117 protein-coding genes (2 of these 117 cut by a window edge) are annotated in these 112,640 nt (G+C 69.2%); 66 read left to right on the top strand and 51 right to left on the bottom strand.

From position 1 onward, the window contains the following. A protein-coding gene (locus tag BM417_RS08590) for a collagenase (RefSeq protein ID WP_093589683.1) crosses the window boundary here: on the top strand, positions 1-75 show its end. It extends 1,260 nt beyond the left edge of the window; only the last 75 of its 1,335 coding nucleotides appear in the window; its start codon lies beyond the left edge, outside the window; its stop codon occupies positions 73-75. Here BM417_RS08590 and BM417_RS08585 read toward each other — a convergent pair. The 3 genes from BM417_RS08585 to BM417_RS46690 are packed head-to-tail and all read right to left on the bottom strand — an operon-like array spanning position 59 to position 2,495. Next, a complete protein-coding gene (locus tag BM417_RS08585; RefSeq protein ID WP_093589680.1) occupies positions 59-1,003 on the bottom strand; it encodes a LysR family transcriptional regulator in 945 nt (314 codons plus the stop codon). The two genes, BM417_RS08590 and BM417_RS08585, sit on opposite strands and share 17 nt — an antisense overlap. Before the next feature lie 26 nt (positions 1,004-1,029). Beyond that, on the bottom strand, positions 1,030-1,923 hold the full coding sequence (locus BM417_RS08580; protein ID WP_143138563.1) for a hypothetical protein: 894 nt from the start codon (positions 1,921-1,923) through the stop codon (positions 1,030-1,032). 2 nt (positions 1,924-1,925) lie between these two features. After that, positions 1,926-2,495: a hypothetical protein gene (locus BM417_RS46690; protein WP_177320337.1), complete on the bottom strand. Its 570-nt coding sequence runs from the start codon at positions 2,493-2,495 to the stop codon at positions 1,926-1,928. Between the two features lie 108 nt (positions 2,496-2,603). Between BM417_RS46690 and BM417_RS08570 the strand changes: the two genes are divergently transcribed. Continuing rightward, positions 2,604-3,980 carry an aminopeptidase P family protein gene (locus BM417_RS08570; RefSeq protein WP_093589671.1) on the top strand — a complete coding sequence of 459 codons (1,377 nt, stop codon included), beginning with the start codon at positions 2,604-2,606 and terminating at the stop codon, positions 3,978-3,980. On the opposite strand, the gene glpK (BM417_RS08565) is transcribed toward BM417_RS08570, so the two are convergent. After that, positions 3,977-5,470 (bottom strand): glycerol kinase GlpK, encoded by a 1,494-nt coding sequence (glpK, locus tag BM417_RS08565; protein WP_093589668.1) that lies wholly within the window; start codon positions 5,468-5,470, stop codon positions 3,977-3,979. The two genes, BM417_RS08570 and glpK (BM417_RS08565), sit on opposite strands and share 4 nt — an antisense overlap. 25 nt (positions 5,471-5,495) lie before the next feature. Then, on the bottom strand, positions 5,496-6,260 hold the full coding sequence (locus tag BM417_RS08560; protein WP_093589665.1) for an IclR family transcriptional regulator: 765 nt from the start codon (positions 6,258-6,260) through the stop codon (positions 5,496-5,498). 242 nt (positions 6,261-6,502) lie between these two features. Here BM417_RS08560 and BM417_RS08555 point away from each other — a divergent pair, with 242 nt between their 5' ends. Genes BM417_RS08555 through BM417_RS08540 form a run of 4 tightly spaced genes read left to right on the top strand, consistent with a single transcriptional unit; the run spans position 6,503 to position 10,737 of the window. Next, positions 6,503-7,258, top strand: coding sequence for an MIP/aquaporin family protein (locus BM417_RS08555; RefSeq protein WP_093589662.1), 756 nt, complete (start codon positions 6,503-6,505; stop codon positions 7,256-7,258). 30 nt (positions 7,259-7,288) lie between these two features. Further along, positions 7,289-8,806: a glycerol kinase GlpK gene (gene glpK / locus BM417_RS08550; RefSeq protein WP_093589659.1), complete on the top strand. Its 1,518-nt coding sequence runs from the start codon at positions 7,289-7,291 to the stop codon at positions 8,804-8,806. Positions 8,807-8,831: 25 nt separating this feature from the next. Further along, positions 8,832-10,442, top strand: coding sequence for a glycerol-3-phosphate dehydrogenase/oxidase (locus BM417_RS08545; RefSeq protein WP_093589656.1), 1,611 nt, complete (start codon positions 8,832-8,834; stop codon positions 10,440-10,442). A 1-nt stretch (position 10,443) separates the two neighbouring features. Beyond that, on the top strand, positions 10,444-10,737 hold the full coding sequence (locus BM417_RS08540) for a hypothetical protein (RefSeq protein ID WP_093589653.1): 294 nt from the start codon (positions 10,444-10,446) through the stop codon (positions 10,735-10,737). Here the strand turns inward: BM417_RS08540 and BM417_RS08535 are convergent. Continuing rightward, complete coding sequence (locus tag BM417_RS08535) at positions 10,727-11,158, bottom strand: hypothetical protein (protein ID WP_143138561.1); 432 nt, start codon at positions 11,156-11,158, stop codon at positions 10,727-10,729. The two genes, BM417_RS08540 and BM417_RS08535, sit on opposite strands and share 11 nt — an antisense overlap. Before the next feature lie 118 nt (positions 11,159-11,276). On the opposite strand from BM417_RS08535, the gene BM417_RS08530 reads away from it, so the two are divergent. Beyond that, positions 11,277-12,209 carry a glycoside hydrolase family 6 protein gene (locus BM417_RS08530; protein ID WP_093590945.1) on the top strand — a complete coding sequence of 311 codons (933 nt, stop codon included), beginning with the start codon at positions 11,277-11,279 and terminating at the stop codon, positions 12,207-12,209. Here BM417_RS08530 and BM417_RS08525 read toward each other — a convergent pair. After that, a complete protein-coding gene (locus BM417_RS08525; RefSeq protein WP_093589647.1) occupies positions 12,203-13,018 on the bottom strand; it encodes a helix-turn-helix domain-containing protein in 816 nt (271 codons plus the stop codon). The two genes, BM417_RS08530 and BM417_RS08525, sit on opposite strands and share 7 nt — an antisense overlap. A 183-nt stretch (positions 13,019-13,201) precedes the next feature. Between BM417_RS08525 and BM417_RS08520 the strand changes: the two genes are divergently transcribed. After that, the gene (locus BM417_RS08520; RefSeq protein WP_093589644.1) at positions 13,202-14,089 is read left to right on the top strand and encodes a lysyl endopeptidase; all 888 of its coding nucleotides are present in this window, start codon (positions 13,202-13,204) and stop codon (positions 14,087-14,089) included. Here BM417_RS08520 and BM417_RS08515 read toward each other — a convergent pair. From BM417_RS08515 to BM417_RS08505, 3 genes are all read right to left on the bottom strand, one after another. Further along, positions 14,082-14,492 carry an SsgA family sporulation/cell division regulator gene (locus tag BM417_RS08515; RefSeq protein ID WP_093589641.1) on the bottom strand — a complete coding sequence of 137 codons (411 nt, stop codon included), beginning with the start codon at positions 14,490-14,492 and terminating at the stop codon, positions 14,082-14,084. The genes BM417_RS08520 and BM417_RS08515 overlap by 8 nt on opposite strands. A 262-nt stretch (positions 14,493-14,754) precedes the next feature. Continuing rightward, positions 14,755-15,102, bottom strand: coding sequence for a hypothetical protein (locus BM417_RS08510; RefSeq protein WP_093589638.1), 348 nt, complete (start codon positions 15,100-15,102; stop codon positions 14,755-14,757). A 133-nt stretch (positions 15,103-15,235) separates the two neighbouring features. Beyond that, positions 15,236-16,177, bottom strand: coding sequence for a pirin family protein (locus tag BM417_RS08505; RefSeq protein WP_093589635.1), 942 nt, complete (start codon positions 16,175-16,177; stop codon positions 15,236-15,238). A 101-nt stretch (positions 16,178-16,278) separates the two neighbouring features. On the opposite strand from BM417_RS08505, the gene BM417_RS08500 reads away from it, so the two are divergent. The 7 genes from BM417_RS08500 to BM417_RS08470 all read left to right on the top strand — a co-directional run bounded on the left by BM417_RS08500 (position 16,279) and on the right by BM417_RS08470 (position 22,524). Beyond that, positions 16,279-16,647, top strand: a complete 369-nt coding sequence (locus BM417_RS08500; RefSeq protein ID WP_143138560.1) for a hypothetical protein — start codon at positions 16,279-16,281, stop codon at positions 16,645-16,647. After that, positions 16,644-18,008: a ferredoxin reductase family protein gene (locus tag BM417_RS08495; protein WP_093589629.1), complete on the top strand. Its 1,365-nt coding sequence runs from the start codon at positions 16,644-16,646 to the stop codon at positions 18,006-18,008. The genes BM417_RS08500 and BM417_RS08495 overlap by 4 nt, the downstream gene beginning before the upstream one ends. Before the next feature lie 4 nt (positions 18,009-18,012). Next, a complete protein-coding gene (locus BM417_RS08490; RefSeq protein WP_093589626.1) occupies positions 18,013-18,426 on the top strand; it encodes an FMN-binding protein in 414 nt (137 codons plus the stop codon). A gap of 28 nt (positions 18,427-18,454) precedes the next feature. Next, on the top strand, positions 18,455-19,393 hold the full coding sequence (gene zapE / locus BM417_RS08485) for a cell division protein ZapE (RefSeq protein ID WP_093589623.1): 939 nt from the start codon (positions 18,455-18,457) through the stop codon (positions 19,391-19,393). Between the two features lie 61 nt (positions 19,394-19,454). Beyond that, a complete protein-coding gene (locus BM417_RS08480) occupies positions 19,455-20,231 on the top strand; it encodes an ion transporter (RefSeq protein ID WP_093589620.1) in 777 nt (258 codons plus the stop codon). Positions 20,232-20,605: 374 nt separating this feature from the next. After that, a complete protein-coding gene (locus BM417_RS08475; RefSeq protein ID WP_093589617.1) occupies positions 20,606-21,460 on the top strand; it encodes a geranyl diphosphate 2-C-methyltransferase in 855 nt (284 codons plus the stop codon). Beyond that, positions 21,460-22,524: a family 2 encapsulin nanocompartment cargo protein terpene cyclase gene (locus BM417_RS08470; protein ID WP_093589614.1), complete on the top strand. Its 1,065-nt coding sequence runs from the start codon at positions 21,460-21,462 to the stop codon at positions 22,522-22,524. Before BM417_RS08475 ends, BM417_RS08470 begins: the two co-directional genes overlap by 1 nt. Here the strand turns inward: BM417_RS08470 and BM417_RS08465 are convergent. The 6 genes from BM417_RS08465 to BM417_RS08440 form a co-directional block, all read right to left on the bottom strand. Continuing rightward, complete coding sequence (locus BM417_RS08465; protein ID WP_093589611.1) at positions 22,515-23,408, bottom strand: alpha/beta hydrolase; 894 nt, start codon at positions 23,406-23,408, stop codon at positions 22,515-22,517. The two genes, BM417_RS08470 and BM417_RS08465, sit on opposite strands and share 10 nt — an antisense overlap. Further along, positions 23,405-24,238 (bottom strand): carbohydrate ABC transporter permease, encoded by an 834-nt coding sequence (locus BM417_RS08460; protein WP_093589608.1) that lies wholly within the window; start codon positions 24,236-24,238, stop codon positions 23,405-23,407. The genes BM417_RS08465 and BM417_RS08460 overlap by 4 nt, the downstream gene beginning before the upstream one ends. Next, a complete protein-coding gene (locus tag BM417_RS08455) occupies positions 24,228-25,115 on the bottom strand; it encodes a carbohydrate ABC transporter permease (protein ID WP_245821779.1) in 888 nt (295 codons plus the stop codon). The genes BM417_RS08460 and BM417_RS08455 overlap by 11 nt, the downstream gene beginning before the upstream one ends. Continuing rightward, positions 25,112-26,314: an ABC transporter substrate-binding protein gene (locus BM417_RS08450; RefSeq protein WP_093589602.1), complete on the bottom strand. Its 1,203-nt coding sequence runs from the start codon at positions 26,312-26,314 to the stop codon at positions 25,112-25,114. The genes BM417_RS08455 and BM417_RS08450 overlap by 4 nt, the downstream gene beginning before the upstream one ends. Positions 26,315-26,447: 133 nt before the next feature. Then, positions 26,448-28,043 carry an FAD-dependent oxidoreductase gene (locus tag BM417_RS08445; protein ID WP_245821778.1) on the bottom strand — a complete coding sequence of 532 codons (1,596 nt, stop codon included), beginning with the start codon at positions 28,041-28,043 and terminating at the stop codon, positions 26,448-26,450. A gap of 14 nt (positions 28,044-28,057) precedes the next feature. Beyond that, positions 28,058-29,065 (bottom strand): LacI family DNA-binding transcriptional regulator, encoded by a 1,008-nt coding sequence (locus BM417_RS08440; RefSeq protein ID WP_093589599.1) that lies wholly within the window; start codon positions 29,063-29,065, stop codon positions 28,058-28,060. Between the two features lie 136 nt (positions 29,066-29,201). Here BM417_RS08440 and BM417_RS08435 point away from each other — a divergent pair, with 136 nt between their 5' ends. From BM417_RS08435 to BM417_RS08420, 4 genes are all read left to right on the top strand, one after another. Continuing rightward, a complete protein-coding gene (locus BM417_RS08435; protein WP_093589596.1) occupies positions 29,202-30,980 on the top strand; it encodes a hypothetical protein in 1,779 nt (592 codons plus the stop codon). A 124-nt stretch (positions 30,981-31,104) separates the two neighbouring features. Continuing rightward, entirely contained in the window at positions 31,105-31,281 is a 177-nt protein-coding gene (locus BM417_RS47655) for a hypothetical protein (protein ID WP_177320336.1), read from the top strand. Between the two features lie 82 nt (positions 31,282-31,363). Further along, positions 31,364-31,714, top strand: coding sequence for a hypothetical protein (locus tag BM417_RS08425; RefSeq protein ID WP_143138559.1), 351 nt, complete (start codon positions 31,364-31,366; stop codon positions 31,712-31,714). Beyond that, positions 31,711-32,148, top strand: coding sequence for a general stress protein (locus tag BM417_RS08420; protein WP_245821777.1), 438 nt, complete (start codon positions 31,711-31,713; stop codon positions 32,146-32,148). The genes BM417_RS08425 and BM417_RS08420 overlap by 4 nt, the downstream gene beginning before the upstream one ends. A 4-nt stretch (positions 32,149-32,152) precedes the next feature. Here BM417_RS08420 and BM417_RS08415 read toward each other — a convergent pair whose 3' ends face one another. Next, positions 32,153-33,073, bottom strand: coding sequence for a sensor histidine kinase (locus BM417_RS08415; RefSeq protein WP_093589585.1), 921 nt, complete (start codon positions 33,071-33,073; stop codon positions 32,153-32,155). A gap of 112 nt (positions 33,074-33,185) precedes the next feature. Between BM417_RS08415 and BM417_RS08410 the strand changes: the two genes are divergently transcribed. Beyond that, positions 33,186-33,548 (top strand): STAS domain-containing protein, encoded by a 363-nt coding sequence (locus BM417_RS08410; protein ID WP_177320335.1) that lies wholly within the window; start codon positions 33,186-33,188, stop codon positions 33,546-33,548. Here the strand turns inward: BM417_RS08410 and BM417_RS08405 are convergent. The 3 genes from BM417_RS08405 to BM417_RS08395 form a co-directional block, all read right to left on the bottom strand. Then, a complete protein-coding gene (locus tag BM417_RS08405; RefSeq protein ID WP_093589579.1) occupies positions 33,545-33,916 on the bottom strand; it encodes a VOC family protein in 372 nt (123 codons plus the stop codon). The genes BM417_RS08410 and BM417_RS08405 overlap by 4 nt on opposite strands. Positions 33,917-34,023: 107 nt before the next feature. After that, positions 34,024-34,572: a DUF305 domain-containing protein gene (locus BM417_RS08400; protein WP_218164393.1), complete on the bottom strand. Its 549-nt coding sequence runs from the start codon at positions 34,570-34,572 to the stop codon at positions 34,024-34,026. Next, positions 34,557-35,411 carry a lytic polysaccharide monooxygenase auxiliary activity family 9 protein gene (locus BM417_RS08395; protein ID WP_245821776.1) on the bottom strand — a complete coding sequence of 285 codons (855 nt, stop codon included), beginning with the start codon at positions 35,409-35,411 and terminating at the stop codon, positions 34,557-34,559. The genes BM417_RS08400 and BM417_RS08395 overlap by 16 nt, the downstream gene beginning before the upstream one ends. A gap of 216 nt (positions 35,412-35,627) precedes the next feature. Between BM417_RS08395 and BM417_RS08390 the strand changes: the two genes are divergently transcribed. Then, positions 35,628-35,984, top strand: coding sequence for a VOC family protein (locus BM417_RS08390; RefSeq protein ID WP_093590933.1), 357 nt, complete (start codon positions 35,628-35,630; stop codon positions 35,982-35,984). Between the two features lie 10 nt (positions 35,985-35,994). Further along, positions 35,995-36,240 (top strand): DUF2630 family protein, encoded by a 246-nt coding sequence (locus tag BM417_RS08385; protein WP_093589576.1) that lies wholly within the window; start codon positions 35,995-35,997, stop codon positions 36,238-36,240. A 5-nt stretch (positions 36,241-36,245) separates the two neighbouring features. On the opposite strand, the gene BM417_RS08380 is transcribed toward BM417_RS08385, so the two are convergent. Beyond that, complete coding sequence (locus tag BM417_RS08380; RefSeq protein ID WP_093589573.1) at positions 36,246-36,728, bottom strand: GtrA family protein; 483 nt, start codon at positions 36,726-36,728, stop codon at positions 36,246-36,248. Positions 36,729-36,803: 75 nt separating this feature from the next. Further along, positions 36,804-37,724, bottom strand: coding sequence for a helix-turn-helix transcriptional regulator (locus tag BM417_RS08375; protein WP_218164392.1), 921 nt, complete (start codon positions 37,722-37,724; stop codon positions 36,804-36,806). A gap of 70 nt (positions 37,725-37,794) precedes the next feature. Here BM417_RS08375 and BM417_RS08370 point away from each other — a divergent pair, with 70 nt between their 5' ends. After that, on the top strand, positions 37,795-38,379 hold the full coding sequence (locus BM417_RS08370) for a class I SAM-dependent methyltransferase (RefSeq protein WP_177320334.1): 585 nt from the start codon (positions 37,795-37,797) through the stop codon (positions 38,377-38,379). Positions 38,380-38,502: 123 nt separating this feature from the next. Then, positions 38,503-40,470 (top strand): WD40 repeat domain-containing serine/threonine protein kinase, encoded by a 1,968-nt coding sequence (locus BM417_RS08365; RefSeq protein ID WP_143138558.1) that lies wholly within the window; start codon positions 38,503-38,505, stop codon positions 40,468-40,470. On the opposite strand, the gene BM417_RS08360 is transcribed toward BM417_RS08365, so the two are convergent. Then, on the bottom strand, positions 40,467-40,934 hold the full coding sequence (locus tag BM417_RS08360; RefSeq protein WP_093589562.1) for a hypothetical protein: 468 nt from the start codon (positions 40,932-40,934) through the stop codon (positions 40,467-40,469). The two genes, BM417_RS08365 and BM417_RS08360, sit on opposite strands and share 4 nt — an antisense overlap. 78 nt (positions 40,935-41,012) lie before the next feature. On the opposite strand from BM417_RS08360, the gene BM417_RS08355 reads away from it, so the two are divergent. Together BM417_RS08355 and BM417_RS08350 are read left to right on the top strand one after the other, a co-directional pair. Then, positions 41,013-42,626, top strand: coding sequence for a purine-cytosine permease family protein (locus tag BM417_RS08355; protein ID WP_093589559.1), 1,614 nt, complete (start codon positions 41,013-41,015; stop codon positions 42,624-42,626). A 51-nt stretch (positions 42,627-42,677) separates the two neighbouring features. Continuing rightward, a complete protein-coding gene (locus BM417_RS08350; RefSeq protein WP_093589556.1) occupies positions 42,678-44,375 on the top strand; it encodes a cation:proton antiporter in 1,698 nt (565 codons plus the stop codon). Here the strand turns inward: BM417_RS08350 and BM417_RS08345 are convergent, their stop codons facing one another. Next, on the bottom strand, positions 44,376-45,137 hold the full coding sequence (locus BM417_RS08345) for a GntR family transcriptional regulator (protein ID WP_093589553.1): 762 nt from the start codon (positions 45,135-45,137) through the stop codon (positions 44,376-44,378). A gap of 179 nt (positions 45,138-45,316) precedes the next feature. On the opposite strand from BM417_RS08345, the gene BM417_RS08340 reads away from it, so the two are divergent. The 6 genes from BM417_RS08340 to BM417_RS08315 all read left to right on the top strand — a co-directional run bounded on the left by BM417_RS08340 (position 45,317) and on the right by BM417_RS08315 (position 51,353). Continuing rightward, the gene (locus BM417_RS08340; RefSeq protein ID WP_218164391.1) at positions 45,317-46,555 is read left to right on the top strand and encodes an extracellular solute-binding protein; all 1,239 of its coding nucleotides are present in this window, start codon (positions 45,317-45,319) and stop codon (positions 46,553-46,555) included. Continuing rightward, positions 46,552-47,496, top strand: a complete 945-nt coding sequence (locus BM417_RS08335) for a carbohydrate ABC transporter permease (protein WP_093589550.1) — start codon at positions 46,552-46,554, stop codon at positions 47,494-47,496. Before BM417_RS08340 ends, BM417_RS08335 begins: the two co-directional genes overlap by 4 nt. Beyond that, on the top strand, positions 47,493-48,314 hold the full coding sequence (locus tag BM417_RS08330; RefSeq protein ID WP_093589547.1) for a carbohydrate ABC transporter permease: 822 nt from the start codon (positions 47,493-47,495) through the stop codon (positions 48,312-48,314). The genes BM417_RS08335 and BM417_RS08330 overlap by 4 nt, the downstream gene beginning before the upstream one ends. Beyond that, a complete protein-coding gene (locus tag BM417_RS08325; protein WP_093589544.1) occupies positions 48,311-49,714 on the top strand; it encodes a beta-N-acetylhexosaminidase in 1,404 nt (467 codons plus the stop codon). The genes BM417_RS08330 and BM417_RS08325 overlap by 4 nt, the downstream gene beginning before the upstream one ends. Beyond that, a complete protein-coding gene (locus BM417_RS08320; protein WP_218164390.1) occupies positions 49,699-51,066 on the top strand; it encodes a cellulose binding domain-containing protein in 1,368 nt (455 codons plus the stop codon). Before BM417_RS08325 ends, BM417_RS08320 begins: the two co-directional genes overlap by 16 nt. A gap of 107 nt (positions 51,067-51,173) precedes the next feature. Next, positions 51,174-51,353, top strand: coding sequence for a hypothetical protein (locus BM417_RS08315; RefSeq protein WP_093589538.1), 180 nt, complete (start codon positions 51,174-51,176; stop codon positions 51,351-51,353). On the opposite strand, the gene BM417_RS08310 is transcribed toward BM417_RS08315, so the two are convergent. The 3 genes from BM417_RS08310 to kstR all read right to left on the bottom strand — a co-directional run bounded on the left by BM417_RS08310 (position 51,325) and on the right by kstR (position 53,821). Then, entirely contained in the window at positions 51,325-51,726 is a 402-nt protein-coding gene (locus tag BM417_RS08310) for a hypothetical protein (protein WP_093589535.1), read from the bottom strand. The two genes, BM417_RS08315 and BM417_RS08310, sit on opposite strands and share 29 nt — an antisense overlap. Positions 51,727-51,799: 73 nt before the next feature. Further along, entirely contained in the window at positions 51,800-53,209 is a 1,410-nt protein-coding gene (locus BM417_RS08305) for a hypothetical protein (RefSeq protein ID WP_093589532.1), read from the bottom strand. Positions 53,210-53,245: 36 nt separating this feature from the next. Beyond that, positions 53,246-53,821, bottom strand: coding sequence for a cholesterol catabolism transcriptional regulator KstR (gene kstR / locus BM417_RS08300; RefSeq protein ID WP_245821835.1), 576 nt, complete (start codon positions 53,819-53,821; stop codon positions 53,246-53,248). Positions 53,822-53,980: 159 nt separating this feature from the next. Here kstR and BM417_RS08295 point away from each other — a divergent pair, with 159 nt between their 5' ends. Genes BM417_RS08295 through BM417_RS08270 form a run of 6 tightly spaced genes read left to right on the top strand, consistent with a single transcriptional unit; the run spans position 53,981 to position 60,400 of the window. Further along, positions 53,981-55,882, top strand: a complete 1,902-nt coding sequence (locus BM417_RS08295) for an acyl-CoA dehydrogenase family protein (RefSeq protein ID WP_093589529.1) — start codon at positions 53,981-53,983, stop codon at positions 55,880-55,882. Continuing rightward, on the top strand, positions 55,883-56,845 hold the full coding sequence (locus BM417_RS08290) for an acyl-CoA dehydrogenase family protein (RefSeq protein ID WP_093589527.1): 963 nt from the start codon (positions 55,883-55,885) through the stop codon (positions 56,843-56,845). Then, a complete protein-coding gene (locus tag BM417_RS08285) occupies positions 56,835-57,962 on the top strand; it encodes an acyl-CoA dehydrogenase family protein (RefSeq protein ID WP_093589524.1) in 1,128 nt (375 codons plus the stop codon). Before BM417_RS08290 ends, BM417_RS08285 begins: the two co-directional genes overlap by 11 nt. Then, complete coding sequence (locus tag BM417_RS08280; protein WP_093589521.1) at positions 57,959-58,891, top strand: bifunctional MaoC family dehydratase N-terminal/OB-fold nucleic acid binding domain-containing protein; 933 nt, start codon at positions 57,959-57,961, stop codon at positions 58,889-58,891. The genes BM417_RS08285 and BM417_RS08280 overlap by 4 nt, the downstream gene beginning before the upstream one ends. After that, positions 58,878-59,261 carry a MaoC family dehydratase gene (locus BM417_RS08275; protein WP_093589518.1) on the top strand — a complete coding sequence of 128 codons (384 nt, stop codon included), beginning with the start codon at positions 58,878-58,880 and terminating at the stop codon, positions 59,259-59,261. The genes BM417_RS08280 and BM417_RS08275 overlap by 14 nt, the downstream gene beginning before the upstream one ends. Then, on the top strand, positions 59,258-60,400 hold the full coding sequence (locus BM417_RS08270) for a lipid-transfer protein (RefSeq protein ID WP_093589515.1): 1,143 nt from the start codon (positions 59,258-59,260) through the stop codon (positions 60,398-60,400). Before BM417_RS08275 ends, BM417_RS08270 begins: the two co-directional genes overlap by 4 nt. Here BM417_RS08270 and BM417_RS08265 read toward each other — a convergent pair. From BM417_RS08265 to BM417_RS08245, 5 genes are read right to left on the bottom strand one after another with little or no spacing between them, the layout of a single operon-like run. Then, entirely contained in the window at positions 60,380-61,213 is an 834-nt protein-coding gene (locus tag BM417_RS08265) for a MaoC/PaaZ C-terminal domain-containing protein (protein ID WP_093589512.1), read from the bottom strand. The genes BM417_RS08270 and BM417_RS08265 overlap by 21 nt on opposite strands. A gap of 10 nt (positions 61,214-61,223) precedes the next feature. Next, positions 61,224-62,192 (bottom strand): ferredoxin--NADP reductase, encoded by a 969-nt coding sequence (locus tag BM417_RS08260; RefSeq protein ID WP_093589510.1) that lies wholly within the window; start codon positions 62,190-62,192, stop codon positions 61,224-61,226. Further along, positions 62,185-62,424, bottom strand: coding sequence for a hypothetical protein (locus BM417_RS08255; RefSeq protein WP_245821775.1), 240 nt, complete (start codon positions 62,422-62,424; stop codon positions 62,185-62,187). Before BM417_RS08255 ends, BM417_RS08260 begins: the two co-directional genes overlap by 8 nt. Further along, positions 62,421-63,548, bottom strand: a complete 1,128-nt coding sequence (locus tag BM417_RS08250; RefSeq protein WP_093589507.1) for a Rieske 2Fe-2S domain-containing protein — start codon at positions 63,546-63,548, stop codon at positions 62,421-62,423. Before BM417_RS08250 ends, BM417_RS08255 begins: the two co-directional genes overlap by 4 nt. Further along, the gene (locus tag BM417_RS08245) at positions 63,545-65,116 is read right to left on the bottom strand and encodes an FAD-dependent oxidoreductase (RefSeq protein ID WP_093589504.1); all 1,572 of its coding nucleotides are present in this window, start codon (positions 65,114-65,116) and stop codon (positions 63,545-63,547) included. Before BM417_RS08245 ends, BM417_RS08250 begins: the two co-directional genes overlap by 4 nt. Positions 65,117-65,230: 114 nt before the next feature. Between BM417_RS08245 and BM417_RS08240 the strand changes: the two genes are divergently transcribed. Genes BM417_RS08240 through hsaB form a run of 8 tightly spaced genes read left to right on the top strand, consistent with a single transcriptional unit; the run spans position 65,231 to position 72,765 of the window. Next, positions 65,231-66,688, top strand: a complete 1,458-nt coding sequence (locus tag BM417_RS08240) for an FAD-binding protein (protein ID WP_093589501.1) — start codon at positions 65,231-65,233, stop codon at positions 66,686-66,688. Further along, positions 66,682-67,452, top strand: a complete 771-nt coding sequence (locus tag BM417_RS08235) for a 2-keto-4-pentenoate hydratase (protein WP_093589499.1) — start codon at positions 66,682-66,684, stop codon at positions 67,450-67,452. Before BM417_RS08240 ends, BM417_RS08235 begins: the two co-directional genes overlap by 7 nt. 10 nt (positions 67,453-67,462) lie before the next feature. Next, entirely contained in the window at positions 67,463-68,353 is an 891-nt protein-coding gene (locus tag BM417_RS08230) for an acetaldehyde dehydrogenase (acetylating) (protein WP_093589496.1), read from the top strand. Continuing rightward, positions 68,307-69,329, top strand: a complete 1,023-nt coding sequence (gene dmpG, locus BM417_RS08225; RefSeq protein WP_093589493.1) for a 4-hydroxy-2-oxovalerate aldolase — start codon at positions 68,307-68,309, stop codon at positions 69,327-69,329. Before BM417_RS08230 ends, dmpG begins: the two co-directional genes overlap by 47 nt. Then, a complete protein-coding gene (gene hsaA, locus BM417_RS08220) occupies positions 69,326-70,492 on the top strand; it encodes a 3-hydroxy-9,10-secoandrosta-1,3,5(10)-triene-9,17-dione monooxygenase oxygenase subunit (protein ID WP_093589490.1) in 1,167 nt (388 codons plus the stop codon). Before dmpG ends, hsaA begins: the two co-directional genes overlap by 4 nt. A gap of 10 nt (positions 70,493-70,502) precedes the next feature. Further along, on the top strand, positions 70,503-71,312 hold the full coding sequence (gene hsaD, locus BM417_RS08215) for a 4,5:9,10-diseco-3-hydroxy-5,9,17-trioxoandrosta-1(10),2-diene-4-oate hydrolase (protein WP_093589487.1): 810 nt from the start codon (positions 70,503-70,505) through the stop codon (positions 71,310-71,312). Further along, the gene (gene hsaC / locus BM417_RS08210; protein WP_093589484.1) at positions 71,312-72,214 is read left to right on the top strand and encodes an iron-dependent extradiol dioxygenase HsaC; all 903 of its coding nucleotides are present in this window, start codon (positions 71,312-71,314) and stop codon (positions 72,212-72,214) included. The genes hsaD and hsaC overlap by 1 nt, the downstream gene beginning before the upstream one ends. Beyond that, a complete protein-coding gene (gene hsaB / locus BM417_RS08205; protein ID WP_093589481.1) occupies positions 72,214-72,765 on the top strand; it encodes a 3-hydroxy-9,10-secoandrosta-1,3,5(10)-triene-9,17-dione monooxygenase reductase subunit in 552 nt (183 codons plus the stop codon). Before hsaC ends, hsaB begins: the two co-directional genes overlap by 1 nt. On the opposite strand, the gene BM417_RS08200 is transcribed toward hsaB, so the two are convergent. Continuing rightward, positions 72,751-73,566, bottom strand: coding sequence for a class I SAM-dependent methyltransferase (locus BM417_RS08200; RefSeq protein WP_093589478.1), 816 nt, complete (start codon positions 73,564-73,566; stop codon positions 72,751-72,753). The two genes, hsaB and BM417_RS08200, sit on opposite strands and share 15 nt — an antisense overlap. Positions 73,567-73,608: 42 nt before the next feature. On the opposite strand from BM417_RS08200, the gene BM417_RS08195 reads away from it, so the two are divergent. Beyond that, positions 73,609-73,998 (top strand): helix-turn-helix domain-containing protein, encoded by a 390-nt coding sequence (locus BM417_RS08195; protein WP_093589475.1) that lies wholly within the window; start codon positions 73,609-73,611, stop codon positions 73,996-73,998. Here BM417_RS08195 and BM417_RS08190 read toward each other — a convergent pair. From BM417_RS08190 to BM417_RS08165, 6 genes are read right to left on the bottom strand one after another with little or no spacing between them, the layout of a single operon-like run. Continuing rightward, positions 73,995-74,576, bottom strand: a complete 582-nt coding sequence (locus tag BM417_RS08190; RefSeq protein ID WP_093589472.1) for a hypothetical protein — start codon at positions 74,574-74,576, stop codon at positions 73,995-73,997. The two genes, BM417_RS08195 and BM417_RS08190, sit on opposite strands and share 4 nt — an antisense overlap. A gap of 3 nt (positions 74,577-74,579) precedes the next feature. After that, positions 74,580-75,560, bottom strand: a complete 981-nt coding sequence (locus BM417_RS08185; protein WP_093589469.1) for an acyl-CoA dehydrogenase family protein — start codon at positions 75,558-75,560, stop codon at positions 74,580-74,582. Continuing rightward, on the bottom strand, positions 75,557-76,522 hold the full coding sequence (locus tag BM417_RS08180) for an acyl-CoA dehydrogenase family protein (RefSeq protein ID WP_093589466.1): 966 nt from the start codon (positions 76,520-76,522) through the stop codon (positions 75,557-75,559). The genes BM417_RS08185 and BM417_RS08180 overlap by 4 nt, the downstream gene beginning before the upstream one ends. Beyond that, on the bottom strand, positions 76,519-77,610 hold the full coding sequence (locus tag BM417_RS08175; RefSeq protein WP_093589463.1) for an acyl-CoA dehydrogenase family protein: 1,092 nt from the start codon (positions 77,608-77,610) through the stop codon (positions 76,519-76,521). Before BM417_RS08175 ends, BM417_RS08180 begins: the two co-directional genes overlap by 4 nt. Continuing rightward, positions 77,610-78,440 carry an enoyl-CoA hydratase gene (locus BM417_RS08170; RefSeq protein WP_093589460.1) on the bottom strand — a complete coding sequence of 277 codons (831 nt, stop codon included), beginning with the start codon at positions 78,438-78,440 and terminating at the stop codon, positions 77,610-77,612. The genes BM417_RS08175 and BM417_RS08170 overlap by 1 nt, the downstream gene beginning before the upstream one ends. Beyond that, a complete protein-coding gene (locus BM417_RS08165) occupies positions 78,437-79,957 on the bottom strand; it encodes a FadD3 family acyl-CoA ligase (protein WP_093589457.1) in 1,521 nt (506 codons plus the stop codon). Before BM417_RS08165 ends, BM417_RS08170 begins: the two co-directional genes overlap by 4 nt. On the opposite strand from BM417_RS08165, the gene BM417_RS08160 reads away from it, so the two are divergent. From BM417_RS08160 to BM417_RS08145, 4 genes are read left to right on the top strand one after another with little or no spacing between them, the layout of a single operon-like run. Continuing rightward, entirely contained in the window at positions 79,956-81,029 is a 1,074-nt protein-coding gene (locus BM417_RS08160; protein WP_093589454.1) for an acyl-CoA dehydrogenase family protein, read from the top strand. The genes BM417_RS08165 and BM417_RS08160 overlap by 2 nt on opposite strands. Continuing rightward, on the top strand, positions 81,026-81,769 hold the full coding sequence (locus BM417_RS08155) for an SDR family oxidoreductase (protein ID WP_093589452.1): 744 nt from the start codon (positions 81,026-81,028) through the stop codon (positions 81,767-81,769). The genes BM417_RS08160 and BM417_RS08155 overlap by 4 nt, the downstream gene beginning before the upstream one ends. A gap of 14 nt (positions 81,770-81,783) precedes the next feature. Continuing rightward, on the top strand, positions 81,784-82,380 hold the full coding sequence (locus BM417_RS08150) for a TetR/AcrR family transcriptional regulator (protein ID WP_093590921.1): 597 nt from the start codon (positions 81,784-81,786) through the stop codon (positions 82,378-82,380). A gap of 24 nt (positions 82,381-82,404) precedes the next feature. After that, positions 82,405-83,535 carry an acetyl-CoA C-acetyltransferase gene (locus BM417_RS08145; RefSeq protein WP_093589449.1) on the top strand — a complete coding sequence of 377 codons (1,131 nt, stop codon included), beginning with the start codon at positions 82,405-82,407 and terminating at the stop codon, positions 83,533-83,535. Here BM417_RS08145 and BM417_RS08140 read toward each other — a convergent pair. Genes BM417_RS08140 through BM417_RS08125 form a run of 4 tightly spaced genes read right to left on the bottom strand, consistent with a single transcriptional unit; the run spans position 83,519 to position 86,814 of the window. Beyond that, entirely contained in the window at positions 83,519-84,568 is a 1,050-nt protein-coding gene (locus tag BM417_RS08140; protein WP_093589446.1) for an NAD(P)H-dependent flavin oxidoreductase, read from the bottom strand. The genes BM417_RS08145 and BM417_RS08140 overlap by 17 nt on opposite strands. Further along, complete coding sequence (locus BM417_RS08135) at positions 84,565-85,278, bottom strand: CoA-transferase subunit beta (protein ID WP_093589443.1); 714 nt, start codon at positions 85,276-85,278, stop codon at positions 84,565-84,567. Before BM417_RS08135 ends, BM417_RS08140 begins: the two co-directional genes overlap by 4 nt. After that, complete coding sequence (locus BM417_RS08130) at positions 85,275-86,072, bottom strand: CoA transferase subunit A (protein WP_093589440.1); 798 nt, start codon at positions 86,070-86,072, stop codon at positions 85,275-85,277. The genes BM417_RS08135 and BM417_RS08130 overlap by 4 nt, the downstream gene beginning before the upstream one ends. Then, on the bottom strand, positions 86,047-86,814 hold the full coding sequence (locus tag BM417_RS08125; protein WP_093590917.1) for an enoyl-CoA hydratase family protein: 768 nt from the start codon (positions 86,812-86,814) through the stop codon (positions 86,047-86,049). Before BM417_RS08125 ends, BM417_RS08130 begins: the two co-directional genes overlap by 26 nt. Before the next feature lie 63 nt (positions 86,815-86,877). On the opposite strand from BM417_RS08125, the gene BM417_RS08120 reads away from it, so the two are divergent. From BM417_RS08120 to BM417_RS08110, 3 genes are read left to right on the top strand one after another with little or no spacing between them, the layout of a single operon-like run. Next, positions 86,878-87,639, top strand: coding sequence for an SDR family oxidoreductase (locus BM417_RS08120; protein WP_093589437.1), 762 nt, complete (start codon positions 86,878-86,880; stop codon positions 87,637-87,639). Next, the gene (locus BM417_RS08115) at positions 87,636-88,490 is read left to right on the top strand and encodes an SDR family oxidoreductase (protein WP_093589434.1); all 855 of its coding nucleotides are present in this window, start codon (positions 87,636-87,638) and stop codon (positions 88,488-88,490) included. Before BM417_RS08120 ends, BM417_RS08115 begins: the two co-directional genes overlap by 4 nt. Positions 88,491-88,500: 10 nt before the next feature. After that, positions 88,501-89,445 carry a BUD32 family EKC/KEOPS complex subunit gene (locus tag BM417_RS08110; RefSeq protein WP_093589431.1) on the top strand — a complete coding sequence of 315 codons (945 nt, stop codon included), beginning with the start codon at positions 88,501-88,503 and terminating at the stop codon, positions 89,443-89,445. Here the strand turns inward: BM417_RS08110 and BM417_RS08105 are convergent. After that, positions 89,429-90,556 (bottom strand): steroid 3-ketoacyl-CoA thiolase, encoded by a 1,128-nt coding sequence (locus tag BM417_RS08105; RefSeq protein WP_093589428.1) that lies wholly within the window; start codon positions 90,554-90,556, stop codon positions 89,429-89,431. The two genes, BM417_RS08110 and BM417_RS08105, sit on opposite strands and share 17 nt — an antisense overlap. A gap of 121 nt (positions 90,557-90,677) precedes the next feature. Here BM417_RS08105 and BM417_RS08100 point away from each other — a divergent pair, with 121 nt between their 5' ends. Further along, on the top strand, positions 90,678-91,904 hold the full coding sequence (locus tag BM417_RS08100; RefSeq protein WP_218164389.1) for a cytochrome P450: 1,227 nt from the start codon (positions 90,678-90,680) through the stop codon (positions 91,902-91,904). 50 nt (positions 91,905-91,954) lie between these two features. Here the strand turns inward: BM417_RS08100 and BM417_RS08095 are convergent, their stop codons facing one another. Next, positions 91,955-92,329, bottom strand: coding sequence for a nuclear transport factor 2 family protein (locus BM417_RS08095; RefSeq protein ID WP_093589425.1), 375 nt, complete (start codon positions 92,327-92,329; stop codon positions 91,955-91,957). Positions 92,330-92,391: 62 nt separating this feature from the next. Next, complete coding sequence (locus BM417_RS08090) at positions 92,392-93,252, bottom strand: TIGR03619 family F420-dependent LLM class oxidoreductase (RefSeq protein ID WP_093590912.1); 861 nt, start codon at positions 93,250-93,252, stop codon at positions 92,392-92,394. Between the two features lie 161 nt (positions 93,253-93,413). Between BM417_RS08090 and BM417_RS08085 the strand changes: the two genes are divergently transcribed. Beyond that, positions 93,414-94,580 (top strand): RNA-guided endonuclease InsQ/TnpB family protein, encoded by a 1,167-nt coding sequence (locus tag BM417_RS08085; RefSeq protein ID WP_245821833.1) that lies wholly within the window; start codon positions 93,414-93,416, stop codon positions 94,578-94,580. A gap of 34 nt (positions 94,581-94,614) precedes the next feature. Here the strand turns inward: BM417_RS08085 and BM417_RS08080 are convergent, their stop codons facing one another. The 3 genes from BM417_RS08080 to BM417_RS08070 are packed head-to-tail and all read right to left on the bottom strand — an operon-like array spanning position 94,615 to position 97,764. Continuing rightward, positions 94,615-95,757, bottom strand: coding sequence for a thiolase domain-containing protein (locus BM417_RS08080; RefSeq protein ID WP_093590909.1), 1,143 nt, complete (start codon positions 95,755-95,757; stop codon positions 94,615-94,617). After that, positions 95,757-96,812, bottom strand: a complete 1,056-nt coding sequence (locus tag BM417_RS08075; RefSeq protein ID WP_093589422.1) for a thiolase domain-containing protein — start codon at positions 96,810-96,812, stop codon at positions 95,757-95,759. Before BM417_RS08075 ends, BM417_RS08080 begins: the two co-directional genes overlap by 1 nt. Positions 96,813-96,819: 7 nt before the next feature. Continuing rightward, positions 96,820-97,764: a Zn-ribbon domain-containing OB-fold protein gene (locus tag BM417_RS08070; protein ID WP_093589419.1), complete on the bottom strand. Its 945-nt coding sequence runs from the start codon at positions 97,762-97,764 to the stop codon at positions 96,820-96,822. Between the two features lie 45 nt (positions 97,765-97,809). Between BM417_RS08070 and BM417_RS08065 the strand changes: the two genes are divergently transcribed. The 10 genes from BM417_RS08065 to BM417_RS08020 all read left to right on the top strand — a co-directional run bounded on the left by BM417_RS08065 (position 97,810) and on the right by BM417_RS08020 (position 111,426). Continuing rightward, positions 97,810-98,838 carry an LLM class F420-dependent oxidoreductase gene (locus BM417_RS08065; RefSeq protein ID WP_093589416.1) on the top strand — a complete coding sequence of 343 codons (1,029 nt, stop codon included), beginning with the start codon at positions 97,810-97,812 and terminating at the stop codon, positions 98,836-98,838. A gap of 25 nt (positions 98,839-98,863) precedes the next feature. After that, positions 98,864-100,396: an acyl-CoA synthetase gene (locus tag BM417_RS08060; RefSeq protein WP_093589413.1), complete on the top strand. Its 1,533-nt coding sequence runs from the start codon at positions 98,864-98,866 to the stop codon at positions 100,394-100,396. After that, positions 100,389-100,844, top strand: coding sequence for a pyridoxamine 5'-phosphate oxidase family protein (locus tag BM417_RS08055; RefSeq protein WP_093589410.1), 456 nt, complete (start codon positions 100,389-100,391; stop codon positions 100,842-100,844). Before BM417_RS08060 ends, BM417_RS08055 begins: the two co-directional genes overlap by 8 nt. After that, positions 100,841-102,547, top strand: a complete 1,707-nt coding sequence (kstD, locus tag BM417_RS08050) for a 3-oxosteroid 1-dehydrogenase (RefSeq protein WP_093589407.1) — start codon at positions 100,841-100,843, stop codon at positions 102,545-102,547. The genes BM417_RS08055 and kstD overlap by 4 nt, the downstream gene beginning before the upstream one ends. Before the next feature lie 146 nt (positions 102,548-102,693). Further along, positions 102,694-103,329, top strand: coding sequence for a 4Fe-4S single cluster domain-containing protein (locus BM417_RS08045; protein WP_093589404.1), 636 nt, complete (start codon positions 102,694-102,696; stop codon positions 103,327-103,329). Continuing rightward, on the top strand, positions 103,326-104,684 hold the full coding sequence (locus BM417_RS08040) for a hypothetical protein (RefSeq protein ID WP_093589401.1): 1,359 nt from the start codon (positions 103,326-103,328) through the stop codon (positions 104,682-104,684). The genes BM417_RS08045 and BM417_RS08040 overlap by 4 nt, the downstream gene beginning before the upstream one ends. Then, entirely contained in the window at positions 104,681-107,182 is a 2,502-nt protein-coding gene (locus BM417_RS08035; RefSeq protein ID WP_093589398.1) for an AAA family ATPase, read from the top strand. The genes BM417_RS08040 and BM417_RS08035 overlap by 4 nt, the downstream gene beginning before the upstream one ends. After that, on the top strand, positions 107,175-108,695 hold the full coding sequence (locus tag BM417_RS08030) for a WD40 repeat domain-containing protein (RefSeq protein WP_093589395.1): 1,521 nt from the start codon (positions 107,175-107,177) through the stop codon (positions 108,693-108,695). Before BM417_RS08035 ends, BM417_RS08030 begins: the two co-directional genes overlap by 8 nt. After that, entirely contained in the window at positions 108,692-109,480 is a 789-nt protein-coding gene (locus tag BM417_RS08025; protein WP_093589392.1) for a hypothetical protein, read from the top strand. Before BM417_RS08030 ends, BM417_RS08025 begins: the two co-directional genes overlap by 4 nt. Further along, a complete protein-coding gene (locus BM417_RS08020; protein WP_093589389.1) occupies positions 109,480-111,426 on the top strand; it encodes an Hsp70 family protein in 1,947 nt (648 codons plus the stop codon). The genes BM417_RS08025 and BM417_RS08020 overlap by 1 nt, the downstream gene beginning before the upstream one ends. A gap of 292 nt (positions 111,427-111,718) precedes the next feature. On the opposite strand, the gene BM417_RS08015 is transcribed toward BM417_RS08020, so the two are convergent. Together BM417_RS08015 and BM417_RS08010 are read right to left on the bottom strand one after the other, a co-directional pair. Then, the gene (locus BM417_RS08015) at positions 111,719-112,594 is read right to left on the bottom strand and encodes a hypothetical protein (protein ID WP_093589386.1); all 876 of its coding nucleotides are present in this window, start codon (positions 112,592-112,594) and stop codon (positions 111,719-111,721) included. Further along, positions 112,591-112,640, bottom strand: the 3' end of a protein-coding gene (locus tag BM417_RS08010) for a hypothetical protein (protein WP_093589383.1). It continues 1,021 nt past the right edge of the window; the window shows 50 of its 1,071 coding nt (coding positions 1,022-1,071); its start codon lies off the right edge, out of view; it ends in the stop codon at positions 112,591-112,593. Before BM417_RS08010 ends, BM417_RS08015 begins: the two co-directional genes overlap by 4 nt.

The following is a 112,640-nucleotide window of genomic DNA, read 5'->3' as shown; positions in this document are numbered from 1 at the left end:
CGCGACCACCTCACGCGGGTGATCGGCAACCGCTACGACTCCGACTGGTACGGCTGGCTCAGTTCGCTGAAGTGAGTGCCGTGCCGCGTTCCTCCCACCACGGCCGGAACACCGGACTGGCCAGGGCCTGGTCCGCGTAGGCACCCAGCACCTCGGCGTACACGCGGCTGGCCTGACTCCAGGTCAGCCGCTCACGCCGCCACGCGAACACCAGCCGCATCCGCATCGGGGCCCCCGCCAGCGGCCGCACCGCCACCCCCGGACCACCCTGCGACGTCGGCTCGACCAGCTGCACCGCCTTGCCCGCCGCGATCAGCTGACGTCCGGCACCGCTCGGCACCTCGAACCGGACCCGTGGCACGAACCCCACCGCCCGGCAGGCCGCGCGCAACGCCGTCAGCGACCCGTCCTCGGCGCCGGGCGGACCGACCCACGCCTCGCCGGCCAGGTCGGCGAGTTCGACCTCAGAACGTTGAGCCAACGGATGCGCAGTGGGCAGAGCGATGTACACCGGCACCCACGGCACGACGACCCGCTGTGCCACCCCGCGCGGCAACCCCAGGTCGCCCTCCTCGTCGACGGCGATCACCGCCGCGTCCAGGTGCCCGTTGGCCAGCGCCAGCGCGAGGCCCGTCGAGGAGGGATCGACCACCAGCGTGACGTCGTCCAGCACCTCTTCGAGCCGGGAGTACAGAGCAGCCACGCACTCCATGTGCACGGATCCGAACCGGACGGGTCCGCCGCGGCCCGCCGTGTCCGAGCCGAACGCCTCCAGCTCCACCAGCAGCAACCTGGCCCGTTGCAGCATCTGCGCGCCCAGCGGAGTGGGAACGGCGCCGGAGCGGCCGCGGTCGAACAGCGTGCCGCCGACCATGCGCTCGACCCGTTGCAGCAGGGTGGTGAGCGACGGCTGGGAGATGCCGAGCTGCGTCGCCGCGCGGGAGAGGCTGCCCGCGTCACCGATGGCGCAGATCGCCCGCAGGTGCCGGATCTCCAGTTCCATAGGGCCAGGCTATACGCGTTCCGCGGTCAGCAGGAGCGGTCGCGCTGGGCGTCGGCCGGCGAGAACTCCAGGCGCACGTCGTTCGAGCGGGGCAGCACCAGGGCTACGCCATCACGGCTGTTCCACCCCTTCGGCAGCAGGAAGCTCTGGCCGCCCGACTGCAGGACCAGGACCAGCCCGTCGTAGCGGAACTTGTACGCCGTGTCCGCCGCGGTGCACGTGGTCATGGTGACCCCCGGTCCGCGAACGCCGATGTCCTTGGTGGTGAACACGACCGTCTCCGGCATGCCACCGAGCTTCGTCTCGTACTCGTAGCCCCTGGCGTCCCCGACCGCCGCCGAGTAGTCGGTGACCGCCCAGAACAGGCCGATGCTCGCGAGCACGAACGTGAACGTCCACTGGATCACCGGCACGACGCCCGCCACGTGCTTGCCGGACCGTGTCGCGTGGAGGTGTTCCGCCACCGGGAACAGGATCACGCCGAGCGCCACGCACAGGCCGGGCAGACCGGGCACCGCGTAGAGCAGGGTGGGCACCGCCAGGCCGGCGAGCCCGAGCAGCAGGAGCACGCCGCCGAGCGACACCAGCACCGGAACGGCGCGCCGGGTCAGGGCGCGCCACGTCCTCGGTGCCAGCGCGGAGTGCAGGAACCGGTAGCCCCACAGCGTCGCGAGCCCCATGGCCGCCAGCACCGTCAGCGGGACGAACATGCCGTCCGAACTGCGGATCAGGTAGTCCGGCGCGGACAGGCCGAGCACGGAGTAGTGCACGCCGAACCGCCGGCAGAAGTACGTCGCGTGCCGGGTGCCGAAGTAGAACAGCAGAGCGGTCAGCACGGTGGTCGGCGCGAGCAGGGAACCGAAGACCCGCAACCCCTTCGACGGTGCCTCGTCCCTGGGCCTGGCGGGGGCCGGGCGCACGGTCAGCTCCCGGAGCACAGGTCGTTGGTGATCCTGAACGTGATCTTGCCGCCCCTGTACAGGGGATCGGGCACCGAGATGCCACCGTCGACGATGTAGCAGTCCCGCGTGTCGTCGCTGGACGGATCGATCACCTCGGCGTGTCCGACGCACGGCGCGTCGCCAGGGCAGATCTTCGCCACCTCCTCCTCGAACCTTTCCCAGACCTCGGGGAAGTACTGGCCGTCCTGCTCTTCGATGGATCCGCGCAGGCCCGAGGGGAGCACCCATCGATCCGGAGATTTCGGCGTTGGTGTCGGCTTCGTGGTCGTCGTCGTGGTGCGGGGCGGCGTTCTCGGCGATGTGGTCGTCGTGGTTGTCGCCGGATCGGTGCCGGTAGTGGGGATCTCTGCGGTGGTCGTGACCTCGGTGCGTGGCACTGGCTCAGAAGTGCCGGGTGACGGCGGCTGGCCGCAGGCGGCGAGCGTGGCGGCGGCCAGGAGACAGATGACGGTTCGGCGGTTCATGGCGGATGCCTCCTCTGGGAGGCAGATGCCTGCCGCCGGCCGACGGATACACCCGCCGCGTTCCATAGCTCGAAGCTATGGCCAACTGGGATTGGCGAGATCGCTCCGACAGGAGGAAGGGTGGAAGGAAGGACAACTCTGGAAGGACCCGAATTGGCTCGGACACGCCGCGACATGGCGAAACTGGTGGACGCGGACGGTTTCCGCACGTACATCCGCGACGGCTGGGGTGAGTGGGACAGCTCCGTCGACCTGCCGGACGGCACTGCCGAGGCGGCCGCGGCCCATCGCGCCAGGCTCGCCGCGGCGCTGCCCGGCAAGCGGATCGCGCTGGCCGCCGGACGTGCGCACGTCCGGTCCAACGACACCTTCCACGAGTTCCGCGCCGACAGCGACTTCGTGTGGCTGACCGGTTGCCAGGTCGAGGGCGCCGTGCTGGTGCTGGCCGACGACGACGCCACGCTGTTCGTGCCGGTGCCGTCGGAGAGCCACAGCGTCGACTTCTTCGGTGACGCCGACCGCAGCCCGTTCTGGATCGGCGCCGCCGCCGGCCCGAAGGAGTGGGGCGCCGCGCTCGGCATTACGGCCCGCCCGATCGAGGACCTCGCGAACGCCCTGCGCGGCCGTCACCCCGAGACGCTCGTCGCCAAGGGCGTCGACCCGTTGCTCGACGCGCTGACCGGCTCGCACAGCGACGAGCTGCGGACCGTGGTCTCCGAACTGCGCCGGATCAAGGACGACTGGGAGATCGACCAGCTCCGCCAGGCCGTCGACGCCAGCGTCAAGGGCTTCGCCGACGTCGCCATGGAGCTCGGCCAGGCCGTGCGCGGCGGGGGAGAGCGCTGGCTGCAGGGCACGTTCGACCGTCGTGCGCGCACCGAGGGCAAGGGCCCCGGCTACACCTCGATCGTCGCCGCCGGCCCGCACGCCCCGGTGCTGCACTGGACGCGCTGCGACGGCCGCGTGAACGACTCCGACCTGCTGCTGCTCGACGCCGGTGTCGAGATGAACTCCCTCTACACCGCCGACGTCACCCGCACGTTCCCGGTGAGCGGCGAGTTCAGCGAGCCGCAGCGCCAGGTGTACGACCTCGTGCTGAAGTCGCACGTGGCGGCGCTCGCGGAAGTGCGGCCGGGCAACGACTACAGCGCCTTCCACCACACCGCCATGCGAGTGCTCGCCGAGGGTCTGCACGACTGGGGCCTGCTGCCGGTCAGCGTCGACAAGGCCCTGGACCCGAGCGGCCAGCACCACCGCCGCTACATCGTCTGCGGCACCGGGCACTTCCTCGGCCTCGACGTGCACGACTGCGCCGACGCCCGCCAGGAGACCTACCAGCAGGGCATCCTGGAACGCGGCATGGCGCTGACGGTCGAGCCCGGCCTGTACTTCCACCCCAACGACGAGACGTTGCCGCCGGAGCTGCGCGGCATCGGCGTGCGCATCGAGGACGACCTGGTCGTCACGTCGACCGGCGCCGACATCCTCTCGGACTCGCTGCCGATCGAGGCGGACGACGTCGCCGCGTGGGTGCGCAAGCAGCGTTCCTAAGTGGACGGAGTGGAGCGGGCCCAGGCGAACGTGAGTTCCACGGCCCGCTTCCAGTTCGCGTACTCGTTCTCGCGGTGCCGGGCGTCCATCGCCGGGTTCCACCGCGCGGCCAGGTGCCAGTTGCGCCGCAACCCCTCCAGGTCCGGCCAGTACCCGGCGGCCAGCCCGGCCGCGTAGGCCGCGCCCAGTGACACCGTCTCCGCGACCAGCGGCCGTTGCACCGGGATGTCCAGCACGTCCGAGATGAACTGCATCAGCAGGTGGTCGGCGGTCATCCCGCCGTCCACCTTCAGCACCGGCGTCGGCACCCCGAGGTCGGCGTTCATCGCGTCGACGACCTCCCGCGTCTGCCAGCCCGTCGCCTCCAGCACGGCTCGCGCCAGGTGCCCCTTGTTGATGTACGAGGTCAGCCCGACGACCAGTCCGCGTGCCTGCGAGAGCCAGTGCGGCGCGAACAGCCCGGAGAACGCGGGCACGATGTAGCAGCCGCCGTTGTCCTTCACCGTGCGTGCCAAAGTCTCGATCTCCGGCGCGGAGTGGATGAGCCCGAGGTTGTCGCGGAACCACTGCACCAGCGACCCGGCGACGGCGATCGAGCCCTCCAGCGCGTACGCCGGCTCGCCGCCGATCTGGTAGCCGATCGTCGTCAGCAGCCCGTGCTTCGAGCGCACCAACTCGTTTCCCGTGTTCATCAACAGGAATCCGCCGGTGCCGTACGTGCCCTTGATCGACCCCTTCTCGAAACAGGTCTGCCCGAACAGCGCCGCGTGCTGGTCGCCCAGGGCAGCCGTGATCTTGATGCCGGGCACCACGCGCGTCGTGACACCGCTGATCTCCGTCGACGGCCGGATCTCCGGCAGGATCTTCGACGGCACGCCGAAGAACTCCAGCAGCATCGGATCCCATTGCCGCGTCGAGAGGTTCATCAGCATCGTCCGCGACGCGTTGGTCACGTCCGTGACGTGCAGGCCGCCGTTGACGCCGCCGGTGAGGTTCCAGATCAGCCAGGTGTCCATGGTGCCGAACAGGACGTCGCCGCGTTCGGCCTTCGCGCGCAGCCCGGCCACGTTGTCGAGCATCCACCGCAGCGACGGCGCCGAGAAGTAGGTCGCCAGCGGCAAGCCGCAGCGGTCGCGGACCTCCTCGAGGCCTGGCTTCTTCCCGAGTTCGGTGACGAGTTCCTCGGTCCGGATGTCCTCCCAGACGATCGCGCGTCCGATCGGGACACCGGTGTGCCGGTCCCACAGCACGAACGTCTCGCGCTGGTTCGTGATGCCCATCGCGACGACCTGGTCGGCGGTGATCCCCGCCTGCCGCAACGCCTGCGGCACGATCCGGTCGACGTTGCGCCAGATCTCCACGGCGTCCTGCTCGACCCAGCCGGGCCTCGGGTGGTACTGGCGGTGCTCGCGCTGGGCGACCGCGACGAGGCGGGCGTTCTGGTCGAACACGATGCAGCGCGTCGACGTCGTGCCCTGGTCGATCGCCATTACGAACCGTTGCACGGCGAGCCCCTCAGTTCTCGTCGACAAGCGAAGTGGTGACGGATTCCGCGGCTTGCACGACCTGGTGCACCAGCGTCGCACGCGGACGGCCGGCGGAGTCGCACAGCCGGTCCGCGGCACCTGAGATGCCGATCGCGCCGATCACCAGGCCGCCGGGGATGCGGATGGGCGCGGCGATGCTCGCCTCGCCCGGCATGTACTCCTCGGCCTCGCCGGCCCAGCCCTGCCCGCGCACCTCGGTCAGCACGCGCTCCAGCATCTGCGTGCGCGTGATCGTCCTGCGCGTCAACGACGTCAGCTCCCGTCGGCGTGCGGCCGCCGACAGGTCCGGGTCGTAGGCCAGCAGGACCTTGCCGAGCGCGGTGGCGTGCAACGGCAGCATGGCGCCGATGCCGAGTGTTTGCACAGAGTCATCGGGCCTGAACACGTGGTGCACGACGAGCACGGCGCCGTCGTGGTGCATGCCGATGCGCACCTCCTGACTCGACCGCGCGGCGAGCGTGTCCGCCCAGTTGATCGATCGAGAACGCAGTTCGTTCGCGTCGAGGTAGGACGTTCCCAGGTGCAGGAGTGCGGCGCCGAGGCGGTAGCGGCCCGTCGCTTGATCTTGTTCGACGAACTCGACCCGTTGCAGCGTACGGAGAATCCCGTGCGCGGTGCCTCGCGCGAGACCGAGCGAGTCGGCTATCTCCGTGAGACCGTGATGGCCGGAGCCACGCGCGAGCAGCCGCAGCACGGCTGCGGCGCGTTCGATCGACTGGATGGGTCCGGGCACGCGAGAAACGTAATTGAGACGACCCGTGTCGGCAATGTCGAACAGCCAGGGCGGGCATCACCCCTGGACACAGGCCTGAAACGCCTTGTCTGCGCGCAGCGTGACCGGTCGGTCACACCTTCGGTGGTCACAGGTGTCGACATTGTCGAACCGCACCTGTTGAACAGGCGTTCAGGCAGTCATACGTTCCGCCTCAATCACCACGTGGTGATCAGCCGTTCAAAGACGAATGGGAGGCCAGCGTGGGTCTCGGGTCAGTGTTCCTCAGCGAGGTGCTCGGTACGGGCGTCCTGCTGTTGCTGGGTGCGGGCGTGGTGGCCAACGTGCTGCTCGCCAAGTCGAAGGGTTTCGACGGCGGTTGGCTGTTGATCAACTTCGGCTGGGGCCTCGGTGTCTTCGCCGGTGTGTACGTCGCCTACAAGTCGGGCGCGCACCTCAACCCGGCGGTGACGGTGGGCATTCTCACCAGTGGTGCGGCCGAGTACGCCCCTGGTGTTCCGGTCAGCTTCGGCTCGACGATCATCTACTTCGCCGGTGAGTTCCTCGGCGCGTTCCTCGGCGCCGTGCTCGCGTGGCTCGCCTACAAGCCGCACTTCGAGGAGACGCCCGACCACGGCCTCAAGCTCGCCGTCTTCTCCACCGGCCCGGCGATCCGCAGCTACACCTGGAACCTGGTGTGCGAGATCATCGGCACGTTCGTCCTGGTCTTCGTGATCCTCGCGTTCGGCAAGACGCCGACCCAGATCGGCCCGCTGGCCGCCGCACTGCTGGTCGTCGGTATCGGTGCCTCCCTCGGTGGCCCCACCGGCTACGCGATCAACCCGGCCCGTGACCTCGGCCCGCGCATCGCGCACGCCCTGCTTCCCATGGGCTACAAGGGCGCCGAGGGCGAGGCGATCGGCAAGAAGGACTCCGACTGGGGTTACTCCTGGGTGCCGGTCGTCGGCCCGCTCATCGGTGGCGCGCTCGCCGGCGTCATCGCCTCACTCGCGTTCTGACGTGTTCTGACTCTCCGGAAAGGACTTTCGATGTCGCAGTACGTTCTCGCCGTCGACCAGGGCACGACCAGCACGCGGGCGATCATCTTCGACCACAGCGGCTCCATCGTCGCCGTGGGCCAGAAGGAGCACGAGCAGATCTTCCCGCGCGCCGGCTGGGTCGAGCACAACCCGGTGGAGATCTCCGAGAACACCCGGTTCGTGATCGGCCAGGCGCTCTCGACCGCCGACCTCAACACCGGTGACCTCGCCGCCGTGGGCATCACCAACCAGCGCGAGACCGCGGTGGTGTGGGACAAGAACACCGGCGAGCCGGTCTACAACGCGATCGTCTGGCAGGACACCCGCACCCAGGCGATCGTCGAGGAGCTCGGCGCTCTCGGCGGCGGTGCCGACCGCTACAAGGCGAAGGTCGGCCTGCCGCTGGCGACCTACTTCTCCGGCCCCAAGATCCGCTGGATCCTCGACAACGTCGAGGGCGCCCGTGAGCGTGCCGAAGCCGGCGACCTGCTGTTCGGCAACACCGACACGTGGACGCTGTGGAACCTCACCGGCGGCCCCAACGGCGGCGTGCACGCCACGGACGTCACCAACGCGTCGCGGACCATGCTGATGGACCTCGACACGCTGCAGTGGGACGCCGAGATCGCCGGCGAGATGGGCATTCCGGTGTCCATGCTGCCGGAGATCCGTTCCTCCTCCGAGGTGTACGGCAACGGTGGTCCGGGCGGTGTGCTCAAGGGCGTGCCGATCGCGGGCATCCTCGGCGACCAGCAGGCGGCGACGTTCGGCCAGGCCTGCTACGAGCCGGGTACCGCGAAGAACACCTACGGCACCGGCAACTTCATGTTGCTCAACACCGGTACCGAGAAGGTCGCCTCGAAGAACGGTCTGCTCACGACCGTCTGCTACAAGATCGGCGACGAGGCTCCCGTCTACGCGTTGGAAGGCTCCATCGCCGTCACCGGCTCGCTGGTGCAGTGGCTGCGCGACAACCTCGGCATCATCGGCTCCGCCGCGGAGATCGAGACGCTCGCGAAGACGGTGGAGGACAACGGTGGCGCGTACTTCGTGCCGGCGTTCTCCGGTCTGTTCGCGCCGTACTGGCGAGCGGACGCGCGTGGCGCCGTCGTCGGCCTGACCCGGTTCGTCAACAAGGGTCACCTGGCGCGGGCCGTGCTGGAGGCGACGGCGTTCCAGACCCGCGAGGTGCTGGACGCGATGAACGCCGACTCCGGTGTGCCGCTGACCGAGCTGAAGGTCGACGGCGGCATGGTCGCCAACGAGCTGCTGATGCAGTTCCAGGCGGACGTGCTGGACGTGCCGGTGGTGCGTCCGGTCGTCGCCGAGACGACCGCTCTCGGTGCCGCGTACGCCGCCGGTCTGGCCGTCGGCTACTGGTCCGGGCTGGACGAGCTGCGCGCCAACTGGGCCGAGGACAAGCGCTGGACGCCGGCGCTCGACTCCGACGAGCGCGAGCGCGAATACCGCAACTGGAAGAAGGCCGTCACCAAGTCGTTCGACTGGGTCGACGCCGACGTTCGCTGACATCTTTCTTTAGGAGCTGAAGAAGTTGTTCGCAAGGCTGGATCCGGCTCGGCGTGCTCAGTCCCTGGAGACGTTGGGCAGCACGGAGTTCGACGTCCTCGTCGTCGGAGGTGGTGTGGTCGGCGCGGGCGCTGCTCTCGACGCGGCGTCGCGCGGCCTCTCCGTCGCGCTGGTCGAGGCCGACGACTGGGCGGCGGGCACGTCGAGCCGGTCCAGCAAGCTCGTCCACGGCGGGCTGCGGTACCTGGAACAGCTGGAGTTCAAGCTGGTCCGGGAAGCTCTGAAGGAACGCGGCCTGTTGCTGCGCCGGCTCGCACCGCACCTGGTGCGGCCGGTGCCGTTCCTCTTCCCGCTGAAGAAGCAGTGGGAACGCGCCTACGTCGGCGCGGGCGTGATGCTGTACGACTCGATCGGCGGCGCCGGAGCCGTGCCGATGCACCGGCACCTCTCCCGGCGCAAGATGGCCGCTGTGGGTCCGTCGATCGACTCTTCGGCCTTCGCCGGCGCCATTCGGTACTACGACGCGCAGATGGACGACGCCCGGCTGGTGTCGACGCTGGTCCGCACGGCCGCCCAGCACGGTGCGACGGTGGTGTCGCGGGCCCGGGTCACGTCCCTGCTGCGCGTGGACGGCCGGGTCTCCGGTGCTTCGGTGCGGGATGAGTTGTCCGGGGTGACGCACGTGGTGCGCGCTCGGCGGGTCATCAGCGCCACCGGGGTGTGGACCGACTCGCTCAACTCGATGTCGCCCGGCACGCCGCCGTTCCACGTGCGGATGTCCAAGGGCGTGCACGTGCTGGTGGAGCGTTCGAAGATCCAGCTGGACGGCGGGCTGATCACGCAGACCGAGAAGTCGGTGCTGTTCGTGATCCCGTGGGGTGCCTACTGGATCATCGGCACCACCGACACGCCTTACTCAGGCTCACCGGAAGACGTTGTCGCTACTTCTGAGGACGTCTCCTACATCCTCGACCACGTCAACGCTGTGCTGCGATCTCCGCTGACCGTGGACGATGTCGTTGGCACGTATGCGGGTCTGCGGCCGTTGCTCGCCGGGGCTTCCAGCGACACCTCGAAGCTGTCCCGCGAGCACGCCGTCGCCGAACCCGAGCCGGGGTTCTTCGTGATCGCCGGTGGCAAGTACACGACGTATCGCGTGATGGCCGCCGATGTCGTGAACGCCGCGGTTTCTGGTTTGGGGCGTGCGGTGGCGCCGTCGTTGACCGCCCGGCTGCCGTTGTGCGGCGCCGTCGGTTACCAAGAGCTGTGGGCGGACCGGGCTCGAGTCGCTGCGGAGTCCGGCCTGCCCACGTCCACTGTGGAGCGTCTGCTGCGCCGCTACGGCTCGGCCGTGTCCGACGTGCTGGCGTTGATCGCCCAGGATCCTTCACTGGCGGCGCCGGTGGCGGGGTACCTGGCGGCGGAGATCGTGTACGCCGTCACGCACGAGGGCGCGTTGGGGCTGGAGGACGTTCTCGCTCGGAGGACGCGGATCGCCATGGAGCACCTGGACTTCGGTGCCTCGGTCGCCGGTGAGGTGGCGGATCTGATCGCGGGTCCGCTGGGCTGGTCCGCTGAGGAACGTGTTGCTGCTGTTGAGTCCTATCGGACTAGCACGGAGTTGGCGGCGAGATGAGATGGACAGCGCGGAGCTGATCGAGAGGTTGCGGCGGGAAGGCGGCTTCCGGCTGCTCCCGCTGCTCGGGAACACCGGGCAGGTCGCAGGGGTGCACCTGGCCCGGTTCCTTCCCGGCGGGCAACTCGACGTGATCCAGGCCTGGGACGAGCGGTGGGCCGTGTGGGCCCGGATGCCGGACGCCGTCGATCCCGGCTCGCCGTTCGCCGGGCCGGTCGGCGGGGTGGTCCAGGCCGGGCCGCTCGCTCGTGTCGTCGCTCCGCTGCTGCCGATCCAGTCCGGCCTCAGCCGCTGAACACGTCCCACTTGTCCCACCAGCGCACGACGTGGGACGGCGGCACCGCGTAGTGGCGGCTGTCGGGGTTCTTGGGACGCGTGCCGACGCGTGCCAGGTACTCGGTGTACCGCCTCTCGACGTCGTGGCGGAACCAGTCGGCGGGCACCGGGTAGAACTCGGGGTGCTCACCTTCCAGGTCGACGAACACCACGGCATCGGTGTCCGGTGCCAACGGTTTCAACGCGTCGGACAGCTGCCACTCGTCCGAGCGCTTGCCGAACACCTGCACCAGCCGTCCGCCGACCTTCAGGCGGTAGCGGCGTGGTTCGGACCGCACCTCCACCGGCAGCATGGTCTTGCGGATGGCTTCCGCCGCCGCGCAGTACACCGCGTAGGCGTGCACCTGATCGTTGCTCAGCTTGGTGAGGCTCGACGTCACTTCCGCATGGTTCACCGGGGTGGTTTTGCACGTCAACGAACTGTCCACTCCTGACTGGGAAGTGGACGTTCACCACCGAATTACCGCGCCTTAAGCGGACCGCGCGAGGGTGCTGGACATGATCAGAACACTCGCGCTGGCCCTGCTGGCCGTCGTGGCGACCGCCCCGGCCGCGCACGCCGCCAGCCCCGTCGGCATGACTGACGGCTTCTACGTCGACCCGGACTCCAACCCCGCCGTGTGGGTGCGCGACCACGCGGGCGACGGCCGCCAGGCCGCGATCAAGGCGAACATCTCCTCGAAGCCGATCGCCCGCTGGTTCGGCGCCTGGAGCGGCGACATCAAGACCTCGGTGTCGGCCTACGTCAACAAGACCGGCACCAAGCTGCCCGTCCTGGTCGCCTACAACATCCCCGGCCGCGACGCGTGCGGCGGCCACTCCGGAGGCGGTGCCGGCACGCCAGAGGCCTACCGGACCTGGATCTCCTCCTTCGCCGCGGCCATCGGCACGCGCCCGGCCGTCGTGGTGATCGAGCCGGACTCGCTGGCGGACTTCAACTGCATGGACAGCGCCAAGATCGCCGAGCGCACCGCGATGATCAAGTACGCCACCGAGCAGTTCAAGGCCAAGGCGCCCAACACGTGGGCCTACCTCGACGCCGGCAACGCGCAGTGGGTACCGGCCGCGACGATGGCCGCCCGCCTCGATTCAGCGGGCGTGCGCAACGTGCGTGGCTTCTCGATCAACGTGTCCAACTACCACACCACCGCGGCCTCGACGACGTACGGCAACTCGGTCAGCGGCGCGCTTCCCGGCTACACCAAGCCGTACGTGATCGACACCAGCCGCAACGGCAACGGCCACAACGGCGAGTGGTGCAACCCCGGCGGACGCAAGCTCGGCACGCCCGCCCGCACCGGTGGCGGCGCGGAGATGTTGTTGTGGGTCAAGGTTCCCGGCGACTCCGACGGGCGCTGCGGCAAGGCGCCGGGCGTCGACGCGGGCACGTTCGACCCGCAACTCGCGTTCGACCTGGTGTACGGCTACTGAGTCTTGACCAGGGCGCGCAGCGGTGTGGGCCCGCGGTACTCCGCGAGCTTGCGCCGCGACTGGTTCTCGTCCAGGGCGACCTCGCCGAGCAGGTCGAAGAGCTTCCTGCTCCGCTCGACGGCCGCCTCGCCCTGGGCGAAGACCCTGGTGTAGCCAGACTCCGCGTACACCAGCGGCGACGCCTTCTCGAACTCGAACAACGTGCACGCCGACTGGAACGCCGCCGACGCCGCCTCCTCGGGCACGATGCGCACGAGGGAGGAGTTCGCCAGCAGCCACACGAGCTGCTCCTCCATCACCTGGTCGTCGCCGAGCCGCATCCGCAACGCCAGCTCGTGCAGGTAGAAGACGCACTTGGGGCCGTTGGGGCGGCGCATCACCGCCTGCCGGTCGAGGTCTTCGATCGGCTGCCCGGTCGCGGCCTGCACGGCACGCGCGTACCTCGGCGTCCGCAGCAGGCTGTTGACGGTCAGGACGTCGTAGGCGGTGATGCCGGTGGCCATCGCCTCCGTCATCTCGAGGGTGCGCAGGCTGTCCGGCGCCTGCGCGAGGTACGGGTCGAAAGCGTTGTGGTAGCGGCGAAGGAAGTCGTCGAAGAAGTCGATGTCCTTGCCGCACACGGTCAGGTACTGCGCGAGATCGACGTCGCTGCCCCTGATCTTGCCGTGCTCGAGGTTGGAGACCTTGCTCGGATCCCAGCCGAGTTGCAGCGCCATCGCGCGGCCCCTCAAGCCGGTGAACCTCTGCCGGAGCCGGCGCAGTTCGTCGCCCAGATCCCTGCTGTACGCGGTGGAAGTCGTCACGGTCACGACCTCGAACGTATGGGTTGGAACAACTCCATGCCACGGGCTCGTTCGGGTGAAAACGCGCTCTTGATCGCGCCGCTATGGTGAGGGAGAGCCGCCGCTCGACGCTGTTGACACGCGAGCGCTTTCTCGCGGGTCAACAACGTCACTCAGCTTCTGGAAGTGTCACAGAAGGGAGTTGCGTTGATGAGGCGGCCCTGGATCCCCGCTCTTCTCGCCGCACTACTGGCTCTGGCCTTCGCCGCACCGGCCTCCGCGCAGGCGACACCGCGTTCGGCGGTCTTCGGCGGCGGCCCGTTCTACGCGGACGGCCAAGCCGTGATGAACACCCTGCGCTCCTCCGGGTTCACGACGGTGATCCTCTGGAGCATCCACGTGCACCCCAACGGCGATCTCTACTACAACGACGTCCTGCTCGTGCGGAACGGCCGCTACGTGGGCGACGCGGGCTGGCCCGCACGCCTGCGGACGTTGAAGCAGGCCCCGACCTCCGTCAACCGCATCGAGGTGTCGGTCGGCTCGTGGGGCGTGCGGGACTGGGAGAACATCGCCGCGCTGATCAGCTCGGGCGGCACCGGTTCGTCCTCGATCCTCTACCGCAACTTCCAGGCTCTGAAGACCGCCACCGGCGCCGACGCGATCAACAACGACGACGAGTCGTTCTACCAGGTGGCCCCGACCGCGGCCTTCGCACGGATGGCGGCGGGCCTCGGGTACTCGAAGTTCACCTTCGCGCCGTACACGAACCAGTCGTTCTGGGCGAGCCTCAAGTCGAACCTCGGCTCGCTGGTCGACCGCGTGTACCTCCAGGGCTACGCGGGCGGCGCCGGCAACAACCCGGCCACCTGGAACCGCGCCCTGGGCATGACGGTCGACCCCGGCCTGTGGAGCAAACACGGCTCCGGCTGCTCGGCCGGCGACTCACCGGCGACCGTGCAGAGCAAGATGCGGTCGTGGAAGACCTCGGCAGGCATCACCGGCGGCTTCATGTGGCTCTACGACGACATGAAGGCGTGCGCGGCCCAAGGCACCGCCGCGGCCTACGCGACCGCGATCCGCAACGGCGTCAGCTAGTCGGGTCGAGCAGCTTGCGGAGCTCGGCCTCGAAGTCGACGTAGTCGTTCTCGCGACCGGGGGCGACTACGTCGTAGGTGGAGTTCAGGAACTCCTGCATCTCGGACGACTGCACGTGGAACACGGCGTGCGACACGTCAGAGCGCAGCTCGAGCACGGCAGTGGTGGAGTTGTGGGGCCGCAGCGTCACGTCGCCGGCGCCGCTGGTGGTGATCAACCCGTCGGCGAGCAGGTCGCGGCTCACGAGCCACACGGTCTCCTGGCGTCCCATGCGGAACGTCATGGTCACGGCGTGCGGGTCGTCGGCGCGGTAGCCCAGCTCGACCTCGACGGGCAAGGGGCGCCCGGAGGGGGCGATGAAGGCGAAGACGGACTCGGCGCCCACTCGTGTCACGTTCGTCATGCCCCCTAAGACGTACAGCAGCCTCCGTGGATGCCTCGATCAGGAAAAGCGATCAGAACGTGATTTTCAATGGTCCCGAAGTATGACTTTTGACAACCGGCCTCGTTCACCTGGTGAGACGAGGTTGCTCGCCTGTTCTGACCTGGGGTTTTGTGTTCTTTGCGCTGGTGGGCTCGGTCATCTGTGGAAGAAGTCACCAGCTGAGACGGGCTGGATGCGGTATGGGGAAGGCCCGGATGCTGAGACGGTGCGGCTCGTTACCTTAATTCGACTTAAATGTGGAAGTGCTTTCTGTAGCTAATTCGGCACGGAAAGTGATGGCCTCCAGGTCGGCGACGAGTGATGCCGCCCCGTCCCGCACCTCGACGGGCTGGGCGGGGTCCTGCGCCAGCTCGCGACAGATCTTCACCGCCGCGTTCCGTTCGCGTTCGAACACGACGAGCGCGGTGCCGAGCGCGGCGTAGACGTGGTCGGCCTGTTCGTCGTCGGCGGCCGTCACCGCGGCGCTCATGATGGCGAATGCCACCGCGTCGCCACGGCGGAACAGCGCCTCGGCCGTCTCCTGGGTGACGAACGTGTCCGCGGGGTCGAGCACCAGTTCCAGCAGCACGGGGCGGGCCGCCGGTACGTCGGCGAAGCTCGCGAGACCGCGGCCGCGTCGGCCCTGTCCTGATGGTGCGGACTGGCTGCCAGCCGGATCAGCGCGGTCACGACGGCCTGCCGTGCGTCATCGTCCATGCCGGTCAGGCCGGGTTACCTCGCGGCCGCAACCGTCCACCCGGCAGCGGCGGCGCCGGCAGGCGATCACCGGGATAGCCCTCGACCCGCCCGAACCGGTCCGTCTCCGCCTGCCACTCCTCCCGGAACGCGGCGATCTCGTCGTGCGTGCGCCCGACGAAGTTCCACCACATGACGATCTCCTCGCCGAACGGCTCCCCGCCCAGCAGCACGACCCGCGCACCCTCGTCCGAGGACAGGGTCAGCGTCGAACGCCCGGTGCCGACGTACCCGAGCGAGCCAGGAGACAGCGCGGTCGCACCCAGCGTCACGTCCCCGGTGTCGAGCAGGACGCCGTGCTCGAACGACTGCGCCACGTCCAAAGTCAGCGACGCACCCGCGGGCAGCACGATCTCGGCGCCGAGCAGCGGGGTGAAGGTGCGCACGGGCGACGTCGACCCGGCCAGCGAGCCGAGGAACACGCGCACAGCGGCACCGTCCACCACCACGGTCGGCGGGACGTAGTGCTGGAAGTCGCGCGGGGCATCGCGGTTCGAGTCGGGCAGGGCGAGCCAGAGCTGTACGCCGTGGAGCACGGAGGACGCGGCGGTGGACACCTCGGAGTGCGCGATGCCGCTGCCACCGGTCATCAGGTTGAGTTCGCCTGGGCGGACGAAGGCGTGGACGCCGTGGCTGTCGCGGTGCTCGATCTCGCCGGTGAACAGCCAGCTGACGGTTTGCAGGCCCGTGTGGGGGTGCGGGGCCACGTCCATGCTGACGTCGTCGGGGCCGTAGTGGTCGCAGAAGCACCACGCGCCGATCAGAGACCGTTGCTTCTGGGGGAGCGTCCGGCGCACCGACATCGCTCGCGGGCCGCCCAGGGGGACGTCGCGCGGGGTCAGGACCTCCACGTCGCCGGGGGAGGAGGTGCACGTGACTTCCGCGGGCTCGGCCTCGACATTGCTCACGCCGGTGATCGTAAGCGGTTCAGCTGACTCACAGCTTGTTCTTCCCCTGGCTTCAGAGTCGCGGCCGAGCATGGAGCGCGTTGAGAGCGAAGGAGCGTCGCATGGACGTCGACCCGAACACCTCCAGCGGATCCCGCTGGGAGCCTGGTGCCGCCACGGTGCCGCCACCGCCGCAGGCACCGGCTCAGCCTGTTCCTGCCGGGAGGGCGCCGCGCCGGCTCACCGGACCGGTGGTCGCGGGGGCGCTCGGCCTCGCGGTGCTCACCGGGGCCGGCGGGTTCGCGCTGGGCTACGCGGTGTCCGGAGACGGCGCGAGCGAGGTGCGGCAGGACTCGGGCCAGGTCCCCGGCGAGGGCCAGTTCCCCGGCGGTCGGCAGTTCCCCGGTGAGGGACGCGGCGACGGCAGGTTCGGCACGCCACCGGACGGCACGCAGGGCGAACTGCCAGGACAGGACGGGCAGGGGACGTGACGCCGGAAGCCGGGCGAAGACGTCCGCTCGACGCCGGTGTGCGGGGCGTCGCCATCGGGCTCCTGTGGGCCGGGTTGGCGCTCGTGACGTACTGGTGGGCGGCGGGCGGTGGGATCGGCGACCTCGGCGGCTGGGAGTCCGGGCTGAACTCGCTGGGCCGCCTCACCGGTCTGCTCGGGTCGGACCTGCTGCTCGTGCAGGTGCTGCTGATGGCCAGGTTGCCGGTGCTGGAACGGGCGTTCGGCCAGGACCGGCTGATCGCGGTGCACCGGCTCACCGGCTTCACCTCGTTCAACCTCGTGCTGGCGCATCTGGTGCTGATCACGTGGGGGTACGCCGCGGGAGACCTGACCCGGTTTCCCTCCCAGCTCTGGGAACTCGTCATCGACTACCCGGCGATGCTGCTCGCGCTCGCGGGCACCGCGTGTCTGGTGCTGACCGTCGTCACGAGCATTCGGGCGGCGCGCGCGAAACTGCGTTACGAGTCTTGGCACCTGCTGCACCTCTACGGCTACCTCGGAGTCGGGCTCGTGCTGCCGCACCAGTTGTGGACCGGTCAGGAGTTCCTCACCTCGACGGCGGCCACCGTCTACTGGTGGAGCCTGTGGGCGGTCGCGCTGGTCGCGGTGCTGGTGTGGCGGCTCGGACTGCCGTTGTGGCGCAACGCGCGGCATCGCCTGCGCGTGACGTCGGTCGTGCCGGAGGACGACGACGTCGTGTCGGTCTACCTGACCGGGCAGGACCTCGGCAGGATGCCGGCGCTGGCCGGGCAGTTCTTCGGCTGGCGGTTCCTGAACCGGGCGGGGTGGACGCGCGCCAACCCGTACTCGCTGTCGGCCGCGCCGGACGGTCGCAGTCTGCGCATCACCGTGCGGGGGCTCGGCGACGGCAGCACGGCGCTGCGCGAGATGCGTCCCGGCACGCCGGTGCTGTTCGAAGGTCCGTTCGGCAGGCTCACCGATCGCGCGCGAACCCGCCGCAAGGTCGCGTTGGTCGGAGCCGGTGTCGGCGTGGCGCCGCTGCGTGCGCTCGCGGAAGGACTCGGGTACGGACCGGGGGAGGCGGTTCTGCTGCACCGCTTCGCGCGTCGCCCGCTGTTCGCGGCCGAGTTCGGCGCGCTGGTGCGCGAGCGCGGCCTGCACGTCGTCGATCTCCCGGGGCACCGCAGGTCGGCCGGTTCGTGGCTGGGTGACGGCGTGCCGGTCGACGACCTGTCCGCGCTGCGGCACCTGGTCCCCGACATCGCCGAGCGCGACGTCTACGTGTGCGGGCCCGCGCCGTGGGCGGAGTCCGTGCGGCGCGCCGCGAGCGCCGCGGGCGTCCCCGCCGACCGCGTCCACGTCGAGGAGTTCAGGTGGTGACCGGGTGAAGCGCGTTCTGGTCTGGCTCGTGAGCACGGCGACCGCCGTCGTCCTGCTGTTCGGGTACCGCACCTCGTTGTCCGGGCCGATGACGACGGCCACCCAGCCGCTCGCCGGGAGCGCCGGCACGTCGTCCGGTGGCGCGAACACGGTGACGGGCCCCGCCGTCGACACGCGCTGGGGCGCGGTCCAGGTGCAGATCACCCTGGACGGCGGCAAGATCACCGCCGTCACCGTGCCGCGGTACCCGGACGGCAACCGCAAGGACGAGCAGATCAACGCTCGCGCGCTGCCGATCCTCGTGCAGGAGACGTTGCAGGCGCAGAGCGCCGACATCGACACCGTCAGCGGGGCCACCGTCACCAGTGAGGGCTACGTCGAGTCGTTGCAGGCCGCCCTCGACCAGGCGGGCAGGTGATCTTCGTAGGCTGTGCGCGGGGGTAGGAATGGAACTTCTCACGCACGTGTCGGGCAGCGGGTACGAGCTCGACGACGCACAACTTGAAGCCATCACGAAGCTCGACGAGCTCGCAGGCAAGAGCAGAGGTGTCTACCTGCACGGGCCGGTCGGCCGGGGGAAGAGCTTCCTGGCGGACGCGCTGTTCGACGTGCTGCCGGAGCCCAAGAAGCGGGTGCACTTCCACGCGTTCTTCCAAGAGCTGCACCGGAGGATCTCCGAACGGCTGCACGAGCGCGGCGCCGTCGCCAGGGCGGTCCAGGAGCTGATCGGGCGGGCGAAGGTGCTGGCGTTCGACGAGCTGCACGTGCACGACGTCGGCGACGCCATGCTGATGACGCGGTTGTTGGAGGCGCTCCAAGCGCGCAACGTGATGATCATCGCCACCTCCAACTACCCTCCGGACGGCCTGCTGCCCAACCCGCTCTACCACGACCACTTCCTGCCCGGCATCGCGCTGATCAAGGAGCTGATGGACGCGGTGGAGCTCAACGGCGCCACCGACTACCGGCACCTGCACGCCAAGCCGCGGTCGCGGTTCGAGACCGGCGAGATCATCGTCAGAACCGAACTGCCCACCAACCCCGTGACTCTCGACGTCAACGGCCGCAGCATCACCGCGCTCGGCACCGAGAACACCAAGGTCTGGTTCGACTTCGGCGACCTGTGCGAGAAGCCCACCTCGACGCAGGACTACCTGGTGCTGGCCGAGGACTTCGACGAGTGGGTGATCACCGGCGTCCCCAGGCTGGAAATCTGCGGTCGCGAGGCCCGGCAACGGTTCGCGAACGTCGTGGACGTGTTGGTGGACAAGGACGTCAGGCTGACTCTGGTAAGTGATCACGCACTGAAGGACATCATCGGCGGCGAGGTGCTCGACCTCGCCCGCACCGCCAGCCGGCTGGAGCTGATCAACACGACCGGGTGAACAGTTGGGCCGCCTCCATCGCCGATAGGTAGCACAACCCCTGTCGTAGGAGCAGCAAGTGATGATGGTGCGCGCCCGCGTCGGCGAGCTCGTGGAGAGCAACCGGTTCCAGATGTTCATCGTCGGCGTGATCGTGATCAACGCGATCACCCTGGGAGCCGAGACGTCGACCGTCCTGCAAGCGAAGTTCGGTCCGGTGCTGACCACGATCGACCACCTGGCGCTGGCGATCTTCACGGCCGAGCTCGCGGCCCGGCTGTACGCGTTCGGCTGGAAGTTCTTCAAAGACCCCTGGAACGTCTTCGACTTCATCATCGTGGGCATCGCGCTGATTCCGGCCGCGGGGCCGCTGTCCGTGCTGCGCAGCCTCAGGATCCTGCGGGCGCTGCGGCTGGTGGCGATGGTGCCGAGCATGCGCCGGGTGGTCACGGCGCTGGTGCGGTCGATTCCCGGCCTGGTGTCGTTGTCCGGACTGCTGGTGCTGCTCGTCTACATCGGCGGCGTGATCGCGAGCAACCTGTTCGGCGACACCGGCGACCCGCGTTTCACCGGACTGGGCCCGACCCTGCTGACCCTGTTCCAGATCACGACGGGCGACGGCTGGTCGGACGTCATGCGCGACCTGATGGAGCAGAAGCCCTACGCGTGGATCTTCTTCCTGGTCTACCTGATGGTCGGCACGTTCACGATGCTCAACCTGTTCATCGCGGTCGTGTGCAGCGCGATGCAGGAGGAGGTGACGGTGCCCGCACCCCGTTCCGCGAGTCACGACGACCTGCTGCTGCAGGAGGTCCGCGCGCTCAGGGAAGAAGTGCGGGCGATGCGTCAGAACGCCTAGGAACAGCCAGGGATCCCGGTTTTGCTCGATCGGACAGTTCCCGGAGCAGCTCGCGGTTCTGAATCGTGTGAGTCGATCGGGCCGGTCGCGTCCCGGAGGCGTCGGACGAGGTCTCGCGGGCCTTGTGCCGGGATTTCTGCCAGGCGGCGTGGAATCCCGCCCCCTTCCGTCATCCGGTTGGTCGCAGAGAACCCACGAAAGTGCGGATACCGACCCTCTTGCGCGGGTTATGAGGCCTACCGGGACGCGGTGTCCGGCCCACCCGTTCGTGTCCGAACCAAGCCTGAACGGCGGATCGCTGGTTGGGCCATCAGCTGCAAAGGTCAGTTCCTGTTCGGCAGTGAGCGTTCCAACGAACAGGAGCCACCCAGACCATGGCGAGCCCCACTGTGAAGCCGGTTCTGCGCACCGACTACCAGCGTTCCGTCGCGGACTACTGGAACAGGGAGAAGGACCCGGTCAACATCAAGCTCGGTGAGGTGGACGGTCTCTACCACCACCACTACGGCCTCGGCCAGTACGACCCGGCGGTGCTGGAGGCCCCGCTCGCGGTGCGCGACCAGGCGATCATCGCCGAGATGCACCGGCTGGAGACCGCACAGGCCGAGGTGCTGCTGGACGCGTTCGGCGACGTTCCCGTGCGCGGCCACCTGATGGACGGCGGTTCCGGCCGCGGCGGCACGAGCTTCATGGCCAACGCCCGGTTCGGCGCCCTGGTCGACGGCGTCAGCATCTCCGAGCAGCAGGTGGCGTTCGCCAACGACCAGGCCGTGGAACGCGATGTCGCGGACCAGGTCCGCTTCCACTTCAAGAACATGCTCGACACCGGCTTCGAGACCGGCTCGTTCAACGGCATCTGGACCAACGAGACCACGATGTACGTGGACCTCCAGCAGCTGTACGGCGAGTTCGCGCGGCTGATCGCGCCCGGCGGCCGGTACGTCTGCATCACCGGCTGCTACAACGACCTGACGGGTGGCCGTTCGCGGGCGGTCAGCCAGATCGACCAGCACTACATCTGCAACATCCACCCGCGCAGCGAGTACTTCAGGGCGTTGGCGGACAACGGTTTCGTGCCGATCAGCGTGGTCGACCTGACACCGGAGACCATCCCGTACTGGGAGCTGCGCGCCAAGTCGTCGGTCGCGACCGGAGTCGAGGACCCGTTCCTCACCGCCTACAAGGAAGGGTCGTTCCACTACCTGTTGATCGTCGCGGACCGCATCTGATGAGGGATCTCCTCACCGGGCCGTCCGGGCTGGGCACTTCAGCTGCCCGGCTCGGGCGGCCCGAGGCCGTTGCCCTGCCAGCAGAACCCGGTTATGCCGAACGTCCGTGGGGCGACGGCACCGCGCCGCCGCTGTACGTGCCGGTGCTCGAACGTGAGGACGCCGTGCTGGCGGCCGCCGTCGACGAACGCCTGGTCGCGTGGGCTGGGGAGTGCGGTTTCGAGGAGCCGGAACGGTTCCTGGGCGGCATGTTCGGCCGGCTCGCCGTGCTGACCCACGTGGACACCGACGACGTCGACCAGTTGCTGATCGCGGCGAAGCTGAACGCGGCGTGGTGGGCGGCCGACGACCTGTACGCGGACAGCACCGAGATGGGCGCGATCCCGGCCGAACTACCGCCGCGCCTGGCACTGGCGATGGCCGCGATGGACCCGGTCGCCCCCGCGGCCGAGTTCACCGTCGAACTGGAGGAGACGCTCGCCGCCGACCCGGTGCTCGTCGGTCTGCGTTCGGGCATCGCGCACCTCACGTCCCGCAGCACAGCCACTGTGGTGCAACGGGTCTGCTACTCGACGTTCGCGATGTTCGTGTCGTGGGGCGCTTATGCGGCTTGGCGGCACACCGGCAACTACCCGCCCGCGTGGCAGTACCTCGCGACCCGTCAGCACGACACCTTCTACACGTCGATGACGCTGATCGACGCCGTCGGAGGCTACGAACTGCCCGCGCCGCTGTACTACGACCCGCGCGTGCGACAGCTGCTCACGGCCGCGGGCACGGCGGCGGTGATGGTGAACGACCTGGTGTCGGTGGAGAAGGACGCCGCCGACGAGCAACCGGTCTGCAACATGGTGCTGCAGATCGCCGCGGACCGGGAGTGCTCGATCGCCGAGGCCACCGCACGGACTGTGGAGCTGCACAACCAGCTTGTGCGCGACTTCGAGGCCGGGCACAGGGCGTTGCTCGCGGTGCCGTCGGTGGAGCTGCACCGGTTCCTGAAGGGCACCAAGGCCTGGATGGGCGGCGGCTTCGAATGGCACACCACGCATCCGCGTTACAGGTGAAGCGTCCGCCTGAGCCACGCCAGGCGCGTGGCTCGGGCGCGTCGCGACAGGGCGGCGTCCGGTGCGAGCTGGTCGAAGCCGTGGCAGCCGCCAGGCCACACGTGCAGCTCGGCGTCCCCGCCGGCCTGCCAGATCCGCGAGGCGTAGCCGACGGCCTCGTCGCGGAACACGTCCACCGAGCCGACGTCGACGTAGGTCGGTGGCAGGCCGGATAGGTCGGCGGCGCGAGCCGGAGCGGCGAACTGTGACACGTCCGGACCGCCCCGCGCGTCACCCAGCAACGCCGTCCAGCCGGTGATGTTCGACGAGCGGACCCAGATCGTGCCGTCGAGGAACTGGTGGCTGGACGGGGTCTCGCACCTGTCGTCGAGCATCGGGTAGATCAGCAGCTGACCGCGGATGGCCGGGCCGCCGTAGTCGCGGGCCATCAGCGTCACCGCCGCCGCCAGCCCGCCGCCCGCGGACGTGCCCGCGACGATCGGAGAGCCGAAACCGTTGCGCTCCATCCACGTCAGCGTCCGGTAGCAGTCCTGCACGGGTGCCGGATGCGGGTTCTCCGGCGCCAGCCGGTACTCGGGGGAGATCAGCGTGACGCCGAGCTCCGACACCCACTCCGCCAGTACGTGCAGGTCGGAGCGGCGGGTGCCCGCGACCATGCCGCCGCCGTGCACGTGCAGCACCGGCGGTCCCTCCGGAACCCCGGCAGGGCGCAGCACGAGCACGGGCACGCCGTCCGCGTCCTCCTCGGTGAACGTGACCGAACCGCCCCGAGACAGTTCGACGTCGGTGACGACCCGGTTGGCGGCCCGCCTCTCCGCGATCCCGTCCGCCGTCAGCGGTGGCCGGGAGAGGTCGATCGCCGCCGCGAGCTCCGGGTCGATCATCCCTTCACACCCGTGTGCGCGAGGCCCTCGATGAACTGCCGCTGCGCCAGCACGAACACGACCAGGATCGGCACCGCCGTCATCGTCGCGGCGGCCAGCTGCACGTTGAACATCGGACCGCCGTAGATGTCGACGAACTGGGTCAGCGCCTGCGGCAGCGTGAACATGTCCGGTGTGGACAGATACACGATCGGTTCCAGGTAGAGGTTCCACGAGTGCAGGAACGTGAAGATCGCGACCGCTCCCAGCGCGGGCCGGGAGAGCGGCAGCGCGATCCGGTAGAAGATCCCGGCCCGGCCCAGGCCGTCCATGCGGGCGGCCTCCTCCAGTTCCGGCGGCAGCGCGATGAAGAACTGGCGCATGATGAAGATCGCCAGCACGCACGGCGCCCCGAAGATCGGCACGATGATCAACGGCCAGTGCGTGTTCGTCAGCCCGAGCGACTGGAAGAGCTGGAACAGCGGGACGATCGTGACCTCGCTCGGGATGAGCAGGCCGGTCAGCACCACCACGAACAACGCGTTCTGGCCGGGGAACCGGATGCGCGCGAACGCGTAGCCGGCGAGCGCCGCGACGGCCATCGTGCCGACCGTGACGATCACCGCGATGTAGAGGCTGTTCCAGTACTGCTGCCCGAACGGCTGCATCCGGAACACCTGGGAGTACGTGGAGAACGTCCACTCCGACGGCAGCAGCGACTCGGAGAAGATCTCGCTGATCGGCTTCATCGACGAGGTGACCATCCACCACGTCGGGAACACGAACGGCACGCACAGGACGCACAACAACCCGTAGAGCGCGACGTTTCGCTTGGAGACCTTACGCCTCATGGAGCACCCACTTCCGGCGCATCCGCCACTGCACCAACGTCAGAGCGGCGACGATGACGAACAACAGCACCGAGATCGTCGCGCCGTAGCCGAAGTGGTGGAACTGGAACGCCTGCTGGTACAGGTAGTAGATCAACACGGTCGTGGACGTGCCGGGACCGCCCTGGGTGAGCACCGCGATCTGCGCGAACACCTGCAACGAACCGACGATCGTGATGATCGAGGTGAGCAGGATCGTCGGGCTGATCAACGGGATCGTGATGCTCCGGAACCGCCTCCACGCGCCCGCGCCGTCGATCTTCGCGGCCTCGTACAGCGGCGCCGGAACCCCTTGCAGCGCAGCGAGGAACAGCACCATGTTCAGGCCGACGTTCTTGATCACCTGCACGACGATCACCGACACCATCGCGGTGGACTCGCCCCGCAGCCAGTTCGGTCCGTCGACGCCGAGGACGCTCAGCAGTCCGTTCACGCTGCCGTCCGGCTGCAACATGAGCTGCCAGACCAGCGTCCACGCCACCAGCGAGACCAGCACGGGGGAGAAGAACAACGTCCGGAACAGCGTGGTGCCGCGCAGTTTCTGGTTGAGCAGCACCGCGAGCAACAGGGCCAGCGACAGGTTCAGCACCACCAGCCCGGCGGCGAACCAGGCCGTGGCGACGAGCGACTCGCGCAGCTTCTCGTCGGCGAGGAGCTGCTTGTAGTTCTCGCCGCCGATGAACTCGAACGTCCCGCCGAGCACGTTCCACTCGTTGAGGCTGTACCAGGCGACCAGCCCCAACGGGATGAGCACGAACGCGAGGCTGCCGAGCAGAGCAGGCGCGACGAACAGGTAGCCGACCAGGTTGTCGCGCCTGCGATACGTCCAGAACGTCACTTGCGCTCCAGCAACGGCTTGATCTTCGCGCACACGCCGTCGAGCACCTGGCCGACGTTCGCGTCCGGCTTCCACAACGGGTCGAGCGCCGCGCGGATCGTCTGGTTCAGCTCCTCCTGGCCCTGGTGGCTCGGCTTCACCACGCCCTTGTTGATGCCCTCGATCACGACCGACTGGAGCTGCTCCGGCCTGATCAGCGGGTTGCTCTTGGCGAGGGTCTCGGCGTTGAGCAACGACGCGCGCACCGGCGGGAAGAACTGGGCGAGCTTCGCCGAGTTGGCCTCGTTCGTGAGGAACCCGAGGAAGTCAGCGGCGGCGTCGGCGTTCTTCGACCGCTTCAGCACGCCGACGCCGGCCTGGCCGATCACCGCGTAGTCGCCCTTCGGACCCTGCGGCAGCGGCACGAGGGTCCAGGTGAACTTGGCGTCCTTCAACGCGCCCGCCCGCGAGATCTGGCTGACCGCCATGGAGGCGTCGCCCGCGAAGAAGTCCACGGTCGTGCCGGGGCCGGGGATCGCCTTGTCCGTGAAGATCGCCTTGTGGACGAACGTCATGGCGTCCTTCATCTCCTTGCTGGAGAAGCCGCACGACCGGCCGTCCTCGCTCCAGGCGTTCGCGCCCCAGCCGCGCCAGATCGCCGAGAGCACCGCCCAGTTCTGGTACTTGAAGTCCGGCAGCACCAGGCCCTTGCCGGACGCGGCGGCGGCCGCCATCGCCTGGTCCCACGTCCAGGTCTCCGGAACGTCCTTGACCAGGCTGGTGTTGACGAAGAGCCCGAACGGCGAGGTGGAGAACGGGTACGCGTACAGCTCGCCGTCCTTCTCCCAGAGCTTCGTCGCGGACGGCACGAGCTCGTCGGCCTTCTCGACCTTGCTCCTGATCGGCGCGAGCGCCCCGGAGGCGACGAAGTCCGGCGCCGACTCCTCCAGGATCCACGCCAGGTCCGGCGCGTTGCCGCCGGCGATCTGCGTGGTGAGCGTGGTGGTGTAGCCGTCGGCCGGGATCGAGTCGTACTTGATCTCGGTGACGTCCGGGTGCGAGGCCTTGTACTCGGTCGCGATGTCGTTGAGCAGCTTGAGATGGGCCTCGTTCGCGGTCCACACGGTCATGCGCAGCGACTTGGGGCCGGAAGCCGCCGATCCGCTGCAGGCCGTGAGGGCCAGCAGTGCTGTGCAGATGAGCGCTATGAGTCGGGACATCGTTGTCTCCCAGGACTAGGGGCTGTTTCTTGGGTCTCGTTCGATGAGAGTCGAGCCTGAGGTGGTTCCTGGCGTCCGTGCCCCCAGGGGCCGCCTCAGGCCCGGCTATCGCGAACACGGATCCGAGAAACAGCTAGTAGCCGGACACGTCCGGCCAGCGGAGCTCGACGCCGTCGCGTTCCAGCCGGTGCTGGAAGTCCGCGAGCAGGCCGGGGGTGTTGCGCACCGCGCGAGGGGTGACTCGGTGCGCCAGGCAGAAGTCCGCGAGCGCGCCCGCGACCTCGCCGACGTTCCACTCGACCGGGTGCAGCCGGTGGGAACCGTTGGTGATGTGGGTGGTGCCGATGTTCTTGCCCGCCGGGAGCAGGTTCTCGACGCGCTGGGGGATGAGCGCGCCGAGCGGGATCTCGAACGGGCAGCTGGCGACGTCGAGGTAGTTGTCGCCGCCGGTCGAGGGGTGCAGGTCGATGCGGTACATGCCGACACCCACGGCGTCGGCGTGCTGCACCGCGCCCTTGTCGCCGCGCACGGCGAGCGAGAGGTCCTGCTCGACGATCGTGTACTCGGTCCTCATCCGCCGTGACTCGCGGATGTACGGCGCCTGGGCCAGGCCGTCGGCGCTGCCGGTGACGTCGCCGCGCAGCCGCAGCCCGGGGAAGCCCGTGCCACCGTCCGCGCGTGGTGCCTCGGTCTGCAGCCAGTAGAGGACCGACTTCGAGAGCTCACGCGCCGCCGCGATGTGCTTGTCCGCGTCCGGCACGTCGATCACCGGCGACTCGAAGTAGTCGATCATCGGCCAGTTGACCAGGCAGATGTCGCTGTCGTAGGCGCCTTCGACGAAGTTGCGGCGGGCGGCGATGCGGCGGAACGTCCACAGGTTGCTGTCGCCGGCGCTGAGCCGCTGGTCGGAGAGGACGCTCAACGGGTCGTCGTCCGGGTTCGGGGTGAAGGTGCGCTCGGCGATGGTCAGCGTGCGCGGGTCGGGGGAGCGGAACGACAGCATGCGGTCGCCCCAGTAGTCCGGCTGGTACTCGCGCCAGAAGTCGTAGCGCGCGGGCTTGTCGATCGTGTGGTCGCCGTCGACGTGGTCGATCGCGAAGCACACCGACATCGCCTGCATGTTCGCCGGCTGCGCGGTCTCCGGCGCGCTGGGCTCGCCGGTGTCCAGAGTGGACTCGAAGCCCGTCACGTACTCGGTGCCGGACAACGGGAGCAGCTCGCCGGTCTCGGTCGCGTCGAGGACGTACGGCGCGGTCAGTTCGATCTGCTCGCCGTGGTGCTCGACGGTGACCGACACGATCCGGTCGCCGTCGGTGCGCGCGGAGATCGGCCTGGCGGGCTGGAGGACCGTGAGCCTGCCGCTGCCCCGGTACGGCGCCAGCATCTCGTCGATCACGGCGACGGCCACGCGGGGCTCGTGGCAGAGCCTGCTCACGTTGCCCGCGCCGGGGTTGAGCTCGCGCCACGCCCGTGCCCGCGGGGTGAGCGGGTAGTGACGGCGGTAGTAGTCGCGGATGCCGTCACGCAGCGCGCGATACGAAGCGGTGACGCCGAAGCGCTCGACCCAGCTGTGCTCGTCCGGCGGCACGGCCTGGCTGGTGAGCTGCCCGCCGAGCCACTCGAACTCCTCGGTCAGCACGACCCGGCGACCGGCGCGCAGCAGCGCGAGTGCGGCGGCGACCCCGCCCAGCCCGCCGCCCACGACGACGACATCTGTGTTGTGCGGCAACAGGTTCCTCCTGATCAACCCTGGGCCCTGCGTGGGCCCAGGGTGGTGCCTTCGACGAACTCGCAGGCCAGCAGCTCCTGCGGGGTGGTGCCGTGTTCGAGCACCTCGGTCAGTGCCTGCACCGCGCGGCGGCCCATCTCGCGCCGGGGGATGCGGAAGCCGGTGAGCCCGATGTCGTCCGGTGCGGGCCGGGTGGCCGCGCCGAGCGTCAGCACGGAGAGGTCGCCGGGGACCGACAGGCCGCGCTGGCGGGCGGCGAGCACGAGTGCGGCACCGTCGGAGACCTCCTCGGCGAGCACGGCCGTGATGCCCGCGTCGAGCAGCTGGCCGAGTCCGGCGAACTGCACGTGCGTGCCTTCGACACCATGTGCGGCAACGGCTTGCTTGAACCCGCGCAGCCGGTCGGCCGACGACTCCGCACCTGTTCCGGCTCCCACGTACGCGAACCTGCGATGACCCAGGGCTACCGAACGGTCCACGAGATCGCGCACCGCGGCGCGGTAGTCGGCGCCGATGTGGGGCACCGGCCCGCCCGCGTCGTCACGCCGGCCGATCGAGACGAACGGGATGGCCTCCGCCACGAGCTGCGCGAGGTCGTCGCGGTCGATGGAACGACCGAGCAGCACGCAGCCGTCGGCGAGGCGGATCCTGCTGTCGTCGCTGAAGATCCGCCGCTTGCCTTCGGTCGCCTTGGCGCTGGTGAACAGCAGCAGATCGCAGCCGGCCACCTCGGCCTGCTCCTCGATTCCTTCGAGGAACGGCTGGTAGAAGTCCGCGCGGGTGCTCGGGAACACCGCCTCGTAGGTGAAGACGCCGAGGATGCGGTTGCGTTGGTCGTGCAGCCGGCGCGCGATCGGGTTCGCGACGTAGCCCGTTCTGCGGATGACCTCCAGGACCCGTGCGCGGGTCTCCGGCGCGATGCGGACACCGCCGTCGGTCCGGTTGTTGAGCACCAGCGACACCGTGGCCTGGCTGACGCCTGCCATCCGCGCGATGTCCTGCTGGGTGAGCCGCTTGGCCATTGAGCACCTGCCAATTCGAATTGGCAGGGAGTCTGCGTCAGCACCCGTCCTGCCGTCAACCCTGTAATAATTCGAATTAGCATCTTGACGGGCCGCGCCTGGCCGCGCGAGTGTCCTCCGCCAAGGAGGTAGGCCCGTGAACGCATTCAGCCGACGCAGCCTGATCACCGGTGCCACCGCGATCGGACTGCTCGCCACCCTGCCCACGCCGGCGCACGCCTTGCCCGCGCCCCCACCCGTCACCCCGGACCGCCGCGCCTTCGCGCCCGACGAACAGCGGTTCGCGCAGTACCTGATGCTCGTCTCGCCGATGGTCACCGACATGAGCTCGAGCGGCTTCTTCGGCGGTGGCTGGTGGCGCAGCCCGAACGTCTCGTACAACGCCCGCGTCCAGGAGCACGTCTACACGCTGGCGTGGTTCGCGACGCAGTCCCGCTCGTGGAACCCGTACCGCGGCAACAGCCTGGTGCTCGCCGCGCTGGACGCCGGGCTCGGCCACTACCTCGGGCTCCAGCACGCCGACGGGTCGTGGCCGGAGTACTCGCCCGACCAGCACTCGCTGGCGGCGACCGGGTTCGCCATGGGCTATCTGAGCAAGACGAACGCGTTGCTCAAGCGCGCCGGAGTGCTGCCGTCCCGGCAGGCGCAGATCACCGCCGCGCTGCGCAGGGCCGTGACCTGGTTCCTCGACCCGTCGAACGGCACGGTCTGGCAGTCACCGCTCACCTGGGCCAACCAGACCACCTCCGGGCTCGCGGGCTCGGCGCTCGCGTTGAAGCAGGACCCCGATCCCGCGCTGCGACAGCGACTCACCGAGGCGTTCCGGCGGCTGACCACGGTCGGCCAGAGCCCCGCCGGGTTCTTCTACGAGGAGTCCGGCGCGGACACCAACTACAACTTCGAGGTCATGCTGCCCGAGCTGGCCGACGCCTGGCGGCAGTCCGGCGACCCGAACCTCGTCGCCATGACCCGCAAGTACACCGACTGGCTCGGCTACAACCTGCTGCGCGAACCGGACGGCTCCGGCTGGTTCGCGAACATCGCCACGAACTCGCGCACGTCCTCGAAGTTCTACGCCGACGTGCGGCCCGATCCCGAACGGACCGTGCTCAACGCCCAGTTCGTGGCGGAGGTACCGAACCTGGCCGCGTTCGTGTCCAGTCGCGAGGACATGGCGGCCGCACGGGCCGCGTGGGCGGCCTCGTCCGCCCCGGTGCCCGCGTTGACCAAGCCCGACACGTCACCGCGCATCCTGGCCCACGCGATCTATGGCGAGCGCTACCCGAGCCGTGCCGAGCGGACGGCGGCGATCGCACGGTTGCCGTACCAGCGCGCGCACTTCACCGAGCGGCGCAGCGATCAGGGACAGGACTTCCTGTTCGTGCGGCGTCCACGGTGGTACGTCGGCGGCTACTTCGGTGCCCGCCGCGCGACCTCGTTGGCGCGCACCGGGTTGACGTTCCTGTGGCACCCGGTGGCGGGCACGCTGGTGCAGTCGATGAACAACAACAACCACGCGTGCTGGGCCACCGTCTTCCCCGGCCAGGTGCCCGACTCGAACGGCCCGCAGCAGGCGGAGTTCCTCGGTGGTGAGCCGTACCGGTTCCGCTACCGCACGCCGTCCGGCTCGGTGGTGACCGAGGTGACGGTGGGCGACCGGATCGTCCGGTCGGTGCGCGCCCAGTCCGCCGCCACCGAGCAGATTCCTTTGGTCGTAAGGGATTCCGACACGGTGGCGCTCGACTCGCGCGGCCTCACGCTCACCCGCGGCCGGACCGTGATCCGGTTCGACTGGGCGCGGCCACTGGATCCGCAGCTGCGGCCGGCGTCCACGATCACCTATCCCGGCCGTCGCATGCAGATCCTCACCGTCCCGCACGACGGCACCCTCACCCTCACGATCACGGCGCGCTAGTCCACTGAGGATGGATTGTTTCACTCTTATGTCGCAACGCTGACAGGCTTGTTCGCGCAGCTCACGGGGTATTCGGTGATCCCGGACCCGCTGGCTCCGCAATCCGTGCGAAGGAGTGGTCTCGATGGCACACGTGCGTCATCTGGTCGACGTCCACACCGGAGACGAGTTCGACCAACCCGTCCCCTTCGGTCTGGTCTACCCGATCTGCACCGCGGACGGTTCGGCACCACCGAGCCAGCGCGGCCGCACGTGGGAACACCTGATCGCGTGCGATCGGGAGCTGCGGCAGGTTGTTTGAGCGGCCTCTCGCGCCGGGTATGAGTGCTCGGGGCGTCAAGCAGTCGGCGCGAGGTATCCGGCTGTGAAGGCAGGCGATGATCGTGACCACCGAACTAGACGAGACCTCGTTGCGGCAGCTGCGCGTGAACGCGGTGGAGAAGCTCGACAACGCCGTGTGCACCGCGCTCACCGACATCGAGGCGGAACGGGCCCGCGAGATCCTGAACGAGGCGCTGGACGGGTGCGCGGCGATCGACGCCGAGGTGCAGCCGCACGTTCTGGCGAGCGTCCAGGCCGCCGGCGAGCACCTCGGCCACGGCGAGCGGATGGAGGCGCGGACGTTGCTGACGGTCGCCCACCGCCTGCTCGCCCGGTTACCCGCGGTGATCATGCGCGATTCGTCGCCGGTGATCGCGGGTAACCGGCAGAGGTGGACATCAAGCACGAAGTGACCCAGACCGAGTCGTCCCTGCTGGCGAGCTACCCGGACTACCTCGACGCCCAGCGGCTCGTGGACCGGATGTCAGACGACGGCTTCCCGGTGGAGAGCGTGCGGATCATCGGTGACGGGGTCCGGACGGTCGAGCAGGTGACCGGGCGCATGACGCGAGGCCGTGCCGCGGTGGCGGGCGCGGCCAGCGGTGCCTGGTTCGGTGTGTTCATCGGCCTGCTCTTCGGCCTCTTCACCGCAGGCCAGACCTGGGCCTGGTTCGTGTTCATCAGCCTCGCGGTCGGCGCGTTCTGGGGCGCCGTCTTCGGGTTCGTGGCGCACTGGAGCACGCGCGGACGCCGTGACTTCGCGAGCGTCATGACCCTGCAGGCGCGGCGGTACGAGGTGCACGTCGACAAGGAGCAGGCGGCGCGGGCGGCGAAGTACGTGCTCTGAGCCCTTACCTCTGACCGCCGATGCTCACCCGTACGGTGAATCCGTCCTCGTCGCGCCCCATCGACACGTAGTCGCAGGTGCGGTGCAGGATCCACAGCCCGAGCCCGGCGGACAACGTCTCGGCTGTCGGCATCAGGCCGGCCAGCGGGTCGGACGGGCCGGTGCCCCGATCGGTCACCGTCACCACGACCCGTGAGTCGTCCGACCACAGCCGAAACCGGACCGGCGTGACGCCGTGCGTCAGGCCGTTCGTGACGATCTCGCTGGCCGCGTAGACCACGTCGTGCGCGTCGTCCTCGGTCAGGCCTATCGCGCCGATCGCCGTTCCCACGGCCTCGCGCACGCTGCGGGCGGACGGGTCGACGAGCTCGACCAGCGGGGAGCGGTGTTCCAGCACGTCCGGGACCTGCGCCGACCCGGCGAGACCCTCGCGGTAGCCGGGGTTCGGTTCGTGCGTCCCCGGCGCGACGGAGATGTTGGGATGCGTGCGCACGACGTCGGCCAGCACGTCGGCCGGCGTGGTCCTGGTGTCGTACGGGCACAGGCCCCACACCGGGAACTCGGCGTAGGCCAGGTTCACGGCGGCCTCGTAACGGGCCCACCAGTCCCACGGCGCGCCCATGCCGGGGTGCGGCACGTCGCCGACCACGCGCATCTGCTGGGCACCGGACGCGGTGTGTTCCGCGAACAGTTCCCGGTAGCTGGCGATGGCCTCGGACGGCCGGGCGTACTGGTCCGCGCCCGGCATGTACGTCACCGCGGTGTCGCGGCCGAGCGCTCCGCGCAGCAGAGCGGTGTTCTGCTCGGCGCACGCCACGACCGACGGCTCTCCGGCGCGCAGGCCGTTCTCGAGGAACGGCACAGCGTGCGCGAGGAAGTCGTCGTCTGAGCCGTAGAAGGCGGTCTCGTGGAAGAAACCGGTCACGAGAACCGATGCTACGCGCGCTGTCGGCCTTGAACTGCGATACCGTTCCAGTTGGGTTGAGCAGCCAGCCCGTGTGACGGTCGTGCGTGCCGTCCCTACTGGAGGTTGCCGCGTGCTCCCCAACGGTCAAGTCCCCTTCCGCTCCACCCGCGAGAGACTGGGCGACACCGTCCTCGTACGGGTCGCCGGCGAGATCGACGTCTCGACGGCCCAGAACCTGTCCGACTGCCTCGGTGAGGCGGTGCGAGAGGTCGCCCCACCCGCGTCCGTCGTGCTGGACCTGAGCGGCGTGCGTTTCCTCGGTGCCCAGGGCATCGGCCTGCTGCTCGACCACCAGGACCTCTGCCTGCGGCGCGGCAGCGCGCTCGTGATCGTCGCGAACACCGCGGCGGTGCTGCGGCCGTTGCAGGCGCTCGAACTGATGAGCGTGCTGGGCGTGCGATCCAGCGTGCTGGAGGCGATGGCGCCGGCCTAGGCGCGTTCGGACTCGCCACGCAGCACGCAGAACTCGTTGCCCTCGGGATCGGCCAGGATCGCCCAGCCGGTCCCGTCGGGGTTGCGGTGATCGCCGACGAACGTCGCGCCGAGGCCCAGCAGGCGTTCGACCTCCTCGTCACGTGAGGTGTCCGGGCGCAGGCACAGGTGGAGGCGGTTCTTCACCGTCTTCGGCTCCGGCACCTCGTTGAAGTACAGGACCGGGCCCTCGGCCAGCAGCACCTCGGTCTCCCGGTCGCCCGGTTTGTCGTCGGGATGCAGCGGGCGACCGGTGACCTTGCTCCAGAACAGCGCCAGCTCGTAGGCGTTCGCGCAGTCGATCGCCACGTTCTGCAACACGGATGTCATGCGCGCCAGCCTATTGCGCCTAGTGGCATCAACCGGTACCTCTCGGCGTAGTAGTCGTCGGTGCGACGGCGGTAGCCCTTGTGGTCCACGCCCCGCACGGTGCCGCGCTACGCCCTGTCGAGGAACTTCTTCATCATGCCGATCTGCGCGGTGCGGGACTTGTCGATCCGGTCCGCGAGATCCTTCACCTCCCGGTTGGCGCCGCTGCCCGTCTCCCAGCGCGCCATCTGCACGGCGTCGTCCTGGTGGGCGATCATGACGTTGAGCAGGCGCTGGTCGAACTCCGCGCCGCGCAGCGCGGACAACCTCGCCACCTCCTCGGGATCGGACTGCCGCATGCCGCCGTGGCCCGAATGGGAGTCCGGTGGTGCCGTCAAAGGCTCGCCCCACGACGTCAGCCAGTCCTTCATCGTGCCGACCTCGGTCGCCTGGGTCTGCTCGATCGCGGCCGCGAGCATGCGCAGTTCCTCGTTCTGGGCACGGTCTTTCGCGAGGGCGACCATCTCCACTCCCTGCTCATGATGCGGGAGCATCATCTGCAGGAACATCACGTCCAGCGGATCGCCGCGCAACACGGCGTCCGGCTGCGTGGTCGCGCAGCCGGACACCATGAAGGCGAGCACCAGCAACAGGAACCGCATCAGAGGCGTCGCCACAGGGCGGGCGTGTTCGGCGGCTCCCACCCGGCGAGGGCGGTGTGCGCGAGCTGGCACTCGTAGTTCACACCGTTGTAGGTGACGCGGTTGCCGATCGAGTAGGTCGTGCCCGCTGCCCACGTTCCACCGGCGGGCGGGGGAGTCGTCGTGGTGGTCGTGGTCGGCGGGGGCGTGGTGGTCGTCGTGGTCGGAGGAGGCGTGCTGCCGCCGCCGAAGTCGACGTCCGAGCACGTGTAGAAGGCCTCGTTGCTGCCGACCACGCGCTGCCAGATCGAGTAGAGGATGTGGCGCCCGGAACGGCCGGGGAGGTTCAGCGTCCAGTTCGTGAACGTGCTGGGGTTCTGGCCGTTGAACGTCTGCAGGTGCACGAGGTCCGACCAGCGCAGCGGCTGCGTCGGGTTCCAGCCTTCCCTGGTGATGTAGAACTCGAAGTTGCTGTTCGAGTGCGGTGCCGACGCGTGGTAGGTCACGGTCAGCGGCCCGGCCGAGACCCGCTTGGCGGGCCAGTCGGCGCGTTGCAGGTCGAGACCCCGGTACTTGTCGCGGCCCGCGCTGCACAGCTTGCCGTCCGGGATGAGCTGGCGGTGACGCCCGCCGGCCTCGAGCAGCGAGACCTCGTTCCAGTCGTAGTACGCCTGCGTGCCACCGGCGGCGACGGCCGCCTTGCATGCGTCGGACTTCGGGGTCTCCGGGCCCTCGTTCTTGCACGTGTAGACCCGGCTGGCCGGATCGGACATCGTGCCGTGGGCGATCGCGGGCGTCGTGGGGACGATGAACGCGATGACCACCGCGGCGGTGGAGGTGAGGCTCGCTAGGGCAAGCCGAGTGCGCGTCTTCAAAACGCCTCCTGGCAGGCGGAGGTGGCGAACACTTCCGCGAGGGAGGTGGTTCGCGCGACGGGTCGGCGGCCCTGTTCACAAGTGTAAACAAGTGGTTGAACCATTTCATTGGACCAACCGGACGAATCGCCCCTGGTGCCGGGCCGCAGCCGACACCGATGAGTTCGCGTCGCGCGACCGGTCTACCCCTCCAAGACGTTCGGGAGGGTGGAGCGCGTGGACCTGCACAGCGTGATGTGTGTGAGCGACCTGCCGAGGTCGCTGGAGTGGTACGAGGTGTTCTTCGGCCGCGAGGCCGACGAGGTCATCGGCGAGGAACACCTCTGGCAGGTCGGGGAGAACGCGTACGTCGTACTCGACGCCCGTGACGTGCGGTCGTCGCGCGTCGGCGGCTCGATGATCACGTTCGGGGTGGCGTTGAACGAGTTCGACGAAGCACTGGCCCGGCTCGCGGACTTCGGGGTCGGCCATGAGCCCGTCGAGACGTACTCCAACGGCGTCCGGCACGTCGAGGTGCTCGATCCGGACGGCAACAGCCTGTCGCTGGCCGCGCTGCCCCTGGGTTCGTCGTAGAGTCGGGCGGATGAGCGACGAGAACGTGCTGGGCCGCATCAACGAACTGGTCGACGAGGAGCACAAGCTGCGTCAGCAGCTCGCGTCCGGCGAGATCTCCACGGACGAGGAGCACGCCCGGCTGCGGTCGCTGGAGGAAGCCCTCGACCAGTGCTGGGACCTGCTGCGGCGGCGCCGGTCCGCCCGGTCGCTGGGCGGCGACGCGGACGACGTCCCGGCCCGCGCGGTCGGCGAGGTCGAGGGCTACCTGCAGTAGGCCGGTCAGTTCTTGGTGTCGCGGAAGATGATCCAGCGCATCACGCTGTACATGAACGCGGCCTCGCACGCGCCGGCGACGATGCGGGACAGGTGGTACTGCAGGCCGATCTCGGTCAGCGCGCTGCCGACCCCGAGGATGAACGCCAGGTAGTTGATCAGGATCGCGACGGCGTACAGGCCCGCCTGCGGGCCGACCGGCGCGTGCGAGCGGAAGTTCAGCGCCCGGTTGAGCACGAAGCTCAGGCCGAACGCGAGCACGTAGGCGATCGTGAACGCGATCGGCACCGGCAGGCCGAGGCCGCTGCGGAACAGCGTGAGCAGCAGCAGGTCGATGCCGAACGTGAACCCGTTGATCAGGGCGAACCCGAGGAAGCTCGGCGCGACGACGCCGGAGAGCCCGAACGGCAGCCACCTCACGACGACTTCCATCAGGTCGTGGAACGTCGCGCCGAGGTCTCTGCCGTCGTTCAGGGTGGTGCCGGTCATGGTCACGACAGTGCCACGGCCGGGAGGGACGAATACGACGAAACGCCTGGTGATCGACAGGCCGTCCGCAGGAGTTCAGCGGCCGTTCAGGTGGTTGAACCGCCGCCAACGCGTAGGACTCATTCCGTGCAGCTTGCCGAACGTCCGGGCGAAGTAGCCGGCGTCGGGGATGCCCACCTGCCGGCCGATGTCGCCGATCGGCAGGTCCGTCCCGGCGAGCAGCCGCCGTGCCTGGACCATCCGGCGCTCGGTGATCCACTCCTGCACCGTGCGCCCGGTCCGCTTGCGCACGGTCGAGGTCAGGTGGCCGGGGGAGATGCTGACCGCGGCGGCGACCTCGCGCAGCGACAACGGTTCCGGGTAACGCCGCTCGATCACGTCGAACACCTCGGCCAGCAGCGGTTCGGCGTTCTCGCGCAGGTCGCCGACGACGTCCGCGGCCAGCCTCGACACCCCGACCAGCAGCAACGTCAGGTGCGCCGACACGGCTTCCCGATAGCCGTCGGGACGCTGCACGAGTTCTTCGTGCAGCGCCTCCACGCGGGTGGTCCACTCGGCGCGGCGCTCGACGGGGACCTTGAGCCGCAACGCACCGGTCGCACCGCCGTGGACGAACGGGAACAGCAACGGGTGCGTGCGCCACGCCAGGTGCGCGCCGGGAGTGTCCGGGCCGAGCGCGTCGGCGGTGAAGAAGACGCCCCAGCCCCGTGCGTCGACGAGGTCGTCCCGGTGGGCCTGGCCCATCACGTCGCCGGGCGCGATGACGAACAGGTCGCCCGCCTCGACCTGCCTGACCTGGCGGCCGTGCCGCACCACGCCGCCGGCCGTCTCGAAGTAGGCCAGGCCGGGGAAGTCGTGGGAGTGGGCCTCGTGCGAGCCGTCGAAGTCCGCGCCGTGCCCGAGCAGCACGGCCATGACGGGCAGGTCGCCGGGAGCGGGTTGCCAGGCGTACTTCGCGGGCTCGGCGCCCTTCCTGGGCGTTCGGATGGCGCGCACCGTCAAATCGTCCCACTCAAACCGTGGATCGGCACAGAAATCCAGGTCTGGCCGCAGTCAGAATGAGTTCATGGCCGAAACATCGTCCCAGGAGCGGGACTATCTGCCCGGCATGGGCAAGCACTACCTGCTGCCGTTCTACGACGTGCTGCACCGCGTGTCCGGATTGCACGCGATCCACCAGGAGATGGTCGAGGTGGCGCGGCTGAGTGCCGGGCAACGAGTGCTCGACGTCGGCTGCGGCACTGGAAACCTGTTGCGCTCCACCGGAAAGCGTCATCGCGACGTCGAGCTCGTCGGCGTGGACCCCGATCTGAAGATGCTCGCGCGGAGCGAACGCAAGCTGCGGCGGGCGGGGCTGAAGGCCAAGCTGGACCGGGGGTTCGCGCAGGAGCTGGCGTTCCCCGACGCGTCGTTCGACGTCGTCTTCTCCAGCCTGATGCTGCACCACCTCGACGGGCCGTCGAAGGGGGAGATGCTCGCCGAGGTGCGTCGCGTGCTGCGGCCGGGCGGCCTGCTCGTGCTCGCCGACATCGCGCACCACGGTCACGCGGCCAAGGGGATCGGCGAGGCCGGGTTCACCACGGAACCGACTAGGACGCGGAAGTTGCGGATGTTCGGGGAGATCGGAATCGAGGTCGCGAGAGTCCACTAGGGACAGGTCCATTGTCGACCGATTGAATGCGCATGATGTTTCTTTGCTGCCAACAGTTCCGATTGTTCACGAACTTGCCGGATACGTTCGTGGGAGCGTGTTCTCCCATCTAAGCTGCCCGCCGTGACAGATGCGACGGGAAGTCTGGTGGCGCAGCGCTACCGGCTTGTTCAGGTGATCGGCGTCGGCGGCATGGGCCGGGTGTGGCTCGGCCGGGACGAGGTCATCGGCCGTGAGGTGGCCATCAAGGAACTGCTGCTGCCGGTCGGGCTCGACCCGCAGCAGCGGGCGTTGCTGTGCCAGCGCGCCATGCGGGAGGCGCAGCTCGCCGGCCAGCTCAACCACCCCGGCATCGTCACCGTGCACGACGTCGTCGAGTACAACGGCACCCCGATGATCGTGATGGAGTTCGTCCGGGGCGGATCGCTGTCCGACGCCATCAAGACCCAGGGCGCGCTGCCCGCGGACCAGGTCGCCTACATCGCCACGTCGATGCTGAGCGCGCTGCGGGTGGCGCACCAGGCCGGGATCGTGCACCGCGATCTCAAGCCCGCCAACGTGTTGCTGTCCGGCGACCGGGTCGTCATCACCGACTTCGGCATCGCGCGGCTCACCGGCGACGTCCCGCTGACCACCGACGGCTCGATCGTCGGCACACCCGCGTACATGGCGCCCGAACAGGGCACCGGCGCGCCGATTACCCCGGCGACCGACCTGTGGTCGCTCGGCGCCACCCTGTACGCCGCCGTCGAGGGCAGGCCGCCGTACCAGGGCCAGGACTTCATGACGACCCTGTCGATGCTGCTCACCCAGGACCCGCCGCCCCCGCAACGCGCCGGGCACCTCACGTCGCTGCTGGGCGGGCTGCTGCGCAAGAACCCCGCCGAACGCGCCTCGGTCGACCAGGCGCTGGCGATGCTCGCCGGCGCGCCCGTCGTGCTGCCGGTCGTGGCCAAGCAGGGCGTCAGCAGACGCACGTTGCTGCTGGCGGGAGGCGGGGCGCTCGCGGTGATCGGCGGCGGCACCGCGTGGTGGCTCAGCACGAAGAACAACGACGGCAGAGGGGCCGAACTGCCGTCCACCAACGACAACAAGGCGGCCTCCAACAAGGAGGGCGGCTCCGAGCAGTCGACGACCTCGTCGAAAGCCCAGCCGGGACGCCCGGAGGAGTTCACCGAGCACGTCCAGCTGGTCGACCACAAGGCGTCGGTCTCCTCGGTCGCGTGGAGCCCGGACGGCAAGATCCTCGCCAGCGCCGAGGACGGCCTGGGCGACGGCGGCGCACTGGTCCGCCTGTGGGACACCACGACCGGCAAGCTGATCGGCACCGTCCAGAACCCGGACGGCCCCGGCGGCGCCTCGGCGTGCGCGGTGGCGATCAGCCCGGACGGCAAGATCCTCGCGGCGGGCGGCAACCGCACCGGTGACTTCACCACGTACCTGTGGAACATCTCCGACCGCTCGATGATCGGCGGCCTCGACCAGAGCCGGTCGATCATGAAGACCCTGCGCTTCCACCCGGACGGCAAGACGCTCGTCGGCATCACCCACACCGGCCGTCTCCAGGTCTGGGACGTGGCGGCCCGCACGGTCAAGATCGGCCTGACCGAGGCGCAGGGCAGCAGCGACCTGTCGTTCAGCCCGGACGGCAAGCTGCTGGCCTACGCCGGCACCAAGTACCAGGAGATCAAGATCGTCGACCCGGCCACCGGCAAGACGGTCAAGACCATCAACGACTCGACCGGCGACGGCGGCTCGTTCTCGCCAGATGGCAAGACCCTGGCGGTCATCGACGGTGACGGCAAGAACAGCATGCAGCTCTGGGACGTGGAGTCCGGGCAGAGCAAGGCCGTGTTCCTGCGCGCGGACGACAGTCTCACCCTCTCGAGCGCGCTGTACCACCCGGACGGCGACACGGTCGCGGCCTGGGGTCAGGGCAACTTCGTCCAGCTGTGGGACGTGGAGACCAAGAAGGTCCGCGCCACGGTGATCGGCGCGGGTGGCCAGATCCAGACGGTCGCGTTCTCCCCGGACGGCAAGCGGATCGCGGCCGGTGGCGACGACAAGACCGTCCGGATCTGGAAGATCTAGAGACCTTCCAGCTCGAAGACGTCGATGCCGTGGCGTTCCAGCGTGTCCGCGAACGCCTCGACGACGTTGTCGAGGATCCACTCGCAGCGGGCCCGCATCACCGCGCCGTCCGGCGTCCTGAACGCGGGAATGGTCGCGGTGAGGCGGGCGGCCATCGGCCACTCGTTGTCGTACTGCCAGAGCTCCGCGGCCGGGGTCAGGAAGATCCCGGCCTCCTTGAACACCCCGGGGTGGGTCGAGCTCGGTATCCGGGAGGCCAGCACGAGCCACCCGGACGCGATGCGCACCTTCTGGCCGCTGACCGTGTCGTGCAGCGTGTGCTCGGCGGGGATCTGGTGGTTCGTCAGCAGGACCACGACCTTGCGTGCCCACTCCGACATGGTCGCGGCCCGTTCGGCCCACGTCTGCGCGGCCGCCTCGTCGGCGAGCCTGCGCTGCTTCATGAACGTCACGAGATCATCCATGATCGGTGAACATAGCGTCACCGGTCCGTCACAAGCGGCGTGATCGGCTGAAACGCACGTTTCCTAGCGTCGAGATCCATGACCCTTGACGAGGTTGTGGAGCCTGCGCCGGTTCGTGCGGCGTCCAAAGAGACGCTTGAGGACTACACCCTGCGGTTCGCGCCCCGGACGTACCGGCGCTGGACACCCGCCGTCGTCGGGGCGTCGGCGCTGGGCGGGATCGCCTACATGGCGGACTTCTCGATCGGCGCGGGCATCGGGCTCGCGCACGGCACCGGGAACGCGTTGCTGGCCATCGGGTTCGCGGCGATCGTCATCTTCGTGACGGGGTTCCCGCTGGCCTACTACGCGGCGCGGTACAACATCGACCTCGACCTGATCACGCGCGGATCGGGCTTCGGCTACTACGGCTCGGTCATCACGAGCGTGATCTTCGCGAGCTTCACGTTCATCTTCTTCGCGCTCGAAGGCTCCATCATGGCGCAGGGCCTGCGCTACGCGCTGGGGCTGCCGCTGTGGCTGGGATATCTGGCCTCGACGTTGGTGATCATCCCGCTGGTGATCTACGGGATGAAGGTGCTCGCGAAGCTCCAGAGCTGGACGAACCCGTTGTGGTTGCTGCTGATGGTGGCGCCGCTGCTGTACCTGGTGATCGCGGACCCGGACTCGGTCAGCCGCTGGCTCGCCTACGGGGACACCGGCGTGAACACCGCCGCGGTGATGCTCGGCGCCGGCGTCTGCCTGTCGTTGATGGGGCAGATCGGCGAGCAGATCGACTACCTGCGGTTCATGCCGCCGCGCACCGCTTCGAACCGCCGTGCGTGGTGGACGTCCGTGATCATGGCCGGACCGGGCTGGGTGGTGTTCGGCGCGCTGAAGCAGGCGATCGGCGCGTTCATGGCGGTCTACGTGCTCGACGCGGTCGGCAAGGTCGCCGCTGTGGAACCGATCGAGCAGTTCACCGGGGTGTTCAAGCAGTTCATGCCCGCGTGGCTGGTGGTGCCGCTGGCCCTGGTGCTCGTGGTGCTGAGCCAGGTGAAGATCAACGTCACCAACGCCTACTCGGGGTCGCTGGCGTGGACGAACTCCTTCACCCGCGTCACGAAGCACTATCCGGGGCGACTGGTGTTCGTGCTGGTCAACCTCGCGATCGCGCTGGTGCTCATGGAAGCGGACATGTTCAGCTTCCTGAACAACCTGCTGAGCTTCTACTCGAACTGCGCGATGGCGTGGGTCGTCACGGTCGCGGCGGACATCGCGATCAACAAGTACCTGCTCAAGCTGTCGCCGAAGCAGCCGGAGTTCCGCCGCGGCATGCTCTTCCCGGTCAACCCGGTGGGCGTCGGGTCGTTCCTCGCCTCGTCGATCTTCTCCATCTCGGTCTACTTCGGACTCTTCGGCGCGGCGATCCAGCCGTACTCGCCGCTGGTCGCGGTCGGCATCCCGATCGTGCTGACGCCGTTGCTCGCGGTGCTCACGCGCGGCCGGTTCTACCTGCGCCGCACCGACGACGGCATCGAGGAGCCGGTGCTCGACGAGGACGGCAACCCGAGCGGGACGCGGTACGAGTGCGTGGTGTGCGCGGAGTCGTACGAGCGGCCGGACATGACGGCCAGCGCTCTGGGCGGCGAGATCTGCTCGTTGTGCCTGAGCACCGACCGTGACGGCCGGCACGTGCTTCCTGCTTCCTGACCGGCGTGGCTGCCCGGGCGAGGTCCGTTCCGATCAAGCAAACTGCACGTCATGCAGGAATGGGCCTTGCTCGCCGTCGCGGCGGTACTGATCATCGTGGTGGTGTCGTACGCCGCGCCCAAACTGGGCGTGGCCGCACCCGTGCTGCTCGTGCTGGTCGGCATGGCGTGCAGCCGGCTGCCCGGAGCGCCGCACCTGGTCGTGGAGCCCGAGTGGATCCTGGTGATCGTGCTGCCGCCGATCCTGTACTCGGCGGCGGTGAACGTGCCGGTGGTCGACTTCAGACGCAACTTCGCGACCATCGGCGCGCTGTCGGTGCTGCTCGTGGCCGTGTCGGCGTTCGGCACCGGCCTGCTGATCTGGTGGCTGCTACCGGAGATCGGTTTCGCGGCCGCGCTCGCACTCGGCGCGGTGATCAGCCCGCCGGACGCGGTCGCCGCCACGTCGATCGGCAAGAAGCTGGGCCTGCCGCCCAGGCTCGTCACGATTCTTGAGGGCGAAGGCCTGGTCAACGACGCGACCGCCCTCGTGCTGCTGCGCACGGCCATCGTCGCCATCACGGCCAGCGTGTCGTTCGGCAGTGCGCTGGCCGACTTCGCGTACGCCGTGTCGGTGGGCGTGGTGATCGGTGCCGCGGTGGGCATCGTGTCGGTGTGGGCGCGATCGAAGATCCAGGGCCAGCCCGTGCTCACGACCGCGATCTCGTACGTGGTGCCGTTCCTGGCGTTCATCCCGGCCGAGGAGGTGCACGCGTCCGGCGTGATCGCCGTCGTGGTGGCCGGCCTGATCACGGGCCACCAGAGCGCGAAGCGGTTCACCGCGCACGACCGCATCTCCGAACGCACCAACTGGCGCACGATCCAGCTGATCCTGGAGAACGGCGTCTTCCTGCTGGTGGGCTTCGAGCTCACGTCCGTCGTCGGTGCCGTGGCGGACGAGGGTCTGGTGCGCACGCTGGTGATCGGCGTGCTGGCCACGGTGGCGCTGGTCCTGCTGCGCGTCGCGTTCACCATCCCGGTGATCGCCCTGCTGCGCCGCCAGCAACGCCGCGCGGACGCGTTCACCGGCAAGCTGGAGGCCTTCGCGGACCGGTTCGTCGCGCGGGGCCCCAAGCCCGGCGAGGAGAAGCGGTACGACCGTGGAATCCGCATGCTGCAACGCAAGCAGGCCGACGTCGCCTTCTACGCCAGTGAGGGCCTGAGCTGGCGGGGCGGGGCGGTGCTCGCGTGGTCGGGCATGCGCGGGGTGGTGACGGTGGCGGCCGCCCAGACGTTGCCGGAGGACCTGCCGTTCCGCACCGAGCTGATCCTCATCGCCTTCACCGTCGCGATCCTCACCCTGGTCGTGCAGGGCGGCTCGTTGCCGCTCGTGATCAGGTGGCTGGGCATCCGGGGCAACGACGAGGACCACGAACGTCGCGAGTACGCCCGGCTGGCGAGCGAACTGGTGACGTCGAGCCGGACGTTGCTGGAGAGCTCGACGTTGTGCCGCGAGAACGGGCAGCCGTTCGACGAGCACCTGCTCGAGCAGACCCTCGAGCGCGTCATCGCGATGAGCGAGGGCATCGAGAAGAAGTTCATCGAGCAGGACCCCGACAGGTCGATGCACCAGCATCGCGAGCTGCAGCGGATGATGACGGACGCGCAGCAGAACGCCCTGCTGGACGCCCGTGCCGGGGGAACCTATGCCTCCCACACGCTCGAGCGCGCGCAGAGCTTCATCGACAGTCAGAGCACCCGGTTCATGTGATCAGAACGGGCTGTTGCCGATCCGCGCCTCGACGTCCACCGTGTTGCGCGGCGAGGCTCCGAGCGTCAGCCGCGACACGATCCGGTACCGGTCCCCGCGGTAGATCGAGTGCACGTACTCGACCTGCCGTCCCTCCGCGTCGGTGGTCAGCCGCTCGAACAACAACGCCGGTGCCAGCACGGGAACTCCGAGCAGCGCGGCCTCCGAGTCGTTGACCACGGTCGGCTCGATCGACTGCACGGCCTCGGAAACGTGCACCCCGTGCTCGCGCAGCCGTTCGTAGAAGTCGCCGGACTCCATGTCGTGCAACGTCAACGAGGGCGCGACCAGGGCGGGCACGTGCAGGTACTCCAACGCCATCGGTTCGCCGTCGACGAGGCGCAGGCGGGCGATGTAGTGGATGTCCGCGGCGGGGGAGAGGTGCAGGCGGCGGCCCACTCGGGCGCCGGCCGGGATGCGGGCGTGTTCGAGCACTCGGGACGACCACGTGCCGCCTGCTTGGGGCAGGGACATGGATCCGGTGTCGGAGACCATTTCCTGGGTGATCTTGGCGCGGGCCACGAAGGTGCCGCGGCCGTGCTGGCGGACCAGCAGGCCGGTGTTGACCAGTTCCTCCACGGCCGAGCGGACGGTGGGGCGCGAGACCGAGAGTTGCTGGCACAGCACGCGTTCGGCGGGGATCGGGGCGCCCGCCGGGTGGGTCTCGATGAGTTCGAGCAGGTGGTCGCGGACCCGCTCGCGCTTGAGGATCGCTTCGGCCATGCCTCTCCGCTTCGTCGGCGGTCAGTATCGCATACCAGTGGTAAGTAACCAGTTCGAACAAGATCGGGAGCGCTCTCACGGGCCCGAGCTGGGTATTGACCTGATAAGTGGTCTGTGCCACTTTCTACCTCACCCGTCGAGACCTGACCAATTGGTCACATCCCAGCGAGAGGTGAGTCGTGTCGCGCTCCGCTGCCTTGTTAGTCCTGGCGCTCACGTTGTCGGCCTGCGGTACGTCCGCGGGCGGCGGCGGTGGGAAGCAGGAGATCACCGTGTGGCTCATGAAGGACACGGCCACCGAGGAGTTCGTGTCGAAGTTCGAGAGCGAGTTCGAACGTGATCACGCCGACCTCGACCTGAAGATCCAGATTCAGGAGTGGAACGGCATCACGCAGAAGGTGACCAGTGCTCTGGCCAGCACTGATCCGCCGGACGTGATCGAGGTCGGCAACACCCAGGTCGCCCAGTACGTGGCCAGCAAGGGCGTCACGGACCTGTCCGCCAAGAAGAGCGAGCTTCAGGGCGACGACTGGATTCCGGGTCTGAGCGAACCGGGTGCGGTGGACGGCAAGCAGTTCGGCGTCCCCTTCTACGCGGCCAACCGGGTCGTCATCTACCGCAAGGACCTGTTCGAGGCCGCCCAGGTCACGCCGCCCAAGACGCGCGAGGAGTGGCTCACCGCCACCGCCAAGCTCGACCAGGGCGACCAGCAGGGGATCTACCTGCCCGGCCAGAACTGGTACACGCTGTCCGGGTTCGTCTGGGACGAGGGCGGCGACCTCGCCAAGCAGAGCGGCGACAAGTGGAGCGGCTCGCTGAACACGCCGCAAGCGTTGGCGGGCATGGACTTCTACCAGAAGCTCCAGGCGCTCGGTGACGGGCCGAAGGACTCCGACGAGGCCAAGCCGCAGCAGACGGACGTGGTCGCGGGCGGCAAGGTCGCGCAGTTCATCGCGGTGCCCGGCGCGGCGAAGCTCGTCACGAAGGCCAACCCGGAGCTCGAAGGCAAGATCGGCTTCTTCCCGATCCCCGGCAAGACCGCGGACAAGCCCGGCGCGGTGTTCACCGGCGGCTCCGACCTCATCATCCCGATGGCCTCCACCAGGCAGGACGGCGCGTACGAGGTCGTCAAGGCGCTCGCCGGCGAGAAGTGGCAGGTCGAGCTCGCGAAGGCGATGAACTACGTGCCGAACCGCAAGTCGCTCGCCAAGGACGTCGGGGGAGACCCCGGCACGGCGGCGATGGCCCAGGGCGCGGCCAACGGGCACGCCACCCCGAACTCGCCGAACTGGGCGGCGGTCGAGGCCCGCAACCCGATCAAGGAGTTCCAGACCGCGGTCCTGACCGGCGCCGATCCTCAGACAGCCGCCAAGGCCGCCGACGAAGTGATCACCCAAGCGCTCAACTCGGGCAAATGACGCTCCTGGCTGAAAGGCCGGTGCGGGAGACCGCGCCGGCCGCCCCGAAGCGCCGCAAGCGCCCGGTGCTGCCGTACCTGCTGATCGCTCCCACCCTGGTCACGACCGCGTACCTGCTGGTGTACCCGCTGGTCCGCAACGTGATCATCTCGCTGCAGGAGTTCGGGCTGCCGCAGCTCGTGCGCGGCGACGCGAAGTTCGTCGGGCTCGCGAACTACGTGAAGGTGCTGTCCGACCCCGAGTTCTGGGGCGTGGTGAAGCGAACGCTCTGGTTCACCGCGATCAACGTCGTGCTCATCATGGTCCTGTCCACCTTGGTCGCACTGCTGCTCGTCAGGCTCGGGAAGTGGCTGCGGCTACTGGTGATGGGCGGGCTCGTGCTCACCTGGGCGACACCGATCATCGCCGCCACCACGGTGTTCCAGTGGCTCTTCCAGTCCAGGCTCGGCGTCGTGAACTGGGCGCTGGTCGCGCTGGGCTTCCCCGAATACCGCGACTACACCTGGTTCGCGGACGGTGAGGCGACGTTCGGCATCCTCATCACGCTGATCGTCTGGCAGTCGATCCCTTTCGCCGCGTTGTCGTTGTACGCGGCGATGATCACCGTGCCGCAGGAGCTGTACGAGGCCGCGCGCATCGACGGCGCCGGCGCGTGGCGAGTGTTCTCGACCATCACCTTTCCCATGCTGCGAGCCATGTTCGGGCTGATCACGTGCCTGGAGGTGATCTGGGTCGTCAAGGCGTTCGTGCAGATCTGGGTGATCAGCCAGGGCGGTCCGGGCCAGGCCACGACGACGCTGCCGGTCTACGCCTTCCAGGTCGCGCAGTCGTTGCAGCGCTACGACCTGGGCGCCGCCGTGTCGATGCTCATGGTGGTGCTGCTCGTGCTCGCCCTGCTGGCGTACTTCCGCCAGCTCTACCGGCAGGAGCGGGACACATGATCGGACGGATCTCCCGGACCACGGCGGCACTGATCGTCTTCGTGATCTCGGTCTTCCCCGTGTACTGGATGGTGCTCACGGCCTTCAAGCCCACCAAGGACATCCAGAGCGCGACACCGACGTTCCTGCCGATCCCGATCACGTTCGACCACTTCGGCACGGCGATCGCCGCGAAGGGGTTCTTCTCGTTCTGGCGCAACAGCCTCCTGGTCGCGGGCGGCGCGGTGGTCCTGGCGCTGCTGGTGGCCCTGCTCGCGGCGTTCGCGATCGCGCGGTTGCGGTGGAAGGGCCGCCGGGCGTTCGTGCTGATGGTGTTCGTCGCGCAGATGACGCCGTGGGAGGCCCTGCTCATCCCGATCTACGTGATCGCCAGGGACACCGGCATGCTCGACACGCTGTGGATCCTCACGCTGGTCTACTTCATGATGACGCTGCCGTTCACCATCGTGACGTTGCGCGGGTTCCTCGCCGCCATCCCGGTCGACCTCGAAGAGGCGGCGCAGGTCGACGGCTGCACGCGCGGGCAGGCGTTCCGCAAGGTCGTGTTCCCCTTGCTGGCACCGGGTCTGCTGGCGACGTCGCTGTTCGGGTTCATCACCGCGTGGAACGAGTTCGCCTTCGCCAACGTGCTGATCATCAAGGACCAGGACGACCGCACGCTGCCGGTCTGGCTGTCCTCGTTCAACAACACCTTCGGCACCGACTGGTGCGCCACGATGGCCGCCTCGACGCTGTTCATGCTGCCGGTGCTGCTGATCTTCGTCGTGTTGCAGGGCCGGGTGACCACCGGCATCGTCGGAGGGGCGGTGAAGGGATGATCGTTCCACTCCCGACCAGGATCGTGCGCCGCGGCAGGGGCTTCACGCTGGACTCCGGCACGAGCGTGCGGGTCACGCCCGGCGCCGAGCCCGTGGCCAGGCTCCTGCGCTCGCTCCTCAGGCCCGCCACGGGACTGCCGTTGCCGATCGCGGACCACGGCCAGATCGTCATCGCGCTGGACGCCAAGCTCGTCGGACTCGGCGCGGAAGGGTACGCGCTGACCGTCAACGAACACGGCGTCCTGCTGCGCGCGGGCACCAAAAACGGTCTGACGCACGGGATTCAGACGATCCGCCAACTCCTGCCGGCCGAGGCGCTGAAGCCGACCCGAGCGTCCGAAGTGGACTGGACGTTGGCGGGCGTCGACATCCGCGACGTGCCCAGGCTGCCGTGGCGCGGGTTCATGCTCGACGTCGCCAGGCACTTCCAGCCGGTGCACGTGCTGCGCAGGTTCATCGACCTGATGGCACTGCACAAGCTCAACGTCCTGCACCTGCACCTCACCGACGACCAGGGCTGGCGCATGCCGGTGCCCGCCCACCCGTTGCTGACCTCGATCGGCGGCTGGCGCATCGAGACGAACGGCGACGGCGTCCCGCACGGCGGCACCTACACCCGCGCCGAGCTGGAAGGCCTGGTGGCGTTCGCCGCCGAGCGCGGCATCACGATCATGCCGGAGATCGAGATGCCCGGCCACGCCCGGGCCGCGCTCGCGGCCTACCCCGCCCTCGGCATCTCCCCGGAACCGCTGCCCGTCTGGACCCGTTGGGGCATCAGCGATGCCGCGTTCGGCCTGCACGCGATGGGCTTCGTCCGCGAGGTCCTGGCCGAGGTGCTGGAGGTCTTCCCCGGCGAGCACGTCCACCTCGGCGGCGACGAGTGCCTGCTGCCGGAGGACGTGCACGGCCAGTTCCTCCGCCAGGCGAGCAAGTACCTGCTCGACCGCGGCCGTGTCCCGGCCGCCTGGGAACCGACCGGCGACCCACGATCCGTCGTCATGCCGTGGAAGGACGAAACCCAGGCAACCAAAGCACTGGAGCGTGGCCAACCGGTCGTGATGGCCCCGCACACCTCCACTTACCTGGACTACCCGCAGTCGGACGCCCCGCACGAACCACCCGGCCAGCCCGGTTTCGTCGTGACCGCCCGCGACGTCTACCACGTGCCGCTGCCCGACGGCGTGCTCGGCGCCCAGTGCCAGCTGTGGACCGAGCACGTCCGCTCCCGTGACCACCTGGAATACCTGGCATTTCCCCGTCTTGCCGCGCTGGCCGACACCCTCTGGTCCCAGCGCCCCGAGTGGGAGGGCTTCACCACCAGGATGCGCCTCCACTCGCCCAGGCTCGCCGCCCTGTCCATCCCTGCCGAAATGAGGAGAGAACGTTGCGAGCACTCCTAGCCGCGTCCTGCGCGGCCATGGCGGTGGCAGCACTGGCCGTGGCGCCCAGCGCGTTCGCCGCCGACGCGATCACCGCCCAGTACCGGACCAGCGCGTCCGGTGCGACGACCGACCAGGCCGAATCGTGGTTCAAACTGGTCAACTCGGGCACCACGAGCGTGCCGCTGTCCGACGTGAAGATCCGCTACTACTTCAAGAGCGACACCCCGGACGTCGGCTACCGGTTCGCCTGCTCGTGGGCCGTGCGCGGCTGCGGCAACGTGACCGGCCAGTTCGGCACCCTGACCGGCGGCACGGCCGACCGTTACCTGGAGGTCGGCTTCACCTCCGGCGCCGGCGCGCTGAACCCCGGCGCCGACTCCGGAGACCTCCAACTCCGCTTCTACCGCACCAACTGGGGCCCGATCACCCAGTCCGACGACTACTCGTTCCGCGCTGAGAGCACCTACTCGGCGTGGAACCGCGTCACGGTCTACCGGGGCAGCACGCTGCTGTGGGGCACCCCGCCCGGCGGCAGCCCGCCCACCACCACGACGACCACCACGACGCCGCCGAACCCCAACGGCCCCAAGATGTTCGACGACTTCGCCTACACCAACTCGAGCGACTCGCGGATCGGCCAGCGCGGCTGGACCGTCCGCTCGGGCGGTGGCGGCCCCGGCGTGCCGGGCGCGACCTGGGACCCGTCGCGCATCACGTTCCCGACCGTCGACGGCCAGAAGGTCATGCGCCTCGACTCGTGGAACAACGGTTCCGCCGCCAGGCAGACCGAGCTGTACCACCAGCGGAAGTTCTTCGAGGGCACCTACGCGTCGCGCGTGAAGTTCAGCGACGCGCCCGTCTTCGGCCCGGACGGTGACCACGTCGTGCAGACGTTCTTCACCATCACCCCGCTCGACGCGCCGATGGCCCCGAACTACGGCGAGATCGACTTCGAGTACCTGCCCAACGGCGGTTGGGGCGAACCGGCCAACATCATGTACGAGACCACCTGGGAGACCTACCAGAACGAACCGTGGGTCGCCGACAACATCCACAACGAGCAGCGCGCGAGCTACAACGGCTGGCACGACCTCGTTTTCCAGGTCGCGAACGGCCGCGTGAAGTACTACATCGACGGCGTGCTGGTCGCCGACCACGGCGACAAGTACTACCCGGAGACGCCGATGTCGATCAACTTCAACCTGTGGTTCATCTCGGGCGGCCTGCAGGGCAGCAGCGCCGAACGCGCGTACCAGCAGGAGGTCGACTACGTGTACTTCGCCAAGGACCAGGTGCTGAGCCCGGCCCAGGTGAGGACGGCGGTGCAGGACTACCGCAACGCGGGCGTCGCGCACGTCGACAACGTGTGACCCCAACGGGCGCCTCGGGTTCCCGGGGCGCCCGTCGCGGTGCCGGCAGGTTTGACGCGGTACCCGGTCGGCCGACCCGCAAGGACATGACTGGGGAGGGGGCCCTCGTGTCGCGAGGCGGAGAGCAGGCGTTGATCGTGCTCGGACTTGTCGTGCTGGGTCTGGTGATGGGCATTGCCGTGAGCCTGCTGGGGATCGAGGCTCCGTGGACCTACGTGATCATGGGAGTCGTCGTGGTCGTCGTGGTACCGCCGATCATCAGGTACCGGTCACGGCCTCGCAGCTGACCTTCTGGCCGGCCGGCGCCGTCGCGGTCGCCAGCTCCTTGACGCCGTCGAGCAGGATGCGGCACGTCAGCACCTGGTCGCCCTTGGGCGTCGCGGTGACCTGCGCCTTCTCGCCGGCGTTGATCACGACCTCGAACGTCCACGGCAGCGGCTTCGAGACGCTGACGTTCTGCGGCGTCTCCTTGCGGTACCGGGTGGGCGACTCGGTGTACGTCACGTCCACGAGCGACTCGGCGGGCTGGGACGAGACCTCGTAGGTGATCGCCCAGCCCTTGCCGATGAGCGTCGTCCAGCCGCCGAAGTGGTTCACCAGGGCAACGGTCCCGCCGCCGACCACGGCCAGCACGACGAGGACCACCACGAGCGTCTTCATAGGACAGACGTTAGGGGTGAACGCCGTGCGCCGGCATCGTTCGGCGGTGTGACTCGCGGATCATTCCGGGGGACTACGCGCCGCGCTCCAGGTACTTCTTGATGCAGTGGACCACGCCCTGGCGGCTGGCGAACGGGTTGAAGTCGGCGAGCCGGTGGACCGAGAACCCCATGTCGCCCCACAGCCGCTCCATCTCGTCGTCGATCACGGCGAGGTCGGCGTTCTCACCGTGGCCGAACGTGGGCAGGTAGACGTTCCTGCCCACTTCCGCGCTGTTCTCGACGAGGCAGTTGTTCCAGGTGATGTGGTGCCACGGCCGCACCTTGACCGTCGTGTCGGCCACGGCACCCGCCGCCGCGAACTCGGCGACCACCTCGCGCAGTTCGGCGCCGTCGGGGGTGTCGGCGAACGCGCGCAGGGCGGCGAACGTGAGCTGCTGGGAGATGTGCGGCCGGTGCACGAGCGGGTTGCGCACGACGTCGAAGCCGCGTGCCTCGAAGTCCGCCGCGATCTCGTCGTAGGCGTTCTGCAGGCCGTACGGCGACCTGGTGCCGAGTGCGGTGTCCGCGAGCGCGGGGCTGCCGACCAGCACGCGGAACCGGCCGTCCACCCGTCCGACCGGCGTGACGAACATGTCGATGTGGAAGATCGGCTGGACGTCTCCGACGCCTCCGCCCGGAATGTCCAGGTGGTACTCACCGGCCTCGACCGTCGCGTAGTAAGCCTTGAGCCCCAACGGGCGGTTCGTACCGACCAGGACCAGTTCGCGGTCGCTGTCGACGTGCCTGCGGAACAGTTCCCGGACGAACTCCACGGCCGTCCGCCCCGCCGGCACGGAGATCGGCAGCTCACCGCTCTGGACGAGCTCCAGCGTGTCCAGGAAGTAGTCGGTGCCGAGCAGCCAGAAGTCGTCACCGATCAGGCAGTTGCCGCCCTGGAACACCAGTGGCGCCTGCGTTGCCCGCACCGAGCCGAACTCCTCGACGGCGTCCGCGATCAGCGAGTCGCCGGAGCGGGGGAACGACCACGGTTCCAGCAGGTACGTCCCGGCCTCGCCCTGGTCGGTGAGCGCGAGGTAGCCGTCCTCCGCCCAGTCCGTGAAGTCCACGTAGTCGGGCATCGGCACGTACTGGGCGGTGTGCCCGGCCTCGGTGAACCAGCCCTCGACGGTCTGGCGGTCGCTCTCGTGGTGCACCACGACGAACCCGGTGCCCGGCCGCAGCGCGCCGATCACCGACCGGTAGCCGGCCGTCAGCTCCGGGGTGTGCACGCCGTAGGACGGGAACGCGAGCAGCAGCCGGTCGATCGACCCCGACCACGAGGACACCAGGCTCGGGCGGGCGATGCCGGGCGTCGTCCGCAGCTGGTTCAGCACGCCGATGCGGGACGGGGCGAGCGACGGGACGCGATCTCCGTCCGTGCGGCGGTACGGGGGTGCGTCGGGAACGAGGAACCGGAAGGCGGCGTCGCCGTGCAGACCCATGCCGCCGATCCTAGTGACGTCGCGACGCCGGCGGGCTCACTTCAGCAGCAGGCGCACCGTGAGTTCGAGGCGGTTCGCGACGTCCGTGGCGGTGGCGCGGCGCGTGACCCAGGCGACGAGGTTCGACAGCCACACGTCGCCGATGACGCGGGCGATGGCCTTCTGCTCCTCGGTCGGTGCGTCGTCGCTCATCGCCTTGGTGAACATGCTCTCCATGAGCAGCGAGACGCGGTCGATCTCGGCGCCCGCGGAGGCGTCGGCGAAGGTGAACGCGCGCGTCATCGCCTCGGTGAGGTGCGGGTTGCGCTGAAGGCCCCTGGTGATGCGGCCGAGCACGAACAGCACGCGCTCGTACGGGCTCTCGCCGGGGACGGTGGTGCGGTCCATCTTCTCCTGGGCGCGTTCCAGTTCCACCGCGAGGCTCGACACGAGCAGGTGGACCTTCGAGGGGAAGTAGCGGTACAACGTGCCCAGCGCGACGTCCGCGCGGTCGGCCACGGCGCGCATCTGGACGGCGTCGAACCCGCCCTTCGACGCCAGCGCGATGGTCGCGTCGACGATCCGCTTGCGACGCTCGCGCTGGGCGGCCGAGCTGAGCTCGTCGCCCGCCATGAGCGCGTCCGTGCGCGACTTCGAAGGTGACACGGAGATGATCCTCCTGGAACGTGTTGCAGCTGCCTTCGCATCATACTCGATCGGTTTCCCAGCCATGATCTGTTGCCGGAAATAGAACACGTTCTATAAACTTCTTCATGTACTGGAGGAGGCCGCATGCCGATCGCCACGACCGGGGAACAACGCGCCCTGCGCGACAGCGTGGACGCCGCCAAGGGTGAGTGGGCGGATCTCGTCAAGGTCGGGTTCTTCGAGGTGACGCGGGAGGGCGGCACGGTCGCCGATCTCGCGGTGATGCTGGAGCGGGCGGCCGAGAACCTCGTGCCGGGGCCGTTGCTGCCCACGGCGCTGGTGTCGGTGCTGTTCCCCGACTTCGAGGGGGTCGCCGGCTTCGGGTTCTCGTCCCGTCATGTGGTCGGTGCCGCCGAAGCGACGCACCTGTTGCTCAAAACGGACAGCTGGATGCTCGTGCCGGCCGGGCAGGTCTCGGTGACGCCGCTCGAATCCGTGGACCACTCACGTTCGCTCGCCTCGGTCACGGTCAACGCGCCGGGGGACGTCACAGCGGACCCGACCGACCTCGCGGTGACGTTGATGGCCGCCGAGGCGAGCGGGGTCGCCGCGTGGTGCCTGAACACCGCTGTGGAGTACGCGAAACAGCGTCAGCAGTTCGGGCGTGTCATCGGGTCGTTCCAGGCCGTGAAGCACCTCTGCGTGGAGATGCTGTGCCGCGCGGAGCAGGCGTCGTCGGTGGCCTGGGACGCGGCGCGGTCGGTCGGCGAGGACGAACATCCGCTGGCGGCGGCGGTCGCGGCCGCGGTGGCGTTCGACGCGGCCGTCCGCAACGCCAAGGACTGCATCCAGGTGCTCGGCGGCATCGGCTTCACCTGGGAGCACGACGCGCACCGCTACCTGCGCCGGGCGTTGGCGCTACAGCAACTCGCGGGCGGCGTCGCGCAGTGGCGCCGACGTGTCGCCGAGCTGGCGTTGGCGGGAGCGCGACGGTCGCTCACCGTTCAGGTCGAGTCAGATCCCGACGTGCGGACGTTCGCGGAGGAGATCGCCGGGCTGGATCCCGCGGCTCAACGGGAACGGCTGGCGGACAGCGGGTTCCTGGTGCCGCACTGGCCCAGGCCGTACGGGCAGGACGCCGACCAGGCCAGGCAGATGGTCATCGACAGCGAGTTCGTCCGTGCCGGGGTGCGCAGGCCGGACCTGATCATCGGCGGCTGGGCGGGACCGACGATCCTCCGCCACGGCACGCCGGAGCAGCAGGCGCGGTTCGTGCCGCCGACGTTGAGCGGCGAGCTGACCTGGTGTCAGCTGTTCAGCGAACCCGAGGCCGGCTCTGACCTGGCCTCGTTGCGCACCAAGGCTCTCAAGGTCGACGGCGGCTGGAAGCTCACCGGGCAGAAGGTCTGGACGTCGCTCGCACACCAGGCCGACTGGGCGATCTGCCTGGCCCGTACGGACTCCAGCGTCCCGAAGCACAAGGGCATCACGTACTTCCTGGTCGACATGCGCGCGGCCGGGGTGGACGTGCGGCCGTTGCGGGAGATCACCGGCGACGCGCGGTTCAACGAGGTCTTCCTGGACGACGTGTTCGTGCCGGACGACTGCGTGGTCGGCGCGGTGAACGACGGCTGGCGGCTGGCGCGCACCACCCTCGCGAACGAACGCGTCGCGATGGGCTCGGCACTCGGCGAGCCGCTGGAGCAGGTCCTGAGGTCGCCCGCGGCTCCGGACCACGCGGAACGGCTGGGTGCCCTGGTAGCGCAGGGACTGGCGGTGTCCGTGCTGGACCTGCGGGCGAGTCTGCGGGTGCTGAGCGGGCAGGAGCCGGGCGCCGAGTCCAGCGTGCGCAAGCTGGCCGGGGTGCGACAGCGGCAGGACGTCGCCGAGTTCGCGGTCGAGCTGCTCGGTCCGGAAGCTGCGGTCGAAGGTGAGCTGATCTACGAGTTCCTGCTGACCCGGTGCCTGAGCATCGCGGGCGGAACGACGCAGGTGTTGATGAACCTTGCTGGTGAACGCATTCTCGGTCTACCGAGGGAGCCCTAGATGGATTTCCAGCTCGACGAGACCCAGCGCGAGATCGCCACCCTGGCGGCCGACGTGCTGGGCAGGGAGAGCGGCACCCCCTGGAAAGCGTTGGGGGAGGCGGGGTTGCTGGCCCTGGCCGTTCCGGAACGGCTTGGTGGTGACGGGCTCGGCGTGCTGGAGACGGCCGTGCTGCTCACCGAGGTCGGCCGACGGGCGGTGGACGTTCCGGCGCTGGCCACCCTTGCGTTGGGCGTGTTGCCGATCGTGCGCCACGGCACCGCAGAACAGCAGGACGCCCTGCTGCCACTGGTGACCGAACAGCACGGCGTGCTGACGGCCGCGTTGAGCGAGCCGTCGAAGCCCTTGCCTGCCGACCCGAGAACCGTGGCGGGACCGGACGGCATCTTCGGCATGAAGATCAACGTGCCGTACGCCGCCGAGGCACAACGAATCCTCGTCAGCACGAGCAACGGTGTCTTCGTCGTGGATCCTTCGCAGCCCGGAGTGTCCATATCGGACGAAACCGTGCGGTTCGAAGGCGCCCGGGGTGAGCTCCTCGAAGGCGCGGCGGACGACATCCGCCGGTTCGCCCTGGCCGGAGCGGTAGCGGTGGCGGACGGCGTCCTGGCCGGAGCCCTCGACCTCACCGTCGAGCACGTCGGCACCCGTCACCAGTTCGGCAAGCCGCTGGCGACGTTCCAGGCGGCGGCGTGCCTGGTCGCGGACGTCTACATCGCCTCCCGCACCCTGCATCTGGCCGCGCTGACCGCCGCCTGGAGCCTCGACGACAACGACCTCGGCACCGCCGCCTACTGGCTCGCGGCCGAGGCCCTGCCGGCCGTGCACACCTGTCACCACCTGCACGGCGGCCTCGGGCTCGACATCACCTACCCGATGCACCGCTACTACGGCCTGGCCAAGGAGCTGACGCGGTTCGTCGGCGGAGTGGAGCACCGCTTGGGAGCCATCGATGTTCATTGACCTCACCGCCGAGCAGCTCAAGCTGCGCGACGAGCTGCGCGAGTACTTCGCGACCGTCATGTCCGACGCCGAACGCGAGGCGATGCTGACCGAACGGCACGGCGTGACCTACCGCGAGCTGGTGCGCAGGCTGGGACGCGACGGAAGGCTCGGCGTCGGATGGCCGAAGGAGTACGGCGGGCTGGGGTTCGGGCCGATCGAGCAGCAGATCTTCGTCAACGAGGCCGCCCGCGCGGACGTCCCGCTGCCGTACGTGACGCTGCAGACCGTCGGCCCGACGCTTCAGACGTACGGAACCCAGGAGCAGAAGGACTTCTTCCTGCCGCGCATCCTCAGCGGCGACCTGCACTTCGCCATCGGCTACACCGAACCGGACGCGGGCACCGACCTGGCCGCGTTGCGCACCAAGGCGATCCGCGAAGACGATCACTACGTCGTCAACGGGCAGAAGACGTTCACGACGGGCGGCCACGACGCGGACTACGTGTGGCTGGCCTGCCGCACCGGGGAAACGGACTCGCGGCACAAGGGCATCACGATCCTGATCGTCGACACCACCGACCCCGGCTACTCGTGGACGCCGATCATCACGTGCGACGGCGCCCACCACGTCAACGCGACTTACTACAACGACGTTCGCGTGCCCGAGGGCCGCAGGGTCGGCGAGGAGAACAAGGGCTGGCGGCTGATCACCACCCAGCTCAACCACGAGCGCGTGATGCTCGGCCCGTCCGGACGGCTCGGCGCGCTGGTCGAACGGGTCCACGCCTGGGCCTCGGAACGTCAGCTCCTCGACGAACCGGACGTGCGAAGGGCATTCGCCGAGGCGCGGGCGGTCCACCGGGTGAACGAGCTGCTCAACTGGCAGGTGGCGAGCGGTGAACTGGAGGTCGCGGACGCGTCGGCGACGAAGGTGTTCGCCGCGGACAGGACCCAGCGCGTCGGCCGCCTGATGGAGGAGCTCGTCGGACGCCACGGTGCGCCCGCGGAACTCACGAAGTGGCTGGACGTCCAGGCGCGGCGCAACCTCGTGCTGACGTTCGGCGGGGGAGTGCAGGAGATCCAGCGCGAGCTGATCGCGAACATCGGGCTCGGACTACCGCGGGTGGTGCGATGACGGACAAAGCTGCCATCGAGAAGGAGGCCGCCCGCATCGCCGAGCAGGGCGAATGCGCGCCACGACTGGCCCGTGACCCGGTCAACCAGCCGATGATCAACAACTGGCTGGAGGCCATCGGCGACGAACACCCCGGCTACACGGGGACGGCGCCGCCCGCGATGGTCCAGGTCTGGACGATGGCGGGACTGCACGGCCAGCGCACCCTGGACGACCCGCTCGGCGCGATGATGTCGATCCTGGACGAGGCCGGCTACACCTCGGTCGTCGCGACCAACAGCGACCAGACCTACCACCGCTACCTCAAGGTCGGCGAACACCTGTCGGTGACGACGAGCCTGGAGGACGTGACCGGGCCGAAGAGGACCGGGCTGGGTGAGGGCTGGTTCGTCACGACCAGGAGCACGTGGTGGGTCGGCGACGAGGCCGTGGCCGAGATGCGGTTCCGGGTGCTGAAGTTCAAGCCCGCCCACGCCCCCCGGCCGGAAACCGCCTCGGCCCAGTCGAGTACGCCCGCCGTGCAACCGGCGCCCCCCGAGGTCCAGGCCATTCGCCCCTCCGTCAACCGCGACACCGAGTACTTCTGGGAAGGCACCCGGCAGGGCGAGCTCCGCATCCAACGGTGCGGCGGCTGCGGTCTGCTGCGCCACCCACCAGGCCCGATGTGCCCGGAATGCGGTGCCACGAAGCCGAAGTACCTCGTCTCGGAGGGGTACGGCGTGGTCTACAGCTACGTCGTGCACCACCACCCGCAGGTGCCGGGCAAGCAGACCCCGTTCGTCATCGCCCTGATCGAACTGGACGAGGGCGTGCGGATGCTGGGCGAACTGGACGGCGTGCCCAGTGTCGGGCAACGAGTCGAGGTCGTGTTCACCAAGGTCGACGACGACCTGACGATGCCGAGCTGGAGGCCCCGTGCGGATCGGTGATTCCCTGCCCGAGTGGCACGTCGAGGCCACGCCGACGTTCGTGATCAGCACCGCGCTGGCCACCCGTGACTTCCAGGACGTGCACCACGACCGCGACCTGGCGATCCAGCGCGGATCGAAGGACATCTTCATCAACATCCTCACCACCACCGGCCTGGTGCAGCGCTACGTCACGGACTGGGCGGGCCCGGAAGTACTCGTGCGCCAGGTGAACATCAAGCTCGGCGCGCCCTGCTTCGCCTACGACACGCTGAAGTTCTTCGGCCAGGTCGTCGAACGCGAGCAGCGGGACCTGACCATCGAGGTCGTCGGCCGGACCGCGCACGGAGACCACGTCACCGGAACCGTGAAGATCGAGGTGCCCGCGTGAACGCCGCGATCGTCGGTATCGGCGCGACCGACTTCTCGAAGGACTCCGGCCGCAGCGAACTCCAGCTGGCGGCCGAGGCCGTCAGGGCCGCGCTCGACGACGCCGGCCTCGAACCGTCCGATGTGGACGGCCTGGTCAGCTTCACCATGGACACCAACGCCGAGATCGCGGTCGCCCGTGAGCTGGGCATCCCGGAGCTGACGTTCTTCAGCCGCGTCCACTACGGCGGCGGGGCGGCGTGCGCGACGGTCCAGCAGGCCGCGATGGCCGTCGAGACGGGCGCGGCGAAGGTCGTGGTCTGCTACCGGGCGTTCAACGAACGCTCCGGGCACCGGTTCGGGCAGGTGCAGACCGCGGCGGCCGCCAACATCGACAACAGCTGGTCGTACCCGATGGGTCTGGGCACGCCGGCCGCGATGGTCGCCATGTTCGCCCGCCGGTACATGCACGAGTACGGCGCCACGAGCGAGGACTTCGGCCGGATCGCGGTGATCGACCGCAAGCACGCCGCCACGAACCCGCACGCCTGGTTCCACGACCGGCCGATCACCCTGGACGACCACCAGGCGTCACGATGGATCGCCGAACCGCTCCGGCTCCTCGACTGCTGCCAGGAAAGCGACGGCGGAGTCGCACTGGTCGTCACCTCGGCCGAACGAGCCCGCGACCTGCCGAACAAGCCCGCGCACGTCAAGGCGGCGACGCAGGGCAGCGGCGTGGACCAGTTCACGATGACCAGCTACTACCGCGACGACCTGACCAGGCTGCCCGAGATGGGCGTGGTGGCGAGGGGGCTGTGGGAGAAGTCGGGCATCGGACCGTCCGATGTGGACGTAGCTGTGCTCTACGACCACTTCACGCCGTTCGTCCTGGTCCAACTCGAGGAGCTGGGCTTCTGCGGACGCGGGGAGGCCAAGGACTTCATCAAGTCCGGCGCGCTCGAACTGGACGGGACGCTCCCGCTCAATCCGCACGGCGGCCAGCTCGGCGAGGCCTACCTGCACGGCATGAACGGCATCGCCGAGGGCGTGCGCCAGGTGCGCGGCACCGCGGTGAACCAGGTCGCGGACGTGGAGCACGTCCTGGTCACCGCCGGCACCGGCGTCCCGACCAGCGGCCTAGTCCTCGGTCAGCTGTAGTACGGCATCAGCGAGAACGGGACGGTCCCCGGCGAAAGTCGTCAGCACGAGCCGGGAACCGTCCCGCCACACCCGCGTCGTCAAGGTCTCGCCGGGGAAGACCACGCCCGCGAACTTCGCCCCGAACGACGACACCTGCTCCGGTCCGTCGAGCATCGCGTCGATCACGGCCTTGCACACCACCCCGTAGGTGCACAGCCCGTGCAGGATCGGCGCGTCGAACCCGGCGCGGACAGCGAACTCGGGATCGGCGTGCAGCGGATTCCGGTCGCCGCACAACCGGTACAGGTAGGCCTGCTGCGGCAGCGTCGGGGTCTCGATCACGAAGTCCGGTGCGCGCGACGGCACCTCCACCTTGCCCGAGGGCCCGCGGTCGCCGCCGAACCCGCCCTCGCCACGGGCGAAGATGCTGGACCGGGTCGTGTACAGCGCGGTGCCGTCCGGGGTGAGAGCGGTCGACTCCTGCACGATGACCGCGGCTTTCCCCTTGTCCCAGACGTCCGCGATCCGCGTTCGCAACACCGCCTCACCTTCAGCGGGTAGCGGAGCGTGCACGGTGATCTCCTGCGTGCCGTGCAACACCCGAGCCAGGTCGATGTCGACGCCGGGAAACGACACGGCGGGCGGCGCGGTCTCGTGGAAGCGTGGCGCGACGACGCCGAACGTCGGCAGCACCCGCAATCCCCGCTCGTAGACGTAACGGAGTTCCGTCGCCCCCAGAGCCAGGTGGTAGAGCAGCACGTCGGACTCGGACCAGGAGAACTTGATCTCGGGAAGTTCCGCCCCGACGGCGACGGCGGGATCGATCGGCATCAGGCGCCCCTCACTCGTAGCTGATCTTCACGATGTCGGTGACCGGAACCGACTGGCACGCCAGCACGATGCCCTCGGCGATGTCCTCGGAGTCGAGCACGTCGTTGTTGAGCATCTTGACCTCGCCCTCGACCAGCCGGCACGCGCACGCGCTGCACGCACCCTCCCGGCACGAGTACGGCGCGTCGAGTCCCTTCTCCAGCAACAGGTCGAGCAGCTTCGTCCGTGCGGGCCACGGAAACCGGTGCTGCTCGCCGTCCAGTTCGACCTCGACCACCGCGTCCGGCCGATCGTCGACCACCGGCACCACGTCGGAGAACGGATCGCTGGACAGCGACACGAACTTCTCGACGTGCACGACCGAAACGTCGTGCAGCGCCTTGCGGGCGGCCTCCATGAACGGCCCGGGTCCGCACACGAACGCCTCGTCGCACGACCGGACGAACGCCCGCAGTCCCGCAACGGAAGGCAGTCCCTGCACCGATTCCAGCCAATGCACGACGGTCAGTCGTTCCGGGTACGACCGCGCCAGCTCCGACAGCTCCCGTGCGAAGATCACCGAAGCCTCGTCCCGGTTGGCGTACACCAGGAACACCCGCCCGGAACCCTCGCCGAGCACGGCCCGGATGATCGACATGACCGGCGTGATCCCGCTCCCGGCCGCGAACGCCAGCAACGACCCGTCCAGCGACGAGGGCGTGAACACCCCGGCCGGCGCCAGCACGTCCAGTTCCATCCCGGCAGCAAGCGACGAGCACATCCAGTGCGACCCGTACCCGTCCGGCGTCCGTTTGACCGTGATCTTCAACGGTTCACCCGGCGCACTGGACAGCGAGTAGCACCGAGCCACGTCACCCGCCCGCACGGTCAGGAACTGGCCGGGCCGCACCGCGAAGTCCACGCCCGACAGCACGAACGAACGCGCGTCGGCGGTCTCCTCGATCACGGCGTCGACCCGCAGCCGGTGCACCTCAGCCATCGGCGACCTCCAGCGTTCCCTCGCGCACGGCCTTCTCGATGCTGTCGCGCAGCCGCAGGCAGGTGGGGACGAACGCGGACCGCGGCCCGCACAGCTCGACGCACGTGGAGGTGTCGGAGAGCCACTGCACGCTGGTGTGCTGCGGGCTGTTCTTCTTGACCAGCACCCGGTTCCCGCAGTCGCACCGGACCGGAACCATGCCGCCAACGAGGAACTCGTCGCGCTCGCTCACGTCGCCGACTCCTGACGGGCGAGATTCTCGGCGACCTCCTTCTCCCAGACCTCGATCGCCCGGCTCGTGTCGACCTCGAACTCGAAGCGCCGCACCATGTCGTCGCTGACGTCCTCCACGTCGACGTAGAACTGCTCGTACCAGCGGCGAAGCTGGTAGACCGGCCCGTCCTCCTCGCACAGCAACGGGTTGTCGACGCGCGACTTGTTCTGCCAGATCTCCACGTCCTGCAGGAACCCGACGCCGATGCCGCGCGCGAACTTGGCCGCGATCTTGTCCGCGTGGATGTCGTCCACACCGGGCAGCTTCTTCACGATCGCGCCCCACTGGAGCCTGAACGACGTCGGTGAGATCGGGTAGTGGCAGTTGATCAGCACCGTCTCGATCTCGAGGCCCTTGTAGTCGTTCCACAGGTAGTCGATCATGTACGACGGCCCGTAGTACGCGGCTTCGGAACGCACTTCCACGTCACCGGTGTAGTTCGAGCCCATCGCGACGTCCGGACGCCCGCGCGTGGTCAGGTACTGCGAGGCGACATGGCCTTCCATCACGTTCTTGAAGTACGTCGGGAACGCGAAGTGGATGTAGAAGAAGTGGGCCATGTCGACGACGTTGTCGATGATCTCGCGGCAGTTCGCGTTGTCGATCACGACCGAGTCCCAGGTCCAGTTGCTCCACTCGTCGCTGAACGCCGACTCGATGCGCGGGATCGTGATGTGCTCGGGCGGCGGGTTGCCCTGCGGGTCGTTCCACACGAAGAGCTGCTTGTTCTCTTCGAGCGTGATCCACGACCGGGTGCGCGCCCGCAGCGGAACCCGCTTGGCGTAAGGGATGTCGACGCACTTGCCGTTGCCCGCCCAGCGCCAGTCGTGGAACGGGCAGGCGATGTTGTTGCCCTTGATCGTGCCCTGGGTGAGGTCGCCGCCCATGTGCCGGCAGTACCCGTCCAGGACGTTGATCTTGCCGTCCTCCGAGGCGAACACCACGAGCTTCGTGCCGAACGCCTCCACGGGGTGGGGTTTGCCGTCGCGGAAGTGACTGGCGAGGCCGAGGCAGTGCCATCCGCGCGCGAACCTCGCTGGAGGCGCGCCGGCGTCGATCGTCCGCACGCTGTCCTGCGTCATCGCTTTCCTCCAGAGATGTCGAGGCCGGCCAGATATCCGAACGTCATCGCCGGTCCGAGAGTGGCGCCCGCGCCCGCGTAGGTGTGGCCCATGACGGACGCGCTGGTGTTGCCCGCCGCGTACAGGCCGTCGATCACCGAACCGTCCTCGCGCAGCACCCGCGCGTGGGTGTCGGTGCGCAGGCCGCCCTTGGTGCCGAGATCGCCGGGCACGATCTTGACCGCGTAGAACGGGCCGGTGGTCAGCGGCGCCAGGTTGGGGTTCGGCTTGACGCGTGGATCGCCGTAGTAGCGGTCGTACGCGCTGTCGCCGCGGTGGAAGTCCGCGTCCTTGCCTTCCACGGTCAGGGCGTTGAACCGCCACACGGTGTCCAGCAGGTGTGGCAGGCCGGCTGCCTGGGCGAGCTCTTCCAGGCTGGGCGCGGTGAGCACGGAGTCCTTCCAGCGCCGGGGGAGCGGGCGCCGCGGCGGGATGCCGCAGAACGGGTAGCGGCTGCGGTAGGTGTGGTCGAAGACGAGCCAGGTGTCGCCGGTCATCGCGTTGACCACGTCGATGTAGGGCGCCGCCTCGTTCACGAACCGGCGACCGGTCTTGTCGACCAGCACGCAGCCGGGCAGGGACCGTTCGGCGAGCAGGAAGAACGGGCCGCGCGGCAACGGGACGGACGGGCCCCACCAGGCGTCGTCCATCAACCCGACGGCCGCGCCCGCTCGTTGCCCGGCCTCGATGCCGTCGCCGGTGTTGGCCTTGGCGCCCACTGTCCACTCAGTACCGATGTCCTGGTGCTGCTTGCGCATCCGCTCGTTGTTCTCGAACCCGCCGGACGCCAGCACGACGTGGTTCGCCAGGATCAGCTTCTCGCCGACGAGAACTCCGGCGACGCGACCGTTCTCGTGGTGCAGGTCGGTCATCGCGGTGTTGAGCCTGACCTCGACGTTCAGTGCCTTCAGCCCTGCTCGCAGCCCCGCGGACAGTGCCTGGCCCATGGTCAGGCGGCGGCCCGGCAGGAACCGGCGGGCGAAGACCTTGGCGGCGGTGAGGATGCCGCGCGGGTGTCGTCCGATCAGCGTCAGCCAGCGGTAGTCGGTCTGGGTGATCACGATGCCCGCGGGCGTCGGCACGTACGGCGGTTCGAGGTTCTTGATCTCGTCGCCGAGCAACGCCGCGTTGAGCGGCAGAGGTTCGACCGACCGGCCGCGTGGTTGCCCTCCTGGCGCCTCCGGGTAGTAGTCGGAGTACTCGCGGACCCAGCGGAACTTCAGCGGCGTGTGGGCGCAGACGAACGCCAGCATGGCCGGTCCGGCGTCCAGGAACGCCTCCCGCAGTTCGGCCGGGACCTCGCTCGCGATGTGCGCGAGATAGGTGCCGGCCCGCTCCGGCGAGTCGGGCACACCGTTGGCGGCGACCACGGCGTTGTTCGGCACCCAGATACCGCCGCCCGACCGCGCGGTCGAGCCGCCGTAGTGCGCGGCCTTCTCGATGATCAGGGTCCGCAGGCCGTTTTGAGCGGTGCAGAGCGCGGCTGTCATGCCCGCCGCACCGCTGCCGACGACGATCACGTCGTACATCGCACCTCCCCGAAGCTCAGACTAGAACAGGTTATAGTTCTGAGGCGGTTTGGCGCTATGGTGTAGGAGTTCCAGGCAAGTCGACTCACCAAGAACCTGTTTCTGGAGGGTTGCGTGGAAGTCACCGCTGACGTGGTCGTCATCGGCTTCGGCGCGGCCGGCGCGTGCGCCGCCGTCGAGGCCGCGGCGGCTGGTGCGTCCGTGGTGGTGCTGGACCGGTTCGGAGGCGGTGGCGCGACCGCGTTGTCCGGCGGCGTCGTCTACGCGGGCGGTGGGACGCGGCAGCAGGTCGAGGCCGGTGTCACCGACTCGGTCGACGCGATGTTCTCCTACCTGCGGCACGAGGTCCGGGACGCGGTGTCGTCCGAGACCCTGCGGAGGTTCTGCGAGGACAGCGCCAAGATGCTGGCCTGGCTGGAGGACCAGGGCGTGCCGTTCGACGCGCGGGTGTCGCCGTTCAAGACCTCCTACCCGACCGACGACTACTACCTGTACCTGTCCGGCAGCGAGGACGCCTGGCCCGACCCGGCGCCGCGCGGGCATCGGACCAGGGCGAAAGGCACGTCGGGCAAGGCCTTCTTCACTCGTCTGGCCGAGGCGACCCGGCGCGCGGGCGTGCGGATCATGCCGCAGACCAGGGCCGTCGAGCTGGTCGTCACGGACGGCCGGGTGACCGGCGTGCGGTGCCGGACTCTCACCGGTCCTGCGCGAGCTCTGCACGGGGCGTTGTCCAAGGCGGGCGCCAAACCGTGGCTGTACTACCCGCCGTTGGGCAAGAGGCTGTTCGGGCTGGCAGCGTGGCTCGAACGGTTCGGCCGGCCGTTGATGATCAACGCCGGGCAGGGCGTGGTCATCGCGGCCGGCGGCTTCATCGCCGACCGGGCGCTGGTGCACGAGAACGCTCCGGCCTACCGCGGTGGCCTCGCGCTGGGCACGCCCGGCGACGACGGTGGCGGGATTCGGCTCGGTATCGCCGCAGGTGGCAGGACCGCGCGGATGGACAAGATCTCGGTGTGGCGGTTCATCACGCCGCCCAGCGCGTTGCAGCGCGGGGTGCTGGTCGACTCGGCCGGGCAGCGGTTCGGGGACGCGACCCGGTACGGCGCGGCCAACGGAGGTGCGATCGTCGAACGCGGCGGCAAGGCCTGGCTGCTGATCGACGACGAGATCCTCCAGGTCGCGCGGGCCCAGGTGAGGACGCAGACGGCGCCGTTCCAGCGCTGGCAGGTCCGCTACCTGCTGGGACGAGGCATGGTCACCGCGCCGACCATCGAGGAAGCCGCGGCCAAGGCGGGAATCGCGGTGCCCGAACCGTTCGGGACGCCGCCCTATTCGTTGATCAACGTGTCGGTGCGCGCGGGGTTCGGCTACCCGTGCCCGATGCTCACGCTCGGCGGGCTCGTCGTGGACGAGGACACCGGTCAGGTGCAGGGAGTCGCCGGCCTGTACGCGGCGGGCCGGTCGGCGGTCGGGGTGTGCTCGGAGTCCTACGTCAGCGGCCTCGCGCTCGCCGACTGCGTCTTCTCGGGCCGCCGTGCGGGGCAACATGTGGCGAAGGAGGCCAGGTGCTGACGATCCAGTCCAGGGAGGCGGCCGCCGAGTTGCTGCGCGCGGCGGAGCGCGACCGCGTGCCGATCAGACCGCTGGTGGAGCTGTATCCCGACATCGACGTGGTGGACGCGTACGAGATCCAGCTGCTCAACGTCCGCCACCGCAACAGGGACGTGATCGGCCACAAGGTCGGCCTGTCGTCGTTGGCGATGCAGCAGATGATGGGCGTCGACGAACCCGACTACGGCCACCTGCTCGACGACATGCAGCTGGCCGGAATCGCGGACGCGTCGGCGTACCTGTACCCGCGGGTCGAGGTGGAGATCGCGTTCCTGCTGGCCCGCGACCTGCCCGGCGAGGGCTGCACGGTCGAGGACGTCCTTGCCGCCACCGAGTTCGTCGCGCCGGCCATCGAACTGATCGACAGCCGGATCGAGAACTGGCGGATCGGCCTGCAGGACACCATCGCGGACAACGCGTCGTCGGCCGGATTCATGCTGGGCTCCGAGCGCGTGCGTCCGTCCGAACTGGACATCGGCGCCGTCGCGGCCACGTTGCGGCGCAACGGCGAGGTGGTCGCCGAAGGACGTGGTGACGCCGTGCTGGGCGATCCGGCGATCGCGGTGGCGTGGCTGGCGGCCAAGGTCGCGAGCTTCGGCGTCCGGCTGCTGGCCGGGGACATCGTGCTGCCCGGTTCGTGCACGCGCGCCATCGACGCCCGGCCGGGTGACGAGTTCCGCGCCGAGTTCGCCGGACTCGGTTCTGTCGACTTGAAGTTCGAATAGGGGTGACTGGGTGAAGGCGGCCATCGTCGGCTCCGGCAACATCGGCACCGACCTGCTCTACAAGCTCCTGCGCTCGCAGGTGCTGGAACCGCGCTGGATGGTGGGCATCGACCCGGCCAGCGAGGGACTGCGCCGCGCGGCCGATCTCGGGCTTGAGGTCTCGGTCGACGGCGCGGAGTGGTTGCTGCGTCAGGACGAGCTGCCGGACATCGTCTTCGAGGCGACGTCCGCGGCGGTGCACAGGGCCAACGCCCCGCGCTACGCCGAGGCGGGCATCCGGGCGATCGACCTGACACCGGCCGCGGTCGGGCCCTACGTCGTGCCGCCGGTGAACCTCGGTGAGCACCAGGACGCGCCCAACATCAACCTGATCACGTGCGGTGGTCAGGCGACGATTCCCATGGTGCACGCGGTTTCCCGGGTGGTTCCGGTGTCGTACGCGGAGATCGTCGCGAGCGTCGCGTCGGTTTCCGCCGGACCGGGCACGCGGGCCAACATCGACGAGTTCACCCGCACGACCAGTCGTGGCATCGAGGCGATCGGCGGCGCGGACCGCGGCAAGGCGATCATCGTGCTGAACCCGGCGGACCCGCCGATGATCATGCGCGACACGATCTTCTGCGCGATCCCCGAGGACACCGATCCCGACCCGATCACGGACTCGATCGCGCGGATGGAGACCGACATCCGTTCGTACGTACCGGGATTCCGGTTGCTGAGGGAACCGCAGTTCGACGCCGGCCGGGTGGCGATCTTCGTGGAGGTCGCGGGTGCGGGCGACTTCCTGCCCGAGTACGCCGGGAACCTCGACATCATGACGGCCGCCGCGACCAAGGTGGGGGAGGAGATCGCTCGTGCAGCAGCGTCTGAGTCTGCGGTTGACCGACACGTCACTGCGTGACGGCTCGCATCACAAGCGGCACCAGTTCACGGTCGACGACGTCCGCTCGATCGTGGCGGCACTCGACGGCGCCGGGGTGCCGGTGATCGAGGTGACGCACGGCGACGGGCTGGGCGGGTCGTCGTTCAACTACGGCTTCAGCCACACACCCGAGCAGGAACTGATCAAGGTCGCGGTCGAGACGGCCCAGCGGGCCAGGATCGCGGTGCTGATGCTGCCGGGCGTCGGGGTGAAGGACGACATCCTGGTGTCGCAGGACAACGGCGCCTCGATCGTCCGGATCGCCACGCACTGCACCGAGGCCGACGTGTCCGTGCAGCACTTTCAGCTGGCTCGCGAACGTGGGCTGGAGACCGTCGGGTTTCTCATGATGGCTCACTCGCAGCCGCCGGAGGCGTTGGCGAAGCAGGCTCGCATCATGGCCGATGCCGGTTGCCAGTGCGTCTACGTGGTCGACTCGGCCGGTGCTTTGGTGCTGGAGCAGGTCTCCGAGCGGGTCGAGGCGCTGGTCGCCGAGTTGGGTTCCGACGCCCAAGTCGGCTTTCACGGGCACGAGAACCTTGGTCTGAGCGTCGCGAACTCCGTCGCCGCGGCACGTGCCGGAGCCGTGCAGATCGACGGCAGCGTGCGCGGATTCGGGGCAGGCGCGGGAAACACGCCTCTGGAGGCGTTCGTCGGCGTCTGCGACAAGCTGGGGTTCGAGACCGGAGTCGACTTCTTCAAGATCGTGGACGCGGCCGAGGACGTCGTCCGGCCCGTCATGCCCGAGGAGTGCCTGCTCGACCGGATGGCGCTGATGATGGGCTACGCGGGCGTCTACTCCAGCTTCCTCAAACACGCGTACACGCAGGCCGAACGCTATGGCGTGTCCGGCGCGCAGATCCTCGTCCGCGCGGGCGAACGCAAGCTCGTGGGTGGGCAAGAGGATCAGCTGATCGACATCGCACTGGAGCTGAGCAGGGAGAAAGTCCGATGAGCGAGGAAATCCTCGGCAAGGTGCGGGAACTGCTGCCGGCGCTCGCCGAACGCGCGGCCGAGGCGGAGGAACTGCGCAAGGTGCCGCCGGAGTCGGTGAAGGCGTTGCAGGAGACCGGGTTCTTCCGGATGCTCCAGCCCGTGCGGTACGGCGGGTTCGAGTCGCATCCGCTCGACTTCTACACCGCGGTCAGGATGATCGGCAGCGCCTGTGGATCTACGGGCTGGGTCGCGTCCGTGCTGGGCGTGCACCCGTGGCACGTCGGGCTGTTCGACGTGCAGGCGCAGGAAGAGGTGTTCGGCGAGGACCAGGACACCCGGATCTCCTCCTCCTACGCGCCGACAGGCCGTGCGACGGCGGTGGAGGGCGGGTTCCGGTTCAGCGGCAAGTGGAGCTTCTCGTCCGGCTGCGACCACGCGACGTGGGTGCTGCTCGGCGGCCTCGTGATGAACGACGAGGGCAAGCCGATCGACTTCCGGACGTTCCTGCTGCCGATCGCCGACTACACGATCAACGACGTGTGGGACACGGTCGGCCTGCGTGGCACCGGTAGCAACGACATCGTGGTGAACGACGTGTTCGTGCCGGAGTACCGGGCGCTGAGCATGTCGCACACCGCGCGGTGCAAGTGCCCTGGCCAGGAGGTCAATCCCGGCCCGCTGTTCCGCATGCCGTACGGGACGATCCACCCGTACGCGATCACCGCGCCGATGATCGGCATGGCGACCGGCGCGTACGACCTGCACGTCACCGCGACCCGTGAGCGCGTCCGGGCCGCCTACCTGGGCGAGAAGTCGGTCGACGACCCGTTCGCCCAGGTGCGGATCGCCACGGCGGCCAGCGACATCGACACCGCGTGGTGGCAGCTGGAGAAGGACATCAACGACGAGTGGGAACACGCCGTCGCCGGCACGAAGATCCCGATCGAGATGCGGCTGCGGGCGCGCCGGGACCAGGTGCTGGGCAGTGCGCGGGCGATCTCCGCGATCGACCGGCTCTTCGAGAGCGCGGGCGGCAAGGCGATCAACGCCGGCCTGCCGTTGCCCCGGTTCTGGCGCGACGCGCACGCCGCACGGGTGCACGCGGCCAACGACCCGGAGCGCGTCCTCGTGCTGTACGGCAAGAACGAGCTCGGCATCCAGGTCCGCGACGGCTTGTTCTGAGGGGGCGTTGATGAGCGTGCGGTTGCACTACCACGAAGCCGGTACCGACAACGCCGAGACGCTGGTCCTGCTGCACGGCGGCGGGCCCGGCGCGTCGGCGATGAGCAACTTCCGCGCGAACATCCCGGTGTTCGCGAATTCGTTCCGCGTGCTGGCGGTCGACATGCCGGGCTACGGCCAGTCGGACAAACCCGCCGAGCACGACCAGTACTTCTCCTTCGCCTCCAGGGCTTTGAAGGATCTCCTGGACTCGCTGGAGATCGAGCGGGCGCACATCCTGGGCAACTCGCTCGGTGGCGGCACGGCTGTCAGGTTCGCTCTGGACAACGGGAAACGCGCTGGGCGGCTCGTGTTGATGGGCCCGGGCGGGTTGTCGTTGAACGTCTTCTCGCCTGATCCGACGGAGGGTGTGCGCAAGCTCAGCGCGTTCGCTCGCACACCCACGCGGGAGAAGATCGAGGAGTTCCTGCGGATCATGGTGTTCGACCAGTCGCTGATCACCGACGAGCTGATCGACGAACGGTTCGAGGCGGCGCGTCAGCCGGAGTCGTTGCGCGCCATGGCCGCGCTCGGCAAGTCGTTCTCCGGCCCCGACTTCGAGCAGGGCATGCTCTGGCGGGAGGCGTACAGGTTGCGCCAGCGGGTTCTGCTGGTGTGGGGCCGCGAGGACCGGGTGAACCCGCTGGACGGCGCGTTGCTGGCGACGAAGCTGATCCCGCGCGTGCAACTGCACGTGTTCGGCGGGTGCGGGCACTGGGCGCAGCTGGAGAAGTTCGACGAGTTCAACCGGCTCGCTCTCGACTTTCTGACGGAGGCGTGATGGGCATCCGCTCGCTGGCGTATCTCCGGATCGAGGCCACCGACATGAACCGGTGGCGCGAGTTCGGGTTGAAGGTCCTCGGCATGGTCGAGGGCAAAGGTTCGACCGAGGGCGCTCTTTATCTGCGGATGGACGACTTTCCGGCGCGTCTGGTGATCGTGCCCGGCGAGGCAGACCGGTTGCAGGCTTCCGGCTGGGAGGCCGCCACCGACGCCGAGGTCGAAGAGGTCGCGAAACGCCTGGCCTCGGCCGGCGTCGCGTACGTCGAGGGATCGGCCGAGGATCTGGCGGAGCGACGGGTCAACGGGCTGATCAGGTTCGAGGACCCGTCCGGGAACGTGTTGGAGGTGTTCCACGGCGCGGCTCTGGAACACCGGCGGGTCGTGTCGCCGTACGGGCATCGGTTCGTGACCGAGGAGCAGGGCCTCGGGCACGTCGTGCTGTCCACTTCGGACGACGAGGCCGCGCTGCACTTCTACCGCGACGTGCTGGGCTTCCGGCTGCGCGACTCGATGCGCCTGCCACCGCAGTTCGTCGGCAGGCCCGCCGACGGACCGCCCGCGTGGCTGCGGTTCTTCGGCTGCAACCCGCGCCACCACAGCCTGGCGTTCCTGCCGATGCCGACGCCGAGCGGGATCGTGCACCTGATGGTCGAGGTCGAGAACACCGACGACGTGGGTCTGACGCTGGACCGGGCTCAGCGCCGCAAGGTGCCGATGTCGGCGACCTTGGGCAGGCACGTCAACGACCTGATGTTGTCGTTCTACATGAAGACGCCCGGTGGGTTCGACGTCGAGTTCGGTTGCGAGGGACGGCAGGTCGACGATGAGGACTGGATCGCACGCGAGAGCACGGCGGTGAGCCTGTGGGGACACGACTTCAGCGTTGGCCACCAGAAGTAATGCAGTCAGAAATAACCGCCCGCTACCGTTCCGTCCTCGGTCACTTCTGCACCGGGGTGACCGTGGTGACCGGTATGTCCTCCGACGGCCCGGTCGGGTTCGCCTGTCAGGCGTTCGCCGCGTTGTCGCTGGACCCGCCGCTGGTGGTGTTCTGTCCACAACGGACTTCGCGCAGCTGGGCGGCGATGGCGGCCTCCGGCTCGTTCTGCGTGAACGTGCTGGCGGAGGACCAGCGCGAGGTGTCGACCGTGTTCGGGAAGGCCGGCACGGACAAGTTCTCCGCCGTGTCGTGGACGCCGTCGGCGACCGGTGCTCCGGTGCTCGACGGCGCCCTGACGTGGGTGGACTGCCAGGTGTCGGTGGTGTACGACGCCGGCGACCACCACATGGTCGTCGGCTCGGTCGTGGAGCTCGGTCCGGTGCGCGAGGCGCAGCCGCTGCTGTTCTACCGCGGCCGCTACGCCTCACACGCCGAACTGGACACGCGCGGGTGGTCCGGCGAGGTCCTCGACAACCTGCTGACGTGGCAGCGCCAGTCAGAGTGGAGTTGATGCGGTGACCTGCCAGACCGCCGCCGGAATCCGCACCTCGTCCCCGTGCACGAAGCCGTCGAACGCACCCCGGACATCGCTCATGATCCGGGGACGTTCGGACTCCTCGGCCTCCTTGAGCGCACGGGAGATCGGGCCGAGGTTGCTCAGGTACGGGACCAGCAGCTCCTCGGGCATCGTGCGGATCTCGTCCACCGGGCGGATGTCGACCCCGCTCCAGCCGGCGTCCTCGAGGATCTTGCGCGTCCTGCCGGGGTCGGCGAAGGCGAACGGACCTGGCCCGTCCGGGTCCGGCGCCGGCGCGTCGGGCAGCAACGGGGCGGCGGCCTTGGTCGCCGCGCCCATGAACGGGTTCTCGTCCGGCGTGCGCCACGTGATGAAGCAGAGCTCGCCGCCCGGCGACGCGGCGCGCAGCAGGTTGCGGAAGGCGGCGGTCGGGTCGTCGAAGAACATGACCCCGAACCGGCTCACGATCAGGTCGAAGCTGGTGTCGAACGCGTGCACCTGTGCGTCGGCCAGGAGGTACTGCGCTGTTCCGTGCTCGCGTGCGGCGGCGAGCATCGTCTCGGAGATGTCGACGCCCACGCAGGCCGCCCCGGTGGCCTCGGTGATCGCCCTCGTGACGCCGCCCGTGCCGCACCCGACGTCGAGAACCCGTTCGCGTGGCCGTTCGAGCGCGGTCTGCACGAGCAGGTCCTGGAACGGGCGGAGCATCATGTCCACGATGTCCTGCACGTTCGCCCAGCCCTGCCCCGCGGCGTTCCACCAGGCGGCCTGCTCGCTGTTCACGTCTGCTGTCATGCTCCTACCGTCCTACTTCAAGTCGGCTTGAGGTCAAGTGTCGTGGACTCCGTTGAAATCGGCATCGGCGAAGTGGTCCGGCGTTCCGGTGTACCCGCGTCGACCCTGCGCTACTACGAGGAGCGGGGCCTGATCGCGTCCGTGCGACGGCAAGGCCTGGCGCGCGTGTTCACGGCGGCCGTGCTGGAACAGCTGGCGTTGATCGCGGTCTGCCGCACGGCCGGGTTCTCGCTGGACGAGATCACGCTGATGTTCTCGCCCGACGGCCGCCCGTCGCCGAACCGCGCGATGCTCGCGGCCAAGGCCGACGAGCTGGACGCGACGATCCGGAAGCTGGCGCTGATGCGCGACGACCTGCGGCACGCGGCCGCCTGTCCGGCGCCGACGCACATGGAATGCCCGACGTTCCGCCGCGTGCTGGGCCAGGCCTAAGCGATCCAGATCCGCGGTGCCACGGAGGCGGCGGCCTGGTACGGCGAGAGCCTGGTCCCGACCACCTCCAGCGGCCACTTCTCCCGCAGCGTGACCCACAGCCGCGCGGACAGCCCTGCGAACGGTCCGAGCAAGTCGGTGCCGGACACCTGCAGGACGTAGGTCCACTTCGCGACGTCCGGTGCCCCGGCGAGCGGTTCCCTCCAGGCACGGCGCAGGACGCGTCCGCCATACCTGGCCGCCTCGTCGGCCAGCATGCGGTCCGCTCTGCTCGGGTCCGGCGCGTCGGCGGGCCCGATGGCGCTGAACCGGTACGGCACGGGCGGTACGGCGGCGATGATCCGCACGGCGGCCAGGTCGGGGCTGTGCGGATCGTCCAACGAGGACTGGACGAGGTCGTGTTCCTCTTGTGTGATGGCGATGTCCTCGTGCGCCAGGGTCAGCAACAGCGTCGCCTCGGCCTGCGCGGGTTCGCCGCCGAAGTAGTCCTCACGCACCGAACGCAGAACGTCGTCCTCCAGCCGCCCCGCGAACCGCGCGCACAGATCGGTGACCGTCGCGTAGGTCTGCACATCCACGGATCAGATCTTCGCCCGCAGCCGTTCGAGGTGCACGGCCGGGCTGCCGAACAGCTGGCCGCTGCCGTGCGCCCGCTTGAGGTACAGGTGCGCGTCGTGCTCCCAGGTGATCGCGATGCCGCCGTGCAGCTGGACCATCTCGGCGGCGACCTTGAAGAACGCCTCCGAGCAGTAGACCTTGGCGACCGCCGCGGACACCTCGTCGGTGACGGCAAGAGCAGCCGACCTGGCGGTCTCGACGAGGACGTGCATGTCCGCCATGCGGTGCTTCAACGCCTGGAACGAGCCGATGGGTTTGCCGAACTGCACGCGGGTCTTGGTGTACTCGACGGTGAGTTCGAGGGCTCTCGCGGCGGCGCCGACCTGTTCCGCGCTCAAACAGGCCAGCGCGACGTCACGGATGCGCGGCGACCAGGGGCCCAGGCGGGTGGCGGCGGCGTTGGTCAGGTGGAGGGTGGCGAGACGGCGGGTCTGGTCCATCGTCGGCGTGTGGTCGCGGCTGACGCCGGGCTGGTCCGGGTCGACCTCGTACAGGTGGACGCCGTCGCTGACCAGGAGGATCTCTGCCAGGTCGCCATCGAGGACGTAGCGCTGGACGCCGTCGAGGTGGTCGTTGACCGCGCTGATCTCCGCGCCGTCCCAGGGCCAGGCGAGCGTGGCGATGGCCCCGTCGGCGATCCGGCGCAGCAGCCGGCCGGACTGCTCGTCGTCGAGGCTCAGAAGCGCTTTCGCGGCGATGGTCGAGGCCAGCAGCGGTGACGGGGTGAGGGTGCGGCCGAGTTCTTCCAGTGCGAGGCGGGTTTCGGCCAGGCCGGCGCCGGAGCCGCCGTACCGCTCGGGGATCGGGAGCACCCCGATGTCGCACAGCCGCGCCCACACGTCCTTGTCGTAGCCGTGCGGGGTCTCGATGGCCGCGCGGATGTCCGAGTGCTTGGCGAGCAGGCTGCGGACGGCGTCACGCAACGCGAGTTGTTCCGGTGTCACAACGCCTCCAGCACGCGGGCTCGGTGCATCGACGGACTGCCCCACGCCGTGCGCAGGGCTCGGGTCTGCAACAGGAAACGGCCCAGGTCGTGCTCGGCGGTGTAGCCGATGGCCCCGTGGACCTGGAGCGCCGTGCGGGCGGCCTGCCAGGCGGCGTCGGAGGTGGCGACCTTGGCGGCCGAGACGTCGCGGGAGGACATGGTCACGGCCGCGCCGAACACCAGCGGGCGGGCGAGCTCGAGTCCGATCAGGACGTTCGCGAGGTGGTGCTTGACCGCCTGGAACCCGCCGATGGGCTTGCCGAACTGGGCGCGGGCCTTGGCGTGGGCGGTGGTCATCTCGAGCATGGCGCGGCCGAGGCCGAGGAGCTGGGCCGAGCAGGTCAGGACGCCGAGGTCGAACGCGCGATCCGCCGGCACGCCGGTGGCGATGACCGGGCCCGCGGAGAGTTCGACGAGGCGGCGCGCCGGGTCGACGGACTGGAGTTCGGCGGTGGGGGCGGCCTCGCGGAGGGTGTCGCCCTCGACGAGCAGGTAGCGGTCGGCCTCGACGGCGTGGGGGACGAGGGGAGGGAAGGCAACGGACCAGGTACCGAAGCCAGCCCCGGCCCCGTCAACAACTCTGGCCCCAGCCCCGCCGCCGCCCCCGCCACCGGCCGCGCCGCGGCCACTGCCACCGGCCCTGCCACCGGCCCTGCCACCGGCCCTGCCACCGGCCCTGCCACCGGCCCTGCCACCGGCTCCAGGTTCGAGGCCCTTCACCAGAGCCGGCACCACCGCCAACGATTCCACCATCGGCCCGGAGACCGCGTGATGCCCCAACTCCTCGAACACCACCACGAGGTCGACCGGGTCGGTCACCTCGTCCACCCCGAGCGAGGCCAGGTCCGTCTTCCCGGCGGCCAGGAACCCGTGCAGCACGGTCGCGAAGTCCGTCTGCTCGGACGACAGCGTGAACATCATCGAGGCAGCCCCAGGAGTCGTTCGGCGATCACGTTGCGCTGGATCTCGTTGGTACCGGCGTAGATCGGGCCCGACAGCGAGAACAGCCAGCCGTCGCGCCAGCCCGGCGCGACCTCGCCGAGAAGGTCGAGTGCCGTCTCGTGCAGCGCCACGTCCAGCTCGGACCAGAACACCTTCGTGACGCTGGCGGCAGGCCCCGACAGGGGACTGGCCAACGCGCCGAACGTGTGGAGGCGGTAGGCCTGCGCGCCGATCCACGCGTCCACGACGCGGTCGCGCAACGCCGGGTCCGGGTTCTTGCGGTACAGCTCGACCAGGCGGGAAGCGGCGGCGGTGAAACGGCCTGGGCTGCGCAGGGTCAGGCCGCGCTCGTTGCCCGCCGTGCTCATCGCCACGCGCCAGCCGTCGCCGACCTCGCCCACGACGTCGCGGTCCGGCACGAACACGTCGTCCAGGAAGATCTCCGCGAAGCCGGGTTCGCCGTCGAGCTGGTCGATCGGGCGCACGGTCACGCCCTCGGAGCGCAGGTCGAAGAGCAGGTAGGTCAGGCCGCGGTGACGTTCGCCGGGGCCGGTGCGGAACAGGCCGAACGCCCGGTCCGCGAACGCCGCCCGCGAGCTCCAGGTCTTCTGACCGCGCAGCAGCCAGCCGCCGTCGCACCAGACGGCGGTGCTGCGCAACGACGCCAGATCGGACCCGGCCTCGGGCTCGGACCAGGCCTGCGCCCACACCTCGTCGCCGCGTGCCATCGAGGGCAGGATCCGCGCACGTTGCTCATCGGTGCCGTGCGCGAACAACGTCGGCGCGAGCAGGAAGATGCCGTTCTGCGAGACACGGCCCGGCGCGCCCGAAGCGTGGTACTCCTCCTCGAACACCAGCCAGTGCAGCAACGAGGCTTCCCGGCCGCCGTACGAAGAAGGCCACGAGACCACCGACAGTCGTTCGGAGGCGAGCAGCCGTTCCCACGAGCGGTGTTCCTCGAAGCCCGCGGCGGTGTTCATGGAGGACAGCGGACGGACGTGCGCGGCCAGCCACGAACGCACCTCGGCCTGGAACTCCACGGTCTGAGCGTCCAGTGAGAGATCCATCAGCCGGAGGCCTTCTTCATCGAACGGGCGTCCATGCCGGCCAACGCGTCGGAGCTCACCTCGGCGTTGTGCGCGTGCGCGAAGTGATGCAGCCCGAAGACCGAATCCATCCCGGCACGCAGGCCCATCAGGTCCTCGGACTGGTTGACGGCCTTCTTCGCCAGCGCCAGACCGAAGCGCGGCATCGCCGAAATCCGCGAAGCCAGCTGGAAGGTCGACGACTCCAGCTCCGAACGCGGCACGACGCGCGACACCATGCCCCACTCGTAGGCGCGCTGAGCGGAGAAGCGGTCGCCGGTGAAGAGCACCTCCTTCGCGGCGCGCGGGCCGAGCATCCACGGGTGCGCGAAGTACTCGACACCCGGAATCCCCATGCGCACCACGGGATCGGCGAAGAACGCGTCCTCGGCGGCCACGATGAGGTCGCACACCCAGGCCAGCATCAGGCCGCCCGCCACGCACGCGCCCTGCACCATCGCGATCGTCGGCTTCGGGATCTCCCGCCACCGCCGGCACATGCCGAGGTAGACCTCCATCTCGCGGGCGAAGCGGAGATCACCGCCCTCGCGGCCGACGTGGTCCCACCACATCACGGCCTTGCGCTCGAAGGAGACGTCGACGTCCCGGCCTGGTGAGCCGATGTCGTGGCCCGCGGAGAAGTGGTCGCCGGCACCGGCCAGGACGATCACCTTGACCTCGTCGTCGTCGACGGCACGGGTGAAGGCCTCGTCCAACGCGTAGGTCATCGCCGAGTTCTGCGCGTTGCGGTACTCCGGGCGGTTCATGGTCACGACGGCGACCGCGTCCCGCCGCACATACGAGACTGTCACGCGTTCTCCTTGCGCAGTTGGGTTTTGAGGACCTTGCCCATGGCGTTGCGGGGGAGTGCAGGGTGGAACTCGACGGCACGCGGCACCTTGTAGTTCGCCAGCCGTTCGCGGCAGAACGCGATCACCTCGTCCGCGGAGAGCGCGAAACCAGGTGCCGTGACGACGTGCGCCACCCCGACCTCACCCAGCCGGGCGTCGGCCATCCCGACCACGGCCGACTCCGCGACCCCCGGCAGCCGGGCCAGCGCCTGCTCGATCTCGGCGGGGTAGACGTTGAAACCGCCGCAGATGTACATGTCCTTGAGCCGGTCGGTGATCGAGAGGTATCCCCGCTCGTCCACCGCGCCGACGTCACCGGTGTGCAGCCAGCCGTCGGCATCGATCGCCGCGGCGGTCGCCTCGGGATCGTCGAGGTAACCGAGCATGACGTTCGGGCCCCGCAACAGCACTTCGTCCTTCGGACCCAACCGGAGTTCGAACCCCGCCATCGGCGCGCCGCACGTGTGCGCGACCGTCTCCGGCGAGTCGCCAGGGCGGCACATGGTGGCGACGACGGCCTCGGTCAGGCCGTAGGCGGTGAGCACGGTGAGCGACAGCTCCGCCCGCAGCCGCTCGATCAGCACCACGGGCACGACCGCGGCGCCGGTGACCACCAGCCGCAGACTCGACAGGTCGAACGAGCCGCGGTCGGGATGGTCGAGCAGCGCCTGGAAGATCGTCGGCGGCCCCGGCAGCACGGTAATCCGTTCCCGTTCGATCAGCCGCATCGTCTCCACGACGTCGAACACCGGCTGCGGCACGATCGTCGCGCCGGTCAGCAGACAGGCCAGAATCCCCGCCTTGTAACCAAAGGTGTGGAAGAAGGGGTTGACGATCAGATAGCGGTCGGCAGACGTCAGCTCACCGCAGGCTGCCCAGGCCTCGGCCACCCCGAGCGACTGCCGGTGCGCGCTCATCGCCCCCTTGCTGCGCCCGGTGGTGCCCGACGTGAACATGACGTCGCAGAGCTGATCTTCAGTCAGGTCAGGAAGATCGACGTCCGTGGCTACCCATTCGGCCGGTAGTCGCACCACTTCGGGCAGATCCGGCGACAAAGCCCGCAGTTCCGCCTCCCGGTCACGCCCGAGGAACTCGCCCTCGACGATCAGCACGCGCGCGGCACTGCGGTGCAGCACGTCCCACGTCTCCGTGGCGGTGAACCGGGTGTTGATCGGCACCAGCGCCGCGCCGGCGCGCAACGCCCCGAGCGCCGCGACCACCCAGTGCGAGGAGTTCGGCGCGCACAAAGCCACCCGATCGCCGGGCCGCACACCCATCCCTGCGAGGGCGCGCGCCGCGTCCAGCACCGCCGAACGCAACCCCAGCCAGGTGAGGCGAACCTGCCCGTCCACCAACGCCTCCGCGTCGATGTACGAAGCAGCAGCGCGATCGAGCACGGCTGAAACCGTTTGCCTGCTTGGAACGTTGGCCACGACGCCCTCCAAAGCAAGTGCTTGGTAGGTTAGAGTATGGCCCATGGAGTCCTTCCGGCGCGAGGTGCGGGAATGGTTGTCCGCCAACCTCGTCGGTGAGTTCGCTGAGCTGCGCGGCCTGGGTGGACCCGGCCGCGAGCACGAGGCGTTCGAGGGACGGCTGCGCTGGCACCGGCATCTCGCCAGGAGCGGGTGGACGTGCCTCGGCTGGCCCGGTGAACGCAGTGTGGAAGAGCAGGTGATCTTCCACGAGGAGTACGCGGAGGCCGACGCCCCGGCGAAGGTCGACATCGTCGGCGAGGGCCTGCTGGGGCCGACGCTCGTCGCGTTCGGCACGCCGGAGCAGAAGGAACGCTTCCTGCCCAAGATCCGCACGCTCGAAGAGCTGTGGTGCCAGGGCTACTCGGAACCGGGCGCGGGCTCGGACCTCGCCTCGGTCGCCACCAGAGCCACCCTCGAAGGCGGCAAGTGGGTGATCAACGGCCAGAAGATCTGGACGTCGAACGCGCACTACTCGGACTGGATCTTCGTCCTGTGCCGCACCGAACCCGGTTCGCAGCGGCACCAGGGCCTGTCGTACCTGCTCGTGCCGATGGACCAGCCGGGCATCGAGGTGCGGCCGATCCGCCAGCTCACCGGCACGTCCGAGTTCAACGAGGTCTTCTTCGACGGCGCGGTCACGGCCGAGGAGAACGTCGTCGGGCAGCCGGGTGAGGGCTGGAAGATCGCCATGGCCACGCTGGGCTTCGAACGCGGCACCGCCATGCTCGGCCACCAGGTCGGCTTCCGCAGGCAACTCGACGCGATCATGGCCAAAGCGCCGGAAGACGAACGGCTCACCAGGGCGTGGCTCGAACTGCACGTCATGCGCTCGCACACGATGAGAACGCTCAACGACGACCCAGGCCCGGAGGCGTCCGTGCTGAAGCTGTTCTGGGCGGGCTGGCACCGCAGGCTCGGCGAGCTCGCGATGGACTCGCTCGGCCCCGAGTCCATGATCGACGACAACGAGTGGCAGCGGATGTTCCTGTTCAGCCGCGCCGAGACGATCTACGGCGGATCGGACGAGATCCAGCGCGAGATCATCGCCCACCGCATCCTGGGGCTGCCGCGATGAACGGCCACGACCTGCTCAAGGACAAGATCGTCGTCGTGACGGCCGCGGCGGGCACCGGCATCGGCTCGGCGACCGCGAAGAGGTGCCTCGAAGAAGGTGCCACCGTGATCATCAGCGACTGGCACGAGCGCCGCCTCAAGGAAACGCACGAGGCGCTTGGCACCGATCACGCCGTCCCGTGCGACGTCACCAACGAGCAGCAGGTGCAGACGCTGATCGACGAGACGGTCGAGCGGTACGGCCGCATCGACGTGATGGTGAACAACGCCGGCCTCGGCGGCGAGAAGTCCGTGCTGGAGATGGCCGACGACGAGTGGTCACGCGTCCTGGACGTCACGCTGAACGGCACCTTCCGCTGCACCCGTGCCGCGTTACGCCAAATGGTCGTCCAACGAAGCGGTGTCGTCGTTAACAACTCCAGTGTGATCGGCTGGCGCGCGCAAAAGGGTCAAGCCCATTACGCGGCAGCGAAAGCCGGAGTCATGGCGTTGACCAGATGCGCCGCGATGGACGTAGCTGAGCACGGCATCCGGGTGAACGCGGTCGCCCCGAGCTTGGCGGCGCACCCGTTCTTGACCAAGGTCACCAGTGAGGAGTTGCTGACGGAACTGGCGTCCCGAGAGGCTTTCGGGCGCGCCGCCGAGCCCTGGGAGGTCGCGAATGTGATCGTGTTCCTCGCCAGCGACTACTCGTCCTATCTCACGGGCGAGGTCGTCTCGGTGAGCAGTCAGCACCCGTGAGGAAGGAACGACCGATGAGTAGCCGGAGGGCCGAGCTGCTGGAGCTCGCCGCGAAGATGTTCGCCGAGCGTGGCTACGGGCAGACCACGGTCAGGGACATCGCGGACGCGGCGGGCATCCTGTCCGGCAGCCTCTACCACCACTTCGACTCGAAGGAGTCGATGGTGGACGAGATCCTGCGGACCTTCCTGGACGAGCTGTTCACGCGGTACGGGGAGATCGTCGAGGCCGGCCTCGGCCCGAAGCAGACGCTGAAAGCGCTGGTCGTGGCGTCGTTCGAGGCGATCGACACCCGGCACGCGGCGGTCGCGATCTACCAGAACGAGTCCAAGCACCTCACGCCGCTGGAGCGGTTCTCCTACGTGAACGACCGCAGTGTGGAGTTCCGCAAGCTGTGGACGGTGCTGCTGGAGGAGGGCATGAGCGCGGGCGTGTTCCGCGCCGACCTCGACGTTGACGTGGCGTACCGGTTCATCCGCGACACGGTGTGGGTGGCCGTGCGGTGGTACCGGCCGGACGGCGGGCTGTCAGCGGAGGCAGTGGCCGACCAGTACCTCGCGATCCTGCTCGACGGCATCGCCACGGGCCGCCGGAAGAACTCCAAGACGTAGCAAAGCCGTAGAAGGAGGGCCCTCGTGGCCGAGGCGTACATCATCGAGGCTGTGCGGACTCCGGCGGGCAGGCGTGGTGGCGAACTGAGCCACGTGCACCCCGCCGATCTCGGCGCGCACGTGATCACGGCGCTGCTCAACCGGGTCGACGTCGACCCGACGGACGTGGACGACGTGATCTTCGGGTGCGTGGACACGGTCGGCCCGCAGGCGGGTGACATCGCGCGGACGTCCTGGCTGGCGGCCGGTTTCCCGGAGCAGGTGCCGGGCGTGACGGTCGACCGGCAGTGCGGGTCGAGCCAGCAGGCGCTGCACTTCGCGGCGCAGGCGGTGATGAGCGGCACGGCCGACGTCGTGGTCGCGGGCGGCGTGCAGAACATGTCGCAGGTGCCGATCGGGTCGGCCATGACCGTCAGTCCGTTCGAGGGCTGCGAGGGCTGGCAGCACCGGTACGGCGACGAGGAGGTCAACCAGTTCCGGGCGGCCGACCTGATCGCCGTGCGGTGGGACCTGTCGCGCCGCGAGATGGAGGAGTTCGCGCTGCAGAGCCATCTCCGCGCGATCACCGCGATCAAGGAGGGCCGGTTCGACCGGGAGATCGCGCCGGTGAACGGGGTCGCGGCCGACGAGTGCCCGCGCACGGACACGAGCGTCGAGAAGATGGCGGCGCTGCAACCGTTGCGGCCGGGCGGCCGGACGACCGCGGCGTTGTCGTCGCAGATCTCCGACGGCGCCTCGGCTGTGCTGGTGGTGTCGGAACAGGCCGTGCGCGAGTACAAGCTGAAGCCTCGGGCTCGGGTACATCACATGTCGGCGCGCGGTTCGGACCCGATCTACATGCTGACCGCACCGATCCGAGCCACCCGCTACGCGCTGGAACGCGCCGGGATGTCCATTTCGGACATCGACCTGTTCGAGATCAACGAGGCGTTCGCGTCGGTGGCGCTGGCCTGGGCCAAGGAGCTCAAGATCGACCTCGGGAAGGTCAACGTCAACGGGGGAGCGCTCGCGCTGGGCCACCCGATCGGCGCGACCGGCACGAAGCTGTTCACGACGTTGCTGCACGAGCTGGAGCGGACGGGTGGCCGGTTCGGGTTGCAGACGATGTGCGAGGGTGGCGGTCAGGCGAACGTGACGATCATCGAACGTCTCTGAGCCGGTCGATCGCCGACTCGGCGTCCTTGACGATGTTCTCGATCAGTTCCGCGCACGTCGGCAGGTCGTCGAGCAGCCCGGCGACCTGACCGGACGCGAGCACGCCCGCGTCGGTCCTGCCCTCGACCAGGCCGGCGCGCAGCAGCATCGGCGTGTTCGCGGCCATGATCACCTGCGACCACGTGAGGTCCTTGCCGTGCCTCATGGCCAGGCCCTCGCGGATCATCGCGCGCCACGACAGCCCGGTGTGCTGCCGGAACCTGGCGGCGTTTCCCACCGCCCGCGCCAGGCTGCTGATCCGGCCGGACTTCTCGAGGTGCTCGACGAGTTCGGACCGCAAGACCCGGTGTGGCAGGCCGTCGACGCGGGTGGTCACGACCGTGCCGTTCAGATCCCGTTGCAGGTAGGCCTGTTTCACCGCGTCCGGGACCGTGCTCTCCTGAGTGAGCAGGAACCTGGTGCCCATCGCGATGCCCGCCGCGCCGTACGCGAGCGCCGCCGCGAGGCCGCGGCCGTCGAAGAAGCCACCGGCCGCGATCACCGGGATGTCGACGGCGTCCAGCACGCTCGGCAGCAGCAGGGTCGTTGCCACGCCGCCGGTGTGGCCGCCGCCCTCGCCGCCCTGGACGATCACGGCGTGGGCGCCCCACTTCGCGACCTTCTCCGCGTGCCTGGCCGCACCGATCGACGGGATCACGACGACCCCGGCGTCGTTCAGCTTCGCGATCATGTCCGGTTTCGGGGCCAGCGCGAAGGAAGCGACCTTCACCTGTTCGCGGATCAGCAGGTCGATCCGATCCGGCGCGTCGTGGGCGTCCGCCCTGAGGTTCACGCCGAAGGGCGCGGATGTGCGGGAGCGGGTCTCCTTGATGGCGGCTTCGAGTTCCGGGTAGGTCATGGTCGCCGAAGCGAGGATGCCGAGCCCGCCCGCTTCGGCCGTCGCCGAGACCAGCCGCGGCCCCGCGACCCAGCCCATGCCGGTCTGCACGACCGGATGCCGGACGCCGACCAACTCGGTGAGCGCGGTTCTCACTGCGGGACTTCCTTGTCCCGCTTGCTGCCCGGATCGAGCCTGGTCCTGATCAGGTCCAGTTCCTCGTCGGTCGGGAGCCGCGTCTCGGTGACGTCCTGGACGACGAGCGGGAACGACGTCTGCTTCTGCACCTCGTCCACCGACACACCGGGATGAACGGAGACGATGCGCATCGAGTGGTCCGGGGTGCCGAAGTCGAGCACGGCGAGGTTCGTGACCACGCGGTGGATGTCGTGGAACGGCCCGACGGCGCGGTCGTAGCCGACGCCGGAGACCACGTCCACGGCCTCGACCAGCACGCGCGTGCTGTGCCGCGGCACCCAGTAGCTGGTGCGGTGGTTGATCGTGTTGCCCGGCGCGCCGCGGAACCCGAGCAACTGCCGCGTCGGCTTGGCGTGGTCGCCGATCGCGGAGATGTTCTGGTTGCCGAACCTGTCGACCTGGTTCGCGCCCATCACGACGTGCCGGCGGCCGTGCGCGACGACGTCGAACACCTTCCGGTACGGCAGCCATCCCTCCACAGTGGACTCAGGCGTGAGCAGGAACGCCTCGCCGTCGCTCAGCAGCAGGTCCGGTTCGGTGGTCAGGCGGGCGAGTTTGGCGCCGAGAGACGGGATGAGACCCATCGGGCTGGCGAGCGTCTCCCCGGCTCCGAGGAACAGATCGGCGCAGGCCGCGACGCAGACTTCGGCTCGCGTGATGTCGCTCATCCCAGAAACCTCTCGTAGAACTCCGGCCACTTCTCCAGGTCGGAGGCCGCTTCGGCGTAGGAACGCTGAAGCGCCTCGTCGCGCGGATAGTCCGGGACGCAGCTGGTGAACCCCGCCCCGCCAGGCGCTTCCACCACGCCGTCGACCATCATCCGGTTGAGCAGCAACGTCTGCGGCGGCCCGTCGAACGTCTCCACGATCTGCTCGCACGAGACATAGCGTCGATCGGCGGCGAGGCAGAACAGGTCGTCGAAGTACGGGTCCGGCCCGAGGTACTGGGCGTTGCCGTGCTTGTCCGCCCGGTTGAGGTGCACCAGGGCGACGTCGAGCTTCAACGCCGGCATGGCGACCAGCTCTTCGCCGTCGTCATAGGGCGATCGCACGGTCTTGAGCTCCGGCGCGTACTTCAGCACGTCCGAACCGAGTCCGGCCCTGATCGGCAGGAACGGCAAGCGGTGCCCGGCGGCGCGCAGCCCGGTCTGGAACATGCCCTCGTCCAGCTCCAGGACCTCGATCGCGGCGGTCTCGCGGGCCCGTTTGAACCACGGGTCGTACGGGATCGAGTCGAGCGAGACGAAGCCGTAGACCAGCTTGCGGACCTTGCCCGCCGCGCACAGCAACCCGGCGTCCGCGCCGCCGTACGTGACGACCGTCAGGTCCTGGACGCCGGACCGCAGCAGAGCTTTGACCAGCGTCATCGGCTTGCGCCGCGAGCCCCAGCCGCCGATGCCGACGGTCATCCCGTCCTTGATCTCGCCGACGACCTCGTCAGCTGTCATTCGCTTGTCGCGCATGGTTTCCGTCCAGGAAGGCCTGCCGGGCGTGATCCGACACGCCGGTGAGGTTCAGCTCGAAGGTGAAGCCCTGCTCGAAGCGGTAGCTCTGGTGCACGCGTTGCGTGTCGATGCCGTTGATGGCCTCCTTGGCCGCGCGGATCACCGACGTGTCCTTTTTCGCGATCTCCTTGGCGATCTCGCGCGCCGCGTCGTCGAGCTGTGCGCGTGGCACGACCTCGACGACGCTGCCGTGGTGGTGCAGGGTTTGCGCGCTGACGTTGCGGGCCGTGTAGTAGAGCGTCCGCATCAGGTGCTGCGGAACGAGCCGCGCCAGGTGCGTGGCCGCGCCGAGTGCGCCTCGATCCACCTCGGGCAGGCCGAACGTGGCGTCGTCGGACGCCACGATGATGTCCGCGTTGCCGACGAGCCCGACGCCGCCGCCGAGGCAGAACCCGTTCACCGCGGCGATCACCGGCACCTCGCAGTCGTACACGGCCGCGAAAGCCTTGGCGCACCCCCGATTCGCCGCCACCAGCGCGTTGTAGCCCTCGGCGCGCTGGATCTCCTTGAGGTCGACGCCCGCACAGAAGCCGCGGTTCTCGGCCCTGAGGATCACGACGCGGGCGTCTGGATCCTCGCCCGCGGCCGTGATGGCCTTGGCCAGCTCGAACCAGCCCTGCGACGGGATGGCGTTCACCGGGGGATAGTCGACGGTGACCTCGATGATGCCGTTTTCGGTGTGGCTGCTGGAGATTCCCATGGAGCCGCCTTCCGAACCAAGCGATTGCTTGGTAACTTAGCAGTGCGGAAGCGACCGGGGTAGGTGCTGGTGGAACTGGACCTCGACGGAGCAGTGGTCCTGGTGACGGGCGGCGTGCGGGGTGTCGGTCTCGGCATCACTCGCGCGTTCCTCTCGGCCGGGGCTGTCGTCGTCACATGCGCTCGGCGTCCATCGGAGGTGGATGGAGCGTCGTTCGTGCCGTGCGACGTGCGGGACGCGGAGCAGGTGGCCGCCTTGGTGTCCGGGATCGTCTCCGAACACGGCCGGCTCGACGTCGTGGTCAACAACGCCGGCGGAGCGCCGTTCGCGTTGGCGGACAAGGCCTCGCCGCGGTTCCACTCGAAGATCGTCGAGCTGAACCTGCTGGCACCCCTGCAGGTGTCGCAGGCGGCCAACGAGGTCATGCAGAAGCAGGATTCCGGCGGGTCGATCGTGAACGTCAGCAGCGTCAGCGGGCGGCGTCCGTCTCCCGGAACCGCCGCTTACGGTGCCGCGAAGGCCGGTCTCGACAACCTGACCTCGTCGCTGGCCGTCGAATGGGCCCCGAAAGTGCGGGTCAACGCGCTGGCCGTGGGCATGGTGCGCACCGAGCAGTCGCACCTGCACTACGGCTCCGAGGCCGGGATCGAGGCCGTGGCGCGGACCGTGCCGTTGGGGCGTCTCGCGTCGCCGGACGAGGTCGGCGCGTGCGCGGTGTTCCTGGCTTCACCGCTGGCGTCCTACGTCAGCGGCGCGACCTTGGTCGTGCACGGCGGGGGAGAAGCACCCGCGTTCCTGACCGCTGCCGATGGGGGCTCTTCATGAACCGGGTTGTGATCGTGACAGGTGCCGGGCGTGGCATCGGCCGCGCCCACGCGCTGGCGTTCGGTGCGGCCGGGGCTCGGGTCGTGGTGAACGACCTGTCCGCGGCGGTCGCGGGCGAGGTGGCGGAGCTGATCGGGCCGCGGGCCGTCGTCAACACCGACGACGTCGGTACCTGGGCAGGTGCGAAACGGTTGGTCGACACCGCCGTGTCGGAGTTCGGCGGGCTTGACGTGCTCGTCAACAACGCCGGCATCGTGCGCGATCGCATGATCGTGAGCTGCGGCGAGGACGAGTGGGACGAGGTCGTCCGCGTTCATCTGAAGGGCCACTTCGCGACCTTGCACCACGCCGCCGCGCATTGGCGTGCCGTGCACAAGGCCGGCGGCGCGGTCAGTGGCCGGGTGATCAACACGTCCTCCGGGGCGGGGATCTTCGGCAGCGTCGGGCAGGCGAACTACTCGGCGGCCAAGGCGGGCATCGCCTCGATGACCCTGGTGGCAGCCGCCGAACTGGCCCGGTACGGCATAACGGTCAACGCGATCGCTCCCGCCGCCCGCACTCGGATGACCGAGGCGACGTTCGCGGAGACGATGGCCGCACCGGAGGACGGCTTCGACGCGATGGCCCCGGAGAACATCTCGCCGCTGGTGGTGTGGCTCGGCAGCGAGGAGGCCGGGGACGTGACCGGGCGGATGTTCGAGGTCGACGGCGGCCGAGTCTGCGTCGTGCACGGCTGGCAGCGCGGGCCGGAGATCGACAAGGGCGAACGGTGGTCGCCCGAGGAGTTGGGAAGCGTCGTGCGCAAGCTGGTCGCCGACGATCACCCGACGCCGGTGTACGGGGCCGAGTAACTTCGATCAGGTGACCCGGCTGGACTCGTACAGGACCGTCTCGGCCGCGTTGTCGCTGCTCAGCGACCGCGAACTCGGTGACCTGGTGAACCGCGCCGAGCCGAGAGGGGCGGGAATCGGCGGGCCGACGGCGTTGGCGGACGTCGATGGGATCCCTGTCTTCGTGAAGCGGCTGCCGCTGACCGACCTGGAGCTGCGGCACGCCGGATCGACGGCGAACCTCTACGACCTGCCCGTGCACGCCCACTACGGCGTCGGGCTGGTCGGGTCGGCGGGCTTCGGCGCCTGGCGTGAGCTGGCCGTGCACACCATGACGACGGACTGGGTGCTGGCGGGTGAGCACGAGGGCTTTCCGCTGACGTACCACTGGCGGGTCCTGCCGCACCCGGGCCAGACGTTGTCCGCGGAACTGGATCAGGCGGTCGGCTACTGGGGACCGGAGATGGGTCCCCGCATCGAGGCGCTGAAGAAGTCGACCGCGAGCATCGCGCTGTTCCTGGAGTACGTCCCGCAGAACCTGCACGACTGGCTGAACGGCCAGGACGACCTCGAAAGCGCTTGCGAGATGGTCGAACGGGAGATGGCGGCCGGAGTGGAGTTCATGAACTCCCGCGGCCTGCTGCACTTCGACGGCCACTTCCAGAACATCCTGACCGACGGCGAACGCCTGTACTTCGCCGACTACGGTCTCGCGATCTCCTCCCGGTTCGACCTGTCCGAGGAGGAGACCGCGTTCTTCGCCGAGAACCAGGACTACGACCGCTACTACACCGTCACGCACCTGGTGATGTGGTTCGCGTACCAGCTGCGCTCGCAGGGAGTTCCGCCACGGGTCGCGGCGATCCTCAACCGCCACAACGACGTCGCAGCGGTGATGAAGGACTTCTACCGCCGGTTCCAGCACGAGAGCAGGCGAACTCCGTACCCGGCCGAGGACCTCAGATTCGTTCGATGATCGTGCCGGTGGCCATGGCACCGCCCGCGCACATCGTGATCAATGCCGTCGAAGCGTCCCTGCGCTCCAGCTCGTGCAGTGCGGTCGTGATCAGCCGGGTGCCGCTGCTGCCCACGGGGTGACCGATCGCGATGGCACCGCCGTTGACGTTGACCCGGTCCAGGTTCGGCCGGTGCACCGCCGCCCACGACAGCACGACGGACGCGAACGCCTCGTTGACCTCGAACAGGTCGATGTCCGCCATCTTCATGCCACTGCGCTTCAGCAACCGCGCGGTGGCGTCGACAGGCCCGTCCAGGTGGTAGTACGGGTCCGATCCGACCAGGCACTGCGTGACGATCCGTGCGCGCGGTTTGAGCCCGTGCGCCCGTGCGAACTCCTCGTCCACGACCATCACGGCGGACGCGCCGTCCGAGATCTGCGACGACGTTCCGGCGGTGTGCACGCCGTCCGGCACGACGGGCTTCAAGGCCGCCAACGCCTCAAGACTGGTTTCTCGCAGGCCCTGATCGGTGTCCACGAGTTCCTCGCCGACCTTCACCGGCACCACCTCGGCGGTGAACCGGCCCGCCGCCCACGCCGCCCGTGCCCGGTTCTGCGACTGGACACCGAACCGGTCGACCTCCTCGCGCCCGATGCCACGCCGTTCCGCCACGCGTTCGGCGGCCACGAACTGGTTGGGCAGGTCGATGGTCCACGAGTCGGGGCGCGGCATGCCGGTCTCGCCGATGTTGCTGCGCAACGGCACCCGGCTCATCGCCTCGACCCCGCACGCGATGCCGGCGTCGATCGCGCCCGCCGCGATGAGACCGGCGATGAGGTGCGTGGACTGCTGGGCCGAGCCGCACTGGGCGTCGACGGTGGTGCAGCCGGCGGTCTGCGGCAGGCCCGCGTGCAGCCAGGCCGTCCGGGTGATGTTGTTCGACTGCTCGCCCGCCTGGGTGACGGTGCCGCCGATGACCTGTTCGACAGTGGACGGATCGAGACCTGTCCTGTCAAGAAGACCTCGTTGTGCCGCACCGAGGAGCTCGGCGGCGTGCAGGCCGGACAACCAGCCGTTGCGCCTGCCGATGGGCGTGCGCACCGCTCCCACGATCACCGGACTGCCCACGCGAGCCTCCTGAAAACTAGAACACGTTCCTCTATGACTCCAGATTGGCCGCCTGGGGGCTTCAACACAAGGCGCAAGCGTGTTTGAATCGGATAGAACGCGTTCCACCTAGGAGGTGCCTGTGAGCAAGCCGCGCATCCCGGAAGGCTTCGACTTCACCGACCCCGACATGTACGCGAGCCGGCTGCCGTTCGAGGAGTTCGCCGAACTGCGCCAGACCGCGCCGATCTGGTGGAACTCCAAACCGCTGGGCTCGGGCGGGTTCCCCGACGAGGGCTTCTGGGTGGTGACGAAGCACCACGACGTCAAGGAGGTCTCGCGCAACAGCGAGCTGTTCTCCAGCCGTGAGAACACGGCGATCATCCGGTTCAAGGACGACATGCCGCGCGACAACATCGAGATGCAGCGGCTGCTCCTGCTCAACATGGACCCGCCGACGCACACGAAGCAGCGCGCGATCGTCTCGCGCGGGTTCACGCCTCGAGCCGTGAACAGCCTGCGTGAGGCGCTGGCCGAACGCGCCGAGCGGATCGTGGCGGAGGCGCTGGACAAGGGCACCGGCGACTTCGTCTCGGACGTCGCGTGCGAACTGCCGTTGCAGGCCATCGCGGAGCTGATCGGCATCCCGCAGGACGACCGCCGCAAGATCTTCGACTGGTCCAACCAGATGATCGCCTACGACGACCCCGAGTTCGAGATCGAGCCGCTCACCGCCGCCACGGAACTGCTCGGCTACTCGTGGACGATGGCCGAGGACCGCCGCAAGTGCCCGCGCCAGGACATCGTCACCAAGCTCGTCCAGGCGGACGTGGACGGCGCAGGGCTCGCGTCGGAGGAGTTCGGCTTCTTCGTGCTGCTGCTCGCCGTGGCAGGCAACGAGACCACGCGCAACGCCATCACGCACGGCATGAAGGCGTTGCTCGACCACCCCGAGCAGTGGGAGCTGTACAAGGACTCCAGGCCCGCCACCACCGGCGACGAGATCGTCCGCTGGGCCACACCGGTGGTGTCGTTCCAGCGCACCGCGATGGCCGACACCGAACTGAGCGGCGTGGAGATCAAGCAGGGCCAGCGGATCGGGATGTTCTACTCGTCGGCCAACTTCGACGAGGAGGTCTTCGAGGCCCCGGAGAAGTTCGACATCCTCCGCGACCCCAACCCGCACCTCGGGTTCGGCGGCAGCGGTGCGCACTTCTGCATCGGCGCGAACCTCGCACGGCTGGAGATCGACCTGATCTTCAACGCGATCGCGGACGCCATGCCGAACATCAAGCAGGTCGCCGAGCCGCGGCGGCTGCGTTCGGGCTGGCTGAACGGGATCAAGGAGTTCCGAGTCCAGTACTCGTGAGAAAGGCCGAGGGCCCCTCCGGTGTCGCGGAGGGGCCCTCACTCATGTCCTCAGGACTCGACGCGCAGGGTCGCGAGCGCCCGTTCGGTCTCCCAGAACGCCCGCATCGACTTGATCAGCCCGTCCTCGCCGACGTTGTAGACGAACACGCCCTCGGTGTCGACGCGCGCCCCGCCCGGCAGGAACGCGCTGATCGTGCCGACGTTCGCGCATTCGGAACCGGCCGCGAACGAGTCGTGCATCGCGAACTCGAAGCGTTCGACGTTGGCGATCGCGAGGTCCCAGAACGCCGCGATCGCCTCCTTGCCGTGGTGGCCCTTGCCCTCGGCGTCGAACATCGACGGACCCACCGGGTCCTCGACCACGGCGTCCTCGGCGAACAGGGCCAGCCACTCGTCCTTCTTGCCGCTCGACACGGCCTCCATGGAACGCCAGGAAGCCAAGCGGGCTGGAGTTTCCGTCCTGGACGCCGTCCAGGTAACTGCGCTCACGCGAACTCTCCGATCACCTCGTCGGCGAAGCGCCGAAGTCCGTCCTTCTTGGCCTGCAGGCTGCCGTCGAAGCCGACGCCGTAGAACAGCCACGGCACCACGATCGTGTCGGTCACGCCGACCTCGTCGAGCTGTTTGTAGCCGTCGAGCCCGAACCGGTCGATGCACACGGCCTGGATCTCGAACGGCCGCTCGAAGCAGCCGAGATCGGTGAGCTGGGCGATCACCGACTTGAGCTCCTCGAACTTGATCATCGCCGACGTCCAGCCGTCACCGACGCGGGCGGCGCGCTTCAACGCGGCGGCGGAGTGGCCGCCGACGTAGAACGGCACCGGCGACGTGGGCGCCGGCGACATCTGCAGCCGGTCGAAGTCGAAGTAGTCGCCGTGGTACTCGACCATTCCGCCGCCGAGCACGAGCTTCAGCACGTCGATCATCTCGTCCACGCGCGGGCCGCGGTTCTTGTACGGCACACCGCACCACTCGAACTCCTCCGGCGACCAGCCGAGGCCGACGCCGAACCCGAACCGGTTGCCGGTCATGTGCGCGACCGACCCGACCTGGCGGGCGAGCAGCAACGGGTTGCGGGAGCCCAGTTTCAGGACCTGCGTGTAGAAGTTGATCCGGGACGTCACGGCGCCCATCGCGGCGGCGGCGACGAACGGGTCCACCCACGGGGTCTCGGCGTTCCACATGCGGGAACCGTCCGGGGTGTACGGATAGTCCGCGGACACCTTCTCCGAGAAGAACAGGGAGTCCGGCAGCGCGATCGAGGCGTAGCCGCACTCCTCGGCGCACTGGGCCAACTCGGTCAGCTGGTCGAGCGGGCTCATGGCGATACCGACGGTGAACTTCACCATGACCTCCAGTGGTGGCCCCGGCCTTCAGACCGGGAAGGAATCGGCACTCCGCCAGGAGCGTCTGAGCGGAGCCGGCGCGGCCCAAGCACACGGTGCGCGGGCCAGCGGCCCTGCGTCGTGGTCGTCATGGCGCTCCCGGTAGGTTGTTGTTGGTGCGAATGGCGTACAGGTGCCGGGCTTACCCGACTCCTGAACAGACTGCGGTGTTGAACCGCACGTTCGGGTGTGTGCGTCTGGTGTGGAACAAGTCCTTGAGCGAGCGGAACCACCGTTACCGCGCTGAGGGTGTGCGCACGTCGTACCGGCAGACCGATGCGGCGCTGACCGGGTGGAAACGCACCGAGGAACTCGCGTTTCTGTCGGAGGTGTCCTGTGTGCCGTTGCAGCAGACGTTGCGCCACCAGCACACCGCGTTCGGCAACTTCTTCGCCGGGCGCGCCCGGTTCCCCAGGTTCAAGTCCCGTACCGGGCGGCAGAGCGCGCACTACACCCGCTCGGCGTTCCGGATGCGCGAGGGCGTGCTGATGCTGGCCAAGACCAGCACACCGCTGCGCTTCGTGTGGTCCTTCGGCGAGGTGGACCTGGCCGCGCTGGACCCGACGATGGTGGTGGTGTCCCGCGAGCCGGACGACCGCTGGTATGTGGCGTTCGCCGTGGACACCGCCGAGCCCGCCCCGGCTGAGCCTGCCGGGCATGCGATCGGCGTCGACCTCGGCCTCAAAGATCTCGTGGTGACCAGTGATGGTGAGCGGATCGCGAATCCGCGGCACTTGGTCCGCAAGGCCAGGAACCTGGCTCGGTACCAGCGACGGATGGCCCGCTGCGAGCGCGGCAGCGGTAACCGCGGCAAGGCCAGGGCCAAGGTCGCCCGTGCGCATCGCAAGGTCCGCACTGCCCGGCAGGATTTCCTGCATCGCACCACCACGGCTCTGGTGCGCTCGGCCGACGTGATCGTGATCGAGGACCTGTCGGTCAAGAACATGGTGCGTAACCGCCACCTCGCCCGTGCGATCTCCGACGCGGGCTGGGGCGAGTTGCGCAGGCAGTTGGAGTACAAGTGCGACCGGGCCGGTCGCACGCTGGTCGTGATCGACCGCTGGTTTCCCTCGAGCAAGACCTGTTCGGTCTGCGGGCACGTGCTCGCGGAGCTTGCTCTGTCCGCCCGGCACTGGACGTGTCCGGGCTGCCGCACCCGGCACGACCGGGACCTCAACGCGGCGAAGAACATTCTTGCGGCTGGTCGAGCCGTAACCCGAGGCGATTCGGGTGATGCCTGCGGAGCTGATGTCAGACGGCAAGGGTCCTCCTTCCGCGATCGGCAGTGAAACAGGAATCCCTGCCCTTCAGGGCAGGGAAAAGTCAAGGCTTCTCCGATCCGACGACCCACATGGCGAAGAACTGCGAACCACCGCCGTACGCGTGGCCCAGCGCGACCCGCGCGCCGTCGACCTGGTGGTCTCCCGCGGTGCCCATGACCTGCATGGCGGCTTCGGCGAAGCGCAGCAGACCGGAGGCGCCGATCGGGTTGGACGAGAGCACGCCACCGCTCGGGTTCACCGGCAGGCGGCCGCCGATCTCGGTCTCGCCCGCCTCGGTGAGCTTCCAGCCCTGGCCGATGTCGGTGAAGCCGAGGTTCTCGAGCCACATCGGCTCGAACCACGAGAACGGCACGTAGATCTCGGCGGCGTCCACTTCGGACAGCGGGTCGGTGATGCCCGCCTGCTTCCACAACGCCCTGGCGGCGTCCTGGCCTGCCTGCGGGTTGACCTGGTCGCGTCCGGCGAACGTCGTCGGCTCGGTGCGCATCGCGGTCGCACGGATCCAGGCGGCCTGGCCCGACGTGGGTTCCGCCGAGATGACGACCGCGCAGGCACCGTCCGAGGAAGGACACGTCTCGTCGTAACGGATCGGGTCCCACAGCATGGTGGAGGCCTGCACCGACTCGACGGTGATGTCCGGTTGTTTGAGGTGCGCGTAGGGGTTTTTGGCGCCGTTGCGCCGGTCCTTGGCCGCGACCATCGCGCCGATGTGCTCGGGAGCACTGGCTCGGCGGATGTAGGAACGCACGTGCGGCGCGAAGTAGCCGCCTGCGCCCGCGTGCACGGGCATGGTGAACGGGGTCGGCACGGACAGCGCCCACATGGCGTTGGATTCGGACTGCTTCTCGAACGCCACGGCCAGGACGCGGTTGTGCACACCGGACTGGACGAGCGAGGCCGCCACGTTGCCCGTGCTGCCGCCGACCGAACCGGCGGTGTGCACGCGCAGCAACGGTTTCCCGACCGCGCCGAGGGCGTCGGCGAGGAACAGTTCGGGCATCATCACGCCCTCGAACAGGTCCGGTGCCTTGCCGAGGACCACCGCGTCGATGTCGGACCAGTCCACGCCGGCGTCGGCCATCGCGCGGTCGATCGCCTCGCGGCACAGGCCCGCCATCGATACGTCGAGGCGTTTCGCGGCGTGGTGCGTCTGGCCGACGCCGACCACTGCTGCCGGTCGCATCACTCACGCCCTTCCATCACGCAGACGAGGTTCTGTTGGAGGAGCGGGCCACTGGTGGCGTGCCCGAGGACCTTGGTCGCCGAGCCGTCGTGGATCCTGCGGGCCGCCTCGCCGATCCGCGCCAGCCCGGCTGCGAACATCGGGTTGCCCGCGAGCACGCCGCCGGACGGGTTCACGGTCACCTCGTCGCCGAGCCCGAGTGCCTGGCGCAGCAGGATTTCCTGGTGGGTGAACGGCGCGTGCAGCTCCGCCACCTGGACGCCGTCGGCGCCCGCCGCCTTGCCCGCGGCCACCGCCGACGGAGAGGTCGTGAGGTCGCGCGTGCCGAACGACGGCGAGTCGGTCCGATGCTCGAAGCCGGTGATCCACGCCGGACGTTCGCACAGCTCCCGCGCTCGATCTCCGGCGGCCAGCACGATAGTGGCCGCGCCGTCGGTGATCGGCGCGCAGTCGTGACGGCGCAACGGATCAGCGACGTACGGCAACGTCAGCAGTTCGTCGGCATCGACCTCACCGGACAGCTGCGCCAGCGGGTTGGAGAGGGCGGCGGAACGGCTCTGCGCGGCCACGGCGGCCATCGAGCGTTCGTCCCAGAGGCCGTTCTCGATGCCCATCCGCGCTTGAATCCCGGCCAGGCCAAGCGAATCCGGCCACAGCGGCGTGACGAGGTACGGATCGAGCTGCATCGCCATGACCCGGCGGAGCTGACCGGCCGACGACTTGCCGAAGCCGTAGACCAGCGCGGTGTCGATCTCACCGCAGAGCAGCTTCACCCACGCCTCGTACAGGGCCCAGGCGGCGTCCATCTCGACGTGCGACTCGGCGATCGGCGGGAAGGCACCGATCGCGTCGACCGCCGAGACGAACGAGAACGCGCGCCCGGCCAGGTAGTCCGAGGAGCCCGAGCACCAGAACCCGATGTCGGTCTTGGTGATCCCGAGCCCGCCGAGCACCTCGTGGAAGATCGGCACCAGCATCTCGACACCGTTGGTGGTGCCGTCGGTCTCGCGCACGCAGGGCGTCTGCGCGAAGCCGACTACCGCAATGTCACGCACGCGAGCCTCACAGGTGCTGGGAGTAGGAGTCGAACGGCGCGTCCGGCTCGCCGGACGGCCTGAAGTGGTCGATGTTCTGCATCGTCGGGCCCCACTCCTCGCGCGGCTTCCAGACCGCCTCCACGCGCATGCCCATCCGCACGTCCTCCGGTGCGACGCCGAGCAGCAGGTGCAGGAACGGGATGTCCGCGCCGTCGAGCAGCACGTACGCCGAGACGTACGGCGGCGGGATGCGCTGGCCGAGGAACGGCACGTTGACCACGCAGTACGTCGTGATGGTGCCGCGGTCGGACAGCTCGATCTGGTCCGTCGTCGGCACGCCGTCCACGGGGCAGGCGGGGCGCGGCGGGAAGTAGACCTTCTCGCACACCGGGCAGCGCTGGGCGATCAGCCTGCCTTCCATGAGACCGCGCAGGAACGGGTCCTCCGTCGGTGACGCCGAGTGCGTGTAGTGCAGGTTCACCGGCGTCGTGACCATCGTGACGGCCTCCGCCTCGACCGGTGGGTCGGCGGGCTCGTCGGAGATCTCGAAGCACTCGATGTCCGTGATCGCGCCGACGCGTTCGTCACGCCACCTTGCGCGCACGCGCGTCCCGGTCGACATCTGGTCCGGCGAGCCGGCGTCGACGGCGTGCAGCAACGAGGTGTCCGCGCCGTCGAGCTGGATCAACGCCCACGCGAACGGCCGGTCGAGCGGCTGTCCTTCGAGGGGCTCGGGAATCCACGACCACCCGCGCACGACACCGGTCGCCGTCACGTCCACGAACTCCGACAGACGTTCGGCGGTCACGGGGTCGTACTCGAGCGGCGGCACGTGCACGCGCCCGTCGCTGCCGCGGATCCCGGTCACCTTGCGGCGGCGAAGATCCGAGAGGAACCGGCCCAGCGTCGGGCCGAGCGAGCGCGTGTAGTCGAAGCCAACGTCGAGCGGAGCACTCAGCGGCCGAGTCACAGATCAAAGTGAAACAGGTTCTCGAAATGGTGGCAAGATGGGTGCATGAAGCTCGGTCTGCAGCTCGGGTACTGGGGCGCCGGTCCGCCTCAGAACGCCGCCGAACTCGTGGCGGCGGCGGAGGAATTCGGCTTCGACGCGGTGTTCGCCGCCGAGGCGTGGGGATCGGACGCGTTCACCCCGTTGGCGTGGTGGGGATCCGAGACGTCGAGGGTGCGGCTCGGCACGTCCGTCGTGCAGATGTCGGCGCGCACACCGGCCGCCTGCGCGATGCACGCGCTGACCCTGGACCACCTCTCCGGCGGGCGGTTCGTGCTCGGCCTGGGCGTGTCCGGGCCGCAGGTGGTGGAGGGCTGGTACGGACGGCCGTTCGCGAAACCCCTGGCCAGGACCAGGGAGTACGTGTCGATCCTGCGTCAGGTGATGGCTCGCGAGGCGCCCGTGCGCAACGACGGTCCGCACTATCCGTTGCCCTATCAGGGGCCGGGTTCGCTGGGGCTGGGCAAGCCGTTGAAGCCCATCACCCACCCGCTGCGCGCTGACCTGCCCATTTGGCTCGGTGCCGAGGGTCCGAAGAACGTCGCGCTGACGTCGGAGATCGCGGACGGATGGCTTGCCATCTACTACGCGCCGCGGCTCGCCGGCATGTACGACGAGTGGCTCGACGAGGGGTTCGCGAAATCAGGCCGTAGCAGGGAGAACTTCGAGGTCGCCGCCACCTGTCAGGTCGTGGTGACGGACGATCCAGCCTCGGTCAGGGCGATGCTGAAGCCGTTCGTCGCTTTGTACATCGGCGGAATGGGCGCGCCGGGGATGAACTTCCACGCCGAGGTGTTCACCCGCATGGGATACGGCGAGGTCGTCCAGGACGTCGGCAGGCTGTTCCAGGCCGGGCGCAAGGACGAGGCGGCGCAGGTGGTTCCGGACGAGCTGGTGGCCGAGATCAGCATCGTCGGCAACGCCGAGCACGTGCGCGACGAGGTTCGCCGCTGGGAGAAGGCGGGCGTCACGACGCTGCTCGTCGGCTGCCGTGACGTTGCCTCGATCAAGGCCTTGTCGGAGGCTTGTCAGTAGGTGAAACGCGTTCTACTTTGAGGGTGTGGTCACAGGACTCTGGAACATCGCTGCCGATCAGCCGGACCTGACCGCGCTGGTCGATCCGAGTGGTCGAGAGATCACCTACTCGGAGCTCGCGGACGCCGCGAACCGCTACGGACGCGGGTTCCGGGCCCTGGGCCTCGAACCCGGCGACAGCATCGTGCTGATGCTGCCCAACACCGCCGACCTGGTGGCGGTGTACTTCGCCGCCTTCCAGACCGGCCTCTACGTCGTGATGGCCAACTGGCACCTGACCGGGGCCGAGGTCGCGTACCTCGTGCAGGACAGCGGGGCGAAGGCTTTCGTTGCCCACGAACGGTTCGCGGCCGCCGCCGCGGAGGCCTCGGCCGGCCTGCCCGCCAACGCGCGGTTCGCGGTCGGGGACATCCCCGAGTTCGAACCGCTGGCGAAGCTCGGTGCCGGCGAAGAAGGCCGTCCCGAGGGGCGCACCGCCGGGTCGCCGATGCTCTACACCTCCGGCACGACCGGCCGGCCCAAGGGCGTGCGCAGGCCGTTGACCGGCGCCGACCCGGACGTCGTGCCGCCGTCCGCCCCCTGGTTCTTCGGCATCTTCGGGATCAAGCCGCACGACGGGCACGTGCACCTGTGCGGGTCGCCGCTCTACCACACGGCGGTGCTCAACTTCGTCGTCATCTCGATCCAGCTCGGCCACACCACCGTGCTCATGGACCACTGGGCGCCCGAGGACATGCTGCGGCTGATCGAACGGCACAAGGTCACCCACAGCCACATGGTGCCGACCCAGTTCCACCGGCTCCTGGCGCTGCCGGACGACGTCAAAGCCAAGTACGACATGGGTTCGCTGCGCGCGATGATCCACGGCGCGGCGCCGTGCCCCCTGGAGGTCAAGCGCCGCATGCTCGACTGGTGGGGACCGGTCGTGATCGAGTACTACGCGGCCACCGAGGGCGGCGGCACCGCGATCACCGCTCAGGAATGGCTGCGCAAACCGGGATCCGTCGGGCTGCCCTGGCCGACGTCCGAGATCAAGATCCTCGGCGAGGACGGCACCGAGTTGCCCGTCGGCGAGCAGGGCCTGGTCTACATGCGGATGGGCGACGCGACGTTCGAGTACCACAAGGACGCGGAGAAGACCCGTGCCGCGCGGGTGGGCAAGCTGTTCACGTTGCAGGACATCGGTTATCTGGACGAGGACGGCTACCTGTTCCTGTGCGACCGCAAGAACGACATGATCATCTCCGGTGGAGTGAACATCTACCCGGCGGAGATCGAGGGCGAGCTCATCTGCCATCCCAAGGTCGCGGACGTGGCCGTGTTCGGTGTGCCGCACCCGGACTGGGGCGAGGCGATCAAGGCCGTCGTGCAGCCCGCTGACGGCGTGGAGGCTTCCGAAGCCCTGAGCGAGGAACTGCTGGAGTTCGCCCGCACCCGTCTCGCGAAGTTCAAGCTGCCACGGACGATCGAGTACTTGGCCGAACTACCGCGTGATCCGAACGGGAAGCTGTACAAGCGGAAGCTGCGCAGCCAAGAAGGAAGTTCAAGCGGTGCGTGACGCGATCAGGATGTCGGCCGCCGAGGTCGAGGCATTTCTGGGTGAGCAGAAGACGTTGATCGTCGCCACCATCGGCCGCAACGGGCTGCCGCACCTCGCGCCGATGTGGTTCGCGTGGGTGGACGGCGAGCTCGTGTTCTGCACGGACCGCAAGTCGCAGAAGATCGTGAACCTGCAACGGGATCCGCGGTGCAGCGTGCTGGCCGAGGCGGGGGAGACCTACGACCAGCTGCGCGGCGTGCACATGGAGGGCGTCACCGAGTTCACCCCGGACCTCGGCCGGGTCGTGGACGCCGTGGTGGCGCGCAACTTCGGCGAGGTCGGCTCCGACCCCGACGCCCGCGAGGCCCTGCGCAAGGCGATGTCGAGGCGCGTCGCCGTGATCTTCCGTCCGACCAAGACCGCCAGCTGGGACCACCGGAAGACGATGTCTGGAGCGACCCCATGAACCTAAACCGCCGTCAGGTGCTCGCCGGAGCCGGTCTCGCGCTGGCCTCGGGACTCGTCAAGCCGTCGTCGGCCTCCGCCGACCTCGGCGAGTTCGACGTCGTCGTGGTCGGCGCCGGCGCGGCCGGCATGACCGCCGCGCTCACCGCGGCCAAGCGCGGACTGAGCTGCGTGGTCGTGGAGAAGGCGCCGACCTACGGCGGTTCGGCCGCGCGGTCCGGTGCCGGCATCTGGATCCCCAACAACGAGGTCATCCTCGCGGCCGGCATCCCGGACACACCCGCGAAGGCCGCGCAGTATCTGGCGGCGGTCGTCGGTGACATCCCTCTGGTGCGGCAGCAGGCCTACCTGACGCACGGGCCGCAGATGATCTCGTTCGTCATGCGCAACAGCCCGCTGCGCTTCCGGCACATGGACGGCTACAGCGACTACTACCCCGAATACCCCGGCGGCATCGCGAAGGGCCGCTCGATCGAGCCCGAGATGATGGACGGCCGGATCCTCGGCGCCGAGCTCGCGAACCTGAACGCGCCCTACCTCGCCACCCCGGCGGGCATGGTCATCTACGGCGCCGACTACAAGTGGCTCGCCCTCGCCCTCGTCAACGCGAAGGGCGCCGCGACGGCCGCGGCCGCTCTCGCACGGGGAACGGCCGCCGCACTCGCGGGCCAGAAACCGCTGACCATGGGCCAGTCCCTCGCCGGCGGTCTGCGGGCGGGCCTGATGCAGGCGAACGTCCCGGTGTGGCTCAACACCGGCCTCGAAGAGCTGCACGTGGTGAACGGCGCGGTCAAGGGAGTGCTGACCTCGCGCGGACTCGTGCGGGCACGGCGGGGCGTGATCATGGGCTCCGGCGGCTTCGAGCACAACGCGGCCATGCGCGCCCAGCACCAGCGCCAGCCCATCGGTACGCAGTGGACGGTCGGCGCGAAGGAGAACACCGGCGACGGCCACCGCGCGGGCCAGCGGATCGGCGCGGCCCTCGACCTGATGGACGACGCCTGGTGGGGCCCGGCGATCCCGGTGCCCGGCACCCCGTACTTCTGCCTCGCCGAACGCACGCTCCCCGGCGGCCTGATGATCAACGCCGCCGGCAAGCGGTTCGTCAACGAGGCCGCGCCCTACAGCGACGTCGTGCACGTCATGTACGACAAGAACCCCGCGGACCCGTGCATTCCTGCCTGGCTCGTCGTGGACCAGAACTACCGCAACAGGTACCTGTTCGCCGACGTGGCCCCGACCCTGCCGCTGCCCGACGGCTGGTACCAGTCGGGCGCCGTGGTGAAGAACTGGTCCCTGGACGGCCTGGCGAGCGCGATCGGGGTTCCCGGCGCGTCGCTGAAGTCCACCGTCACCCGGTTCAACAACCAGGCGTTCACGGGCAGGGACACCGACTTCAAGCGCGGCGACAGCGCCTACGACCACTACTACACGGACCCCGCGGTCTTCCCGAACTCGTGTCTCGCGCCGCTGTGGGCGCCCCCGTACTACGCGTTCAAGATCGTGCCGGGCGACCTCGGCACCAAGGGAGGCATGGTCACCGACGCCCGCGCTCGCGTCCTGCGGCCCGACGGTTCGGTCATCCCAGGTCTGTACGCGGCGGGCAACGTCAGCTCCGCCGTGATGGGGCGGAGCTACGCCGGCGCGGGGTCGACCATCGGGCCGGCCATGACGTTCGGGTACATCGCGGCCAACGACATCTAGGGGCCACGCCACTGGCACCACCGCACTGCTCCAGAGGGTTCTCGCAGGTGGACCGCGAGAACCCTCTTTTCGCGGCATTCCGGGTAACGGCGGTTCGGGTCCGGACGACACAGGGTTGTACCTGGCCGCGACCGGAGAAGGTCCGCATGGCAGCGAACGTCAACGTGGCAGCGATCTGCGTGGGCACGAGGAACCTGGGCCCTGGCTGGAGGTCCGCGGTGTGGGTGCAGGGCTGCCCCCTGCGCTGCCCGGAGTGCCTTGCGCCCGAATGGATTCCAGACCGCGTGGCAAACCTGGTTCCCGCCGGCGACCTCGCGGCCGAGCTGATCGCCGATCCCGCGGTCGACGGGTTGACGTTCTCCGGTGGTGAGCCCATGATGCAGGCCGCCGGACTCGCCGAGGTGGCGCGGGAGGTTCGCCGCGCGCGGGACGTGTCGTTGATCTGCTTCACCGGATTCACGTTGCGGCGCTTGAAAGAGCGGCCGCCCTCCGCCGGCGTCGCCGACCTGCTGTCCGAAGTGGACGTTCTGGTCGACGGGCCCTACCTGGCCGTGCGCAACGACGGACGCGGCCTGCGCGGCAGCACCAACCAGCAGGTGCGCCACCTCACCGACCGGCTGGCGGAGGGGTTCGACTTCGAACACGGCCCGCGCACGGCCGAGGTGCGGGTCGGCGGCGACGACGAGTTCGTGGAGCTGATGCTCGTCGGCGTGCCACCGCACGGGATGGCCGCGACGGTTGGCGAGATCTCACGGCGAATCGAACGGGAGAACGGGCGATGAGCGGGGAGAAGACGCTGCAGATCGCGCTGCAGAACTGGTACCGCAGGCAGATCGTGGAACCGCTCGTCCAGTCGCTCGACGCGCACACCGTCGAGCACCTCCGGGAAGGGATGCGGCAGCAGCTCGACGCCGACCTCGGAGACGTCCGGCGCCGGCAGGCCGGGCTCGAAGGCACGCTGAACCAGCTGAGCGCGCGCAACGCCGTGTTCGAACGCGAGACCGCGCGGCGCCTCGACGAGCACGTCGGGCAGCTGGAGCAACGGCTGCTGGCGTCGGGGGACGAGCTGCGCACCGAGGTGTTCGACGCGCTCGCCGGCACCGAGCAGGCGATCCGCGGTGAGCTGGAGGAGCAGCGGCGTGAGCACCGCGAGGACATCCGCAGGCTCGAAGCGGGTGTCGACGAGGTGCAGGGCGATCGGCGGCGGGCGGCCGAAGCGGCGCAGTCCTGGCTCAACGACGCCAAGGTCAAACACGACCTGATCGACGACAAGCTGCCGCACGAACGGTTTGCTCCAGGAGTTCTCAGCGGGCTGGGCCGCAAGCTGGGCGACGCGCACCACCACCTCGACCAGGGCAGGCCGGAGGCGGCCGTCGTGACAGCGCAGACGGTCTACGACTCGCTGGCCGAACTGCAGACCGAGGTGACGCTGAAGGAGTCGGAGTGGGCGGCGTTGCGCGTCGCGGCGCGGCACTCGCTGCTCTTCATCGACGAGCAGGTGAAGCTGAACAGGACGTCGTTGATCGTCGACGAGCGCGACGGGGAGATCACGAAGGCCCAGTTCGACGTCGACCACTGGTCGGACGGGGCGGTGAGTGACCTGCGGCGCGACGTCGCCCAAGCCATCGGTGTGGTCGACGGCAACGAGCTGATCAGCATCGACGAGCTCAGAGCCGTGGTGCGGGAGCAGGCCCCGGCGTTCGCCGCGAGGCTCGGCGAGGTCGTCGACACGGCCCGCCGCAGGGTGACGGCGGCCCAGGTGCGGTCGAACATCGCCGAGCTGGTGGCCGACGCGTTGCAGGACGGGTTCGCCTACCAGGCCGAGCAGTGGGTGCTCGCGGGCGGCGACGACCGGGAGGCGATCTTCGTCCGGCTGGGACACCTGAGCGGCAACGAGATCGTGGTCGAGGTCGCGCCCGCCGGTACCGACGGGACCGACGCCCAGCTGCGGCTGCGGTCGTTCGACACCGACACCGGATCGGCCGCGCAACGCGGCACGCGGGCGGTCGCGATCCAGCGGCACCTGCGCCAGTACGAACTGCCGGTCGGGGACCTCCAGGAGGGCGGCGAGCCCAACCGGAGCGACCTGCCGCCCGAGATCCGCGGCGAGGGGACACCGGGCAGGAGCCCGGCGTGACGGAGTTGCCCGCGCGGTGGGGAGGACTCGCCACACCCGAGGGCATCCAGCTCCTGATCGTGCACGGCCTGGCGTCGTACGTCAGCGACCTCTTCCTGGGCGAGGACATGGTGGCCGCGCCGCTCCAGGACGTGCTGTGGAGATACCTGCACGACCAGGGCTACGAACGGATCCTGTTCAGCCGCCGCTCCGAGGAGGTCGTCTACTGCCTCGACGAGGAGTCGGCGGGGTTGCTGCGGCCGCCGCGGCCCGCCGGTGCCGTGCGGCCCCCCGGACCGCTCCAGGGCATGGACCCGATGGGGCTGCGGAGAAGGGCGGAGCCGGTCAGGACCGGGCTCACCGAGCAGGGCGGCATCGACCTGCTCGCCGCGGCCATGAACGACGGCCGCGCCCGCACCGCGGTGGTCTTCCTCGAGGCGGAGCAGTGGCTGACGCACAACGCGGCGGGCGGCGTGTTCGGCGACGTGCTGACGACGTGGCTGGAGGCGCCCAGGGTCGCGGGCAACCTGTGCCTGCTGGTGTTCCGCCAGCGCACGCTGGACGAGGTGCGCGACTTCGTGCACGGGCTGCGCATCTATCCGGCGCTCACCGGACTGGTCACCGCGTTGCAGGAACACGGCCAGGGCCATCGCCCCGGCCTGCTGATCCTCGCGGCACCGCAGGCGGACGAGCTGGAACGGCTCGTGCAGACCGTGCGCCTGACCAGGGGCCTGGAAGTCGACTGGCCGCGTCTCGACATCGTCGTCCGCGCGATGGTCGCGAGCCGGGAGTCGTTGCGGTCGTGGCGGGACAGGCTCGACGCGCTCGTTCGTGACGGCGTGCGGCTGACGCCGGACGTGCTGCGCGAACGCAGGTGGGTACCGGTCGCGCTCACGGACGGCCGCAGCGCCGAGGAACGCCTGCGGACCATGGTCGGGTTGCGGCCGGTGAAGGAGTACCTCCAGGAGATCCGCCACTACATCGGCTGGCAGGCGGGGCGCGACAACGGTGACACGCACCTGCTCAACGTCGTGTTCACCGGCAATCCCGGCACCGGCAAGTCCACCGTGGCGAGGCTCGTCGGCGAGCTCTACCGCGACATCGGGGCGCTGCCGATCGGGCACGTGCACGAGGCACGGCCGTCGGATCTCGTCGGCGCCTACCAGGGACACACCCGCCGAGCGGTCGAACGGGCGTTCGAGGAGGCCCGCGGCGGCATCCTGCTGATCGACGAGGCCTACGGCCTGAGCGACGACGCGGGCGGGCCGGGTCCGTCGTTCGGCCGCGAGGCCATCACGACCCTGGTCCAGCTGATGGACCGGGAACGCGGCCAGATCGCCGTCGTCGTCGCCGGGTACGGCGCCAAGATGGCGGAGTTCCTGCGCTCCAACGACGGTCTGCCGCGCCGGTTCCCCAACCGGATCGACTTCCCCGACTTCGAACCGGACGAGCTGCACGCGATCCTGCTGGCCGCGCTGAAGCGCGCCGGGATGTGCTGGTCCGACGAGATGGCCGACCGGCTCGCCGAGATCACCGAACGAACGCACGCCACCCGCGCCGAGGGGTTCGGCAACGCGGGCGACATGGAGAACCTCGCCGAGCAGATCACCCGGCGGTGGAGCGTGCGGACGCTGGGCAACGCGGGCGAGCCGCTCGACCTCGAGGACCTGCCGGAGGCCCAGCGCGGGATGCTGGCCGACCGGGACCTGCCGACGCCGGAGAACCTCCTCGCCGAGCTCGACCGCATGGTCGGGCTGGAGTCCGCCAAACGGATGTTCCGCGAGCTGGTGGACCTGTTGCGGCTCAACAAACAACGCCGTGCCCGCGGCATGACCGCGGAGCCGGTGGTGGCGCCGCACATGCTGTTCGTCGGACCTCCCGGCACCGGCAAGACGACCGTCGCCCGGCTGGTCGGCAAGCTGCTGATGGTGCTCGGTCTGGTGCCTCGCGGTCACGTGCACGCGGTGTCGCGCAGCGATCTCGTCGCCGAGTGGATGGGACAGACCGGGCCGCGCACCCGTGAAGCGATCCAGCAGGCGCTCGGCGGGGTGCTGTTCGTCGACGAGGCCTACGAGCTGGCCGCCGTGAGCAGGCTGGACCAGTACGGGCAGGAGGCGCTTGCCGTGCTGCTGGAGGAGATGGAGAACCGGCGGGGCCAGTTCGTGCTGGTCGCGGCGGGCTACCCGGAGGAGATGCGACGGTTCCTCGACGCCAACCCCGGTCTCGCGTCGAGGTTCGACCTCCAGATCGACTTCCGCGCCTACACCGACCAGGAGCTCGTCGAGGTGCTGCGCAGGCTGGCCGAGGACAAGGGGTACGAGCTCACCAAGGCCGCGGCCGTCCGGGCCGCCCGGTGGCTGAGCCTGGACCGCCGCAGGCAGGGACGGGCGTTCGGCAACGCCCGGACGGCGCGGAAGTTGCTGGGACGGATGACGGCGTCGCTCGCCAAGCGCGTGCCCGTGGACGCCACCGACGAGGAACTGCGGCTGCTCCAACCGGGGGACGTGCCCGATGACTGACGTCGCGGTGTGCCCCGTCTGCGCCACCTCGATCACCGGCGACGTCTGCGGCCGGTGCGGCTGGTTGCTGCGCACCGGATGGCGGATCAGCCCCGGACCCGGCGCCGCGGCCACGTTCGAACGAGGACTGGAGCGGGCGCGGCTGCGGTTCGACCTGGTCACCGCCACCCGTGCCGCGGCGGGAGACCGGGCGATGCTCGACCGCACCGAGGCGTTCGTGCGCGGTGGTCCGCCGGATGAGGACGACCGCGCGTGGGCGCGCGTCCAGCTGGACTCTTCGGCGGGGCGAGGTCCCGCGTCGCCCCGATCGGTGGCGCGCGAGGTGCTGGAACGGCGGAAGCTGACCGTGGTGAGCGTCCTGGACGTGCGTGCGGACGCCGTGGCGGCGCACACCTTCGACGTGCAGCCGGACGGCGTGCTCCGCGAACGTGCCGAGCTCGTGCGGTACACGTGGCCGATGCTGGTCCCCGACCTGCCGGAGGACGAGGCCGCACAGGCGTTCCGGCTCGCGGGCGGGACCGGTCGCTTCGCGCGGAACCCCGCCGCACACGGGGTTCTGCTGCGGGTGCCCGGCTGGGAGGTGCCCGAGCGGCTCGTCGCCGGCACCGGCGCGGAGGTCGTCGTCCGGCGTGACGGTGGCGCCGGTGATGTCATGTGGAGCTCGGACGCCGAGATCACCGCGTGGACCGTGCGGGACGGCACGGTCGTGGGTGGCGCGCGGGACGGTTCGGTGCGGGGCTGGACGTTCGACGGTGCTTCCGCCGGGGTCGTGCCGTTGCTCGGCGGCGCGGTGAGCGCGGTCGACGGCGCACGGGACCGGACGGTGTGGCTCGCGGGTGGCTGGGACGGCGACGTCCGGTTGCGGGACGAGCACGGGTCGATCCTGCTGCTGCCCGCGCATCAGGGACGCGTCAACGGCGTTCGCGCGGGTGACGGCATCGCGGTGAGCCTCGGCGACGACGGGGTGATCAACCGCAGCACGGTCGACCGCGCCGGCGCGGAACCCATGCGGCCGATTCTGGCCGGTGGCCAGGGAGGCGCGGTGCTCGCGTCCACATCGGACGGTGCGGTCGCCGCCGCCGCGGGAGGTGACCGCGTGGTGCGGGTGTACGACACGTGGGCGGGCGAGTTGATCCACGAGGTGCCCGCGTCCGCGGGTGTGGTCGCGCTCGATCTGGACGACCGCGCGAGATTCCTCGCGGTGGGCTGCGCCGACGGCTCCGCCCACGTGCACGACCTGCGTTCCGAGCGGGGCTGGTCGGCATCGGCCGGCCGGTCCGCGGTGACCGCGGTCGCCGTCGTGGCGGGCGGGGACCTGGTGACCGCGGACGCCGCGGGTGAGGTCGTCTGGTGGCCCGCGCGGAACCGGAAGAGGGTCCTGATCGGGTGCCATCGAGGTGCGGTCCGCGGCCTCGCGCTCACCGGCGACGGTCACGTGGTCAGCGCGGGACGGCAGGACGGGGTCGTGCGGGTGTGGTCGATACCAGCCGTTGAGGAAGGTGGGCTCGGGTGAACGAACCGACGTTCGCGGAGATGTTCAGGGCCGCTCAGCGGCGCTTCGTCGTGCACTACGAACGGCTGACGGTCGAGGACACGAAGACGGTGATGCGCGACTGGATCAACGAGATGCAGCGCGAACTCGACCGGTGGACCCACGACATCGCCGCGGACAGCGAGGAGTCGTTGCGGGCCGACCAGCTCGAAGAGGGGATGCGGCTGCTCAAGCAGTCCGCGATGGGCATGCTGCTCGCGATCGAGATGCCCCAGCCGGCCGAGAGGGCGCCGCGCAGGTCGACCGGGCTGGACTGGCTCGCGGGCCCGCCGCGACCCGAACCACGCCCTCCGCAACCGACGCGGATCGTGCGGTCGCAGGGATTCGCCAAGCACGTGCTGCACATGTGTGAAGCGCTGGACGCGACTCTGGAAGCCGCCCGTCCCCGTCCGCCCGTGGCGTTCGTTCAGCCGTGGGGTGCGGACGGCGAGCTCGTCCGGTTGCTGCACGACCTGCTCAGCGCCCGCCAGACCGGGCACGGGCCGAAGGTGCTGAACCGGCTGGACCAGCTCGTCGACCAGCTGCGGGACAAGCACGAGATCGAGATCGTCGCCTACGACGAGAACGTGAGCCAGTACTTCGTCCTCGACCCGTCACCGGGTTTCGAGGACGGCGAGATCCGGACCGTCCGGCCCGCGCTCCGGTGGCGACAGCAGATCGTCGCGGCGGGCGAGGCGACCCGGCGACCCGCCGGGGACACCGCACCAGGCGGCGAACTGCCGCGGATCAGCGAAGGGGGACGGTGATGACCACCCACCGCTCGAAGGACCTGCGGATCGTCGGCTTCGACCTCGGCCACGCGGACACCGCGCTCGCGGTCGTGCCGGACGTGCGCGAGGACGAGGTGATCAAGCAGGAACTGCCCAGCGCCGCCGGTCGCACCTACGTCTCGGTGACCGCGGTCGCCGAGCACCCGGCGAAGGGCATCATCCTCGGCGTGTTCGCGATCAACCAGGAGGACGCGCGGCTGTACGTCGCGTTCAAGGACCCGAGCTTCGACGAGGAGAAGGTCGCACGGCCGACCCGGTTGTTCGTGCAGGGCGTCCGGGAGGACCTCAAGCGCGTGGGCAGGCTGCCCGACGACCGGCCGACCCGGTGGGTGTTCGGCACGCCGTCCGGGTGGTCGCCCGAGATCCGCGGCCGGTACCTGGAGGTGTTGCGGGAGGCCGGTCTCGCCGACGTCGAGGTGGTCGCGGAGTCCAGGGCGGCCCTGCTGTTCGCGCGTGACTCCGGCGAGGTGCGGGACCGTCCGGCGCGCGCCAAGGGCAGGCTCCAGCTGACCGCGGCGGACACCGTGCTGGTCGCGGACCTCGGTTCGTCCACATTGGACATCACGGTGGTGACCGGGCGGCGGGCGAACCCGGTGAAGGACGCGGGTTCGGCACTCGGCGCGAGCCTGATCGACATCGCGATCATGAACTGGTTCCTGCGGGAGAGCCCGTACCGCGCGGACGTCGAGCGCCACATCGAGTGGAACGACTTCGAGCGCAAGCGCCTCCAGTTCGCCTGCCGCATGGCCAAGGAGGACTTCTTCACCAAGGACCACCCGGCGGCCCAGCAGGTCGTCGGCACCTACACCTACGAACCGCTCGGTGGCGACGAGAACGCCTTCTACCCCATCAGGATCGGCCGCACGGCGATGGCAGAGGTGCTCGACACCGCCCAGCCCGCGCTGGGAGGCCGCGGCTGGCGCGAGGCGTTCCGCGACGACCTGCTCCTGGCCGCCGCGGCCGTGAAGGGCAAGCCGTCGCACGTCGTGCTCACCGGCGGGGCCTCGCGCATGACGTTCGTGCTCGACTACGCCCGCGAGATCTTCGGCGACCGCGTGGTGATGGGCAGCGAACCCGAACTGGCCATCGCCCGCGGCCTGGCCCTCGCCGGCCGCATCTCCGAGCGCGCCAAGGGTTTCCGCGCGGACATCGCGGACTTCCTGCGCGAAGGCATGGTGGAGACCGTGGTGCGCAACCACCTCGGCTCCCTGGCCAGCCGCCTCGGTGACGCCGTGGCCACAGGCGCGTTCGAGGCGCACGCCATCCCGGCGTTCCGCCGCTGGAAGCGCGGCGAGATCAGGACCCTCGCCGAGATGGAGGCCCAGATCGCCCAGGCGGTGAGCGCCTCCCTGACCGCGACCGACAACCCGCGCGTGCAGGCGGCGATCGTCGAGTGGCAGAACGCCCTGCACCCCGACCTCAACGACCTGACCGCACCGATCTGCCGCCGCTGGCGCATCAGGGACGAGGCCATGGAACTGGCCCCCGTCAGCGTCCGCGACCAGACCTGGTCCCCGCAGGTGGGCCTGGCGGTGGTGTTCGCCGACCAGGCCGCGGCCATCGCGGGCGTCGTGGCGAGCGTCGTCGTGGGCGTCATCGCGGCCGCCGTCTTCTCGGCGATGGCGGTGGGCGGCCCCATCGCCTGGGTCATCGGCTTCGGGGCTGTGATAACCGCCGGTGGCAGCGCCGCGGAGAAGGCCGACGAACTGGTGCGGACGGCGAACATCCCCGTGGCGGGCCGCGAGATGTTCCGGGAGGCGTCGCTGAGGAAGAAGGCGCCCGCGAAGGAGCGGGAGCTGGCGGCGAACCTGGCCCAGAAGCTGAGGACCGATGGCGCCGACGCGATCGTGGCGCAGGTGGCGCACCAGCTGGCGTTGCAGTTGGAGGAGCAGGCGAAGGAGGCGGAGCTGCTGATCTCGTGACGGTGGGCTTTGCCGGGGAGGGTGTTCGGTGTGGCCGGGTAGGGACTTGGGCCGGCATGGGGCCTCGGTCCTGAGCGTTCCTCGGCCTGCTGGGGTGTCGGCGGCGGTGGGGCCGCGGCCGGCGGATCGGCGTGAGCCGGGTGGTGGCCGGCGTTTCGTGCTCGTCGACCTGTGGTTGGTGTGGGCTTGGCCCGCGCGACTTCGGCTTGCTGCGCGCCGTGGGTTCTCGGTCAGCGGTTGGTGTGGGCTTGGCCCGCGCGACTTCGGCTTGCTGTGCGCCGTGGGTTCTCGGTCAGCGGTTGGCGTGGACCTTGGCCCGCACTCCTTCGGCCTGGCGCGTGTCGAGGGCCGTGGCCAGGACGCCGTCCACCTCGGCCAGCCGGGTCTGCACGTCCCGCACCACCTCGGCGACCTGGCTCAGGCCGTCGCCGCCCGGCGCGCCCAGTGCCTCGGCGACGCGGAGGTTGGCTGCCGCCTGGGCTCGCATGGCGGCGATGCCTTCGCGGTGCAGGGTGGTCAGTTCCTCGTGGCGGCGGGCGGCCTCGGCTCGGTCGGTGCGGTGCCGGGTGAGTTCCGCCTCCACGTCGGCCAGTGCGGACTGGGCCGCGGCGGCCTGGTCCAGTGACTCCCTCACGCGGGGGAGGAGGGCCTCACGGCGTTCGTCGGTCAGGCGTACGAGGTCGACGGCGCCGCGCAGGACGGCGATCTCGGCCTTTTCCACGGGCTGGCGCAGGGCTTTGAGGCGGTCGTCGATCAGCTGGCGCTGGCCTTCCAGCTCGCCCAGGGCGGTGCTGAGCCGTTCGAGGCGGCGCAGTGCGGTGATCTTGTCGCGGAGCGACGAGCGTTCCGCGAGGAGGGCCTGGAGCTCCGCCTCGTGCTGGGAGGCCGTGGAGAGCGCCGTCCGCAGGGAGCCGAGACCCGCGGCGATGTCGGAGGCCTGAGCCGCGCGGCCGGAGACGTGTTCGCCGGCTTCGGGGCCGGGTGAGGCCAGGCCGATTAGTGCAGTCACCGCGCGATGCAACGCCGGAAGTTCTTCCAGGGCTTCGTCCAGCTCGATCACGCAGGCCAGCGCGGCGGCGTCGTCGCCGGACGCGGACACCTCCTCGACGCACCGAGTCGCCAGGGCCAGCGCGGACCGCAACGCCTCGACTGCCGGATGCGTGGTCATGGCGCCTCCACGAGCGGGTAGATGAGCGGGTGTCCGCCGTCCAGCG

Origin of the sequence: Lentzea waywayandensis (assembly GCF_900115955.1) — a bacterium.
GTDB classification, from domain to species: Bacteria; Actinomycetota; Actinomycetes; order Mycobacteriales; family Pseudonocardiaceae; genus Lentzea; species Lentzea waywayandensis.
This window is presented reverse-complemented; position numbering and strand designations above follow the sequence as displayed.

Coding starts and splice junctions, on each gene's coding strand:
- BM417_RS46690 (WP_177320337.1), bottom strand. CDS start 2,495: ATGGAACGCGGCGGGTGTATCCGTCGGCCGGCGGCAGGCATCTGCCTC.
- BM417_RS08310 (WP_093589535.1), bottom strand. CDS start 51,726: ATGAAGACGCTCGTGGTGGTCCTCGTCGTGCTGGCCGTGGTCGGCGGC.
- BM417_RS08360 (WP_093589562.1), bottom strand. CDS start 40,934: ATGGATGATCTCGTGACGTTCATGAAGCAGCGCAGGCTCGCCGACGAG.
- BM417_RS08335 (WP_093589550.1), top strand. CDS start 46,552: ATGACGCTCCTGGCTGAAAGGCCGGTGCGGGAGACCGCGCCGGCCGCC.
- BM417_RS47655 (WP_177320336.1), top strand. CDS start 31,105: ATGGCACACGTGCGTCATCTGGTCGACGTCCACACCGGAGACGAGTTC.
- BM417_RS08520 (WP_093589644.1), top strand. CDS start 13,202: ATGAGGCGGCCCTGGATCCCCGCTCTTCTCGCCGCACTACTGGCTCTG.
- BM417_RS08475 (WP_093589617.1), top strand. CDS start 20,606: ATGGCGAGCCCCACTGTGAAGCCGGTTCTGCGCACCGACTACCAGCGT.
- BM417_RS08285 (WP_093589524.1), top strand. CDS start 56,835: ATGTTCATTGACCTCACCGCCGAGCAGCTCAAGCTGCGCGACGAGCTG.
- BM417_RS08045 (WP_093589404.1), top strand. CDS start 102,694: ATGGCAGCGAACGTCAACGTGGCAGCGATCTGCGTGGGCACGAGGAAC.
- BM417_RS08095 (WP_093589425.1), bottom strand. CDS start 92,329: ATGGAGGCCGTGTCGAGCGGCAAGAAGGACGAGTGGCTGGCCCTGTTC.
- BM417_RS08180 (WP_093589466.1), bottom strand. CDS start 76,522: ATGATGTTCACGCTGTCGTCCGAGCAGACGGACTTCGCGACCGTGCTG.
- BM417_RS08175 (WP_093589463.1), bottom strand. CDS start 77,610: ATGGATCTCTCACTGGACGCTCAGACCGTGGAGTTCCAGGCCGAGGTG.
- BM417_RS08250 (WP_093589507.1), bottom strand. CDS start 63,548: ATGACGCAGGACAGCGTGCGGACGATCGACGCCGGCGCGCCTCCAGCG.
- BM417_RS08065 (WP_093589416.1), top strand. CDS start 97,810: ATGAAGCTCGGTCTGCAGCTCGGGTACTGGGGCGCCGGTCCGCCTCAG.
- BM417_RS08265 (WP_093589512.1), bottom strand. CDS start 61,213: ATGCCGATCGATCCCGCCGTCGCCGTCGGGGCGGAACTTCCCGAGATC.
- BM417_RS08080 (WP_093590909.1), bottom strand. CDS start 95,757: ATGCGACCGGCAGCAGTGGTCGGCGTCGGCCAGACGCACCACGCCGCG.
- BM417_RS08470 (WP_093589614.1), top strand. CDS start 21,460: ATGAGGGATCTCCTCACCGGGCCGTCCGGGCTGGGCACTTCAGCTGCC.
- BM417_RS08480 (WP_093589620.1), top strand. CDS start 19,455: ATGATGGTGCGCGCCCGCGTCGGCGAGCTCGTGGAGAGCAACCGGTTC.
- BM417_RS08330 (WP_093589547.1), top strand. CDS start 47,493: ATGATCGGACGGATCTCCCGGACCACGGCGGCACTGATCGTCTTCGTG.
- BM417_RS08015 (WP_093589386.1), bottom strand. CDS start 112,594: ATGACCACGCATCCGGCAGTCGAGGCGTTGCGGTCCGCGCTGGCCCTG.
- BM417_RS08325 (WP_093589544.1), top strand. CDS start 48,311: ATGATCGTTCCACTCCCGACCAGGATCGTGCGCCGCGGCAGGGGCTTC.
- BM417_RS08465 (WP_093589611.1), bottom strand. CDS start 23,408: ATGATCGACCCGGAGCTCGCGGCGGCGATCGACCTCTCCCGGCCACCG.
- hsaC (WP_093589484.1), top strand. CDS start 71,312: ATGGGCATCCGCTCGCTGGCGTATCTCCGGATCGAGGCCACCGACATG.
- BM417_RS08450 (WP_093589602.1), bottom strand. CDS start 26,314: ATGTCCCGACTCATAGCGCTCATCTGCACAGCACTGCTGGCCCTCACG.
- BM417_RS08260 (WP_093589510.1), bottom strand. CDS start 62,192: ATGGCTGAGGTGCACCGGCTGCGGGTCGACGCCGTGATCGAGGAGACC.
- BM417_RS08500 (WP_143138560.1), top strand. CDS start 16,279: ATGGACGTCGACCCGAACACCTCCAGCGGATCCCGCTGGGAGCCTGGT.
- BM417_RS08200 (WP_093589478.1), bottom strand. CDS start 73,566: ATGACAGCAGACGTGAACAGCGAGCAGGCCGCCTGGTGGAACGCCGCG.
- BM417_RS08585 (WP_093589680.1), bottom strand. CDS start 1,003: ATGGAACTGGAGATCCGGCACCTGCGGGCGATCTGCGCCATCGGTGAC.
- BM417_RS08295 (WP_093589529.1), top strand. CDS start 53,981: ATGCCGATCGCCACGACCGGGGAACAACGCGCCCTGCGCGACAGCGTG.
- BM417_RS08385 (WP_093589576.1), top strand. CDS start 35,995: ATGAGCGACGAGAACGTGCTGGGCCGCATCAACGAACTGGTCGACGAG.
- BM417_RS08135 (WP_093589443.1), bottom strand. CDS start 85,278: ATGAGCGACATCACGCGAGCCGAAGTCTGCGTCGCGGCCTGCGCCGAT.
- BM417_RS08040 (WP_093589401.1), top strand. CDS start 103,326: ATGAGCGGGGAGAAGACGCTGCAGATCGCGCTGCAGAACTGGTACCGC.
- BM417_RS08540 (WP_093589653.1), top strand. CDS start 10,444: ATGGACAGCGCGGAGCTGATCGAGAGGTTGCGGCGGGAAGGCGGCTTC.
- kstR (WP_245821835.1), bottom strand. CDS start 53,821: ATGGCGGGCGACGAGCTCAGCTCGGCCGCCCAGCGCGAGCGTCGCAAG.
- BM417_RS08115 (WP_093589434.1), top strand. CDS start 87,636: ATGAACCGGGTTGTGATCGTGACAGGTGCCGGGCGTGGCATCGGCCGC.
- BM417_RS08570 (WP_093589671.1), top strand. CDS start 2,604: ATGGCGAAACTGGTGGACGCGGACGGTTTCCGCACGTACATCCGCGAC.
- BM417_RS08155 (WP_093589452.1), top strand. CDS start 81,026: ATGAACGGCCACGACCTGCTCAAGGACAAGATCGTCGTCGTGACGGCC.
- BM417_RS08370 (WP_177320334.1), top strand. CDS start 37,795: ATGGCCGAAACATCGTCCCAGGAGCGGGACTATCTGCCCGGCATGGGC.
- BM417_RS08290 (WP_093589527.1), top strand. CDS start 55,883: ATGGATTTCCAGCTCGACGAGACCCAGCGCGAGATCGCCACCCTGGCG.
- BM417_RS08165 (WP_093589457.1), bottom strand. CDS start 79,957: ATGGGCCATACTCTAACCTACCAAGCACTTGCTTTGGAGGGCGTCGTG.
- BM417_RS08085 (WP_245821833.1), top strand. CDS start 93,414: ATGGCGTACAGGTGCCGGGCTTACCCGACTCCTGAACAGACTGCGGTG.
- BM417_RS08245 (WP_093589504.1), bottom strand. CDS start 65,116: ATGTACGACGTGATCGTCGTCGGCAGCGGTGCGGCGGGCATGACAGCC.
- BM417_RS08150 (WP_093590921.1), top strand. CDS start 81,784: ATGAGTAGCCGGAGGGCCGAGCTGCTGGAGCTCGCCGCGAAGATGTTC.
- glpK (WP_093589668.1), bottom strand. CDS start 5,470: ATGGCGATCGACCAGGGCACGACGTCGACGCGCTGCATCGTGTTCGAC.
- BM417_RS08305 (WP_093589532.1), bottom strand. CDS start 53,209: ATGGGTCTGCACGGCGACGCCGCCTTCCGGTTCCTCGTTCCCGACGCA.
- BM417_RS08160 (WP_093589454.1), top strand. CDS start 79,956: ATGGAGTCCTTCCGGCGCGAGGTGCGGGAATGGTTGTCCGCCAACCTC.
- hsaD (WP_093589487.1), top strand. CDS start 70,503: ATGAGCGTGCGGTTGCACTACCACGAAGCCGGTACCGACAACGCCGAG.
- BM417_RS08280 (WP_093589521.1), top strand. CDS start 57,959: ATGACGGACAAAGCTGCCATCGAGAAGGAGGCCGCCCGCATCGCCGAG.
- BM417_RS08460 (WP_093589608.1), bottom strand. CDS start 24,238: ATGAGGCGTAAGGTCTCCAAGCGAAACGTCGCGCTCTACGGGTTGTTG.
- hsaA (WP_093589490.1), top strand. CDS start 69,326: ATGAGCGAGGAAATCCTCGGCAAGGTGCGGGAACTGCTGCCGGCGCTC.
- BM417_RS08380 (WP_093589573.1), bottom strand. CDS start 36,728: ATGACCGGCACCACCCTGAACGACGGCAGAGACCTCGGCGCGACGTTC.
- BM417_RS08020 (WP_093589389.1), top strand. CDS start 109,480: ATGACCACCCACCGCTCGAAGGACCTGCGGATCGTCGGCTTCGACCTC.
- BM417_RS08440 (WP_093589599.1), bottom strand. CDS start 29,065: ATGGCCAAGCGGCTCACCCAGCAGGACATCGCGCGGATGGCAGGCGTC.
- hsaB (WP_093589481.1), top strand. CDS start 72,214: ATGCAGTCAGAAATAACCGCCCGCTACCGTTCCGTCCTCGGTCACTTC.
- BM417_RS08345 (WP_093589553.1), bottom strand. CDS start 45,137: ATGGCCGAAGCGATCCTCAAGCGCGAGCGGGTCCGCGACCACCTGCTC.
- BM417_RS08350 (WP_093589556.1), top strand. CDS start 42,678: ATGCAGGAATGGGCCTTGCTCGCCGTCGCGGCGGTACTGATCATCGTG.
- BM417_RS08125 (WP_093590917.1), bottom strand. CDS start 86,814: ATGGGAATCTCCAGCAGCCACACCGAAAACGGCATCATCGAGGTCACC.
- BM417_RS08030 (WP_093589395.1), top strand. CDS start 107,175: ATGACTGACGTCGCGGTGTGCCCCGTCTGCGCCACCTCGATCACCGGC.
- glpK (WP_093589659.1), top strand. CDS start 7,289: ATGTCGCAGTACGTTCTCGCCGTCGACCAGGGCACGACCAGCACGCGG.
- BM417_RS08130 (WP_093589440.1), bottom strand. CDS start 86,072: ATGCGCGACAAGCGAATGACAGCTGACGAGGTCGTCGGCGAGATCAAG.
- BM417_RS08515 (WP_093589641.1), bottom strand. CDS start 14,492: ATGACGAACGTGACACGAGTGGGCGCCGAGTCCGTCTTCGCCTTCATC.
- zapE (WP_093589623.1), top strand. CDS start 18,455: ATGGAACTTCTCACGCACGTGTCGGGCAGCGGGTACGAGCTCGACGAC.
- kstD (WP_093589407.1), top strand. CDS start 100,841: ATGAACCTAAACCGCCGTCAGGTGCTCGCCGGAGCCGGTCTCGCGCTG.
- BM417_RS08530 (WP_093590945.1), top strand. CDS start 11,277: ATGATCAGAACACTCGCGCTGGCCCTGCTGGCCGTCGTGGCGACCGCC.
- BM417_RS08405 (WP_093589579.1), bottom strand. CDS start 33,916: ATGACATCCGTGTTGCAGAACGTGGCGATCGACTGCGCGAACGCCTAC.
- BM417_RS08355 (WP_093589559.1), top strand. CDS start 41,013: ATGACCCTTGACGAGGTTGTGGAGCCTGCGCCGGTTCGTGCGGCGTCC.